The sequence below is a fragment of the Providencia alcalifaciens DSM 30120 genome, assembly GCF_000173415.1.
Lineage (GTDB): Bacteria > Pseudomonadota > Gammaproteobacteria > Enterobacterales > Enterobacteriaceae > Providencia > Providencia alcalifaciens.
In genome coordinates, this window is record NZ_ABXW01000007.1 from 1 (window position 1) to 115,343 (window position 115,343).

Annotated in this window: 107 protein-coding genes, 2 tRNA genes and 1 pseudogene (1 of these 110 running past the window's edge); 60 read left to right on the plus strand and 50 right to left on the minus strand. The window is 41.7% G+C overall.

What is annotated here, in order from left to right:
• Nucleotides 1–19: 19 nt before the first annotated feature.
• Both PROVALCAL_RS02350 and PROVALCAL_RS02355 read right to left on the minus strand, forming a co-directional pair.
• Nucleotides 20–95: transfer RNA gene (locus tag PROVALCAL_RS02350), tRNA-Asn, on the minus strand.
• Nucleotides 96–231: 136 nt separating this feature from the next.
• Entirely contained in the window at nt 232–735 is a 504-nt protein-coding gene (locus tag PROVALCAL_RS02355) for a YlaC family protein (protein ID WP_006657475.1), read from the minus strand.
• Nucleotides 736–1,216: 481 nt separating this feature from the next.
• On the opposite strand from PROVALCAL_RS02355, the gene cspE reads away from it, so the two are divergent.
• The 3 genes from cspE to mgtA all read left to right on the plus strand — a co-directional run bounded on the left by cspE (nt 1,217) and on the right by mgtA (nt 5,461).
• Nucleotides 1,217–1,429, plus strand: coding sequence for a transcription antiterminator/RNA stability regulator CspE (cspE, locus tag PROVALCAL_RS02360; RefSeq protein WP_004909801.1), 213 nt, complete (start codon nt 1,217–1,219; stop codon nt 1,427–1,429).
• Between the two features lie 485 nt (nt 1,430–1,914).
• Entirely contained in the window at nt 1,915–2,613 is a 699-nt protein-coding gene (locus PROVALCAL_RS02365; protein ID WP_006662068.1) for an MgtC family protein, read from the plus strand.
• A gap of 145 nt (nt 2,614–2,758) precedes the next feature.
• Nucleotides 2,759–5,461, plus strand: coding sequence for a magnesium-translocating P-type ATPase (mgtA, locus tag PROVALCAL_RS02370; RefSeq protein ID WP_006657477.1), 2,703 nt, complete (start codon nt 2,759–2,761; stop codon nt 5,459–5,461).
• Nucleotides 5,462–5,521: 60 nt separating this feature from the next.
• Here the strand turns inward: mgtA and PROVALCAL_RS02375 are convergent, their stop codons facing one another.
• Nucleotides 5,522–6,226: a type III secrection system effector, WxxxE family gene (locus PROVALCAL_RS02375; RefSeq protein WP_006657478.1), complete on the minus strand. Its 705-nt coding sequence runs from the start codon at nt 6,224–6,226 to the stop codon at nt 5,522–5,524.
• A 126-nt stretch (nt 6,227–6,352) separates the two neighbouring features.
• Nucleotides 6,353–6,664, minus strand: coding sequence for a DUF5339 domain-containing protein (locus tag PROVALCAL_RS02380; RefSeq protein ID WP_006657479.1), 312 nt, complete (start codon nt 6,662–6,664; stop codon nt 6,353–6,355).
• Nucleotides 6,665–7,674: 1,010 nt separating this feature from the next.
• Here PROVALCAL_RS02380 and fliZ point away from each other — a divergent pair.
• Nucleotides 7,675–8,187, plus strand: coding sequence for a flagella biosynthesis regulatory protein FliZ (fliZ, locus tag PROVALCAL_RS02385; protein ID WP_006657480.1), 513 nt, complete (start codon nt 7,675–7,677; stop codon nt 8,185–8,187).
• 364 nt (nt 8,188–8,551) lie between these two features.
• Here the strand turns inward: fliZ and putA are convergent, their stop codons facing one another.
• The gene (gene putA, locus PROVALCAL_RS02390; RefSeq protein ID WP_039861476.1) at nt 8,552–12,535 is read right to left on the minus strand and encodes a trifunctional transcriptional regulator/proline dehydrogenase/L-glutamate gamma-semialdehyde dehydrogenase; all 3,984 of its coding nucleotides are present in this window, start codon (nt 12,533–12,535) and stop codon (nt 8,552–8,554) included.
• 493 nt (nt 12,536–13,028) lie between these two features.
• Between putA and putP the strand changes: the two genes are divergently transcribed.
• Entirely contained in the window at nt 13,029–14,513 is a 1,485-nt protein-coding gene (gene putP / locus PROVALCAL_RS02395; RefSeq protein WP_006657483.1) for a sodium/proline symporter PutP, read from the plus strand.
• Between the two features lie 97 nt (nt 14,514–14,610).
• On the opposite strand, the gene cycA is transcribed toward putP, so the two are convergent.
• Nucleotides 14,611–16,011 carry a D-serine/D-alanine/glycine transporter gene (gene cycA / locus PROVALCAL_RS02400; protein WP_006657484.1) on the minus strand — a complete coding sequence of 467 codons (1,401 nt, stop codon included), beginning with the start codon at nt 16,009–16,011 and terminating at the stop codon, nt 14,611–14,613.
• A gap of 255 nt (nt 16,012–16,266) precedes the next feature.
• Between cycA and PROVALCAL_RS02405 the strand changes: the two genes are divergently transcribed.
• Nucleotides 16,267–16,339: transfer RNA gene (locus PROVALCAL_RS02405), tRNA-Lys, on the plus strand.
• Nucleotides 16,340–16,446: 107 nt separating this feature from the next.
• Here PROVALCAL_RS02405 and PROVALCAL_RS02410 read toward each other — a convergent pair.
• On the minus strand, nt 16,447–16,878 hold the full coding sequence (locus PROVALCAL_RS02410; RefSeq protein ID WP_006657485.1) for a type II toxin-antitoxin system HicB family antitoxin: 432 nt from the start codon (nt 16,876–16,878) through the stop codon (nt 16,447–16,449).
• A 1,627-nt stretch (nt 16,879–18,505) separates the two neighbouring features.
• Between PROVALCAL_RS02410 and flhD the strand changes: the two genes are divergently transcribed.
• The 12 genes from flhD to PROVALCAL_RS02470 all read left to right on the plus strand — a co-directional run bounded on the left by flhD (nt 18,506) and on the right by PROVALCAL_RS02470 (nt 30,755).
• A complete protein-coding gene (flhD, locus tag PROVALCAL_RS02415) occupies nt 18,506–18,856 on the plus strand; it encodes a flagellar transcriptional regulator FlhD (protein WP_006657486.1) in 351 nt (116 codons plus the stop codon).
• Entirely contained in the window at nt 18,853–19,443 is a 591-nt protein-coding gene (gene flhC / locus PROVALCAL_RS02420) for a flagellar transcriptional regulator FlhC (RefSeq protein ID WP_006657487.1), read from the plus strand. The genes flhD and flhC overlap by 4 nt, the downstream gene beginning before the upstream one ends.
• Before the next feature lie 96 nt (nt 19,444–19,539).
• A complete protein-coding gene (gene motA / locus PROVALCAL_RS02425) occupies nt 19,540–20,427 on the plus strand; it encodes a flagellar motor stator protein MotA (RefSeq protein WP_006662061.1) in 888 nt (295 codons plus the stop codon).
• 6 nt (nt 20,428–20,433) lie between these two features.
• Nucleotides 20,434–21,372 carry a flagellar motor protein MotB gene (motB, locus tag PROVALCAL_RS02430; protein WP_006657489.1) on the plus strand — a complete coding sequence of 313 codons (939 nt, stop codon included), beginning with the start codon at nt 20,434–20,436 and terminating at the stop codon, nt 21,370–21,372.
• Between the two features lie 90 nt (nt 21,373–21,462).
• Entirely contained in the window at nt 21,463–23,649 is a 2,187-nt protein-coding gene (gene cheA, locus PROVALCAL_RS02435; RefSeq protein ID WP_006657490.1) for a chemotaxis protein CheA, read from the plus strand.
• Between the two features lie 16 nt (nt 23,650–23,665).
• Nucleotides 23,666–24,163 carry a chemotaxis protein CheW gene (gene cheW / locus PROVALCAL_RS02440; protein WP_006662059.1) on the plus strand — a complete coding sequence of 166 codons (498 nt, stop codon included), beginning with the start codon at nt 23,666–23,668 and terminating at the stop codon, nt 24,161–24,163.
• 111 nt (nt 24,164–24,274) lie between these two features.
• Nucleotides 24,275–25,960 (plus strand): methyl-accepting chemotaxis protein, encoded by a 1,686-nt coding sequence (locus PROVALCAL_RS02445; protein WP_006657492.1) that lies wholly within the window; start codon nt 24,275–24,277, stop codon nt 25,958–25,960.
• A gap of 111 nt (nt 25,961–26,071) precedes the next feature.
• Nucleotides 26,072–27,637, plus strand: a complete 1,566-nt coding sequence (locus tag PROVALCAL_RS02450) for a methyl-accepting chemotaxis protein (RefSeq protein WP_006657493.1) — start codon at nt 26,072–26,074, stop codon at nt 27,635–27,637.
• A 111-nt stretch (nt 27,638–27,748) separates the two neighbouring features.
• A complete protein-coding gene (locus PROVALCAL_RS02455) occupies nt 27,749–28,588 on the plus strand; it encodes a chemotaxis protein-glutamate O-methyltransferase (protein WP_006657494.1) in 840 nt (279 codons plus the stop codon).
• Complete coding sequence (locus PROVALCAL_RS02460; protein ID WP_006657495.1) at nt 28,585–29,652, plus strand: protein-glutamate methylesterase/protein-glutamine glutaminase; 1,068 nt, start codon at nt 28,585–28,587, stop codon at nt 29,650–29,652. Before PROVALCAL_RS02455 ends, PROVALCAL_RS02460 begins: the two co-directional genes overlap by 4 nt.
• Before the next feature lie 41 nt (nt 29,653–29,693).
• Nucleotides 29,694–30,086, plus strand: a complete 393-nt coding sequence (cheY, locus tag PROVALCAL_RS02465; protein WP_004909843.1) for a chemotaxis response regulator CheY — start codon at nt 29,694–29,696, stop codon at nt 30,084–30,086.
• A 24-nt stretch (nt 30,087–30,110) separates the two neighbouring features.
• The gene (locus PROVALCAL_RS02470; RefSeq protein ID WP_006657497.1) at nt 30,111–30,755 is read left to right on the plus strand and encodes a protein phosphatase CheZ; all 645 of its coding nucleotides are present in this window, start codon (nt 30,111–30,113) and stop codon (nt 30,753–30,755) included.
• A 117-nt stretch (nt 30,756–30,872) separates the two neighbouring features.
• Here PROVALCAL_RS02470 and PROVALCAL_RS20220 read toward each other — a convergent pair whose 3' ends face one another.
• The 3 genes and pseudogenes from PROVALCAL_RS20220 to yajD all read right to left on the minus strand — a co-directional run bounded on the left by PROVALCAL_RS20220 (nt 30,873) and on the right by yajD (nt 32,098).
• Entirely contained in the window at nt 30,873–30,989 is a 117-nt protein-coding gene (locus PROVALCAL_RS20220) for a hypothetical protein (protein ID WP_409371730.1), read from the minus strand.
• Nucleotides 30,990–31,083: 94 nt separating this feature from the next.
• Nucleotides 31,084–31,242: pseudogene (locus PROVALCAL_RS02475) on the minus strand (type II toxin-antitoxin system CcdA family antitoxin); the annotation flags it as partial.
• 508 nt (nt 31,243–31,750) lie between these two features.
• Nucleotides 31,751–32,098, minus strand: a complete 348-nt coding sequence (yajD, locus tag PROVALCAL_RS02480) for an HNH nuclease YajD (protein WP_006657500.1) — start codon at nt 32,096–32,098, stop codon at nt 31,751–31,753.
• Between the two features lie 268 nt (nt 32,099–32,366).
• Here yajD and flhB point away from each other — a divergent pair, with 268 nt between their 5' ends.
• Together flhB and flhA are read left to right on the plus strand one after the other, a co-directional pair.
• Nucleotides 32,367–33,518, plus strand: coding sequence for a flagellar biosynthesis protein FlhB (flhB, locus tag PROVALCAL_RS02485; protein ID WP_006657502.1), 1,152 nt, complete (start codon nt 32,367–32,369; stop codon nt 33,516–33,518).
• Nucleotides 33,511–35,607, plus strand: a complete 2,097-nt coding sequence (gene flhA / locus PROVALCAL_RS02490) for a flagellar biosynthesis protein FlhA (RefSeq protein ID WP_006657503.1) — start codon at nt 33,511–33,513, stop codon at nt 35,605–35,607. Before flhB ends, flhA begins: the two co-directional genes overlap by 8 nt.
• 421 nt (nt 35,608–36,028) lie before the next feature.
• Here flhA and PROVALCAL_RS02495 read toward each other — a convergent pair whose 3' ends face one another.
• The 3 genes from PROVALCAL_RS02495 to flgA all read right to left on the minus strand — a co-directional run bounded on the left by PROVALCAL_RS02495 (nt 36,029) and on the right by flgA (nt 37,700).
• Nucleotides 36,029–36,469: a flagella synthesis protein FlgN gene (locus PROVALCAL_RS02495; protein WP_006657505.1), complete on the minus strand. Its 441-nt coding sequence runs from the start codon at nt 36,467–36,469 to the stop codon at nt 36,029–36,031.
• 11 nt (nt 36,470–36,480) lie between these two features.
• Entirely contained in the window at nt 36,481–36,783 is a 303-nt protein-coding gene (flgM, locus tag PROVALCAL_RS02500) for a flagellar biosynthesis anti-sigma factor FlgM (protein ID WP_006657506.1), read from the minus strand.
• Between the two features lie 245 nt (nt 36,784–37,028).
• Nucleotides 37,029–37,700, minus strand: coding sequence for a flagellar basal body P-ring formation chaperone FlgA (flgA, locus tag PROVALCAL_RS02505; protein ID WP_006657507.1), 672 nt, complete (start codon nt 37,698–37,700; stop codon nt 37,029–37,031).
• A gap of 227 nt (nt 37,701–37,927) precedes the next feature.
• On the opposite strand from flgA, the gene flgB reads away from it, so the two are divergent.
• The 11 genes from flgB (at nt 37,928) to flgL (ending at nt 48,215) form a co-directional block, all read left to right on the plus strand.
• A complete protein-coding gene (gene flgB, locus PROVALCAL_RS02510; protein WP_006657508.1) occupies nt 37,928–38,341 on the plus strand; it encodes a flagellar basal body rod protein FlgB in 414 nt (137 codons plus the stop codon).
• 5 nt (nt 38,342–38,346) lie between these two features.
• A complete protein-coding gene (gene flgC / locus PROVALCAL_RS02515) occupies nt 38,347–38,751 on the plus strand; it encodes a flagellar basal body rod protein FlgC (protein ID WP_006657509.1) in 405 nt (134 codons plus the stop codon).
• Nucleotides 38,752–38,763: 12 nt separating this feature from the next.
• The gene (locus PROVALCAL_RS02520; RefSeq protein ID WP_006657510.1) at nt 38,764–39,630 is read left to right on the plus strand and encodes a flagellar hook assembly protein FlgD; all 867 of its coding nucleotides are present in this window, start codon (nt 38,764–38,766) and stop codon (nt 39,628–39,630) included.
• A gap of 30 nt (nt 39,631–39,660) precedes the next feature.
• On the plus strand, nt 39,661–40,929 hold the full coding sequence (flgE, locus tag PROVALCAL_RS02525; protein ID WP_006657511.1) for a flagellar hook protein FlgE: 1,269 nt from the start codon (nt 39,661–39,663) through the stop codon (nt 40,927–40,929).
• A 15-nt stretch (nt 40,930–40,944) separates the two neighbouring features.
• Nucleotides 40,945–41,700, plus strand: coding sequence for a flagellar basal body rod protein FlgF (locus tag PROVALCAL_RS02530; protein ID WP_006657512.1), 756 nt, complete (start codon nt 40,945–40,947; stop codon nt 41,698–41,700).
• A gap of 19 nt (nt 41,701–41,719) precedes the next feature.
• Complete coding sequence (gene flgG / locus PROVALCAL_RS02535; RefSeq protein ID WP_006657513.1) at nt 41,720–42,502, plus strand: flagellar basal-body rod protein FlgG; 783 nt, start codon at nt 41,720–41,722, stop codon at nt 42,500–42,502.
• Between the two features lie 81 nt (nt 42,503–42,583).
• Nucleotides 42,584–43,318, plus strand: coding sequence for a flagellar basal body L-ring protein FlgH (locus PROVALCAL_RS02540; protein ID WP_036960776.1), 735 nt, complete (start codon nt 42,584–42,586; stop codon nt 43,316–43,318).
• A 35-nt stretch (nt 43,319–43,353) separates the two neighbouring features.
• Nucleotides 43,354–44,469: a flagellar basal body P-ring protein FlgI gene (locus PROVALCAL_RS02545; protein ID WP_006657515.1), complete on the plus strand. Its 1,116-nt coding sequence runs from the start codon at nt 43,354–43,356 to the stop codon at nt 44,467–44,469.
• Nucleotides 44,469–45,449, plus strand: coding sequence for a flagellar assembly peptidoglycan hydrolase FlgJ (gene flgJ, locus PROVALCAL_RS02550; RefSeq protein ID WP_006657516.1), 981 nt, complete (start codon nt 44,469–44,471; stop codon nt 45,447–45,449). Before PROVALCAL_RS02545 ends, flgJ begins: the two co-directional genes overlap by 1 nt.
• A 140-nt stretch (nt 45,450–45,589) precedes the next feature.
• Nucleotides 45,590–47,230 (plus strand): flagellar hook-associated protein FlgK, encoded by a 1,641-nt coding sequence (gene flgK / locus PROVALCAL_RS02555; protein WP_006657517.1) that lies wholly within the window; start codon nt 45,590–45,592, stop codon nt 47,228–47,230.
• 49 nt (nt 47,231–47,279) lie between these two features.
• Nucleotides 47,280–48,215 (plus strand): flagellar hook-associated protein FlgL, encoded by a 936-nt coding sequence (gene flgL, locus PROVALCAL_RS02560; RefSeq protein WP_006662048.1) that lies wholly within the window; start codon nt 47,280–47,282, stop codon nt 48,213–48,215.
• Nucleotides 48,216–48,604: 389 nt separating this feature from the next.
• Here flgL and fliR read toward each other — a convergent pair whose 3' ends face one another.
• From fliR to fliF, 13 genes are all read right to left on the minus strand, one after another.
• On the minus strand, nt 48,605–49,384 hold the full coding sequence (gene fliR / locus PROVALCAL_RS02565; protein WP_006657519.1) for a flagellar biosynthetic protein FliR: 780 nt from the start codon (nt 49,382–49,384) through the stop codon (nt 48,605–48,607).
• A 2-nt stretch (nt 49,385–49,386) separates the two neighbouring features.
• Nucleotides 49,387–49,656 (minus strand): flagellar biosynthesis protein FliQ, encoded by a 270-nt coding sequence (gene fliQ, locus PROVALCAL_RS02570; RefSeq protein WP_006657520.1) that lies wholly within the window; start codon nt 49,654–49,656, stop codon nt 49,387–49,389.
• 8 nt (nt 49,657–49,664) lie between these two features.
• Nucleotides 49,665–50,408 (minus strand): flagellar type III secretion system pore protein FliP, encoded by a 744-nt coding sequence (fliP, locus tag PROVALCAL_RS02575; RefSeq protein ID WP_006657521.1) that lies wholly within the window; start codon nt 50,406–50,408, stop codon nt 49,665–49,667.
• A gap of 12 nt (nt 50,409–50,420) precedes the next feature.
• Nucleotides 50,421–50,900, minus strand: a complete 480-nt coding sequence (gene fliO, locus PROVALCAL_RS02580; RefSeq protein ID WP_006657522.1) for a flagellar biosynthetic protein FliO — start codon at nt 50,898–50,900, stop codon at nt 50,421–50,423.
• Nucleotide 50,901: 1 nt separating this feature from the next.
• Nucleotides 50,902–51,318, minus strand: a complete 417-nt coding sequence (gene fliN, locus PROVALCAL_RS02585; protein WP_006657523.1) for a flagellar motor switch protein FliN — start codon at nt 51,316–51,318, stop codon at nt 50,902–50,904.
• Complete coding sequence (fliM, locus tag PROVALCAL_RS02590) at nt 51,311–52,318, minus strand: flagellar motor switch protein FliM (RefSeq protein ID WP_006657524.1); 1,008 nt, start codon at nt 52,316–52,318, stop codon at nt 51,311–51,313. The genes fliN and fliM overlap by 8 nt, the downstream gene beginning before the upstream one ends.
• A gap of 5 nt (nt 52,319–52,323) precedes the next feature.
• Nucleotides 52,324–52,809 carry a flagellar basal body-associated protein FliL gene (fliL, locus tag PROVALCAL_RS02595; RefSeq protein WP_006657525.1) on the minus strand — a complete coding sequence of 162 codons (486 nt, stop codon included), beginning with the start codon at nt 52,807–52,809 and terminating at the stop codon, nt 52,324–52,326.
• 162 nt (nt 52,810–52,971) lie between these two features.
• A complete protein-coding gene (locus PROVALCAL_RS02600; protein ID WP_006657526.1) occupies nt 52,972–54,387 on the minus strand; it encodes a flagellar hook-length control protein FliK in 1,416 nt (471 codons plus the stop codon).
• A complete protein-coding gene (gene fliJ, locus PROVALCAL_RS02605) occupies nt 54,388–54,831 on the minus strand; it encodes a flagellar export protein FliJ (RefSeq protein WP_006657527.1) in 444 nt (147 codons plus the stop codon).
• Between the two features lie 11 nt (nt 54,832–54,842).
• Nucleotides 54,843–56,207: a flagellar protein export ATPase FliI gene (fliI, locus tag PROVALCAL_RS02610; RefSeq protein ID WP_006657528.1), complete on the minus strand. Its 1,365-nt coding sequence runs from the start codon at nt 56,205–56,207 to the stop codon at nt 54,843–54,845.
• Nucleotides 56,204–56,935 (minus strand): flagellar assembly protein FliH, encoded by a 732-nt coding sequence (gene fliH, locus PROVALCAL_RS02615; RefSeq protein WP_006657529.1) that lies wholly within the window; start codon nt 56,933–56,935, stop codon nt 56,204–56,206. Before fliH ends, fliI begins: the two co-directional genes overlap by 4 nt.
• Nucleotides 56,928–57,920, minus strand: coding sequence for a flagellar motor switch protein FliG (gene fliG / locus PROVALCAL_RS02620; protein ID WP_006657530.1), 993 nt, complete (start codon nt 57,918–57,920; stop codon nt 56,928–56,930). The genes fliH and fliG overlap by 8 nt, the downstream gene beginning before the upstream one ends.
• Nucleotides 57,917–59,608 carry a flagellar basal-body MS-ring/collar protein FliF gene (fliF, locus tag PROVALCAL_RS02625; RefSeq protein WP_006657531.1) on the minus strand — a complete coding sequence of 564 codons (1,692 nt, stop codon included), beginning with the start codon at nt 59,606–59,608 and terminating at the stop codon, nt 57,917–57,919. The genes fliG and fliF overlap by 4 nt, the downstream gene beginning before the upstream one ends.
• 249 nt (nt 59,609–59,857) lie before the next feature.
• On the opposite strand from fliF, the gene fliE reads away from it, so the two are divergent.
• From fliE to PROVALCAL_RS02650, 5 genes are all read left to right on the plus strand, one after another.
• Nucleotides 59,858–60,169, plus strand: a complete 312-nt coding sequence (fliE, locus tag PROVALCAL_RS02630; RefSeq protein ID WP_006657532.1) for a flagellar hook-basal body complex protein FliE — start codon at nt 59,858–59,860, stop codon at nt 60,167–60,169.
• Nucleotides 60,170–60,485: 316 nt separating this feature from the next.
• Nucleotides 60,486–60,686 carry a hypothetical protein gene (locus PROVALCAL_RS02635; RefSeq protein WP_006657533.1) on the plus strand — a complete coding sequence of 67 codons (201 nt, stop codon included), beginning with the start codon at nt 60,486–60,488 and terminating at the stop codon, nt 60,684–60,686.
• 271 nt (nt 60,687–60,957) lie between these two features.
• Nucleotides 60,958–61,371, plus strand: a complete 414-nt coding sequence (locus tag PROVALCAL_RS02640; RefSeq protein WP_006657534.1) for a hypothetical protein — start codon at nt 60,958–60,960, stop codon at nt 61,369–61,371.
• Nucleotides 61,372–61,395: 24 nt separating this feature from the next.
• On the plus strand, nt 61,396–61,803 hold the full coding sequence (locus tag PROVALCAL_RS02645) for a hypothetical protein (protein WP_006657535.1): 408 nt from the start codon (nt 61,396–61,398) through the stop codon (nt 61,801–61,803).
• A gap of 16 nt (nt 61,804–61,819) precedes the next feature.
• A complete protein-coding gene (locus tag PROVALCAL_RS02650; protein ID WP_006657536.1) occupies nt 61,820–62,179 on the plus strand; it encodes a hypothetical protein in 360 nt (119 codons plus the stop codon).
• Nucleotides 62,180–62,229: 50 nt separating this feature from the next.
• On the opposite strand, the gene PROVALCAL_RS02655 is transcribed toward PROVALCAL_RS02650, so the two are convergent.
• From PROVALCAL_RS02655 to PROVALCAL_RS02670, 4 genes are all read right to left on the minus strand, one after another.
• Nucleotides 62,230–62,694 (minus strand): DUF1097 domain-containing protein, encoded by a 465-nt coding sequence (locus tag PROVALCAL_RS02655; RefSeq protein WP_006657537.1) that lies wholly within the window; start codon nt 62,692–62,694, stop codon nt 62,230–62,232.
• Between the two features lie 271 nt (nt 62,695–62,965).
• The gene (locus PROVALCAL_RS02660; protein WP_006657538.1) at nt 62,966–63,361 is read right to left on the minus strand and encodes a YadA C-terminal domain-containing protein; all 396 of its coding nucleotides are present in this window, start codon (nt 63,359–63,361) and stop codon (nt 62,966–62,968) included.
• 110 nt (nt 63,362–63,471) lie between these two features.
• Complete coding sequence (locus PROVALCAL_RS02665) at nt 63,472–63,981, minus strand: hypothetical protein (protein ID WP_039861492.1); 510 nt, start codon at nt 63,979–63,981, stop codon at nt 63,472–63,474.
• 285 nt (nt 63,982–64,266) lie between these two features.
• The gene (locus PROVALCAL_RS02670) at nt 64,267–64,749 is read right to left on the minus strand and encodes a DUF4822 domain-containing protein (protein WP_006662031.1); all 483 of its coding nucleotides are present in this window, start codon (nt 64,747–64,749) and stop codon (nt 64,267–64,269) included.
• 552 nt (nt 64,750–65,301) lie between these two features.
• Between PROVALCAL_RS02670 and def the strand changes: the two genes are divergently transcribed.
• On the plus strand, nt 65,302–65,808 hold the full coding sequence (def, locus tag PROVALCAL_RS02675; protein WP_006657541.1) for a peptide deformylase: 507 nt from the start codon (nt 65,302–65,304) through the stop codon (nt 65,806–65,808).
• Nucleotides 65,809–65,954: 146 nt separating this feature from the next.
• On the opposite strand, the gene fliT is transcribed toward def, so the two are convergent.
• The 3 genes from fliT to fliD are packed head-to-tail and all read right to left on the minus strand — an operon-like array spanning nt 65,955 to nt 68,170.
• Nucleotides 65,955–66,344, minus strand: coding sequence for a flagellar protein FliT (fliT, locus tag PROVALCAL_RS02680; protein WP_006657542.1), 390 nt, complete (start codon nt 66,342–66,344; stop codon nt 65,955–65,957).
• Nucleotides 66,334–66,732, minus strand: a complete 399-nt coding sequence (gene fliS / locus PROVALCAL_RS02685) for a flagellar export chaperone FliS (protein WP_006657543.1) — start codon at nt 66,730–66,732, stop codon at nt 66,334–66,336. Before fliS ends, fliT begins: the two co-directional genes overlap by 11 nt.
• 4 nt (nt 66,733–66,736) lie before the next feature.
• Nucleotides 66,737–68,170, minus strand: a complete 1,434-nt coding sequence (gene fliD / locus PROVALCAL_RS02690) for a flagellar filament capping protein FliD (protein WP_006657544.1) — start codon at nt 68,168–68,170, stop codon at nt 66,737–66,739.
• A 359-nt stretch (nt 68,171–68,529) separates the two neighbouring features.
• On the opposite strand from fliD, the gene PROVALCAL_RS02695 reads away from it, so the two are divergent.
• Entirely contained in the window at nt 68,530–69,684 is a 1,155-nt protein-coding gene (locus tag PROVALCAL_RS02695) for a FliC/FljB family flagellin (RefSeq protein WP_006657545.1), read from the plus strand.
• A 201-nt stretch (nt 69,685–69,885) separates the two neighbouring features.
• Here the strand turns inward: PROVALCAL_RS02695 and PROVALCAL_RS19665 are convergent, their stop codons facing one another.
• Nucleotides 69,886–70,059: a hypothetical protein gene (locus tag PROVALCAL_RS19665; protein ID WP_006657546.1), complete on the minus strand. Its 174-nt coding sequence runs from the start codon at nt 70,057–70,059 to the stop codon at nt 69,886–69,888.
• 136 nt (nt 70,060–70,195) lie between these two features.
• Between PROVALCAL_RS19665 and PROVALCAL_RS02700 the strand changes: the two genes are divergently transcribed.
• Nucleotides 70,196–70,912: an RNA polymerase sigma factor FliA gene (locus tag PROVALCAL_RS02700; RefSeq protein ID WP_039861494.1), complete on the plus strand. Its 717-nt coding sequence runs from the start codon at nt 70,196–70,198 to the stop codon at nt 70,910–70,912.
• Between the two features lie 197 nt (nt 70,913–71,109).
• Here the strand turns inward: PROVALCAL_RS02700 and PROVALCAL_RS02705 are convergent, their stop codons facing one another.
• Entirely contained in the window at nt 71,110–71,550 is a 441-nt protein-coding gene (locus PROVALCAL_RS02705; RefSeq protein WP_006657548.1) for a GNAT family N-acetyltransferase, read from the minus strand.
• A gap of 271 nt (nt 71,551–71,821) precedes the next feature.
• Between PROVALCAL_RS02705 and PROVALCAL_RS02710 the strand changes: the two genes are divergently transcribed.
• Nucleotides 71,822–72,217, plus strand: a complete 396-nt coding sequence (locus PROVALCAL_RS02710; RefSeq protein WP_006657550.1) for a hypothetical protein — start codon at nt 71,822–71,824, stop codon at nt 72,215–72,217.
• Between the two features lie 75 nt (nt 72,218–72,292).
• On the opposite strand, the gene PROVALCAL_RS02715 is transcribed toward PROVALCAL_RS02710, so the two are convergent.
• Nucleotides 72,293–74,335, minus strand: a complete 2,043-nt coding sequence (locus PROVALCAL_RS02715; protein ID WP_006657551.1) for a choline transporter — start codon at nt 74,333–74,335, stop codon at nt 72,293–72,295.
• Between the two features lie 209 nt (nt 74,336–74,544).
• Between PROVALCAL_RS02715 and betI the strand changes: the two genes are divergently transcribed.
• Genes betI through betA form a run of 3 tightly spaced genes read left to right on the plus strand, consistent with a single transcriptional unit; the run spans nt 74,545 to nt 78,348 of the window.
• Nucleotides 74,545–75,147, plus strand: coding sequence for a transcriptional regulator BetI (gene betI / locus PROVALCAL_RS02720; RefSeq protein WP_006662025.1), 603 nt, complete (start codon nt 74,545–74,547; stop codon nt 75,145–75,147).
• Between the two features lie 21 nt (nt 75,148–75,168).
• On the plus strand, nt 75,169–76,647 hold the full coding sequence (gene betB, locus PROVALCAL_RS02725) for a betaine-aldehyde dehydrogenase (protein WP_006657553.1): 1,479 nt from the start codon (nt 75,169–75,171) through the stop codon (nt 76,645–76,647).
• A 33-nt stretch (nt 76,648–76,680) separates the two neighbouring features.
• Nucleotides 76,681–78,348 carry a choline dehydrogenase gene (gene betA, locus PROVALCAL_RS02730; protein ID WP_006657554.1) on the plus strand — a complete coding sequence of 556 codons (1,668 nt, stop codon included), beginning with the start codon at nt 76,681–76,683 and terminating at the stop codon, nt 78,346–78,348.
• Nucleotides 78,349–78,399: 51 nt separating this feature from the next.
• Here betA and PROVALCAL_RS02735 read toward each other — a convergent pair whose 3' ends face one another.
• Nucleotides 78,400–78,744: a carboxymuconolactone decarboxylase family protein gene (locus PROVALCAL_RS02735; protein WP_039861498.1), complete on the minus strand. Its 345-nt coding sequence runs from the start codon at nt 78,742–78,744 to the stop codon at nt 78,400–78,402.
• A 359-nt stretch (nt 78,745–79,103) separates the two neighbouring features.
• Nucleotides 79,104–79,451 carry a divalent-cation tolerance protein CutA gene (gene cutA / locus PROVALCAL_RS02740; protein ID WP_006657556.1) on the minus strand — a complete coding sequence of 116 codons (348 nt, stop codon included), beginning with the start codon at nt 79,449–79,451 and terminating at the stop codon, nt 79,104–79,106.
• A 701-nt stretch (nt 79,452–80,152) separates the two neighbouring features.
• On the opposite strand from cutA, the gene PROVALCAL_RS02745 reads away from it, so the two are divergent.
• Complete coding sequence (locus PROVALCAL_RS02745; protein WP_006662021.1) at nt 80,153–81,625, plus strand: anion permease; 1,473 nt, start codon at nt 80,153–80,155, stop codon at nt 81,623–81,625.
• A 275-nt stretch (nt 81,626–81,900) separates the two neighbouring features.
• Complete coding sequence (locus tag PROVALCAL_RS02750) at nt 81,901–82,221, plus strand: hypothetical protein (RefSeq protein WP_006657558.1); 321 nt, start codon at nt 81,901–81,903, stop codon at nt 82,219–82,221.
• Between the two features lie 74 nt (nt 82,222–82,295).
• Here PROVALCAL_RS02750 and PROVALCAL_RS02755 read toward each other — a convergent pair whose 3' ends face one another.
• Complete coding sequence (locus tag PROVALCAL_RS02755) at nt 82,296–83,387, minus strand: NADH:flavin oxidoreductase/NADH oxidase (RefSeq protein ID WP_006657559.1); 1,092 nt, start codon at nt 83,385–83,387, stop codon at nt 82,296–82,298.
• A 584-nt stretch (nt 83,388–83,971) separates the two neighbouring features.
• Here PROVALCAL_RS02755 and PROVALCAL_RS02760 point away from each other — a divergent pair.
• The 4 genes from PROVALCAL_RS02760 to PROVALCAL_RS02775 all read left to right on the plus strand — a co-directional run bounded on the left by PROVALCAL_RS02760 (nt 83,972) and on the right by PROVALCAL_RS02775 (nt 88,531).
• A complete protein-coding gene (locus tag PROVALCAL_RS02760) occupies nt 83,972–85,288 on the plus strand; it encodes a CitMHS family transporter (protein ID WP_006657560.1) in 1,317 nt (438 codons plus the stop codon).
• A 361-nt stretch (nt 85,289–85,649) separates the two neighbouring features.
• Nucleotides 85,650–86,471 carry a VanW family protein gene (locus PROVALCAL_RS02765; RefSeq protein ID WP_039861504.1) on the plus strand — a complete coding sequence of 274 codons (822 nt, stop codon included), beginning with the start codon at nt 85,650–85,652 and terminating at the stop codon, nt 86,469–86,471.
• 219 nt (nt 86,472–86,690) lie between these two features.
• Entirely contained in the window at nt 86,691–87,401 is a 711-nt protein-coding gene (locus tag PROVALCAL_RS02770) for an RNA ligase family protein (RefSeq protein WP_039861520.1), read from the plus strand.
• Complete coding sequence (locus tag PROVALCAL_RS02775) at nt 87,398–88,531, plus strand: AAA family ATPase (protein WP_006657563.1); 1,134 nt, start codon at nt 87,398–87,400, stop codon at nt 88,529–88,531. The genes PROVALCAL_RS02770 and PROVALCAL_RS02775 overlap by 4 nt, the downstream gene beginning before the upstream one ends.
• A gap of 44 nt (nt 88,532–88,575) precedes the next feature.
• Here PROVALCAL_RS02775 and PROVALCAL_RS02780 read toward each other — a convergent pair whose 3' ends face one another.
• The 8 genes from PROVALCAL_RS02780 to citC all read right to left on the minus strand — a co-directional run bounded on the left by PROVALCAL_RS02780 (nt 88,576) and on the right by citC (nt 96,647).
• Nucleotides 88,576–89,631 (minus strand): 4-oxalomesaconate tautomerase, encoded by a 1,056-nt coding sequence (locus tag PROVALCAL_RS02780; RefSeq protein ID WP_006657564.1) that lies wholly within the window; start codon nt 89,629–89,631, stop codon nt 88,576–88,578.
• An 84-nt stretch (nt 89,632–89,715) separates the two neighbouring features.
• Nucleotides 89,716–91,149, minus strand: coding sequence for an anion permease (locus PROVALCAL_RS02785; RefSeq protein ID WP_006657565.1), 1,434 nt, complete (start codon nt 91,147–91,149; stop codon nt 89,716–89,718).
• A gap of 275 nt (nt 91,150–91,424) precedes the next feature.
• On the minus strand, nt 91,425–92,315 hold the full coding sequence (citG, locus tag PROVALCAL_RS02790; protein ID WP_006657566.1) for a triphosphoribosyl-dephospho-CoA synthase CitG: 891 nt from the start codon (nt 92,313–92,315) through the stop codon (nt 91,425–91,427).
• Nucleotides 92,296–92,841, minus strand: a complete 546-nt coding sequence (citX, locus tag PROVALCAL_RS02795; protein ID WP_006657567.1) for a citrate lyase holo-[acyl-carrier protein] synthase — start codon at nt 92,839–92,841, stop codon at nt 92,296–92,298. The genes citG and citX overlap by 20 nt, the downstream gene beginning before the upstream one ends.
• Nucleotides 92,842–92,844: 3 nt before the next feature.
• Nucleotides 92,845–94,371, minus strand: a complete 1,527-nt coding sequence (citF, locus tag PROVALCAL_RS02800) for a citrate lyase subunit alpha (protein WP_036979152.1) — start codon at nt 94,369–94,371, stop codon at nt 92,845–92,847.
• Between the two features lie 11 nt (nt 94,372–94,382).
• Nucleotides 94,383–95,279: a citrate (pro-3S)-lyase subunit beta gene (gene citE / locus PROVALCAL_RS02805; protein ID WP_006657569.1), complete on the minus strand. Its 897-nt coding sequence runs from the start codon at nt 95,277–95,279 to the stop codon at nt 94,383–94,385.
• Nucleotides 95,279–95,575: a citrate lyase acyl carrier protein gene (gene citD / locus PROVALCAL_RS02810; protein ID WP_006657570.1), complete on the minus strand. Its 297-nt coding sequence runs from the start codon at nt 95,573–95,575 to the stop codon at nt 95,279–95,281. Before citD ends, citE begins: the two co-directional genes overlap by 1 nt.
• Nucleotides 95,576–95,594: 19 nt before the next feature.
• On the minus strand, nt 95,595–96,647 hold the full coding sequence (citC, locus tag PROVALCAL_RS02815) for a [citrate (pro-3S)-lyase] ligase (RefSeq protein WP_039861512.1): 1,053 nt from the start codon (nt 96,645–96,647) through the stop codon (nt 95,595–95,597).
• Nucleotides 96,648–97,018: 371 nt separating this feature from the next.
• On the opposite strand from citC, the gene dpiB reads away from it, so the two are divergent.
• Genes dpiB through PROVALCAL_RS02830 form a run of 3 tightly spaced genes read left to right on the plus strand, consistent with a single transcriptional unit; the run spans nt 97,019 to nt 99,860 of the window.
• The gene (dpiB, locus tag PROVALCAL_RS02820; RefSeq protein ID WP_006657572.1) at nt 97,019–98,656 is read left to right on the plus strand and encodes a sensor histidine kinase DpiB; all 1,638 of its coding nucleotides are present in this window, start codon (nt 97,019–97,021) and stop codon (nt 98,654–98,656) included.
• Entirely contained in the window at nt 98,649–99,332 is a 684-nt protein-coding gene (dpiA, locus tag PROVALCAL_RS02825) for a two-component response regulator DpiA (protein ID WP_006657573.1), read from the plus strand. Before dpiB ends, dpiA begins: the two co-directional genes overlap by 8 nt.
• A 45-nt stretch (nt 99,333–99,377) precedes the next feature.
• Complete coding sequence (locus tag PROVALCAL_RS02830; protein WP_006657574.1) at nt 99,378–99,860, plus strand: glutathione peroxidase; 483 nt, start codon at nt 99,378–99,380, stop codon at nt 99,858–99,860.
• A gap of 42 nt (nt 99,861–99,902) precedes the next feature.
• On the opposite strand, the gene PROVALCAL_RS02835 is transcribed toward PROVALCAL_RS02830, so the two are convergent.
• On the minus strand, nt 99,903–100,964 hold the full coding sequence (locus PROVALCAL_RS02835; protein WP_006657575.1) for an SEL1-like repeat protein: 1,062 nt from the start codon (nt 100,962–100,964) through the stop codon (nt 99,903–99,905).
• 1,015 nt (nt 100,965–101,979) lie between these two features.
• Between PROVALCAL_RS02835 and dtpA the strand changes: the two genes are divergently transcribed.
• Entirely contained in the window at nt 101,980–103,449 is a 1,470-nt protein-coding gene (dtpA, locus tag PROVALCAL_RS02840) for a dipeptide/tripeptide permease DtpA (RefSeq protein WP_006657577.1), read from the plus strand.
• Between the two features lie 64 nt (nt 103,450–103,513).
• Here dtpA and glpX read toward each other — a convergent pair whose 3' ends face one another.
• Together glpX and PROVALCAL_RS02850 are read right to left on the minus strand one after the other, a co-directional pair.
• Complete coding sequence (gene glpX / locus PROVALCAL_RS02845; RefSeq protein WP_181665348.1) at nt 103,514–104,491, minus strand: class II fructose-bisphosphatase; 978 nt, start codon at nt 104,489–104,491, stop codon at nt 103,514–103,516.
• 162 nt (nt 104,492–104,653) lie between these two features.
• Nucleotides 104,654–105,577 (minus strand): AEC family transporter, encoded by a 924-nt coding sequence (locus tag PROVALCAL_RS02850; RefSeq protein ID WP_006657579.1) that lies wholly within the window; start codon nt 105,575–105,577, stop codon nt 104,654–104,656.
• 636 nt (nt 105,578–106,213) lie between these two features.
• Here PROVALCAL_RS02850 and PROVALCAL_RS02855 point away from each other — a divergent pair.
• The 7 genes from PROVALCAL_RS02855 to PROVALCAL_RS02885 all read left to right on the plus strand — a co-directional run.
• Nucleotides 106,214–108,991, plus strand: a complete 2,778-nt coding sequence (locus tag PROVALCAL_RS02855; protein ID WP_039861515.1) for a DUF2339 domain-containing protein — start codon at nt 106,214–106,216, stop codon at nt 108,989–108,991.
• A 2-nt stretch (nt 108,992–108,993) separates the two neighbouring features.
• A complete protein-coding gene (locus PROVALCAL_RS02860; RefSeq protein ID WP_226890324.1) occupies nt 108,994–110,508 on the plus strand; it encodes a DUF3999 family protein in 1,515 nt (504 codons plus the stop codon).
• Between the two features lie 101 nt (nt 110,509–110,609).
• Nucleotides 110,610–111,026, plus strand: coding sequence for a GFA family protein (locus tag PROVALCAL_RS02865; RefSeq protein ID WP_006662006.1), 417 nt, complete (start codon nt 110,610–110,612; stop codon nt 111,024–111,026).
• Between the two features lie 214 nt (nt 111,027–111,240).
• Nucleotides 111,241–111,648, plus strand: a complete 408-nt coding sequence (gene psiE / locus PROVALCAL_RS02870) for a phosphate-starvation-inducible protein PsiE (protein ID WP_006662005.1) — start codon at nt 111,241–111,243, stop codon at nt 111,646–111,648.
• Nucleotides 111,649–111,943: 295 nt separating this feature from the next.
• Nucleotides 111,944–113,497 (plus strand): AbgT family transporter, encoded by a 1,554-nt coding sequence (locus PROVALCAL_RS02875; protein WP_006657584.1) that lies wholly within the window; start codon nt 111,944–111,946, stop codon nt 113,495–113,497.
• Between the two features lie 16 nt (nt 113,498–113,513).
• Complete coding sequence (gene pepT, locus PROVALCAL_RS02880; RefSeq protein WP_006657585.1) at nt 113,514–114,746, plus strand: peptidase T; 1,233 nt, start codon at nt 113,514–113,516, stop codon at nt 114,744–114,746.
• Nucleotides 114,747–114,964: 218 nt separating this feature from the next.
• Nucleotides 114,965–115,343 carry the 5' portion of a LuxR C-terminal-related transcriptional regulator gene (locus tag PROVALCAL_RS02885; protein ID WP_006657586.1) on the plus strand. 308 nt of this gene lie beyond the right edge of the window, so 379 of the gene's 687 nt are visible here — the first part of the coding sequence; the start codon lies at nt 114,965–114,967; the stop codon falls past the right edge of the window.

The window sequence follows — 115,343 nt, forward strand, 5'->3', positions numbered from 1 at the left end:
TGAGCGGGCTTCTTAAATTTGGCTCCTCCAGCTGGACTTGAACCAGCGACATACGGATTAACAGTCCGCCGTTCTACCGACTGAACTATGGAGGAATTGGGTTGTTCCTGAGAACGAGGCGAATATTAACGATATCACCTCGACCTGTCAACGATAAAAATAGAAAATAAATTCAATTGCTCATTCGCTGCTCATTACGAATAAAAACTACGCTATATTGTTGATAACGTTTTAATTTTGAGCGGCTAAAGTAACTTGTGTTGGCGCAGAAACTTCGGGATAGGCAATATGATAGATATCATAAAAGGAGATAGACCCCTTTAATGCTAACAAACGAGAAATTTCCTGTTTGTTAGCCGCGCTGACTTCTGGCGATTCTAGCATTTTATTTAACGCGTCTTCCGATACAGTTTCAGTGACAAACCATTCGCCGTTATAGCAAACGCGCAAATCTAACACGCCAATATCTTCAAAATGGTAAACCGGTTTGATATCAAATAGCAGAACACTTGCCAGTATAATAAATAAGAGGGTTATTCCCAGAGTCCAATAAGGTCCAAAGTAGGGGGCATACCATAAGATCACAGCAAGTGGTAAATAGGCTGCAATCATCCCAATACATAAATAAGGGTGGTTAGCGAGAAATTGGCTATTAAAGTAAGGTTTACCATCACGTTGCTCACGTTGGTTGATGGTATTTAAGTCGTCGATAAGTATTTGTTTGATAATATCCATGGTAAGTGACTCTCTGTCAGATATCTATACTAGGAGGGTATCATGGAGGGAACGAATTGTTATATATCAGTTAAAAAAAATATTTAACTGGATTGTCATTGTTTCAGGTTTATTTCGCCTTCTTTCAAGAAAAGGGGATGGTTGTGTCCTAAATAAATCTTTAAAATATCAATAAAATGCAGCTTTTTTGTTAACATAATCCTACTCAAAAGTGATGTACCCGAAAAAATGGCAATATTTTTGAGATTACATGTATAAAATAGTTGCTATTATCTCAAAGTCATGAGTTAATGAGCATCGGCCTGTTTAGCAGTCCTATTTGATGTACGAGTACTGAGTTAGTGTGTTCTAAAGAAAAAAGTTATCACAGATAGCCTTTGACCGTGACGCTTCATCTTAGTGTTTCCCTGATTAAATAGTTGACTCTGGCCCGTATATGCCAAAAGGCAAGTTTTTTTGATGTTATATAGGAAAAAGTCAAATGTCCGACAAAATGAAAGGTCAAGTTAAGTGGTTCAACGAGTCTAAAGGCTTCGGTTTCATCACTCCAGCTGATGGTAGCAAAGACGTTTTCGTCCACTTCTCTGCCATTCAGGGCAATGGTTTCAAAACTCTGGCAGAAGGCCAGCAAGTTGAATTCACCATTGAAAACGGTGCAAAAGGCCCAGCAGCTGCTAACGTAACTGCTATCTAAGCTAATTGCTTAACTGATTTTCTAAAGCCCGTCCTTTTTAAGGACGGGCTTTTTCGTATGTGCAGAATTTAATAAATTAATACGAAAAAATAATTAATATTTAAATCTTTACTTAATAATTTGCCACATCTATACTCAGGGCACATTAACCTATTGGAGATAAATTACTTGGACAGTCAGAGTTGTCATAAAAACTTAATTTAATTGGCAAGTAATTAATAATCTCTTCTATTAACTGCTTGCCACGATGGCGGGCGGTATCTGATGTATCTCATCACTCATACTCCCTGATTTAAATAATAAATTTCATTTTTAGATGGAATGATCACTGTTGCAGTGAGTGTGTATCATGACAGTTTATATTTATTCTCTATTCCCTCCGGGCAATAGCCATTAAATACTGAATATTTATTTATTCAGTATTTTGGCATGGGCTTTTTATTATGCTCATTAATTGTTATCCATTATTTGATGGAGGGATCATTATGTTTTTCACTCACGAGATATTAAATCTTTTATCCGCTATGTGCCTTGGTGCATTAATTGGAGCTGAGCGCCAATGGCGTCAAAGGATGGCGGGATTACGCACGAATGCATTAGTTGCCACGGGAGCGGCGGTATTTATTTTGAGTTCAGTAACCACTTCACCGGATAGCCCTGGTCGAATTGCTGCACAAATTGTGTCAGGAATTGGTTTTTTAGGCGCAGGGGTGATTATGCGTGAAGGCATGAATATTAGAGGACTGAATACAGCAGCAACATTGTGGTGCTCAGCAGGGATTGGCGTGTTATGCGGTTTGGGGCAATATTCACTAGCGATAATGGCTACTTTATTGATTTTATGTGCAAATATTTTATTGCGAGAGGCTGCAGCAAAAATTAATCGCCAGCCACAACAACAAGCATTAGATGTGGAACAGCGTTATAAAATTCGAGTGATGTGTCACCAAGGTGATGAAATTCTGGTTAGAACGTTGATTTTACAAGCCATAAATGGATTGCATATTCGTCTACAGTCACTGAGTAGTGCAGATACATTGAAATCAGAACAGCTGGAAGTGTGCGCAGAGTTCCTTGCTACCCCTGCGGAGCAAAAAGAGATTGAAGCATTGGTATGCCGCATTAGCCTTGAACAAAGTGTTAGTGCCATCAATTGGAAAGTGGCATCTGAGCTACCCGCTTGATTGCCGAAAATTAACTGATTAAAGGAGCCGAAATGGACGATCACCCTCCGTCTTGGAGATATAAACAGGAGCTATCTGGCTAAAATACAATATTTTCAGTCAGATAGCGTTTTGAAAGTACAGCTGTACTCATAGAGATAACGTTATGACTGAAATAAGGCATCCGCGCAAAGGCGCAAAAGCCCCCGCACGCCAAAAATTCATTGTTGGCGAACAAGCGAGCAAAAACATTGAGCAAGTTCTCAATGAATACCAAACTAACCTTTTAGGTCTCTCTGAAAATGAGGCTTTAGATCGCTTAGTCATTGAAGGCGAGAATGAAGTTGCTCATGAAAAAGCGCCCCCAGCTTGGAAGCAATTACTCACTTCTTTTAAAAACCCATTCATTTTTGTTTTGATGATTCTTGCGATTGTGAGCTTTTTTACGGATTACGTGATCCCAAAACGTCAAGGTGAAGAAACTGACTTAACTGGCGTTATCATTATTGTGACGATGGTTGTATTAAGTGGGCTGCTACGTTTTTGGCAAGAATATCGCACTAATAAAGCCGCTGAAGCTTTGAAATCGTTGGTACGAACAACCGCAACGGTATTTCGTCGTGATAATAGAACAGGGCGCTCTACCCGCAAGGAAGTGCCAATCAAGTGCTTAGTTCCTGGAGATATTGTTTTATTATCTGCGGGAGATATGGTTCCAGCTGATTTGAAATTAGTTGAATCTCGTGATCTATTTATTAGCCAAGCAATTCTGACTGGCGAATCTATTCCAGTCGAAAAATATGACACGCTGGCGAATGTTTCGGCGAAAAGTTTGGAACCCGCATCCCCTACAGAGAATGAGCTTCTTGAAATTTCAAATATCTGTTTGATGGGTACAAATGTAACTAGTGGCACTGCAAGGGGAATTGTGGTGGCGACAGGAAGCAAAACCTACTTAGGTTCACTGGCAAAATCGATAGTGGGTACTCGGGCGCAAACAGCTTTCGACCGTGGAGTGAATAGTGTTAGCTGGCTATTGATTCGCTTTATGTTGGTCATGGTGCCAATTGTTTTATTAATCAATGGGTTCACTAAGGGCGATTGGTTTGAGGCAACGCTATTTTCACTGGCTGTTGCGGTCGGTCTAACGCCTGAAATGTTGCCGATGATTGTCAGCTCAAACCTTGCAAAAGGCGCGATAGCCATGTCTAAACATAAGGTTATTGTTAAGCGTCTCAATGCGATTCAAAACTTTGGCGCGATGGATGTACTCTGTACTGACAAAACAGGAACATTGACACAAGATCGTATTATTTTAGAGCATTATCTCGACAGTAATGGGCAAAAAGATAGCCGAATTTTACAATTAGCTTGGTTGAACAGCTTCCATCAAAGTGGCGCTAAAAACATGATGGACCAAGCCATTATTCGGCGCGGTCGTGGCAATGATAAAGTTGAGCAGTTAAAAGCTTACCAAAAAATTGACGAGCTACCCTTTGACTTTATTCGCCGAAAACTCTCTGTGACGGTAAAAACTCCGAAGGGAGAAGCATTATTGATCTGTAAAGGGGCTGCTGAAGAAATGTTAGCAGTTTGCCAAAGTTATCAGCAAGATGGGCACTCAGTTTTATTAGATGATCACGCGAAAGCTAGGATTGCGGAGTTGGTCAGCGATTATAATAAACAGGGTTTTCGAGTATTGTTGTTGGCAACACGCTCATTAAATGATGCTGAAGCTTCATTACCGTTATCAGCCCAAGCTGAGCAGCAGCTTGAATTACAAGGCATTCTTACGTTTTTAGATCCCGCGAAAGAAAGTGCTATTTCTGCCATCGCAGCGTTAAGAGAAAACGGTGTCATGGTGAAAGTTCTCACGGGTGATAATGCGGTGATCACGGAAAAAATTTGCCATGATGTGGGGCTCAATATCGATGAAATCATGACTGGTCTTGAAGTCGAGGCAATGAATGATGATGATTTAAAAGCTAAAGTTGAGCAAGTTTCGGTATTCTGTAAGTTAACGCCTTTACAAAAATCTCGGATTTTAAAACTGTTGCAAGCCAATGGACATACCGTTGGTTTTCTCGGGGATGGGATTAATGATGCACCGGCTTTACGGGATGCGGATGTCGGGATCTCTGTGGATACAGGTACCGATATTGCGAAAGAGTCTGCGGATATTATTCTACTAGAAAAAGATTTAATGGTATTGGAGCAGGGGGTTATCAAAGGCAGGGAGACCTTTGGGAATATTATTAAATATTTAAATATGACCGCCAGCTCCAACTTTGGAAATGTCTTTTCCGTGCTAATTGCCAGTGCATTTATTCCCTTCTTACCCATGCTAGCCATTCATTTACTGGTTCAAAACTTGCTGTACGATATGTCCCAATTAGCATTACCTTGGGACAAAATGGACAAAGAATTTTTAAAACGACCGCGTAAATGGGATGCAAAAAATATTGGACGATTTATGATTTGGATTGGCCCAACATCCTCTATTTTTGATATCACAACATTTGCGTTGATGTGGTATGTGTTCCAAGCCAATAGCGTGGCACATGAAGCGCTATTTCAATCCGGTTGGTTTGTTGAAGGATTATTATCGCAAACCTTGGTGGTTCATATGTTACGAACACAAAAAATTCCATTTATTCAGAGTACGGCGGCATTACCTGTATTATTGACGACAGGGATTATTATGGCGCTTGGACTTTATATTCCATTCTCGTCCTTTGGTACTATGATTGGTCTACAGCCTTTACCAATGGAATATTTCCCTTGGTTAGTGTTGACATTAGTTAGTTACTGTTTTGTTGCTCAAGGAATGAAGCACATTTATATTAAACGCTTCGGGACTTGGTTGTAACGTAAAATGGGTCACTCCATACTGGAGTGACCTGCAAGAAGAAAATTACACTATCGTTTGCTAGCTTGCTGATAATTTATAATAGTTTTGCCAATAGATGTATTTTTCATGGTCTATTAGCTTGTTAAATAATTTTGAGGTCAGATATTTTGTGTTCTGCTTAATTTCATTTAGAGGCAAATCTGGAAATAGGCGCTGACATAGTTCATCGTTAATTGTTGAATTAATATAATTGGTAATATAATTAATGGTTTTTTGATCAGAGATATTATGGTGGCAAACTAATCGCTGGATTGCCATCGCTATTTCATTGTTATTATATAGTATGTGTTCAATTGATTTTTGTGCCGCGTTAGGCAGGAACGTATAACTACCGAATTGAAGTTTACGATGGACTTGATTATAAATTTTTTGTTTATTTTCCTTGCTAAGCTTCAAAGAAATATGGCGATGGCGATTAGCAAAATCTTCTCTTGTAGCATCGAAAGTTCGATTAAAAGTCGATGATAGCTGAATAATTTTTTCTTGTTTTTTCCAATGCTCAATAGCTTGAGTATCTTTCGGGGTTATTTCTTGTACAGATTTTAAAACATAAGCCATCAATACCCTTTCATTGAATGAAATACTATGATTATTGATTGTGAATGTAATATATTTATTTGAAACATTTAATAACTTCTGACTTAATTGGCTATATTCATTTTTAACTTCAATCTTTGATGTTATTTGAATAGGTTTATTAGCTTGAATAGCTGATTCAAACATAAAAATTTCCTTTTACTATGTTTATTAAATTAAATAATAGAAAAAAGAAAATGAGAATACTTTCAAAAAACAGTAGACAATAAAAAAGAGCCATTTAGGCTCTTTAAATAACAGGATAGGAAAGGCTTATTGCAGACCTAAAGCTGTTTTCATTTGTTTCATAGCATCAATGCCTTGCTGGCATGCTTGATCTTGTTGGTCTTTAGGTAAAGCGGCAACTTGCTTTTTACCTTCTTCTAACTGGCCTTTCATTGCATCTAATTGAGCTTTGGCTTGTGGGTTTTCAGAAGCTTTAGCAATTAAGCTATCAACTTCAGCAAAGTAAGCATTACAAGTTTCAGTTGCGCCTGCAACTTGACCCTTTTTCTCTTCTTCTGAACACGCAGTGATTGTCAGTGCCAATAAACCCAGTCCACAAGCTAAAATCATCTTTTTCATAATCAACCTTATTAAAATTATTTATATATAAAGCAAATTAAGTATATAAGAGGAACTTCTTTTATCAATGTAACAAATCCTAAAAAGGAAATTGATAATTAATTCATATGGTTAATTTTTAATATAAAAATTTATGCTTTATAAATGACTTTTGTAATGATAATTATCTAGTGAATTTCTTAAGCGAATATTGTGGTGTATGAAACATAAGGAAGAACCACGAGTAAAAATACGTAGTGATTCCTGAGATCACCTCATGATATGGATTAACAGCATAAAGACCTTATTGAGTAGTTGATTGTTTTGTAAAAAATGCGTTAAGTAAAAGTAACTAAAACTATTATCAAATACGGAAAAGTTAAACTCCTTATAACTTTTATTGTGATATTAATAACTTTTTTTCATATACAGTAAAAATAATTAAAATTGAGAATTAGCGTAAAAAATAATTTACACTTTACTGATAAAGCTGGACTATCGAATATTCATAGAATTAATTGCTGTACATTTAAAATGCGATTATAGAAGTGAAAGGTGAGCTGTATCACAAATTTATCAATAAAATGCTTTTCACTATATAATATTGATTTTTAAATTAAATTTTCTTTGAACCTAAAGGGGGTTATCAGGTAAAGTCTCTGCCTCCAAGGGTACTCTCCTTTCGATTTTTGGCTTTTAAGAGGCAAAATTTTGCTATTTTGGTTAACAACGACTAGGTTCATTTGGTTGACGCTAGGTCAAATTTGCGTGCAAAATTACTCTCATAAGAAATTCGCCAAAGTGTTTTAGACAGGTTAGAATGCGTCGGATAAAGGGAAATAAATTTTCTTACACTACATTCCCAGAAGGATCCACCTTACAAAGGGAAAGTAAGGAAATGAGATAAGGCATTACGCTTATCTCGATATGCAACATAGCAGACATTCATTAATGCTATGGGCATGGTATGTATGTAACCGGATTTATCTTGTTACTTTTTATTTTTAAATTACACACAGGGCTTTACCATTATGTCTGCTTCTATTGTAAAGAAACGGCCTTTAAGTCGTTATATTAAAGATTTTAAACACAGCCAAACTCATTGTGCGCACTGTAATAAAACGCTTGATCGCATCTCCCTCGTTTTCAATGATGGCATCTTAAATAAAGAAGCTATTGCTGACATGACCGATTTGGTTGATGAAGCGGCTTGGGGTGAACTTCAAGGGCAATTTACAGCACTTTGTCGTTTTTGTAGCGAGATTTTCTGTAATAGTAATACAGACTATTTCGATATTATGTCTTTTAAACAGTATTTGTTCCTACAGACAGAAATGAGTCATAGCACCGTTCGCGAGTACGTTGTTCGTCTACGCCGCTTAGATGAGCTACTATCATCCTCTAACTTTTCAATGAAGAATTTTACGGCAAGTAAAGTGCAAGAAGAGTTGAGCGATAAAATGACTGATTCAGCGTTTAGTAATTACAATATTGCGCTACGTAAGTATGAGCAATATTTAAGCTGGCAGTCAGAAAAAAACTAAAAATATTTTAAGTTAATAAAAATAGTTGGTCATACAATTGTTTTTAAAACTAAAATAAGCCAATAGGTGTCCAATAGGGCACCTTTTTTATTTTTAAATAATTAAGAATAAAAAAGCCATTAACTAAACAGTTTTAGAATTAAATTTATCCAACTGTTATGATTAAATATAATAATGAAATATAAAAATTAATAGGAGCTATTTAATTAAATTTATAGATAAATAGATAAGTTTATAAATAAAATTATAGTGAATATTAGGAAGGGATGACGACAAAAGAGCATATATGAATAGATTTAAGTGTGAAAGCCTGAGTTTACCTGCACCGTTTGTACGTTTGCTGGAAACTCAGGCTTTTTGCATATTATCCGATAGTCATTAAGCTCGCATTTCCACCTGCTGCGGCGGTATTCACACTTAAAGAACGCTCATGAACCAAACGTTCAATTAATAAGTTCGTTTCGCCACGCTCAAAGCCTTGAACTGAGATAATAGGTCCTTTACGTTTAGCAATAACTTCGCAAACATGTTTCAATTGTTCGCTGTCTCCGTGGTAAATCACACCTTCAATTGGCTCAACGGCATTTTGCCAATCTTTAGTGAACGAAATTGTTTTGCGAACTTTTTCTGGCAGTGATTTAAAGATCTTCTGATGTAAATCGCTATTTGCCCACAATGTTTGGCAGCCACTGGCAAGTACTGCAGATAATTGGATTAAGCAATCTTGTTCATTATCGCTAAGGCATAAAATAGTGCCGCGTGGACGTAGGGTGTATGTATTTTTCTCACCTGTTGGTCCGGGTAATAAACGCGATGTTCCCGCTTGTGTTAAGCGAGCAAATTGCTCGATAACATTTTGTTCAATACCTGTTTGTTGTTTTTGAGCCCAAGCGGAGAATGCTTCAAATGGTGCTAATAACTCAGCACGCGCACTCGCATCCATAGGCAGGTAGTTGTCTTGTTGTTCCAACGTTTGACATACTGCATTTTCAGGGCGTTCACTTAATAAACGGTATAGATAAAGTGGACCGCCTGCTTTTGGACCTGTACCAGAAAGACCTTCACCACCAAACGGTTGAACTCCAACAACGGCACCTACCATATTACGGTTAACGTATAGGTTACCCACTTTCGCTTTTGCAACAACTTGATTGATTGTTTCATCAATACGGGTATGAACCCCAAGTGTTAATCCATAGCCCGCCGCATTGATCTGATCAACTAAATGGTCTAACTCATCACGTTTGAAGCGAACAACATGCAGAACTGGCCCGAAAATTTCTTTTTTCAGTTCGCCAATGTTATCGAGTTCAATCAGCGTTGGTTTAACGTAAGTTCCTTCAGCTTGTTCTTGTTGATCTTGACTATTGGTAAATACTGCTTGGAAGACCGTTTTGCCTTTGCTGCGCATTTGCTGAATATGCTGTTCAATATTCTCTTTGGCTTCACTGTCGATAACCGGACCAATATCGGTTGAGATATGCTCTGGATTGCCCATACGACACTCTTCCATTGCGCCTTTTAACATACGAATTGTTCGGTCAGCGACATCTTCTTGAACACAAAGGATACGTAAAGCGGAGCAGCGCTGACCCGCGCTATCAAAAGCTGAGGCCACGACATCGGTCACCACTTGTTCAGTGAGCGCTGAAGAGTCAACAATCATTGCGTTCAAGCCGCCGGTTTCAGCGATTAATGGCGTTGGGCGACCTTGAACATCTAAGCGACCTGCAATATTACGCTGTAGTAAACCCGCCACTTCCGTGGAACCCGTGAACATCACGCCACGAACGCGTTGATCACCCACTAATTTCGCGCCAATAGTTTCCCCTTTGCCCGGTAAAAATTGTAAAACATCACGAGGAATACCCGCTTGGTGCATGATGGAGACTGCAATGGCGCCGATTAATGGTGTTTGTTCCGCAGGTTTTGCTAGCACAGTGTTACCCGCCGCTAACGCCGCCGCAATTTGTCCAGAGAAGATAGCGAGCGGGAAGTTCCACGGGCTGATACACACCACAGGACCGAGAGGTCGATGTGTATTGTTATCAAAGTCTTCACGGACTTGTGTTGCATAATAATTTAGAAAATCAACAGCTTCTCGTACTTCAGCAATGGCGTTTGTGTAGGTTTTTCCTGCTTCACGCACGAGTACATCCAATAATGGCTGTAACTGTTGTTCCATGATATCGGCAGCTCGTAAGAGGATAGCTGCACGTTCAGAGGGTGGCGTTGCAAACCAAATTGCCCCAGCATCTGTTGCAATATTAAGCGCATGCTCTGCTTCTTGTTCATTCGCTTCACGAACTTTACCCACGATATCTCGATGGCAAGCTGGGTTGATAATTGCAACCGCTTCAGGCAGTGCTTGTTGGGCAATAAATTCACCCCCAAGCAGAGGCTCTGCCACTTTTTCTTGCGTAGCCGCATTTAATAGTGCGCTAGACAGTGAGGCTAAGCGGTGTTCGTTAGACAAATCTAAACCCATTGAATTGACGCGGCGAGTGCCGTAGAGATCACGAGGTAATGGGATTTTAGGGTGAGGTAAACCAATTTGTCCTTCCGCTTTAGACAGTTCACGAACATCTTTCACTGGATCAGCGACTAGCTCATCTAATGGGATAGTTGCATCTGCAATTCGGTTTACAAAGGAGGTATTTGCGCCATTTTCTAATAAACGACGTACTAAATAAGCCAGTAAGGTTTCGTGCGTTCCAACGGGAGCATAAATACGGCAAGGGCGGTTGAGTTTTCCGTCTGCCACTTTACCAACAACTTGTTCATATAATGGCTCGCCCATGCCATGTAGGCATTGGAACTCATATTGACCAGGGTAGTAGTTTTTACCGGCAATTTGGTAAATCGCTGATAAGGTATGTGCGTTATGCGTCGCAAACTGAGGGTAAATTAAATTTGGTACAGAAAGTAATTTACGCGCGCAAGCTAAGTACGAAACGTCGGTATATACCTTACGCGTATAAACAGGATAACCCTCTAAGCCATCAATTTGTGCACGCTTAATTTCGCTATCCCAATAAGCACCTTTAACCAGACGGATCATTAATCGGCGTTGGCTACGTTCAGCAAGATTAATAATAGAATCAATGACAAATGGACAACGTTTTTGGTAAGCCTGAATGACGAAACCAATTCCGTTCCAACCGGCTAATTGTGGCTCAAAACACAGTTTTTCGAGTAAATCTAGCGAGATCTCTAAGCGGTCAGCTTCTTCTGCATCAATGTTGATCCCAATATCGTATTGGTGAGCTTGCATCACTAAAGATAGCAGACGTGGATAGAGTTCTTCCATCACACGGGCATATTGGGCGCGGCTATAGCGTGGATGCAGGGCGGATAATTTAATGGAAATTCCTGGACCTTCATAGATCCCGCGCCCGTTAGATGCTTTACCAATCGCGTGAATAGCTTGTTGGTAAGAGACCATATAGTCTTGAGCATCTTTTTCAGTTAACGCAGCTTCGCCTAGCATGTCATAGGAATAGCGGAAACCTTTATCTTCCAATTTACGTGCGTTGGCAAGGGCTTGAGCGATAGTTTCACCCGTCACAAATTGCTCGCCCATTAAACGCATCGCCATATCGACGCCTTTTCGTACGAGTGGTTCGCCGCTTTTGCTTATGATGCGATTTAACGATGAAGACAATTTTGCTTCATTGTGGGTAGAAACTAATTTTCCTGTAAATAATAGTCCCCATGTTGCCGCATTGACAAACATGGAACTGCTTTGCCCAACATGAGATTGCCAGTTACCCGTGCTAATTTTGTCACGAATCAAGGCATCTCGAGTCGCTTTATCGGGGATACGTAATAATGCTTCGGCTAGGCACATTAATGCCACACCTTCTTGAGAAGACAGCGAAAACTCTTGGAGCAAGCCTTGAACTATACCGGAACGACCTACGCCATTTTTTTGATTACGTAATTTTTCTGCGATGGAATAAGCTAATTTATGCGCTGCATCAGCTTGTTCAGGTGGCAGTTCTGCTTGTTGTAACAGCATAGGAACGGCTTGAGTTTCAGGGATACGGTAAGCGGAGGTGATCGCGGAGCGTTTCACTGACTGAGGCAAAATGTGTTCAGCAAATTCAAGGAAGGGTTGATAAAGGGTTTCAACTGATGAAGTATCATCACTTAAATTCTGATCTTTTGTATCCAAAACCGTTGATAATTCAGGTATAATTTGGTTGTTATCGAGTTGCTCTAAATAATTATATATAGCTTGCTTAATAAGCCAATGCGATGTGCGATCAAGACGTTGAGCGGCTGCTTTAATGCGGTCACGAGTTTCTTCATCAAGTCTCACACCCATAGTTGTTGTGCTACTCATCTTAATTCCTTCCTTTTCACAGGTGTTAAATACCAAAAGTTATACACCATTATGATGATGTTGCAACTTTGTGCAACATTGTTAATGTGGCATGTGAAGAAAATGTGAAACAACTCTTATTTTTATCAGTAATTAATGATGTTAATTCATTGGTTTTAATTAATTTTGTTTTATATCAATTGATTAGAGATAATTGGCTGATGATGGTAAGTTAATCACTTAATTAAGAATTTGACTTAAAAGTTTAACATTTGTGATGTGTCTTTTATTTATTGAACAAAAAATAGTTAATTTCTTGTTAAATGCATCTGAGTCTGTCTAGCATGATGTGGCAAAGTTATAGAGTTATTGCAACACAAACAATCACAACATAGATAAGGTGTGCATCAAAAAATGCCGAATTGTGCAATTAAGTGCAACATCTTGAGATTAAAAGTTATCAAAGAAAATTATAAAGATAACGTTAAAATAGACGCATTATGGAGACGACAGGATGACTGTAAGCACTCCGATGATCATTATGTTCATCGTATATATCACGGGTATGTTATTGATTGGCTACTTAGCCTATCGTTCAACGAAAAATTTTGATGATTACATTCTAGGAGGACGAAGTTTAGGTAGTGTGGTTACCGCATTATCAGCAGGGGCTTCGGATATGAGTGGCTGGTTATTGATGGGCTTACCCGGCGCCATTTTCCTCGCAGGAATTTCTGAAAGTTGGATTGCTATTGGTTTATGTCTAGGCGCATACCTGAACTGGCTATTTGTGGCGGGTCGCTTACGTGTACAAACCGAGAAAAACAATAATGCGTTAACGCTTCCTGACTATTTTACGAGTCGTTTTGAGGATAATAGTAAGATTTTACGTATTATTTCTGCGGTGGTGATCTTAGTTTTCTTTACGATTTATTGTGCATCTGGCGTTGTTGCGGGTGGGTTGTTATTTGAAAGTACGTTTAACATCAGCTACGACAAAGCCCTTTGGTTAGGAGCGTTAGCGACCATTGCTTATACCTTCTTAGGGGGCTTCTTAGCTGTTAGCTGGACAGATACCGTACAAGCATCATTGATGATTTTTGCCCTAATTTTAACGCCAATTGTGGTTATTTTATCTCTGGGTGGGTTAGATACATCGATTGAAGTTATTAAAGCTAAAAACCCTGAGTACCTTGATATGTTTAAGGGAATGAACTTTGTTGCCATTCTATCATTGTTGGGTTGGGGACTGGGTTACTTTGGACAACCTCATATCCTCGCACGTTTTATGGCGGCAGATTCTCACCGTACTATTCGCTCCGCGCGCCGTATTAGTATGACGTGGATGACATTATGTTTAGGTGGAACGATTGCGGTTGGTTTCTTTGGGATTGCATATTTTGAAAATAATCCTGCATTAGCTGGCTCTGTGATGAAAAATAACGAACGTATTTTCATGGAATTGGCTGGGCTTCTATTTAATCCGTGGGTTGCTGGTATCTTGTTATCCGCAATTTTAGCCGCGGTAATGAGTACGTTAAGTTGCCAGTTATTAGTGTGTGCGAGTGCATTAACAGAAGATTTATACAAACCATTCTTCCGTAAGTCAGCAAGCCAAAAAGAATTAGTGTGGGTAGGGCGTGGGATGGTGTTGTTAGTCGCTGCGATTGCTATCTATATTGCGCAAGATCCTAATAACAAAGTACTAGGATTAGTGAGTAATGCATGGGCAGGCTTTGGTGCTGCATTTGGTCCAGTCGTTTTACTCTCTGTTATGTGGAAACGCATGACTCGCACGGGAGCTCTGGCGGGGATGATTATTGGTGCGGTAACAGTATTAGTCTGGATGAAGTTTAAGTGGTTAGGTTTATACGAAATCATCCCTGGCTTTATCTTTGCTTCTATTGCCATTATCGTTGTGAGTTTAGTTACAAAAGCCCCAAGTGCAGCTGCCCAAGCACGTTTTGATGAGGCGGAGGCCGAATATAATCAGAAGTAATTGATGATTGAATCGTTTATTTTTTGATTAATATTTTATTGATAATAAAAAGGCTGGAAGGGAAACCTTCCAGCCTTTTATTTTACCGTGTGGATAATCAGCGTGGTTTACGGCGTTTTACCACTTGATAACCGATAAATAGAATGACAAACCATAACGGTGTCGCAATCAATGCTTGTCGGGTGTCATGCTGGAATGCCAGTAAGACCACCATAAATGCAAAAAAGGCTAAACTGACCCATGACATGAAAATACCTAGAGGCATTTTATAGCGAGATGCGGCATGTTTTTCTGGGCGATGTTTACGGAAATTCAAATAGCTTAATAAGATCATACTCCAGATAAACATAAACAGAATGGCGGATACGGTTGTCACCAACGTAAATGCATGCATGATATCTGGGATGAAGTAGATCAACACGATCCCAAAGCTTAGGCAGATACAGGTAAAAATTAAGCCTGTAGCAGGGACCGCTTTTTTCGATAATTGGCTAAATTGTTTTGGTGCATCACCTTCTTTTGATAACCCAAACAGCATGCGGCTGGTAGAGAAAACGCCACTATTCGCAGATGACGCCGCAGAGGTCAGCACAACAAAGTTCACGATACTTGCTGCGGCAGGTAGACTTATCAGTACAAACATTTCCACGAAAGGGCTTTTGTCTGCCAAAATGGTACGCCAAGGCGTAACTGCCATAATGACAATCAGGGATAGTACATAGAATGCTATGATGCGAATTGGAATAGCGTTAATCGCTTTTGGCAGTGATTTCTCTGGATCACGGGTTTCTGCTGCGGCTGTTCCTACTAATTCAATACCCACAAAGGCAAAAATTGCGATTTGGAATCCTGCAAAAAAGCCACTAAGTCCCATTGGGAACATGCCACCATCATTCCAAATGTTGCTTAAGGACGCAGTATGTCCCGTTGGTGATTGGAAATTCATGGCAATTAGCGTACCGCCTACAGCGATCAATGTCACAATTGCGATAATTTTTATCATTGCAAACCAGAACTCCAGCTCACCAAACAGTCGAACGGAGACCAAGTTAAGTGTGAGTAGGGTAGCAACGCAAATAAATGAAGTGACCCATTCAGGGAAATTAGGCACCCAGAAACTGACATACGAGGTGATGGCGATAATATCGGCTATTCCCGTAATCACCCAGCAAAACCAGTAGGTCCAGCCGACAAAAAAGCCCGCCCAAGGTCCGATTAAATCAGCAGAAAAATCACTGAACGATTTATAATCAAGGTTAGAAAGAAGTAATTCTCCCATCGCTCGCATAACGAAAAACAGCACAAAGCCGATGATCATATACACGAAGATAATGGAGGGACCCGCAAGAGAGATTGTTTTCCCTGATCCCATAAATAGTCCCGTTCCAATTGCACCACCAATAGCAATTAATTGGATGTGACGGTTGCTGAGACTGCGTTTTAGTTGGTTTCGGTCAGATGATGGCCGAGAGGCGGTTGTTGTTGCATTTTCTTCCATACAATTATTTGTCCGATAGTCATTGTGATGTTAACCCACACTATTTTTTTTAGTTTGTGGCGGTGTTTGCTCGAAATATTGTGACATAAATCTCAATTGGAGTAAGAAAAAATTTACAAAGGATAGGGAGAGTGATGGTTTTACCAACGATTTACCTCTCTATTTTAACATTAGTAACTAAAAATTAACCTAAGCAATAAAAGTAGCAGAATAATATTGACTGTGCCAAATATGAGGCGCTAAATAATATGCATCGGGTTGTTAGCTCAGTTGGCAGAGTAGGCGACTCTTAATCGCTCGGTCTGGGGTTCGAACCCCCAACAACCCATTTGAATAGCGCTGTAATATCAGCGGAAAAGCCACTTTATCGATAAGATATATTAAGTGGCTTTTTGTTTTTGTGGGGTACCGCGGGTTACTGATTTCTTTATATGGCTAGCATAATTTGTTGACAGTCACTTTCACGTCATAGCCCACCACATATAATGCTTGCTCTAATGTCTCAATTTTTGAAGCATATTGGAGGTCGAGTAATCGCTCAATCTGTTGTGCATTTATATTAAGTGTTCGCGCCATTTTGCTGCGCGGAGTTTGTGTTTCAATCAATGCATTATGTAATGCTATTTTTAAGCAACTTAATATAGGCAAATGAACAATGAATGCATCTGGTGCCGAATTTTGGGGAAGCGGTATCGGATTTCTTAATGTGATCAGTTCTGAAAATGCGTTAAGTAATGTTTCTTGGGCTTCTAATTCGACATCTTCTGCACAATAAGTGACCCCTTGAATATCTGGGAAGTCACAAAAGTTAATTTCGTATACACCTTCATCTTCTACAAATTCAACTGTTGCTAAGTAACTAAACATATTTAACCTCAAAAATAAGTCTCTTTATAAAATAAAGAGTACAAAACCTCACAAGATAGGTAATAAGATGACTGTTAATAAAATGAAAAATGAACGGTGATAATACATGAATTGAACGTTTTTTCTTCAAGGCTTACGTTTTGATGAAAAACTAGACTCGTTTCATAATGAAACGCCATGTAATGCCTGTTTCTCTTTGTGATTCAACTCGCAGTTTTAACAATATTTTATCCAGCCAAACTTCAGTATCAATATGCCAAATTTCTCCTTTTAGTCACCATATAATTTTTTAAATAAAACATTTGAGAATGCATCTGAATCTAAATTCGAATAAGCAGTTATACGTAATTTTGTCATTGTGGTTAAGTGATTTGTTAAAATAAAAGTATATAGTAACATAATGTTATAATCATTTATTGTTACTAACTGATGAATAAACGGCGATATGTCCATTGGAGTAATAAGTTAAATTACTTATTCACATAAGTCATATTTATACTGTCATGATTTTGGATTTACACCTTAAAGTGGTTAATTTAGATGAGCATAATATTGCTAATAAATTCGCTAGCATAATGGCAATTAGTTTTTCTATTTTTTCCTTTAATCAATAACTCAGTACGCTAACTAATGCTGTAGACTGATTTTTTTATGCAAAAAATAATAGCAAAAAAGGTTAATCAAATGTTTGAAAAGTTAATTTAATTAAAATCATTTTGTCATACAAAAATAACATTTTTGCATATTAATATGCCAATAGACGGTGAAAATCTAGGTCTTTTTTATCAGAAATTTTTAATAGTATTAGCTGTATATAAAATGAACTTAATTAGTTTTTTTAATGTTATTGCCATTGGCTAATATTAATACAGTTAAGTTTAATTAATATAAAATTGTTTTGGAATAATAATATGTATGACAAATTTAGCTTTAATCAAACCAAGAACCAATTGAATTAATTTGATTAAAGTTGGCAATTTAGATTAAAGGCATTGAAAAATAATGCTTAATTTTTATTCCTAAGTTACCGATATTACTAATCCATTTAAAGAAATGGCTTTTTTACAGGAGTGATGAATATTGATTTAGATCAATATGTAGATTCTTTGGTTATGCTTGGTGTTTATTGCTTATAAATCCCCTCATATGTGTGAGATTTTTGCTTAAAATACTAGTATTTCGCTTATGGTGAATCTAAATGTTGCGAATATTTGAGATAAGTAGGATTAAGATATAGTTGTAATAAAGAATTGCTAATATATAGATGGATAATTATCCCGATAGACCAAAAAGAAACATAAGTGTCTTGAATAGTTAATTTAGTGGTGCATAATAATTAACGGCTAATAATGAAATCGGTATATTCTGAGATTTACTGAAAATGCTAAATTTTTAGCCACTCGTTATTGTTGTAGGTAATCAGGAAATATATTTAATTTAAGTTTGAACCTATGTGTTTATATACTCCAAACTGGGTATTTCAACGGATCTCATGGGATAGTAACGGATTACGCTATCCAGCTTTAATTATTTTCATATTTAAAATTTTGGCTAACACATTTGGCTCAAATTGATATTTGTTCTTTGTGCATACAGATGTTAATAATTATTCGAAAGGTATAAAAAAATGAGCTCTACCACTGATTTTCTGAAGCATATATACGATATTAATCTTTCATATTTGCTTTTAGCTCAAAAGCTTATCTCCCAGGAAAAAGCCACTGCCATGTTTAGACTCGGGATTTCAGATTCAATGGCAAACACTTTAGCAGAACTTTCATTACCTCAATTGGTTAAATTAGCGGAAACAAATCAGCTAATCTGCCAGTTTAGATTTGAAAATAGTGACACCATTGAAAAACTTACCCGAGAATCTCGAGTCGATGAATTGCAACAAATTCATACGGGTATCCTTCTATCGACTCGATTATTGCAAACGCATAATGAGTCCGATTCAGATATAGCGAGAAAAAGATGAGTAGCGTAGCTGAAAAAAGTATTGTCAAGGAAGCTAATGATATTCGTTTGGCAATGGAATTAATTTCTCTTGGGGCTCGTCTCCAAATGTTAGAAAGCGAAACTCAAATTAGTCGTGGACGTCTAGTGCGTTTATACAAAGAGCTCAGAGGCTGCCCACCACCAAAAGGGATGCTCCCTTTCTCAACAGATTGGTTCATGACATGGGAACAAAATATTCATTCTTCCATGTTTTATAACGCCTACCAATTTTTACTAAAAACAGGTCAATGTGAAGGGGTTGATGCCATCCTGAAAGCATATCGACTTTATCTCGAACAATGTTCACCAAATGAGGGTGATGAGCCGATTTTGGCATTAACTCGCGCTTGGACTCTAGTGCGTTTTGTGGAAAGTGGCATGTTGCAATGTTCCGATTGCAATTGTTGTAGTGGTTCATTTATCACCTATGCACACATTCCTGAAAATAGTTTTACGTGTAGCTTGTGCCAGCCACCATCACGAGCGATAAAAAAACGTAAACTTTCCGAGCATCTCGCCGATATTACGGAATATCGACAAGATGGCATTACCAAAGCGGTAATGTAATTGGATTAATTTGGTTAACAGGCAAGTAGATTGCCTGTCCTTCCTCATATTCCCTTTGACTGCCATCTGTTAACTAACGGAGTGAAAGGGAATACTGTGTTAATACTCATCGGATATATCATTGTTACAGCTGCTGTTATCGGTGGCTATGTCATGGTCGGTGGTCATCTTGGCGCGCTGTACCAACCAGCTGAATTTGTTATTATTTTAGGTGCTGGTCTAGGCGCGTTTGTTGTAGGTAACAGTGGTAAAGCCATCGTTGCATTATGCAAAGTATTACCAGGACTCTTCCGTCGTTCTTCTTACAACAAAGCCATGTCGATGGACTTGATGGCTTTGTTATTTCAACTTCTAAATAAATCTCGCCAACAAGGTCTTCTTGCGCTCGAAAAAGATATCGAGAACCCACAAGAGAGCGAAATCTTTGCTCTGTATCCGCGCATTCTCAAAGATAAAACAGCCATGATGTTTATTGTGGATTATTTGCGCTTGATGGTGACAAGTAATCTACAAGCTCATGAAATTGAAGCGCTAATGGATGAGGAGCTCGAAACATTCCGCCAAGAAAATGAAGTACCGGCGTCAGGACTGAACATGGTGGGAGAATCTATGCCTGCGTTTGGGATTGTGGCGGCAGTATTGGGGGTGGTCAATGCACTCGCAGCCGCAGACCGTCCTGCTGGTGAATTAGGTGCTCTGATTGCTCATGCAATGGTGGGGACTTTCCTTGGTATTTTAGTGGCTTACGGGTTTATTTTGCCGCTGGCGAGTTTAATCCGTCAGCGCAGTAGCGAGCAATTAAAAATGATGGAATGCATCAAAGTCACTTTCCTCTCTTCGTTACAAGGTTATGCCCCACAAATTGCAGTTGAATTTGGACGCAAAGTTTTATTTAGCGTAGATAGACCGTCATTCATGGAGCTGGAAGACAAAGTCCGTGAAGTGAAAATCGGTAATCGTGCAACAGAAACTACCGAGGAGTAATGACTCATGGCAGCCAACGGACCTCAAATTATACGCGTCAAGAAAAAAGGCGGTCATCAGCAACATGCTCACGGTGGAGCATGGAAAATTGCTTATGCTGACTTTATGACGGCGATGATGGCGTTCTTTCTGGTTATGTGGCTGATCTCCATTTCCAGTCCTCAAGAGTTAACAAAAATTGCAGAATATTTTCGTACTCCACTGAGTACAGCAATCAACCCTGGCGCTAAAAGCGGTGATGCCACTAACCCCATTCCGGGTGGTGGAAAAGATCCGATTTTCCGTGATGGTGATGTGATGCCAGAACCCAATAACATCATCTCTGGTGATGCAAACTATCGCTTTGAAAAATTAAAAGAAAATCTCGAACAAGCGATCTTACAAGACCCGCGCTTAAATGAATTAAAACCGCATTTATTGATTGACATGATCAACGATGGTTTACGCATTCAAATTGTTGATAGCGCTAATAGACCAATGTTCAAAGTGGGTTCAGCAACGGTTGAGCCTTATATGCGAGATATTTTGCGCGCAATTGCTCCACTGCTTAATGATGTACCAAACCGTATCAGTATTTCAGGACACACGGATGATCTACCGTATGCAAGTGAAGCGTATTACAGCAACTGGGAACTTTCATCGGATAGAGCAAATGCTTCTCGTCGTGAGTTGATCATGGGGGGAATGGATGAGCGAAAAGTTCTGCGTGTCGTGGGGATGGCGTCATCTATCCATTTAGATAAAGAGAATGGCTTAGCACCCGTCAACCGGCGGATCAGTATCATCGTGTTGAATGAAGATGAAACAAATCAAATTTTGCATGAATACGATGGTGCGACACCGATTAATGACGTGCTGAAAAAAGCCCCACAAGATGTGCCAATACCGGCAAATAGTGATGTCGTCACTGTGAAGGTGGCGATATCACCTGATAAGCAGCAATGACATAAACCCATAATAACCCGAATCTCACTACTGCCGGATTTATCCGGCAGTCAGTGTTAAGTGAAACTTAAGCGAAATTGGATAAAAAGCATGGATATTACCGAGTTTTATCAAACATTTTTCGATGAAGCCGATGAGTTGCTTAGGGATATGGAACAGCATTTACTTGAGCTTGACCCTATTGACCCTGATAGTGAGCAACTCAATGCCATATTCCGCAGTGCCCACTCGATTAAAGGTGGGGCAGCAACCTTTGGTTTCACTCATCTGCAAAATACCACTCATACCTTAGAAAACTTGCTCGATAAGGCACGTCACGATGAACTGACATTAACGCCAGACATTATCGATGTTTTTTTAGATGCTAAAGATGTGATGGCATCCCAGTTAGATGCTTATAAAAACGATTCATTACCCGATGATGAAACCTTTAAACGTATCTGCGACGTGCTTAAAAGTGTCGAGCATACGGTTGAAGAAGTCAGCGAAGAAGAGCGGGTCGCTGAGGTTATCGCGGTTACCGATACTGACAGCACTGAGGACGCGGATTCTGCATCAGAAATGGGAATGCAAACCCATGCTGCGTTGACGGACAATGCGTTTTCTCACTATTTCATCATCACGTTGAATTCCCTGAAATCCACTGAAGTTGATGTACTGGCTGATGAGCTTGGTCTATTTGGTAGCTTGTATGGATCAGAAAAAAGTGATTCGAGTTTAAAAGCATGGCTGGGCACGAATACTGATATTGACGATATTTGCGGTGTGCTGTGTTTTGTGGTGGATGAATCACAGATCCAACATAGCGAAATAAGTTTTGAAGAATGCCAACAGGCAACTCAAGGCAATGGCCAGAAAAGTAAAGTGGCGGCAACCCTCGAAGAACTGGAAGCAACCGTAGAAGAGTTAGCGGCAATGGTAGAAAACCCGGCTGTACCCGCTATTGATGTTGCGAAAGTGGCTGTATCAGCACCTGCGCCGACCATGGCTCCAGCAGCGGTTTCATCTTCTGCCTCGGCTTCATCATCTGCTGCCGCTAAAAAAGCCGCTGCAGCGAAACCAAAAGGGGATTCTAGTAGCATTCGTGTTGCGGTTGAGAAAGTGGACCAACTGATCAACTTAGTTGGTGAGCTTGTGATTATCCAGTCGATGTTGACTCAGCATAGTCAGCAGGTCGATCAAAACGAATATGCGGATTTACTCAGTTCTATTGTTCAATTAGAGCGTAATTCTCGTGCATTACAAGAGTCGGTAATGTCGATTCGTATGATGCCGATGGACTACGTATTCAGCCGTTTCCCACGTATGGTGCGTGATATCGCGTCTAAACTGGGCAAAAAAATTGAACTTAAAGTGGAAGGTAGCTCAACCGAATTAGACAAGAGCCTCATTGAACGAATTGTTGACCCACTTAACCACCTTGTACGTAACAGCCTTGACCATGGAATTGAAAAACCTGAAGTTCGTTTAGCTAATGGTAAGCCAGAAGCGGGAACGTTAACACTTTCAGCCGCTCACCAAAGCGGCAATATCTGTATCGAAGTTCGGGATGATGGCGCAGGGTTGAACCGTGAACGTATTCTGGCAAAAGCACGCTCCCAAGGCATGAATGTCCATGATGGCATGACGAACGATGAAGTCGCTATGCTGATCATGGCACCGGGCTTCTCAACGGCTGAAGTAGTTACAGACGTTTCAGGTCGCGGCGTAGGAATGGATGTGGTTAAACGAAATATCCAAGATATGGGTGGGCGCATACAAATCGGCTTCACCGAAGGTAAGGGCACCATCATTCGTATTTTGCTGCCACTGACGTTAGCCATTCTGGATGGCATGTCTGTCAAAGTGGGTGACGATGTCTTTATTGTTCCACTCAGTGCGATTATCAGCACATTACAACCACGCCCAGAAGATATTTATCGTCTTGCGGGTGAAGAAAAAATGTTGTTAGTGCGTGGCGAGTATTTACCACTGGTCGAGTTACATCACGTCTTTTCCATTCAGCACGCAGAGCCGAATTTGGCAAACAGCATTGCGTTAATCATTCAAAACGCGGGACATCGCTTTGCTTTGTTAGTTGACAAATTGGTTGGTCAGCAGCAGGTCGTGGTGAAAAACATCGAAAGCAACTATCGCAAAATTCCAGGCATTTCTGCTGCCACCATTATGGGGGATGGTTCTGTTTCATTGATTTTAGATGTCGCGGAATTGCAGAGAATGAACAATAACATTTTGATTAATAAGAAACAGCCTGTTTCTCAACCAGTAATGCACTAAATAGAGGTTATATACCATGTCTATGTTAGATGACGATTTAAATAAGCTTGAAGAAGAAAAGAATGGCGAAGGCTACCTCATTTTTACGCTTGGTGAAGAAGAGTACGGCATCGAAATTTTAAAAGTGCAAGAAATCCGCGGTTATGAGCAAGTGACACGGATTGCGAACACCCCAGATTTTATCAAAGGTGTAACCAATTTACGTGGCGTGATTATTCCAATTATCGACCTACGTATTAAGTTTTCCCATGAAAATGTGGTCTACAACGACAATACCGTCGTCATTGTTGTGAACTTAAAAGATCGCGTGGTTGGTATTGTGGTTGATGGTGTTTCTGATGTGCTAGTTCTACATGAAGAACAAATTGCACCGCCGCCAGATTTTGCTGTGACGTTATCGACTCAGTATCTAACAGGGTTAGGTACTGTGGGGGAGCGCATGTTGATTTTGGTTGATATTGAAAAGTTATTGACCAGCGAAGAAATGGCGTTAATCGACAACATCGCGGAATAATGCGCAGTTAAATCCGCTGATAATTTGCTCAAAAATGGTAAGTGATTAACTAAAGTTTTTGAGCAACTGTCCGATATCCAAACTACAACAACACTATGTTAGTAAAACACCATGTACAGTCGAATTAAAATCGTATCAGGACTTTTGTCCGTTATTTTTGTATTTATTTTATTGCAGCTGGTATCGAGTGGTTTGATGTTTACCAAACTCGGTGATAACAGCGACAGTATTAATTATTTGAATTCTCTCCAACGCCAAAGACTCGTTCTGACTCAAAGCTGGGTCAACTTATTGCAAGCTCGTTCTGACTTAAACCGCTCCATTAACGCGTATTTATTAGAAGAGTTAAGCATTAAAGATGATGCTTCTGCTGCGGATCTTATTGCTTCAGCGAAAGGTAAATTTAAAGCCGCCGATGAAGCGTATGACAGCTACAGAAAGTTGATGGCAAACGCAGATGTGGATAAGGGGTTATTTGATAACTTACTGAAATCCTACGAGGATTACCGTGTTGCATTAACCAAATTGGCGGAATATGCAGAGAAGGGGGACTTAAACGGCTTCTATGCGCATAGAACTTCAGGGCTACAAGCCAAATTTGAAGAGCAGTTTGGCCTCTATTTTGGTGAAATTTCTTCAGATTTTGAAAATGAAGTGGTGAATGCAGAATCCAATTACCGTCAATCTCTATATTTACTGGTTATTTTATCGGTACTGTTAGCGGTGATCAGCGTGATTAGCTATCGCTATGTACGTAAAGGGATCACTGAGCCATTAAATACACTGATCGAGCGCATTAAAGTGTTCGCTTCAGGGGATTTAACGCCAAAAATTGATACCTCAGCGAACAATGAAATTGGTGAGTTAGCGCGTGGTGCCCAACACATGCAACAAGAGCTGATCAACACGGTTCGTGGTGTACTGGATGGCAGTGAAACTATCTATCAGGGTACCACTGAAATCGCAGCGGGTAACAATGACTTATCTTCGCGTACCGAGCAGCAAGTGGCTTGCTTAGAAGAAACGTCAGCAAGTATGAGTGAACTGACGGCGACGGTTAAACAAAACACTGAGTACGCGCATCAAGCCAGTGAGTTCGCTAGCCAAGCCTCTGTTATTGCAAAAGAAGGCGGCAAAGTGGTGTCTAACGTGGTTCATACCATGCGCAACATCGCAGATAGCTCGCAAAAAATCTCTGATATTACCGCGGTTATCGACAGCATTGCTTTCCAAACCAATATTCTTGCACTGAACGCTGCCGTTGAAGCCGCGCGTGCTGGTGAACATGGTCGTGGATTTGCGGTGGTTGCTGATGAAGTTCGTAGTCTTGCTCAACGCAGCGCAGATGCAGCAAAAGAGATCAAAGGCTTGATTGAAGACTCTGTTTCTAGAACAGACGTAGGGGCTCGTCAAGCAGAAAATGCTGGCGAAACAATGACAAAAATTGTCGACTCAGTCACTCGTGTTACTGACATCATGACGCACATCGCAACCGCGTCAGATGAACAAAGCAAAGGCATTTCACAAGTGAGCATCGCAGTTGAAGAGATGGACAAAGTCACTCAACAAAACGCATCGCTGGTGGAACAATCTGCTGTTGCTGCAAATGTACTGGAAGAGCAAGTCGCTAAGCTTTCTCAGTTGATCTCCATTTTCCGTTTACCTGCAATGGATCAAGCAAAAGTACGCAACGCACAACCTGCACCAAGAACAGTATCTAATATTGTTAAAACACCAGATTTATCCAAAATCGCATCGAAAAATCATAAAGATGACGATAACTGGGAAACCTTTTAAGGCTAAATCTGATCTGGCGCTGTGAGAGTTTCTCTCACAGCGTTTTTATATGTTTAAGCTCGATAATTAAAAAGAGCCAAATTTTTGGCTGACATAAGTAGGGGATTAAATATGTTAGGAAAGAATATCCGAATTTCAGTGAGCTTATACTTACTCCTGATCCTGTTTTGTGGCATGCAGTTAACGTCAAGCGGCGTTTCTGTCGGCATAGTGAACAGCGAATTAAATGCACTAGAACGCATCGATATGGGTTCTAAAAAACGCGCATTATTGGAAGAAACCAGCAAAAACTTAATGCAGGCACGTAATAGCCTGACCCAAATTGCTTTACTGATGAAAGTCGGTGACCACGTTCCATTAATCGAAGAAACCCGTGGTGTTTTCGATAACTATTTAGTCGCAGCCAATAAATCCTATAACGAATTTAAAACTCAGCCAGTGCTGAGTGAAAAAGAAAATCTCGGCTCATTAGAAGAAAAATACAATGCGTTTGTCGTCACGCTAAAAGCGCTGAGGGGCACACTGGATAATAACGATGTTGCCGCGTATATCAACTTACCCGCTCAACAAAATCAAGACGAACTGATTGGTGTTATTAATGGTTATCTTTCTGTTTTAAATACTGAAAGTAATGAATCAATTGCTGACGCTAGATTTTATAACCAATTCGCTTGGACTTCATTTTTCACGGTGGTTGTCATCATTTTCTGTGTGATTGCTGTCGTGCACCTTTGGTTAAAACGTAAAGTAATTTCGCCATTAAATAGCATGAGTGAACACTTTATGCACGTTGCGGAAGGAAAACTAAATCAGAATATTGAAATTAATTTCCGTGACGAGATTGGTGATGTTTTCGAAAAATTAAAAGTGATGCAGCAGTCATTAGCGAAAACGGTCACCTCAATTCGCTCGAATACAGACCAAATGTATACGGGTATTCGTGAGATTGCTTTAGGCAATAATAATTTATCATCAAGAACCGAACAGCAAGCGGCGTCATTAGAAGAAACAGCTGCGAGTATGGAAGAGTTAACTGCGACGGTTAAACAGAACGCGGATAACGCACGTCAAGCCAGTGAATTAGCGGTAAGTGCTTCACGTACGGCAACCAAAGGTGGCGAAATCACCGTTGGTGTGATTGACACGATGACGGCAATTTCTAACAGTTCCCAAAAAATTAGCGCCATTATTAGTGTTATTGACGGTATCGCATTCCAAACCAACATTCTTGCATTGAATGCGGCGGTAGAAGCTGCGCGTGCCGGTGAACAAGGTCGTGGATTCTCTGTGGTTGCAGGTGAAGTTCGTGCGTTAGCACAACGTAGTGCAGAGGCAGCGAAAGAAATTAAAGGATTAATCGATGAGTCTGTTGGGCGTGTAAATCAAGGCTCTCAGCTGGTTAATGAAGCAGGGCAAACCATGGATGAATTAGTGGCAGCGGTTAATCAGGTCACTGAATTAATGGGGAACATTGCTTCTGCATCGAATGAGCAGAGCCGTGGTATTGAACAAGTCGCTATTGCGGTTAGCCAAATGGATTCTGTTACACAGCAAAACGCCGCGTTGGTCGAGCAATCAACCAGTGCAACCGCAGCACTTGAAGATCAAGCGAATAACTTGGTCGATACTGTCGCGTTTTTCGAGTTACCTGAGCAATCTACTCGCATTAGACGGTGATAGACAGCTACGTCATGAGCGTGAAGCATGACGTTGCAATATAGACAACGATAGTTAGGCAGCCATTTTCGGCTGCCTCGCCGGTTTTTATTGAATAGGACGACAAGTACGATGCTATTAGTACCACAGATAGAACCTTTGACTGATGACGAATTTGGTCGGGTTTGTCGATTTATTCATAAAAAGTCTGGAATAGTCCTTACGATGAATAAGAAAAATATGGTCTATAACCGCTTATTAAAGCGCTTACGTGACTGTAATATCGACAATTTTTCTGACTACCTGCGAATGCTAGAACGCGAACCATTAAATGCGGAATGGCAAGCATTCGTCAATGCACTGACCACAAATTTAACGGCTTTCTTTCGTGAGCCTCATCATTTTGCGACATTAACTGACTTTTTAAAAAGTCGCCGCAATAGCAATGTCAATATTTGGTGTGCGGCCTCCTCAACGGGAGAAGAGCCTTATTCCATCGCCATGACAATCAGCGATGTTTTGGGCGCTAATGCAGTCAATAGCAAGGTTGTTGCGAGTGATATTGATACGGAAGTATTAGAAAAAGCGAAGCAAGGGATCTATCGAGTCGAAGAGCTGAAAACCCTGACGGCTCTGCAACGGCAGCGCTATTTCATGAAAGGTGTTGGGGAGTACGAAGGTTTTGCCCGCGTAAAACCTGCACTTAGCAACATGATTGAGTTTCGTTACTTAAATCTCACTGAGGGCGACTGGCAATTACAGCATCGATTTGATGCGATTTTTTGCCGGAACGTCATGATTTATTTTGACAAGGAAATGCAGATAAAACTGCTAGAGCGCTTTGCGCCATTGCTCAAGCCAGATGGTTTATTGTTTATTGGTCACTCTGAAAATATTTCGCAACTGACTAAGCAGTTTGTGATCAATGGACAGACCGTCTACAGCTTAGCGTCGGCGAGGAGAGGACAATGAAAAAAATAAAAGTATTGTGTGTCGATGACTCTGCTCTGATGCGTCAGTTGATGCGTGAAATTATCAATAGCCACAATGATATGGAGGTGGTCGATACCGCGCCAGATCCGTATGTTGCTCGTGATTTGATTAAGCAACTGGAGCCAGATGTTATCACCCTCGATGTTGAAATGCCGCGAATGGATGGCATTGATTTTTTAGAAAAATTAATGCGCTTGCATCCTATTCCCGTTGTGATGGTTTCTACCTTAACGTCCAAAGGCTCTGAAGTAACACTGAAAGCCCTAGAGCTAGGGGCAGTAGATTTTGTCACCAAACCTCAGATTGGTATTCGCGAAACCATGATGAGTTACCGCGACATGATCGGTGAAAAAATTCGTGCTGCAGCGATGTCTAAAATGTCGCAGCGTAATCGCTTTGCCCGTACGGAGAAAAAAGCATCTGAACCGGCAACACTGGTAAAACCGCTAACACCTTATGTATGCAATAACCGTGTGATAGCGGTAGGTGCTTCAACGGGCGGAACAGAAGCGATTCGTCAATTTTTAGAAATGCTGCCAAGAGAGTGTCCTCCCGTGGTGATCACTCAGCATATGCCAGCAGGCTTTACTCGTTCTTTTGCTGAACGTTTGAACAAATTGTGCGCGCTTACCGTGAAAGAAGCGGAACACAACGAAATTCTCCAAAAAGGCTGTGCGTATATCGCGCCGGGCGACTCGCATATGTTGATTGCTGATAAAGGCAAAGGCTATCAAGTCGTATTAGAACAAAGTGAACCCGTTAACCGTCACCGTCCTTCTGTCGATGTTTTATTTGATTCGGTTGCAAAACATGTCGGGCGTAAATGTATTGGCATTTTGCTAACAGGCATGGGAATGGATGGAGCAAAAGGGTTACTCAATCTGCGCCAACAAGGGGCTTTCACTTATGCCCAGAACGAGAGTAGTTGCGTGGTATTCGGCATGCCTCGTGCAGCAATTGAAATGAACGCAGCGGATGAAGTACTCGACTTGCTAAAAATCGCGCCAAGCGTATTAACAAAACTTTCTACTGTTACCGTGTAGTGGTGGCAGTTTTTTATCATTGTATTTTTGAAGGAGTGGTTATGGCCGCTAAAGATCTGAGTTTTCTGGTTGTCGATGACTTTTCTACTATGCGTCGCATCGTCCGTAACTTATTAAAAGAACTTGGTTTTAACAAAATTGAAGAAGCGGAAGATGGTGTTGATGCCCTCGAAAAAATCCGTGCTGGGAGTATCGACTTTGTTGTTGCTGACTGGAACATGCCAAACATGGATGGTTTAGAACTGCTGAAAACCATTCGTGGTGATGATGCACTCAAACATATCCCTGTGTTAATGGTAACGGCAGAAGCGAAGAAAGAGAACATCATTGCGGCAGCACAAGCTGGTGCCAGCGGCTATGTTGTGAAACCGTTTACCGCCGCTATCCTCGAAGAAAAATTAAATAAAGTATTTGAAAAAATGGGGCTGCAATAATCGCGGGCGGTAAAGGAGACAGTGATGATTGAACAAGTAACAATGAATGGCAGCCGTAATGGGACTGGCAATGAAGACTTAAAACACGTCATTACGCGCATTGGTACTCTCATGAGAACCTTACGTGAAAGTATGCGTGAGTTGGGTCTTGAGAAAAGTGTTCAGCAGGCAGTAGCAAGTATTCCAGACGGTAAAGATCGCCTGCGTTATATTGCCCAAATGACAGCCCAAGCGGCAGAAAAAACACTCAACGGTATTGATGTTATCAAGCCGTTGCAAGTGGACATGAACAAAAATGCAATCGCGTTGCAGCAGCAGTGGGAAGAAGCCGCCTCTGGTGAGGTATCATTAGAATTGCGCGAATCTACGCAAGCCTTTTTAGGTCAAGTTATCCAAGATAGTGAAGTGACTAAAGCTGAATTACTAGAAATCATGATGGCGCAAGACTTCCAAGACTTAACGGGTCAAGTCGTCAAAAAAATGATGGAAGTGGTTGAAGAAGCAGAGAAACAGCTATTAGCGTTGCTGATGGAAAATACACCACCAGAAATGCGAGTGAAGACTCAAAGTGAAAGCTTGCTCAATGGTCCTCAGATTAATAAAGAAGGTGTGAATGTGATGGCATCACAGTCGCAAGTGGATGATCTGTTAGATGAATTAGGCTTCTAATTCGTTCGCTCCTTCATGATATTTTGAGCTATAGCATTATTGGCTGAGTTTGCCTTCTTGCTATGGCTCAAATTATTTAGGGTAGTTGTGCATCATTATTTTATTAGCGATTTTTAATCAAAATCCATCGACCAGCAGATCTATCGCACTTTTGATTTTATCTCTTTGGTACTCAATGCAAATAATCTCTTTTCCTAGCATGGATTTAGAGATGGCTGACATCAAATGAGTCATAAGTATAAAGGAATATCAATAATGTCACTTTGTACATCCAAAAGATAAGGATAGTTGGTTAGCTCTTTTTTAGCTTGATAGACACAATATTGCATTAAAGCGCCTTATATTCCTCTGAAAAAATTTCATATCCTTTACTGATCCTATTGAGTTCCTGAAAACCATCTTGGTTATCTGCTTTCCATTTTAACGCCTCAAGTTTTTTAAATTCAGCTAGTAAAGCATTGGATAACACGAGGGAGAAATTCAAATTGGCTTTTCTCGCTTATTCATAAAGTTTAGGGGAGACAGTTACACTCACCGTCTTTTTCATTTTATTGGTTACCGTCATCGCAACTCTTTTTTGATATACATGCTACATTTACCAGGCATCCGAGTACCCGTGTTCAGAAACGGGGAAATGTAGCATATATTTTGAACGAGAAATCAATTTACCTCCATTTACCGAAAAATTCAGATACTCTATTTTCCTTTTTAAATATCGAAAAATGCTTCAATGGACTTCGTTGGGTAGACAAAGCTGTTTTTTGTACACGAGACAAGAAGAAAGGCGCAATGCAGTTTTATGCAGGACATGCAGACATATCGAATGTGTTTATGTTGGTTTACGAAGCGCTTCGCAGAAGGGATGTCATAAATTGCATTTTCGTGCAAATAGCTGGATAGCGTGATGGTGTATGGGGAACAAGATGTACCAATGAGGATGCCCGCGGTAGGCCTGAGTTCCACTCAGACCTGCGCATAGAAACGGGCGATAGGAACTATTTCTTTTTATTCAGCATCGCTTTTAAATCTGCAAACGGGTTATAGGTGGCTTCACCGACATCTTTTTGGGCATCTTCTCCTGCCACGACATTGGTACCGTATTGATCTGCTTCAGTGTATTTAGAGTGTTCATGATCATGGCAGAACAAGCATAATAGTTCCCAATTGCTGCCATCTTCAGGATTATTGGTATGGTCATGATCAATATGATGAACCGTTAACTCTCTTAAATTTGAATAAACGAACTCCCGTGTGCAGCGCCCACATATCCACGGGTAAATTTTTAGTGCTTTCTCACGGTAGCCACTTTCTAAGCGAGCATAGTTCTTGGGGATCAGAGCCATAATAAATATTACCTATTATAAATAGAAGAGTTAGCATTCATGCTGTCAATATACTCCATTCTACATCATGGGAATTAGAACGCGTGATTTTTTAAGTCGTCTCTTTGGCTTCTTCTTTATCTTATTGCGAAGCGCTTCGCAAAGTTGCTGCCATATTGCCCAATAGCCCAAAAACCCCTGCGAAGTATGTCTATTTTCCACCATTGATTTTTTTACACTCTGTCATGCTATAGCGACTATGCGTATAGGCTAATTTTTTGGAAGCTACGTGTCCGACGAAAGTGATGTAGAAAAAACAGAAGAACCCACGCCCCATAAAAAGCAGAAAGCGAAAGACGACGGGCAAATTGTTCGATCCAAAGAATTGAGCTCCCTCATGATGATGCTGGCAGGAGTCAGTTTACTGTGGCTGAGTGGTGGGCATTTAGCAACGCAGCTACGGCAAATTATGCGCCAAGGATTTATTTTTGACGGGCACTACCTGCAAAATACTGGGCTTATGCTTAGCTACCTTGGGCGAGTTGTCAGTGAGGCATTATTTGCACTATTACCCATTATTGGTGGGTTGGCGCTCGTGGGGATTTCGGCGTCTTCACTGGTCGGTGGGCTGCTATTCAACAGCAAGCTGATCAAGTTCGATTTAAAAAAGCTAAATCCGATTAAAGGATTAAAACGAATTTTTTCGATGAATGCCTTATCTGAGTTATTTAAGGCGATTTTAAAATGTGTCTTTGTGGGGTTAGGGGCATCGATTTTTTTATGGCAAAGCTGGCCATCGTTACTGCACTTGGTGATGGAGCCTCCGACTACAGCACTAGCAAATGCGTTAGAGAAAGTGATTTTTGCAGGGTATTTAATTGTCTTTCTGTTAATTCCCATGGTGGCATTTGATGTGTTTTATCAGTTTCGCTCCCATTTGAAAAAGTTGCGAATGAGTCGCCAAGAAATTAAAGATGAGTTTAAACAGCAAGAAGGTGATCCACATATTAAAGCCAAAATTCGCCAACAACAGCGGGCGATTGCTCGAAATCGAATGATGGCAGATGTCCCAAGTGCAGATGTGATTGTGACTAACCCAACCCACTATGCTGTCGCCCTAAAATATGATGACAAAAAAATGGGGGCGCCAAAAGTTTTAGCGAAAGGGGCGGGCGTAATTGCTCAGCGTATTAAAGAAATAGGCGCAGAACACCGAATTTTACAACTTGAAGCACCACCGCTTGCGCGTGCCTTGTATCGCCATGCGGAAATTGGGCAAAGTATTCCTGTTGCCTTGTATGCAGCAGTAGCAGAAGTTTTAGCATGGGTTTACCAATTGCGCCGTTGGCGTCGTGAGGGCGGCCTGAAACCTAAGAAACCGAAAAATTTACCAGTGCCACCGACGCTGGATTTTGCTGGAGATAACAATCGCGATGGCTAATTTGGCTGCACTATTAAAATTGCCGAAAAATTTACAAGGAACTCAGTGGCAAATCCTCGCAGGACCTGTGTTGATTTTACTGATCTTGTCGATGATGGTTTTGCCATTGCCGGCATTTTTGCTCGACTTATTATTCACCTTTAACATTGCACTTTCTATTATGGTGCTGTTAGTGGCGATGTTTACCAAACGCACACTGGATTTTGCAGCATTTCCTACCATTTTGCTGTTCGCAACGTTGTTACGTCTTTCTTTGAATATTGCCTCAACGCGAATTATTTTACTCGATGGTCATACTGGACCTGATGCGGCGGGACGAGTGGTTGAAGCGTTTGGTCATTTCCTTGTTGGCGGTAACTTTGCCATCGGTATTGTCGTTTTCATTATTTTAGTTTTGATTAACTTCATGGTCATCACCAAAGGTGCGGGACGTATCGCGGAAGTGGGTGCGCGTTTCGTTCTTGATGGAATGCCGGGTAAACAGATGGCAATTGATGCTGACTTAAATGCCGGAATTATCAATGACGATGAAGCGAAAAAACGTCGAGCAGAAGTGACCCAAGAGGCTGATTTTTACGGTTCAATGGATGGTGCGAGTAAATTCGTCCGTGGGGATGCCGTCGCCGGTATCATGATCATGGTCATTAACGTCATTGGTGGTCTGATCATTGGTGTGGGTCAGCACCATATGAGCCTTGGTGATGCGACGAGTGCGTATACCTTATTAACTATCGGTGATGGTCTGGTCGCACAAATTCCAGCCTTGATCATTTCGACCGCGGCGGGGGTTATTGTGACTCGCGTGGCAACGGATGAAGATGTTGGTGAGCAGATGGTGACCCAACTGTTCAATAACCCGAGAGTCATGTGGCTCAGTGCTGGGGTATTGGGGCTGATTGGTCTTATTCCGGGTATGCCAAACTTTGTATTCCTACTGTTCACTGTGGCATTGGCTGCATTAGGATGGTATTTGGTTAAGCGCTCTCGTAGCCCTGAAAAAGCCATGGATGACAGTCAAGCTCAGCATTTTCAAGAAGCAAACAAAGTTGTCGAAGCCACATGGGATGATGTACAGCTGGAAGATTTGTTGGCAATGGAAGTCGGTTATCGTTTAATTCCTTTGGTTGATAATGATCAGCAAGGCGAGTTATTAGGTCGTCTGCGTGGACTCCGTAAAAAGTTTGCTCAAGAAGTGGGTTATTTACCGCCAGTGGTACATATTTGCGATAACTTAGAACTTTCTCCATGTGAATACCGAATCCTGATAAAAGGGGCTGAGGTTGGGCGTGGCGAAGCGCAACCTGGACGAAATTTAGCGATAGATCCAGGTAATGCGGCAGGAACACTACAAGGTGATGTGACCAAGGAACCTGCATTTGGCTTGCCTGCGGTATGGATTGATGATGATTTACGCGAACAAGCTCAGATCCAAGGCTATACCGTGGTGTCTGCAAGTACGGCAGTTGCGACGCACTTTAATCAAATCTTACTGCAATATTCAAGCACTCTCTTTGGTCGCCAAGAAGCACAGATGTTGTTTGACCGCGTGAAAAAAGAGATGCCGAAATTGGCAGACGATCTGATTCCAGACACGATTTCACTCACTATTTTGCACCGCGTGTTACAAAACCTCTTAATGGAAGATGTGGTGATCCGTGATATGCGCACCATCATTGAAACTCTGGCTGAAATGGCAGGAGAAAATGGCGAGCAGAAAGACACTGATTACCTGACATCTCAGGTACGTATTGCACTGGGACGAGCGATTACACAGCAATGGTTTGGCAGTGCAGAAGAAATTCAAGTCATTGGTTTGGATGCTAAGTTAGAGCAAATCTTGCTACAAGCCGCGAAAAATGGTGGTGGTTTGGAGCCAAACCTAGCTCAGTTTATTCAGACACAAGCGGAAGAGGCCGTGGCGCATCAAGAAGCCATGGGGGCACCGACGGTGCTGTTAGTGAACCATACATTACGATTAATTCTATCTCGCTTCTTGCGCCGTAGCTTGCCACAGTTAGTGGTTATGTCTAACTTAGAGATGACGGATCACCGTAAAATTAGAATGACATCGATGATCAGTGGCTCATAAACACTCGACTGATTGCGAGTCGATTAGGTATTAATAAGCATCACAATAGGCAGTTTAGTGAGATTAGCGTTATAGCGCTTCACTAACTGCCTATTTTTTTGTTTGTCAGTTTTAGATAAAAGAGACTCAATAAGCATTTAATAAATGTACATTGAACCATAAGGAATGGCTTCAAATCTCGCTAAGGTGAATTTAGAGGCATTGAGGGCAATGACGGTAGCTATTTATGATTAATAAATGGATGGTGAACACATTGAAGAAATGACGCTAATAGGCTCAAGAATGAGAAAGATAGGGTGGATAGAGAGTGAAGTTGGAGCAAAGAGCAAAGTAAGAAAGACAAAATTTAATCAATCAAAAAGCTCTGATTATTTAATCAGATAAGTCAATAAGGGGCGAGGGAATAAGCTTTGAGGTGAATCTAAATAGAAATTTTCTTCCCTAACGCAGGACGTTTAGATTCTAAGCCATCAGCACCGTAAGTTGATTGATTATTATGCTTTTTCACAAAATTTAAGCGCTGTGTATTGAGCTCAATGTGCAGCTGTAGCATTTGGTGATTACGATAGTTTAAATCCTTTAACATGGTCGTTAAATGTTTAATCGCATCCCAAGTGTGGCTAAGTGCTGGATTACCTTCATACGGCGCGGTGATTTGTGCTTGCTCTTCAAGTTGCAAACGGTGATTTTCAGCATGACCAATAGCAGCAACTAAAAAACGCTTTTGCTCCGTCGTTTCCTGAAATGGGGAAGGAGGAACACGATGGTAACCCAAAAGTAGCTCTTCATTTTTCATCACGATTTCCAGTGACTGCAAATGGCCAAGTTGTTGTTCTAGCAATAATAATAATTCGTCGTTCATAGTCGTTCAGTTTATTTCATTGAAAGCATGCATTCGTGCGCATCACGTAAAATGCCATCAGCAATTTTACCTGCATCCATAGTTAGAGTGCCGTCTTTGATGGCTTGCTTAATTTTTTCAACCTTAGCGACATCAATGTCAGAAGCTTGGGGTTGCAGTAATTTTTTTTGTAATTCACTCGGTGCGAAAGTACTCTCTTTGACCGTCTCGTTAGCGGAGACTTTTTTCTCACGCACTAGCGCAGCGGTTTCCTGTGGGTCACGAGTGGTTACCTGAGTCAAGGCAGAGATTGCAGATGTTTGCTCAATAGCCATAGTATTTTTCCTGTTCCCGATATTTTTGATATAGAGAGTTATCGGCAGAGATTAATGAACCTTTAATATTCGGTTCGATTTCAAATTACCAGTGATGTAAGTTATTTCACTTAATTATCTGAATAAACCCTAATAATTAACTGTGTACTCAACTACTTCAGACGAATTACAAAAATTATACCTGTAATTCTTTGTAAAAACAGAAATTTATCATGCAGTAACTTAATGATTTAACGTAAATTAAGTTAGTTTAGCGCAACGTGTACACTGCCATTCTCTTGCGCTTCACCATTCACCACTTGTCCGTTGATGAGTCGAACTCGAATGTTCTCGCCAATGACGGCATTATTGATAGCTCGACCTTCATATTTCACAGAGAAATTATCCCCTGTGGCGAACACATAGACTGTTTGACCCGCCTTGATTGCCCAAGGGCGTCTGACCATTGAGTTGGTAAATGTTTGTCCTGCTGTGATATTGCGAAGTGCTAATGTTCCGCGAAGTGCCATCTTATCGGTGGATGCACCAGACGGTAATTGATGGATAAGCCCTTTTTTTGTGCCAATATCCACAAATTCAATGGTTTCGCCACGTTGAATATTGCGAGTAGCAACATAGTATTGCCCTGTTACATTGACGGTAAGCTGTAAGTACTGTTTTTTCTTACCACATTGTACTGGCAATGAAACATTACCCATATTACGTCCCCCACTGGGTAAGCCAATTTGTGGTTTATCACAATTTGGCCATTTATCGATGGGGGTTTTTATTTCAATGGAAACGTTATTTTGTTTACCATGAATTTTACGAAAATACTGGTCAATATCCTGAGGAAGAGAGGCTTGCACAGAAAATGAAAATAGATTTAATATACTGATAATTAGAATATATTTAATTGAAAAAACCGTGTTTCTCATTCCGTTCCCTCTCTCATTCCATATCTTTTCATCCTTGAAGTTTACCTATCTCATCAATAATGAATGAGGCAAATAGGTCAATTATTTTGCCTTTATCCCGCCATTAGATTTTTTCTCTGGCAGCTAATATGAGCATCGAATTTTTGTATTTACAGAATCTGCAATTAAAAAATTCTTAATTTTTGCTCGAGCAAATTAAGAATTAACTGAAATCCATTGAGGAAACCATGATTGATAAATTAGATGCCACCTTTGCTTTTCAGCAACGGGCTTTGTCCATAAGAGAAGCAAGACAGACTGTTTTGGCTTCTAACATTGCTAATGCGGATACGCCAGGCTACCAAGCGCGCGATATTGATTTTAATCGTCAGCTGCAACAAGCAATGGATAAAGGTGTGGTGAAAGGAAAAGGTATTTCTCTGGCTGTAACAGCCAAAGGGCATATCGAAGGTCATGATATGAAACCAGCTGCTTTGGATCTGAAATATCGGGTGCCTTATCAAACTTCAATGGATGGAAACACTGTTGATATGGATGTGGAACGCAGCCAATTTGCTGACAATACATTGAAATATCAAGCCGATCTTACATTCATCAATAGCCAAGTCAAAAGTATGTTGGCCGTTCTACAACAAGGGTAAGGGTTATGGGTCTACTCAGTATTTTTGATATCTCCTCTTCTGCATTAACGGCGCAATCTCAGCGTTTAAACGTGAGCGCCAGTAATATGGCGAACGCGGAAAGTGTGGTGGGTCCTGATGGCGAACCGTACCGCGCAAAGCAAGTCGTTTTCCAAATGGCGCCACAAGGTCGCAACCAAGTTGGTGGTGTTCGTGTGAGTGAGTTAATCGACGATCCTGCTCCTCCGCGTATGGAATATAAACCTGGACACCCTCTGGCAGATGAAAAGGGTTATGTGAAGATGCCTAACGTCGATACCGTGGGTGAAATGATCAACACCATTTCAGCATCGCGTAGCTACCAAGCTAACTTAGAAGTCATGAATACAGCGAAAACATTGCTACAGAAAACCTTAACGCTAGGTCAGTAACGGAGAAGCGAAATGGGGATCTCTGCCTCAATGAATGATTCTTTGGATAACTCGGTAGCAGGACCTGCTGCCGCGGCAAGTAATGTTCCAAAGAAAAGTCAAAGTGATGATATGCGTGACACATTTTTGAAAATGATCGTCACACAGATGCAGAACCAAGACCCAACCAAACCGATGGATAATGCGGATTTAACGGGGCAATTGGCACAAATCGCGACGCTTGAGAGCATGAATAAACTCAGCGATAGCGTGACCGGAATTTCGCAACAAATCGGGTCTGGGCAATCATTACAAGCAACGCAGCTTGTGGGGAAAGGGGTACTTATCCCGCGTAACGAAATTATTCTCGCCCCACTGAAAAAAGAGAGTAATGGCGAAAATAGCAATGTGGCTAAGCCTGCTAACCCGTTACCTGATGATGTTATTAGCGCGAATAGCCCATCCAACTTTGGGCTGAGTAATTTTGGCGCGACAGACGGTAATGAAGGCGGTGAAGGCACCGAAGAGCCACAAACTGATTATATTTCATCGCCATTTGGCTTCTTCTTACCGAAGATGGCAGATAGCGTTGAAATCACCATTCGAGACAAAAACCGCACCGTTATTCGTACCATCACCTATGACTCAGAAGTCAAACCCGATATCTACGATATGGCATGGGATGGACGTGATAACAACGGCAATGTGGTTGCTGACCCGAAAGGTAAATATTTCTTTGATGTGAAAGCCGTCAGGATGGGGTCTGAAATTGAGGTCACCAAACTCGGCTATACCCGTGTCAATGGTGTCACACCTGGCTCAGATGCACCATTACTGGATGTTGGAATAGGGCAAAGTGTGCCACTCAGCAGCATCTTTAAAGTGTATCCCGCATCTTAATTTTATTCCCCAAACACTTATGGAGAAAATATGTCTTTTTCACAAGCAGTCAGTGGCTTAAATGCAGCATCAGCGGGGCTAGACTCGATTGGTAACAACATTGCCAACTCCGCAACTAACGGTTTTAAAGGGGCGACAACATCATTTGCTGATATGTTTGCTGGCTCCGGTGTTGGGCTAGGTGTTAACGTCGCCGCCGTCACCCAAAACTTCAAAGATGGTCCCATTACCCGTACCGATAGAGCGACAGACGTTGCTATTTCGGGGAACGGTTTTTTCCGTGTTCAAGATCAGAATGGTGATGTTTATTACAGCCGTGATGGTCAATTTCTGCGCGATAAAAGCGGTAACTTAGTGAACAACCAAGGCATGGTGGTGACCGGTTACCCTGCGAGCGTGGATGATAAAGGTAACGTCACTGTACAAAGTGGCGGTGTTCCGGGTGGCATGAATATCCCAACGGATATGATGGATGCGAAACAATCAGATTTAGCAAAACTCACCATCAACCTGAACTCAGAAGATAAAGTTAAAGCAAAAGCGTTTGATCCAAACAACCCAGACGATATCGCAACCTATAACTTCAGTACCACCATGACTGCCTATGACAGCCAAGGTAACACCCATGAAATTTCTGTCTATTTTGTGAAAAAAGACGATAACAAGTGGGAAGTACATGCGAAAGATGCAAGTGAAACCGTCGCGAAAAAACTGGGTGAATTAGAGTTTGACGGTAACGGTAAGTTAATGACCGAAAAAGTTGTCAAAGGTCCAAACCCAGGCGATCCAGATACAACGGTTCAATTACCAACAACATTTGATTTCCCATTCAAAGGTTTAAATGGTGCCAATGATGGAACACTAAAAGTTGATTTGGGTAAAACTCGTCAACAAAAAGTCAGTGAGTCTTCTGTCAGCGCTATCGATGTGAATGGCTACCCAGCGGGTGAATACACCACCTTCAAAATCGAAGATAACGGTTTGATCGTTGCGAACTACTCCAACCAACAAAAACGTGTCGTAGGGCAAATTGCCTTATCCGCATTTGCGAACCCGAATGGTTTAGTTTCTCAAGGTGGTAACGTGTGGGCAGCATCTAACGCGTCCGGTAACCCAATGGACGGCGTCCCTGGCGTGGGTCAGTTCGGTAAATTAACCAGTGGTGCACTAGAGTCGTCAAACGTGGATATGAGCCAAGAGCTGATCAGCATGATTGTTATGCAGCGTAACTATCAGTCCAACGCCCAAACCATTAAGACTCAAGACCAGATGTTACAAACACTGGTTAACTTACGTTAATCCTAGAGGCTGGCGATGGATCATGTCATTTATACCGCAATGGGCGGGGCGCGTCATGCGCTTGAAAACCAAAGTATTGTGTCGAATAACATAGCTAACGTTTCCACCGCGGGTTTTAAAGCTCAGCTGTCGGCAATGCGTGCTGTGCCTATTCATGGTGATACTGAGCAGACGCGTACACTGGTCGTCGCATCAACACCCGGCGCGGATATGAGCCAAGGTCAACTGAACTATACCGGTCGACCGATGGATGTTGCGTTGAATGATAAACACTTCTTGGCTGTTGCATTAGGTGATGGCACAGAAGCGTATACCCGTAACGGTAACATTCAAATTTCGCCAGACGGTGAATTAATGATTGGTGAGCGAGTTTTGCAAGGTGATGGCGGTGCTATTAACGTGCCACCGAATGCGGAATTAACTATCGGTAACGATGGAACCATTACTGCCTTGCTGGCAACGGATCCCCCAACGATGTTGGGGCAGATTGGTCGCCTCAAAGTGGTTGAAGCGCAGGCACAGGATTTAGTGCGTGGTGAAGATGGATTATTCCATTTATCACCGCAGGCGCAAGCGGCGAACGGTAATGGGTTACCAATGAGTGAGCGTGCCATTGTGACTTCTGGGGTGATTGAAGGCAGTAACGTTAATGCCGCAGAAGCCATGGTATCCATGATTGCTAATGCTCGCCATTTTGAAATGCAAATGAAAGTGATCCGCAGCGCAGATGAAAATGCGCAGCGTGCTAATCAACTACTCACTATCAGCTAATTGTTAGTAAGGAATTACTATGATCCGTTCTTTATGGATTGCCAAAACGGGGCTTGATGCTCAACAAACCAACCTTGACGTTATTTCTAACAACTTGGCGAACGTCAGTACTAATGGGTTTAAACGTCAGCGCGCAGTATTCGAAGATTTACTGTATCAAAACATCCGTCAACCGGGTGCGATGAGTTCAGAGCAAACGTCATTACCGTCAGGCTTACAAATGGGTACGGGTGCGCGTCCTGTGGCGACTGTTCGTATTCATAGCCAAGGTAACTTGAATAAAACGGGTACAACGACAGATATCGCGATTAAAGGTCAGGGTTTTTTACACGTTCAGATGCCAGATGGTACTGATGCCTATACTCGTGATGGTGCGTTGCAGCGTAACCAAGATGGTCAGTTAGTGACATCAAGTGGTTATCAAGTCGTACCAGCAATCATGATCCCTGAAAACGCCAACAGCCTGAGCATTGCGCGTGATGGTACGGTCTCTGTGACAGTGTATGGTGATAACCAGCCACAGCAAATCGGTCAAATAACGTTAACCACGTTTATTAACGATGCTGGCTTAGAAAGTATGGGTGAAAACCTGTACATGGAAACCGCAAGTTCTGGCGCACCGAATGAAAGTGCGCCGGGAACTAACGGCGCAGGGCTGCTGTATCAAGGTATGTTAGAAACCTCAAACGTTAACGTTGCCGAAGAGTTGGTGAATATGATCCAAACTCAGCGTGCATATGAAATTAACAGCAAAGCGGTTTCTGCATCTGACCAAATGCTGCAACGTCTGACACAGCTGTAAGTAAGGATGACCGCTTATGGAAAAATCTATAAGCGGTTTTTCGTGATGACAAAGGGTATCCAGTAGCAAAAGAGTAGCATGATGATTGAAAACGGTATTGTTCCTAAGCAGAGAAAAACAGTGTTACAGACCACAAAATCCGTCTGTTTGATCGCCACTGTGGCGGTCACATTAAATGGCTGTGCACATATTAAGCCTCGCCCGCTGGTGGACACGCAAACCAGTGCAGTACCTACTGCACCCACAGCCCCAGCCCCTAATGGTGCCATTTTTCAGAGTGCTCAACCTGCTTACTATGGCTACCAGCCGCTATTTGAAGACAGAAGACCGCGTAATGTCGGGGATATCTTAACGATCAACCTGCAAGAGAACGTCAGCGCGAGTAAAAACTCATCGGCAAATGCAAACCGCAGCGGAAAAACCGGTTTCTTGGCAGCAATTCTGCCTGGGTTTATGCAAGGTTGGTTAGGCGGGAGTAACACTGAGATTGATGTGAAAGGGAACAGCGACTTTAACGGGAAAGGTGGCGCAAACGCTAACAATACCTTTAAAGGCACAATCACTGTGACCGTTGACCAATTATTGGCAAATGGCAATTTGCACGTAGTGGGTGAAAAACGTATTGCGATTAATCAGGGAACAGAATCTATTCGATTCTCTGGCGTGGTGAATCCACGCACGATTGGTGCCGATAACAATGTCAGCTCCACTCAAGTGGCTGATGCTCGGATTGAATACGTTGGTGATGGCTATATCAACGAGTCCCAAACGATGGGGTGGCTACAGCGCTTTTTCTTAAATGTATCCCCTTACTAAGTGAACATCCGTTAGCTAATAGCCGAGAAAATTCAATGAAAAACAAATTATTCGTTCTCATTTCATTTGTTTGCCTTTTCGGGAGCTTGTTTGTTGCTCCTGCCTATAGCGAGCGAATTAAAGATCTGACTACAGTGCAAGGGGTCAGAGATAACCCCTTAATAGGATATGGTTTAGTTGTGGGTTTGGATGGTACGGGTGACCAAACCATGCAGACGCCATTCACCACGCAAAGTTTAAATAACATGCTGTCCCAAATGGGGATTACGGTTCCAGCGGGGACCAACATGCAGTTGAAAAACGTTGCCGCGGTAATGGTGACCGCGAAAATGCCACCATTTGGTCGTTCTGGTCAATCAGTGGATGTGGTGGTTTCTTCGATGGGGAATGCAAAAAGCTTACGCGGCGGAACCTTGTTGATGACCCCGTTAAAAGGGGTTGATGGGCAGATTTACGCCATGGCACAAGGTAACGTGTTGGTTGGTGGTGCGGGGGCAAGTGCCGGCGGTAGCAGTGTCAAAGTTAACCAGTTGAATGGTGGTCGTATTACTGATGGTGCGATGATTGAACGCGAACTCCCAAATAGCTTTGGTCAAAGTGGGGCTATCAACCTGCAACTCAACGAGGACAGTTTTGCTTTAGCGCAAGATATTTCAGATGCGATTAACCGCTTGGGTGGAATGGGATCTGCACGTGCATTAGATTCCCGTACTGTTCAATTATTAGTGCCAGCAAATAATACAGATCAAGTGCGTTTTTTATCACGAGTACAAGAGCTCAATGTCCGCACACCAATGGCTGAAGCCAAAGTTATTCTGAATTCACGCACAGGCTCTGTAGTCATTAATCGCAGTGTGACATTAGACAGCTGTGCAGTTGCGCACGGCAGTTTAGCGGTGACGGTTGAGCGTCAAACGCAAGTTAACCAACCGGATACTCCATTTGCGGGCGGGCAAACTGTGGTCACGCGTAACACGAATATTGGTGTGAAAGAGCAAGGTGGCGCACTTCAAAAAGTGAATGCCAGTGTTCAGCTTAACCAAGTGATCCAAGCGCTCAATACGTTAGGCGCCACGCCAACAGACCTAATGTCTATCCTGCAAGCGATGGAAAGCGCGGGTTGTTTACGTGCGAAATTGGAGATCATCTAATGAGTGATATGCAGTTATTACAAGGGGCTGCGTATGATGTTCAGTCGTTAACCAGTTTAAAAGGCGAATTAAACAAATCGCCAGAACAAGGGCTGCGTCAAGTGACGCAGCAGCTTGAGGCGACATTTGTGGAAATGATGCTCAAAAGTATGCGCTCTGCCTTACCACAAGACGGCATGTTCTCGAGTGATCAAACGCGCATGATGACCAGCATGTATGACCAACAAATTGCTCAAGACCTCGCTCAAAAAGGACTGGGATTTGGGGAGATGATGTATCAGCAACTGACGCGTGATCAGGCACCCAACTCGCCGGCACAAGGCGCGTTTATGCCACTTAACGAACAAGATTTGCAATCATTGCCACCTTTCGCCCTAGAACAAATGGTGCGACGTTTCGCTCCTGCTATGGGGGATGCGTTAGCCTCGCCATTCCAGAAAATCAAATCCTTGTCACTGAACAGTAGCAATTTCATCAACCAATTAATTGAACCCGCTAAAAATGCCAGTGAAAAAAGTGGCATTTCGCATTTCTTGATTTTGGCACAAGCGGCACTTGAAAGTGGCTGGGGAAAACGTGAAATCTTGACCGCTGATGGAAAAACCAGCCATAACTTATTTGGTATTAAGGCGGGTAAAAATTGGCAAGGTCCCGTCACGAACATCATGACGACGGAAGTCATTAACGGCAAAACCATCAAAATGCGTGATGATTTCCGTGTGTATGCGTCTTATGAAGAGGCGATATCCGACTATATCAGCCTGTTAACGGAAAACCCGCGTTATAAAGATGTAAAACATGCGGCAACCCCTGAAATCGCTGCCCGTCGCCTTCATAAAGCAGGGTATGCAACCGACCCCGGATATTCCGATAAGTTGATCACCTTAATCAACCAAATTCGGGGTGCCGGAAGCCCTGTCAATGCCTCAGCATCACGGGCGATACAGGCTTATAACATTGACTTAAACGATATCTTCTAAAGAGTCTCAATAAATCAAAGTTTGCGCTAAACATTTACGCCAACTTTCCGATAAATGAATAAGTGAAAAAATTTTGAGTGGCTAGCGCTGAGATTGAGTCAGCCAATCAACGCGCTCAGTCCCAAGAATAGGAAAAGCTTATGCTGAACAATGTAATGAATAATGCGCTCAGTGGTGTGAACGCTGCGCAAGGCGGGTTAAGTGTTATCTCTAACAACTTAGCAAACGCTGGCGTAGGTTACTATCACCGCCAAAGTGCTGTTTTCGGGGAGAATCCCGGTACAATGACACCTAATGGTTATTTTGGTAACGGCACGTATTTCAGCCATGTTCGCCGTGAGTTTGATGAGTTCGTCAATGCGCAGTACAGCCAGTCCCGTGCACGTAGCGGCGATTATGAAGCGTATGTGAAAAACTGCAATAAAGTAGATGACTTGCTGACAAATGATATTGAAGACTTGTCCGGTAGCATTGGCAGTTTCTTTACGGCTCTAGACTCTGCGAGCAGCGATGCCAGTGATAAAACGCTGATTGATGTATTTTTAGGGCAATCTAACGCGTTAGTTTCTCAATTCAAAGAAGCTGACAGACAGCTGCAAGAGATGGAACGTGATATCAACCGCCAAATTGAAAACAAGGTGAAAGATATCAACATCTACGCAGAAAAAATTGCGGGATTAAACCAGCAAATCGCACGAGTGCGTTCTGTCAGTGGTTCAGAACCCAATGACTTATTGGACGTGCGTGATCGTCTAGTAAATGAAGTGAACTCAGTGATTGGTGTGAAAGTCATTGAGCAAAATGGCAACTATAACGTGACGTTTGCCAACGGATTACCGCTGGTTACGGGCGAAAAAGCGAACCGACTAGAAGCGATGCCTTCATCAAAAGATGACAGCCGTTTTAGCATTGGCTTCGTCGGTGCAAATGACCAAGTTCGTGAAATCCCTGATGAAGCTTTTAAAGGTGGAGAACTCAGTGGCGTTTTACGTTCACGTCAAGAAGTGCTCGACCCTGCGTATCAAAAAATCAATAAATTAGCGTTAGTTTTTGCGACTAAGTTTAATGAAATTCACCAAAAAGGGTTTGATTCCAATGGTGAAACGGGCAAAGACTTTTTCGCGATTGGTAAAGGCTCCGTTGTGAGCAACACCTTCAATACGGGTAAAACTGATTTTGATTTGAGCTACAGCGATGTAAGCCAGGTCACAGGTAAAAACTATGAGATGCGTTTCGATGGTGGAAAGTGGAATGTCACTCGCTTGCCTGACGGTGTTGAGGTTAAGGTTGATACCTCCACGCCTGGCTCATTGAAATTTGAAGGTATTGAGCTAAAAATCACGACAAACAATCCGAATCAAGGGGATACCTTCGTCGTTAAACCGATGAATGGCGTGATCAATAATATGCAAACGTTAGTCACAGATTCTGCGCAATTCGCAAAAGCGGGCAGCAAAGATGCCGGTCCTGGTGACAACGAAAACATCAAAGAGTTAGTTAAACTGCAAGATCAAAAACTGATTGATGGTGGTTCGACATTCTCAGACTTCTACGCCACATTGGTTAACGATGTCGGTAGTCGTACTAAGCAAGCGCAAATCGATTCTGAAACCCAAAACAAAATGACTGAAAGTTTCTACCGCCAAGAGCAAGAAATTTCAGGGGTTAACATGAATGAAGAGAGCATTCAGATGCAAAAAATCCAGCAATTCTTTAATGCCAATGCTCAGGTATTGAAGACCGTTGATGATTTATTTAATGCATTAATGCGTGCGTTCTAATTGATTAATAGCCATTGGATTTAATCAGAATTTAATAAGGATTTAAGCGATGCGTTTAAGTACGAATATGATTTTCCACCAACGCCTGCAAGATATGAATAATTCAGAGGCTCGTTGGATGGCGGCAGGTAGCCAACTCGCTTCAGGCAAGCGAGTCAATAAACCTTCGGATGATCCGCAAGCCTCATCCCAAGCTGTGCGTATTAACCAATCTGAAAACCGCAATCAGCAGTATGTCACTAGCCGTGGTTTTGCGAAAACGGGTATGACGCTGCAAATGAGCATTTTGACTCAGATGACGGATGTGACGACGCAGATCGATACCTCCATTATCCAAGCATCTAACCAAGGTGCGCTGAGTGATAAAGATAGAAATACATTAGCGGATCAGATTACTGGCTTAAAAGAGCAGCTGGTTGCGTTAGGCAACTCTACAGATGGTAACGGTCGCTATATTTTTGCAGGTTTTAAATCTGACAAAGCGCCATTTGAAATCGATGCGGATGGTGAAGTGCTGTACCACGGTGGTGACAAGCCAATCACTCAGAACGTAGCCAGTGACCGTGAAATGACCACCTATTTTACCGGTGCCCAAGTGTTTGAAACAGATGGCGCAGGTATGGTGAATGTGTTTAAAGCGCTAAATGAAGGTATTAAAGCGCTACGTATTCCACAAGAGAATGCACCACAGGCGGATTTAGACAAAGCGCAAGCAGGTATGGAGACTGCAAACCGTGGGATCAAAGCGGCATTGGACCAAATCTCCAATATCGAAGCGAAACAAGGTTTACAGTTGCAAGAGATTGATAAACTCGATTTCTTAGCGGATACACGCACAATTCAGAACGAAACCCGTAAGACTGAGTTGTTACAGACTAACTGGACTGGTGCAACGACGGATTACTATAAAGAGAAGGCAATGTTCCAAGCTTCTCAAGATATTTTTAAAGATCTCAACAGTATGTCGTTATTTGGCGGACGTTAATTGATTTTTACCGCACCCTTTGGCAGTGGCATGTGTACAGGGTGCGGATTTTTCATTCTTCTCGTTATGTTCGTGCTATTTCTTCCTCGTTATTTTCTCGCCCAATCTCTTTAGTGTTTTACTTTTAAATATTCATATTCCAATTCATATCTTCGCTTTCCTCTTTAGAGATAACTGAATTTGACCTTTGCTTTTTGTTTTTAATAAAAGGCAGTTGGGCACGTTGAATCATTGTGGCGATTTTCGTTATCACTGACCTGTGAGAGTTCACTGCCGCATAGGCAGCGTAGAAAAAAATAATAGATTGAAGAGCGCCATGCAGTACGAAATTATGATTAAGATCCTGTGTATGACCTTAATCTTCAAAGTGACAAAATTATCGGGCTCACTCAAACCCACAAGTTAAATATCAGGGATAACTGCTCAAACGCTTGATGGATCAGGCGTTCTGTATAGCGTGGAAGGATAGAAATAATCAGACCTAACATGCTGATACCAATCGTTAATGTTAGGGGGAAACCGACTACAAACACAGATAGCTGAGGGGTCATTCGGTTAAGAATGCCGAGCGAAAGGTTCAGAATTAAAAACAGTGTGATAAAGGGCAAGGCGAGCATCAACCCATTGATAAAAATCGTATTCGCAAACTGCAAAAAGATCCAAAAACCATCGCGATGGAGTGGCGTAGTTTGAATGGGAAGCAGCTCAAATGAGTTAGTCAGAATATAAATCAGCCATAAATGCCCATCGAATGATAAAAACAGAAGTAATGTGATTAAGTTTAAAATCCGTCCGAGGATAGGCATGTTGGGACCCCCTGTGGGGTCAAAGAACGTTGCGAATGATAAGCCCATTTGCAAACCAATCACTTCCCCTGCATGTCGCACGGCAGCAAATGCCATTTGCATAGTCAATCCCATGGCAGCGCCGATCACGATTTGTTGAACGGTCACCCACAATCCCATCGCCGAAAATAATGGGATTGTTGTAATAGGCAACTGCGGAGAAATCACTAATACGGTAAAAAAGGCGAGGGCGATGCGAACTTTGCTGATAGCCTGTTTTTCGTTGAAAAATGGGGCTGTTCCGAATAACGCCAAAAAGCGTACAAAAGGATAGAAGCCTTGGCTCAACCACAGGGTTAATGTTTCACTGGTGATGGTTAACATTATTAGCCAATAATAAACGGTAAATTGCTAAATAACGTTCGGATGTAGTCAGTGAGCAAATTAAGCATCCATGGACCTGCGATAATCAAGACAGAAATTACCGATAAAATCTTTGGAATAAATGACAAGGTCATTTCGTTCACTTGGGTTGCCGCTTGAAGCAAGCTAATAATTAAGCCCGCTGCCAGCGCCGCTAACAATAAAGGCGCTGCCAACATTAAGGCAATTTTCATTGCCTCGGTTCCCATTGCCATTACAGATTCTGGTGTCATGTGAGTCCCTAATTAAAAAAGCTCTGAGAAAGAGAACCTAGCAACAATTGCCAGCCATCAACCAACACAAATAACATTAATTTAAATGGCAACGAAACTGTTGCGGGTGGCACCATCATCATACCCAGCGCCATCAATACACTAGCCACCACGAGGTCGATAATTAAAAATGGGATAAAGATAGTGAAACCAATTTGGAACGCTGTTTTTAGTTCACTGGTAATAAACGCGGGAATTAAAATCCGCATAGGAACATCTTTAGCTTCTTGAATATCACCCACTTTGGCGATGCGAGCAAACAGCGCTAAATCGGATTCACGGGTTTGCCCTAGCATAAAGGTGCGCAGTGGTGCGGTGCCTTTTTCCAATGCCGTTTCTAGGCTAATTTTATCTTCGCTAAAGGGTTGATATGCTTCGCGATAAACTTGGTCTGCAACGGGTGACATGACAAAAAATGTCAGGAATAGCGCTAAACCTAATAAGACTTGGTTAGGGGGTGCAGACGGTGTCCCGAGGGCATTACGCAATAACCCTAATACGATGATGATGCGCGTAAAGCTGGTCATCATCAGTAGCATTGCAGGAATAAAACCCAGCAGGGTTAAAAACAGTAAAGTTTGAACCGGCAACGACCAAGACTGACCGCCATCGGCTAATGTATGGCTGATCACCGCAGGTAATGCCGCGGAGGCTGATTGTGGTAAAGCAAGTAACAGGGCGCTGATAATGGCAGCGGGTTTTAACAGTGACATGTGCGCTTCCGGCTACTGTTTTTCAGGTACCGCGGTATTAGCGGCATCCTGTTTTTTCTTGAAAATCGACTGAAACGTTAACGGCTCAGAGGCAAAGTTCACCACGTCGTTTTCCTGTGGTGCAGGGTATTGATGCAGCAAATTCACAGATTGTGATGTGACACCCAGGACTAAATATTCGTCATTCACTTCAACCACAACGACACGCTCTTTGCCACCTAAGGTACAGCGACCTTTAACATTAATCAGTTGCTGTTTAGCAAGTGGATTGCGTCCAAAACCGAATGTTTTAAACAACCACGCGCCTAGCAGGATAAGTAATATTATCCCGCCAAGTGCGCCTGATATCTGCGCTAAGCTATCATTTTGATTGATAGCTTGTGCTGAATTACCCTCGCTGCTCACTGTGCTTGTCAAAAAGGGTTTTTGAGTATGCGCCGAATCAATCTGAGTCGGTTGTGTTTGCGAGGATTGCGCCGTTTCGTCAGACATTTTATCGGCTCAGGCGGCGCATACGTTCAGAAGGCGTAATGATGTCAGTGATACGAATACCGTAATTATCAGAGACTACTACCACTTCGCCTTGCGCAATTAAATAGCCGTTAATCAGAATATCTAAAGGCTCACCCGCTAAGCCATCTAAAGAAACCACAGAACCTTGAGATAGGCTCAACAGCTTTTTGATGGTCATTTTGGTGCGACCCAGTTCTACTGACAGACGGACAGGAATATCCATAATCATGTCAACGTCAGATAACTGAGTTAACGGGTTTTGTCCGTCTAAACTATCGAAATTTTGCATACCTGCGGAGGCGGATTCCGCTTGTTTTTGCTGTTCCAGCGCCTCAGCCCACAGATCCTCTTCATTGTGGTTGGTTGATGCATCAAGAGAATTCTTCGCCTCACTCATTGGTACTTTCCTCATCTAGAGTGTTTAAAACAGGATTAATCAAATGTTCCACACGCAGCGCATACTGACCGTTTTGGGTGCCGTATTGACTGGTTAATACTGGCACGCCATCAACATTGACGATAAGACGATCAGGTTTCTCGATAGGGAGTACATCCCCTTTTTGCAGTTGCAGTAAGCGAGAAATACGCAGCGGGATATCAACCAAATTGGCAATCAGTTCAAGTTCTGAACGTTTTACTTGCGTGACTAAATTGGTTACCCACGCTTCATTTTCTTGATGCCCTTGCTCCATTGGTGGGTTGGTTAAACGCTCACGTAATGGCTCAATCATGGCAATCGGAATACAGATACTAAATTCACCGACGGTGTTACCAATTTCAACGAGGAATGGTGTGGTAACCACGATATCGTTCGGGGATGTGGTGATATTGGTGAATTTCACTTGGATTTCGGAACGTACATATTCCACTTCAACATCAGCAATCGGCTTCCATGCATCACGGTAAGCGCCTAATGCTAGTTTCAACATACGGTTAATAATACGTTGTTCGGTGTTGGTAAACTCTTTCCCTTCTGAACGCACAGGAAATCGCCCATCTCCCCCAAATAGGTTATCGACGGCGATATACACTAACGCAGGTTCGAAAGTGAACAGTGCCGTACCGCGTAGCGGCGGCATATGGATCAAGTTCAGGTTAGTTGGAACTGGCAAGTTACGCGCAAACTCATGATAAGGTTCGATTTTAATCGCGCCAACCGTAATGTCAGGGCTACGGCGCAACATGTTAAATAACCCCATACGGAATTGGCGGGCAAAACGCTCATTAATAATTTCCAAGGATTGCATACGTTCGCGAAATACCCGACGTTGGGTATTCGGGTCATAAGGGCGAACGTTGTCTTTGCCTTGGATATCCGGTGACGGCTGGTCACTTGATGGCGCGTCATCATTAAGCAGCGCATCAATTTCAGCCTGAGATAAAATATTATCGCTCATGGGTCTTACCGCAGAATAAAAGTAGTAAATAATACGTCGGAAATATCCTGATCAGTGTCCCCTGGGATCAGGGTAGGGGTGAGAGTCCCCTTAATATCTTTCATTAATTGCAACTTACCCTCGTGAGTGCTCATGTTCTTAGCTTGCTGTTCTGACAGCAATAACAGTAAACGGCTACGCACTTCAGGCAGATATTCATGCAGTTGCTTACGCGATTTTTCATTCGCTAGACGTAAGGTAATATGGATGTAAAGCACGCGATCAGCCGCGTTGTTTAACCCAGGAAGGTTAACGGTAAAAGGCTCTAACTCCATAAAGATAGGTTGAGGCATATTTGGGCGTTTTTCTTCCCCGTTGGTCGTATCCAACGCCTCTTGTTTTGTCATCCACCAGCTATAACCACCAAAACCTGCACCGGCTAAGGCGATGAGGGCAAACAGCAGAATTAACCCTTTGTTCGAACGTTTAGATTCATTGCGTGAAGACGACATGTTGCAAAATTCCTGTTGTAAATGCCAAACCCATACGGAGTTTTATACTTTATGATCTCTAGCATTATCCCTAGATTGGGAAGAGTTAAAGGAGTGAAAAACGAAACAAAAAGGCGGTAACTCGACGCTTTAGATCTAAAATTACCGCCATTAGATTATTTCTTAGGCAAAGGTGTTAATCCCACCTTGGTGGGTTGGCAATTTAACTCCACTCATGCTGGCGTGGGATTCACTGATCCCAACGACACCCATCGAAGGATGAGTGGGTTGAATTTGCCCATCATGCTGGCGTGATTGTTGGTCTGAGCCGGATTGACCACTAAAGCTATCTTGACCAACAGAACCTTGTGCTAAATGAATGCCACTTTCCTGTAAGGCGCTTCTTAGCACGGGCATCATACTTTCCATGGCAGCACGAACATGGCTGTGTGGTGAAACGAAGTGCATCACCGCTTGGTTATCTTCAATACGCAAATGCACATTGAGGGAACCTAACTCTTCAGGGTGTAAGCGAATTTGTGCTTGAGAAACCCCTTGGCGAGAGAAAAACAGCATTTGTTGGCTAAGTTGTTGTTGCCAAGCTTCAGTGCCGAATGGGGCCGCCAAATTCATCGTTGGTGTTGGCATCGCAGGCGCTGTTGTTGGAATTGGAGTGGCAGATGGTGTCGCCATAATACCAGCCACATGGGTTACTGAAGGTGTCGCGGTGTTGTTAAATGCGCCACTTTCAGCTTGAACATTGAAAGCCCCTTTAGCGCTGTTTTGCAGATTCAGGGTATTGTCAGCCGCGGCATTGGCAATTTGTGACAGTGATTCTGTACTCGGTGTTTTTTTACCCAGTGACATCGCATCTTGATTCAGATCTTTGGTTGGGATTGCGCGTGGATTATCCAGTGCAAATAGAGCCTGATCACGACGCTCACCCACCTCTTTTTTGCCCATTAAAGGTAGTGTTAGCTCAGACTCTTCACCTGCAAGCTGCAATTGCGCACCGGCTAACGTTTTGTCATCAAAGGGGGTTACGTTGCGCGCGACATCACTCAATTGTTGCAAAGTTTGGGTAAACGGAGTGGCTGATGGTTTATCAGCATTGATCTGAGGATGAGTCGCAGCTTGAATACGTTCATCCATCGCTTGCTTTAACTGATTGACTAACGCTTGTTCGTCACCCTGTTTACCTGTGAGAAGATCTGCTTGCAGTGGTGATTGTGCGTTGAGATCACGACGGAAATTAAGCTGTGCCAACGTATTTTCTGCTTGCTGTTTTTCAATCAGCTGCGCTTCACCAGAAACAGGTTTATCTGTTGCCAATGTTTCAGGAGCAGGTTTATCTGAGGCAACAGTCGTTGCTTCAGATTGTTTTTGCTCACTGATTTGTTGATTCAATGGCGTTTCGTTCGCACTGCCATTGAGTGTTGGCGAATTTTCGCTATTTTTTTCGGGGGATTGCTGGTTTTCAAGCATCGCCTGAAACGGCAGAGCGGGTGCTTGGTTTTCATCAATTTGCTTATCCCGCGGTGATTCTTTGGCGGAATTCGCTGCTGGGGTGACCGGCAGCATATTTGCATTGACGTCCATTTATTGGGTTCTCCGTAAAGTCGCGCGTTGAGCATACTCATCCATTTGTTTTTGCTCTAAGCGATTTTGACGTTGGTTTTGCGTGTGCTCCGCACGTTGGATCAACGTATCGAATGCGTTAACTCGTTGCTGTTTTTCTTGCCAATGACGATTAGCGTCATTCACACGTTGTTCCCAGAGCGTTAACTGTTGCTGCTGTTGTTCAATAGTCAGTTCTAAAGTCACGAGAAATTGCTGGTAGTTCTGCCACTTGTCCGAGTCCATGCCTATGTTCAATGTTTGATTTAATTTCTGCCGATATTCTGACTGATAATTTTCCAACATGTGCAACTGTTCCGCCATTTGGGTATGTGTTTGGCGAACTTGCGCAAGGACTTTAGCCGCTTCCTCCGAAGCTTCTTCTGCTAAGCTCAGTAGGGTTGTTAATGCATGACTATTGGACATCACATTCCTCGTTATTCATTGGGAACAACATGAGCCAGTTGTTCACAAGCGGTTTGATAATCACAACGTTCATCAATATCTTGCTGTAAAAACTTCGACATTCTTGGGTAATACTGAATCGCCGTATCGAGCATAGGATCGCTGCCCATGGCGTAAGCACCGACGTTAATGAGATCTCGGTTACGTTGGTAGCTGGATGTTAATTGTTTAAAGCGTTGGATTTTACGGTAGTGATCCTTCTCTATCAGCTCGGTCATTGCACGGCTAATGGAGGCTTCGATATCAATGGCAGGGTAGTGCCCAGATTCAGCTAAGGAGCGTGACAAGACGATATGCCCATCTAAAATGGCTCGTGCGGAGTCAGCGATAGGATCTTGCTGGTCATCCCCTTCAGTCAGTACGGTATAAAATGCGGTAATCGACCCCCCATTTTTTCCATTCCCTGCGCGTTCGACGAGAGCGGGAAGTTTAGCAAATACCGACGGTGGATAGCCTTTGGTTGCTGGTGGTTCACCGACAGCAAGGGCAATTTCACGCTGTGCCATACTGTAGCGGGTCAGTGAATCCATGATGAGTAGAACGCTTTTGCCTTGGTCGCGAAAATATTCGGCAATGCGAGTGGCATAAGATGCCCCTTGCATACGCAATAATGGAGAGACATCCGCAGGGGCAGCGACAACGACGGCACGACGTAAGCCATCAGCCCCTAAAATATTTTCAATAAAATCTTTAACTTCACGCCCACGTTCACCGATAAGCCCGACGACAATAATGTCAGCTTGAGTGAAACGCGCCATCATACCGAGCAACACACTTTTCCCAACGCCAGAACCTGCAAATAGTCCCATACGTTGACCGCGTCCCACCGTTAACAGTGAGTTAATTGCACGGACGCCGACATCGAGAATATCGTGGATGGGGGTACGTTCAAGTGGGTTGATAGACGGGGTGATCAATGGCGCACGCTGTTTGGTTTCCAACGGACCTTTGCCATCAAGCGGCGTACCTTGGGCGTCCAGTACGCGACCCAGTAGTTCATTTCCTAGCGGTAATAGTCGGCTAGTTTGCCCATCATCACCCGATGATTGAGCATAAACTCGAGCCCCGGGGGAAATGCCTTCGAGGTCAGATAACGGCATCAACAACATGCGGTTGCCGTTGAAGCCAACGACTTCACAGACAACTTCGTCGGTTCCACCATTAATAATGCGTTCGATATAGCAAGTGGCACCGAGAGGCATTTTAATGCCTTCGGCTTCCATCACAAGTCCCGTTATTTTAGTCAGGCGCCCATAACGGCGCACCATGGGAATGCCTTTCATGCGTGACTCTAAGTCATCCAGTGAGGCAATCCAGCGACCTAATCTTGCGGTCATGACAAGCTCTCCGGTGCATACAGACGGCACAGTTCTTGCCAGCGAGTTGCTACCGTCATATCAATTTCACCATCTTCAGCAACAACGCGGCAGCCACCCATATGCAAGCTTGGGTCGGCCACTAAACGCCAGCCATTAAGATCTAACAGTGAGCCTAAATGTTGCTCAATTAATGCCACGTGATTCGGGTTAACGTGCAGCTCAGGTTGGCTCGCAAAAATCGGTTTTTGCTGTAATAAATGACTAATTTCTTCTAATAATGCAGTGCCATCACATACGGTGGATTGTCCCAACACTTGCTTTGCCGCAGTCAGTGCAATTTGCAGTAACTTGGTGGTTACTACCGTATCAAAGGTATCCAGTGAATAATGAAACTCAGACAGTAATTTTTGCCATGTTTCAATCACGGGTTGCTGAATTGCGAGAGCTTGCTCACTACCTTGCTGTTCACCCGCGCGCAAACCTTCAGTGAAACCTGCTTGATATCCCTCTTTTTGACCTTTTTCAAAACCTTGTTGGAAGCCTGTTTTTTGAGCATCTTCTTTGATGTTATCCAACAAATTAATTTGTTCGAGCACTTCTTTAGGCTCTAAGCAGGGCACTTTCGGTACGCTTGGCTCAGGAACATCACCTAACGGTGGGATGGTTGATGAGTTCAGATCCCACTGATTAAGCTCCCGTAACTGCCAAGGTTGCCATTGTTGGTTATTTTTAGAGGAATTAGACATACACGTCGTCTCCACCACCGATGGCGATTTCGCCTTTCTCCATTAAGCGACGAACGATCATCAGGATAGCCTTCTGCTCGGTTTCCACTTGTGACATACGTACTGGCGCTCGAGATTCCAAATCGTCGCGGACAATTTCGGCTGCACGCGCTGCCATATTGTTGAGGAAGTGGTCGCGCAGTGCTTGGTTGCTGCCTTTGAGGGCAATAACCAGCGAGTCGGTAGACACGTCTTGCAGGATGCGCTGAATGCTGCGGTTGTCCACTTCGATGAGATTTTCGAACAGGAACATTTCGTCGATAATGCGTTGAGCCAGTTCACCATCGTAATCACGCATAGCATCGATAACGCTTTCTTCTTGCTGATTTTTCATCAAGTTGATAATTTCTGCCGCAGTTCTTATGCCACCCATTTTGCTGCGCTTGAGGTTCTGACCGTCTAGCAGGTTATTCAGAACTTCAGTCAACTCAGCTAATGCAGCCGGTTGAACACCACCGAATGTTGCGATACGCAGCATGATGTCATTACGCTGACGCTCTTCGAATAATTCTAAAACATCGGCAGCTAGGTTGCGTTTTAAGTGAACCAAAATAGTTGCGATGATCTGTGGATGCTCGTCGCGAATAATATCGGCAACCGTTTGTGGTTCCATATAGTTGAGGCTTTCGATACCCGAGGTTGTCTCTTGTTTCTCGAAAATATCTTCCAATAGACTGGCTGCGCGTTCTTCCCCAAGCGCTTTGACCAACACAGAACGCAGATAATCGTTGGTGTTGATATTTAAAGCGGCAAACTGAATTGCCGACTCTTCAAACTCAGTCAAAACTTCAGCCAGTTCGTTGTTAGAGATTTGGCGCATGTTAGACACGGCCATACTCAGCTGCTGAACTTCTTTTGGATTCAGGTGTTTAAAAACTTCCGCCGCCTGATCTTCGCCGAGAGTCATTAACATCACGGCGCTTTTTTCTGTTCCAGTTAAATTCATTGGGATTTTCCTAACCACTGACGGATAACCATTGCCACGACTTGAGGGTCTTTCTCTGCCATTTCACGAATACGCTGGCTTTGAATTTCAGCGCTAACACGTTGGCGAGTGAGACGGCGGCGGGTTTTCTCGTCCATATCTTCACTAATTTCTTCTTCCACCACGAACGGCGCTTTGACTTGAGATGCATTAGCAATGGACATTTCAGCATCGATTTGCGCTTGTTGGGTTTTGCGGTATTTCACCCACTGAGGCTTGATACCAAAGCGCCACATAAACCAAGCAATCAACGCGATCAGCACAATTTTGCCGTAATCTAAAGCTTGGCTAATAACTTGTGGACTGCTCAATAACGATGGCTCTTCAATCACTGGCGTATCGTCAGTAAATAAGGAGTTTGTAATATTGATAGAGTCACCACGTTGTGCAGAATAGCCCATGGCTTCACGCGTTAATGCATCAATTTGTTGCAGCATTTCAGGTGGTAAAGGTTTCATTTCTGGACCTTTTTCACCTTCTTGGGATTGGTAATTGACGATCACCGCAACAGACAATCGGTCTACGACACCAATTTGACGTTGAGTGTGGCTAATTTTGCGATCCACTTCGTAGTTCGTGGTTTCATCACGCTGGGTATTGAGGGTGCCATTACGGGTATTCCCTGCGGTTTTCCCATCGGTGTTTTCTTTATTACCATCGATAGGTGCGCTTGGTGCACTTACTGGTTGGTTAGATAATGCGCCCGGTACACCGCTTGGACCGCCATTACTATTTTGTAGGCTTTCGCTGCTTTGACGTGAACGGACAGCCGCGGCGTCAGGTGTTTGGTTTGGTTTATATTCTTCAGACGTTTGTTCAACTTTCGAGAAATCCATTTGCGCGGTGACTTGTGCATGGATATTGGCACGACCAACTAACGGGGACAGGATATCTTCGATTCGCTCTTTGAGATGGGCTTCCATCTCTTTGGTCATTTTGATTTGTGCGCTGTTTGCAGATTGTTGGCTGTTATCGTTGTTGGTTAGCAAACGACCCGTTTGATCAACAATGATCACGTTTGCGGCAGTTAAGCCCGTTACGCTGCTGGATACCATGTGGACGATGGCGCTGATTTGTCCTTCATCCAACATTCTGCCCGGTAATAAACCAACGGTGACCGATGCGGTCGGGAGTTTTTGTTCACGAACAAATAAGGTTGGTTTCGGGATCGCTAAATGCACTCGTGCGCTTTGAACTGGGCTGAGGGATTCAATAGTGCGAGACAATTCCCCTTCGAGGGCTCGTTGGTAGTTAATTTGTTCACTAAATTGGCTGATACCAAATTTTTCTTTATCAAGCAGTTCAAAACCAGTATTACCACCTTTAGGTAATCCTGACTGTGCCAGTTTTAAACGTAATTCATGGACTTTATCGGCAGGCACTAGAATAGCGCTACCGTTATCCGCGATTTGATAAGGGACGTTCATCTGGGTCAGTTGGCTGACGATGTCGCCACCATCTTTTGCACTAAGGTTACTCAGTAGCACTCGATAGTCAGGGCTACGGAACCAGAGGAGCAGGGCGACAATAATAGATATCGCAGCAGCACCGGCAATAATTAATGGTATTTTAGGGTCGGCTTTGATGCTTTCGATCAGTGAGGCAAAACCTTTTTTGGCCTCCCCCGTATCTTTAGATGCGGTACTCATAAATATTCCCTGCTATGCAAACTAAACGGATGAATATACGTTTGGTGAAACAATCTTATTTCCCTCTTCGTAACCTCATTTTTTTACGCTGCTATTATTTATTGTCTTGATGCAATCTAATGACGGAATCAGCCTATAATTTTGGTGTTATTTATCGGCTTCAAGTAAAAAACGGTGTGGTAGGGTAGGCAAACTAAAATTCGTAGTGGCAATTTTTTGCTCAATTATCGATTAACCGAAGAGATCAGAATGACTATTCAAGCTATTGAAGGGGTTGTTTCCCAGTTAAATGTTGTGGCGACCCAAGCTGCCTATAACACTAAACCCGTTGTAGAGCCTGTTGGCTTTGCCGATCATTTAGTGGCATCAGTGAACCAAATCAATGAAACGCGAGTGCAATCTGCACAAAAAGTGCAAGATTTCACCCTCGGAAAACCCGATGTTTCATTAAATGACGTGATGGTGGATATGCAAAAATCGAGTTTGAGCCTACAAATGGGTATTCAAGTACGTAACAAGCTAGTATCGGCGTATCAAGAAATTATGTCGATGCCAGTGTAATGTATTTATCTATTTGAATATTATGAATTAACTGCCTTGTCATTGCCTTTATGGGGCAGTGATGGGGCATTTCTATTCAAAATATCAATTTAGTTTACGTTATTTTGTGTCATCCTCGCTCTATCTACACCATGTATCCATCTTTGATGATGTGTATCCCAATGTCTTGACAATGAATGCAAGGTTAGCGCCCGCGTCCATCTATTTGGGTGCATTTTTTGTTGGTCGAACTCACCTAGTTGTGCTGTATGTATCGCCTTTATTCTAATTCTCAGACTACAATTAGTTAAGATGACTAATTATACGGAGGAATGGAATGAAAACATTTGGTATCGTTCTTTTATTTCTAGGTATCGTTGTGGGTATACTTTCTTTTAACATGGATACAAGTATACCAACCGCTTATGGTGAGATAATCAATGATATAGGATTGGCATTTGATAGAAGAAATTACATTATAGGCAGTGCATGCATTGCATTATTTGGTCTTTGTATCTTCTTATTTAGTAAAAAATAACCAGTATTGACTTAGTGGGTATAAAGCACTCAGCCCATCATGGGGCTGAGTGGATAGATTTTTAGCTTGCCTCTATTTTCTGCTGTTCTTCTAAGGCTATCATGCGTTTTTCTATTGCTGATAATTTTTATTCACATTTCTGAAAATCAGCCATTCTATTATTATCACTTCTTGCTAATTTTAATATAACCATTTCGCATTCAATATGAGGTAAATAGATAATATGCTAAATTAGCATTTGTTTTATAAATTCAATAATAGTGAATATTTTATGATTAATGAAATTAATAAAGAATTTGAGAATGATGATATTAATAAAGAAAGTGATGAGGATACTACAAAAAAAGGAGTGTTCTTTATATTAAATAGTAGTGGAGAAACAATTAACTCTATTGTGGTAAGTCATTATTCAGGGCTAAAAGGAAAGAAATCAACGCAAAAAATTGATAGATTACAAAATTTGGAAATGGCTGATTCTGGTTGTGAATTCATATATAAAGTAATGTCAGGCAGTGATTCTGATTATTGGGATGTAGATTTTAAGACACCAACAGGGAAAATAATATCCTACAGAAAGAATGAATGTAACATCCGATATTGGGACAATGGTGTTGTTATTATTAATGTGATTAAAAACTTCAAATTATATATAAAATTTTCAGAATCAGGTGGCTGTCATAGTTAACTTTTTAATAAAAATTGGAGGCAAATGAACAACGTAACAGAAAAGGCACTTTCAACGGACCACACTGGGTATTTCTATGTGATGAACTGTTCTTTACAGGAACTTAAATCAGTGACTGTTACACATTCTACGGACTATCCTCATGAAATGCGTCATATTACAGCGGATTACAGTAAGATGAAGAATATGAGTACAAGTAAACAGGGATATCCATTTCCATATGAGACGGGTTTTTTATCTCACTTTGATTACTGGACTGTTGAGGTAGAAACAGCATCCGGATACAAATATAAAACTAATGACTATTTTCTTTGTAACCTAACTTACGATGATGATGGATTCGTATATATGGCTATTATTCCTGATCTATCAGTTCATACTATGTTTTCTTATTCAACCGGATGTGTAAATCACTTAATCAATAAATTTTAAAAATAGGATTCGCTTAATGAAGAAAAAAATAGCGTTACTAACTTGCTTATTAATTTCAAGCTTTTCTATGGCAAATCAAATTAATATAAATAAAGCATTTTCAGACAATTGTAGTACGTATCTAAACAAAGAAAAAAGAATATCAACTATCACGTTAGGTGAACAAGATGTCAATAATAAAAGGGCCTTTTTCACGATAACGCTGCGAGATGGTGATACCAATACCAAGGAGATATCTGTATTAGAATCAGTTGGCAATGATTATGGTAAGGCAATGTTCCAACTCATGAATACAGCATACCTATCAAACTCAAATATTAAAATAACTGGCTGCTTAACAAATAAAATTAGCGCAGCGTCGATATCCTATAAATAAACGTAATTTATTTTTATCGCCAGAGGGTACTTGAATACCCTCATTATGCGTTAAGGGGCTTTATCCAGTTTTTTGACTAACCAGAGACCACTTTGCTTCATAGCGTAACCAAATAAAACACCCACAATAAGTGATGGAATAGTTAAGCGCCAATTACCTTGCGCTGCAAATGTTGCACAGGCGCCAATAAAGGTTCCTGGAATATAGGCAAGCCATGATTTATGAGCTTGAAAACACATGACAAATGCGATAATCGTGGTGACTAAATAGCCTGAAAAGTTCGGTAAGTCATGAGTGAACTTATCACTGTGAATAATGACCAAACCCCAAGCTACACCACTGAGTGCAGTTAATGCAGTGACAAGCAATCCTTTTATTCCATCTTTAGGATAGGCAAAATACGCTGTACATCCTAAGAATCCCGCCCAACTGATTAGCCCGAAGACATCAGCTACCCATGCCCATAATCCAGAAAGAATCGCGGTCGTTAATGAAAGAGAAAAAAGTAGTTTCACAGTAATAATGACTTTATGAATAAGTTAAGGTAATGAATTTGAGAAAGCTGAGCATTGTATAGAGTGATGTCAGGTGTTGCAATTAAATGATGAATAATAAATGTGAAGAAAAGGTTTAATGTATGCCTAATAGTGCTTTGAATGATTTAAATTTAATAGTAAGAAATTAAACAGTGGTATTGATAATTAATCGTTAAAGAAAAATTAGCATCAATTTACATTGATGCTAATAAATATGGCGAGAAGAATAAAGATAATTATGGGTTAAGAATTACCAGCCGTAAGCAATACCGGCACCGATAACGGTACTATCGGAATTATTCCAAGAAACAGAACTGCGGACATTTAAATTTTGCTTAATTTGGTATTGAGCGCCTGCTGCAATGGCTTTGCCATTTTTAAAGTTCCCCACCCCTAAGCCTGCACTAAAACGTGTACCTGTAGAGTAAGGAATATTGGTCATGGCGGCAACGGAGGCAATACCTGCATTTGCATCGCGAGCTGTTTGGTTGATTTTACTTTCCAGTTGTTCAAATCGAGAATTGATTTGTTTGAACTGTCGTGTATGCAAGGTGTTCTGCTTATCAAGCTTTTTGATAGCGACATTCAGTTGTTGTGTGTCTTCCTCATGCAGCTTGTTGACATCATTAATTAATAAAGTTGCCATCGCTTCATTTTTAGATACTGCATCATCAACGTATTTTTTATTTTTTATTTCACTATCATTGAGTTTTTTTTCTACGTTAGATAAATCATCCTTTACGTTTTGAATAGAATTTATTGTTTCAGCTCTATTTTCACTATTGCTCTTATCCTGATCATTATTTTTTTGTTTAAATTATTAATAGACATATTTAATGAACCGATTTCATGGTCATGATCTGCTATTTTTCCTTCTAGGTGACTAAAGTGATTTAGTGGAAAACTTGATAGAGGATCATTTGGTATATATGGAAGGTCAAAAGCAGTAGAATCGTAGTGAGTAGGTTTTTTTTCTTTTAATTCAGGTATTTTCTTTATGAGCGGTGACGTTGTTTCAATAGCGTAAGAGATAACATCAATAACCGGTGTCATAGTATCTGCTATTTCGATGTATTGATTAACACGCTCATTAAATTTTTTATCATTTTCGAGGTCGATAATATTTCTGTTATCTTCATGCCGATGCTCTGGGTAATCATACGGTGCATTGATAGCGTCTTGGTAATTATTAGCAATTGCAAATGATTGGGTGGATAATGATGAGAGTATAGCGACACCTGCTGTACTAAGTAGTTTATTTTTCATAACGAAATATCCATATAACGTAAAAAGAATAAACATCGATTATTAATATCAATCGATGTTTATGATAGGAGGAAGAATAATAATTGATATAGAGAGGTGGGTAAAATCCGTTTTTTAATTTAATTAACTCGGAAAAATCGTGTTTGACTTGAATTAATACAATGGGATTGGTATGTGAAATAGTGAGGGTTAAATCTTGTTAATTATTAATTGTTATTCGAATAATTGGTTTTCTATTAAACATGAAATAGGCATGTATAAGAAAATTATACATGCCCTAAAAAATTATTTTTTCACTTTATGGACGATATCAAAATATTTGGTTTTATCATCCTGTGATGGGTAGATGCGGTAAGTATACTCTTCAGGTGTAACGGTAACGTTCTCAACCACGCGAGTGAATAATACTTCACCTTTGTCATCTTTAGCGGTCAGTGAACGGCTTTTACCGTCTTCGCTAAATGACCAATCACCTTGCATTTTTGGCGCACCTTCCAGAGTTAGCATTTTGAATGTGCCGTCTGGGTAATATTCTGCGAGTCCAAAGAAGTTAGCCACTTGTTTATCAGTTGCTGGCACGTCTTTTTTATCTTGATCTAACGCTTGGGTCGTTACCCAAACTTTGTCGATCATAATGTCTTCGTAAGCATTCATTTTCTTCGCACTAACCGCCGATTTTGCAACGGGCGCTGTGGAATTAGCTTGTGCGGTAAAAGTCGCTGTTGTAGACAGAACAATTAGGGCAGCGATAATCGGTTTTAATTTCATAAAAACTCCATTTATTAAGATGAAAAATGTGAGTAACAAAATCGAGCAGAGGTTCATCATCAATTAAATAGCAGAAAAAGCAAAGATAAGAATTATGATTAATTATTAAAAATGTAAGCTTACGTTGGTTTATGTATTCTCTGTGATGTTTATCATCAAATAGATTGAGAATTGTTGCATGTAAATTTTATGTTAATGGAACTATTTAATAGAAAGTCGAAATAAAATAATAGTTAAATTATCCTGCGAGTGTTAATTCAGATTTATGTTTTGGGATCAAAATCATTTTTAGTGCTGAAAAATTTACAAATACAATTTAATGCAGGTTATCTGGAGCGTCATCTATTATTTCAAGTTCCGCCTGTAGAACGGGGTTACACGGTGAATTTTCTGGTGATTTCAGGTGTGTTTTTTCTCAGATCATGTTATTTTTCTGTGAAATTTCCATATTCAAGCGACTTTGCCATTTTTTGCATCTTTTATGGGCAAAAAAAGGGCGATACTAATTCCATAGACTTGAGTAAAAGTAATTGAATCAACAGGATTTTAGCTATGGCAGTAAGAGAAATTATTGAAATTCCAGATGAAAGATTGCGTATTCAGTGCAGCCCAGTCACGGATTTCGCCGCAGTACAAACATTAGTAGATGATTTAATTGAAACCATGTACAGCACGGACAATGGCATTGGATTGGCTGCAACACAGATCGCCGAAACCAAAGCCATTATGGTGATTGATATTTCGGAAGAACGTAATGAGCCAATGGTATTTATCAACCCTGAAATTATTGAGAGCGAAGGGGAGACTAGCTATCAAGAGGGGTGTTTATCAGTACCAGATGTGTATGCAGATGTTCCACGCTTTTTGCGTGTGAAGGTAAAGGCGTTTGATCGTGATGGCAACGAGTTTGTTGTCGACAGTGATGAGTTTTTAGCGATTGTCATGCAACATGAAATTGACCATTTAAACGGTAAAGTGTTTATTGACCACCTATCCACGTTAAAGCGCAATATGTTGTTGAAAAAGCTTAAAAAACAGCAAAGATTAAAACAGCAGTAAAAATTAAAGTAACAGCATTTCCCGTCTATTTTACGGCTTCCCGAGACCCAACAAGTGTGATTCGGGGAGCTGCTATTGCGTGCTTTGTGCCAATTGGGTTGTCCTATTAAGTTAAGCGTCAGGTTAACTGCCTGACACTTTACCTGTTACTCAAGGGGTTTAATAACCCTTGGAGCATCGGGTTGATCAAATTGGCCGTAGCTATTATTCAATACCTTTTGTTGGTCGAGTTGTTTGATTTCTTTACTTAAAAAATTCAAATGATTTTGTAAGTATTCTTTTGTCACTCGTTCGTTTTCAATGATCTGGTGTAGTAACTGCACAAAGTCGTCAGTAATAGGTTGTTCCTGCTCATATTCTTGAGTCAGTGCCGTTAAATTCTCAACGGCAAGGACATATTCAGTTTCTCGGGAGATTAATGTCTCCCATTCCCCTGACTGTGCGAGCGAAACTAAGTTTTCACTTAATATTAAGACATTACGATATATTTCAAGTAAATAGATAGGATTTTTATTGTCCACCTGGTTATCTTTCATCCACATTTGCACCGATTTGTTGCCATGCAGAGGCGATATCGGAGAGTAATTGGTAAACTTCTTGGACATAAGTCACGTTGTTTTCTATGTTGGCGCGGAGCAATTGCCGCGTCATGTATTCATACAAACTTGCTAAATTTTCGGCAAGTTCGCCACCAGCCTCGTAATTTAGCGATTGTTTCAATCCCGTGTCAATGATGTCGATGGCTTTTGAGATTTCTTTACCCTTTTCAGCAATGTTCCCCTGTTCCATAAAAATCTCTCCCCGTTTAAGGGCACTTAAGGCCCCTTTAAACAGGATTTGGATCAGTTGATACGGGGTCGCATTGGCGATTTCACTCTCCAAACTGACCTGCTGATAGGCTTGATTGGCTTTACGTTGATACATGCGGTTAACCTAAAAGTCTGCCTAATGAATTAGTCGTGCTGTTTAATGAACTCATCATTTTATCGAGGTTTTGGAACTGACGACGATAAATATCCATGGTGTTTTCAATTTGTTTATTGGTTTGCTCGATACGTTTATCGATGCTTTTCTTTTTTTTCTGTACGCCATCTGTGGCGTTATGCAGCGTACCTTCTTTGCTATCTAAGGTCTCTTTTAAGAAATTAAAGTTCTCAGTAGCAAATCCGGTTTTTTCGCCGTCACCCGCAAAGAATACTTTCACACTCGATGGGTTATCTTTCAGGGCATTATCAAGTTTTTTACTGTCGATTTCTAACGTACCGTCCAGTTTTTGCTTAATGCCCATTTTATTCAGCAGGTTTAATTCACCGCTATCTTGTGGGGTACGCACTTGGTTGCGTAAGGTGCTTTGAATACCACGTAACGTAGAGTCCCCGATTAATGGACCATTGGTTTTATCCGGTGCAGTGCCTTTTTCGGTTGGGGTGTATTTAGTGAGCTCTTTAGCTAAAGTTTGGAACTCATTATACGCATCCACCCACGCTTTAATTTTAGCTTTAGCGGGCTCAATATCTTCAGAGATAATTAAATGGTCGGATTTGCCATCTTCACTCTCTTTTTTTAAAGACAGGGTTAAACCAGGAAACAGGTCTTTGGCTTCGTTAGTTTGCGACTCAAGGTCAAAACCGTCGATAGTTAACTGCGCATTTTGCGGTGGAACTTTTTGTTCCATGCCGCTACTGGCTTCATCCACAATCGTGACTTTGCCATCGACCAACGTTGACTCGACGTTTAGCACTTTTGCTAATTTATCATCACCGTCAACACTGATGCTCATGCGGCTATCAGTTCCCGCTTTTTTCGAGGTCACAACAAGGTGGTATTGGTTATCTTTATCTTTAATAACGGAGGCAGAAACACCTTTATCTGCTTTATTGATTGCATCAGCAATTTCAATTAATGATGTGCTCTCATTATCGAGTTTGATAACAATCTTATCTTTTGCTTCTTTTTGCGAAGGTTGGGTAATGGTGATGGTACGCTCTTTGGCATCACTACCCAGTAATTCTTTATTGTCACTGTGTCCTTTGGTGGCAATAGTTTGCGCTTTCGCCAGTTGGGTGACTTTAATATCATGTACACCAGCAACCGCTTTACCATCGGTTTTTACATCAAAAGATTTATATTCACCACTCACTTTCGTGGTGCTGATGTCTTCATATTTTTTAAGGTCTTCCGCTGCTTTTTTCAGTTTTTCTAATGAAGATTGCATCTTACCAAATGCACTGATTTGCGCATCATAGCTGGCTTTTTGTTGTGTTAACGGATCGAGACGGCGTCTTTCCATTGCCTCTAATTGATCCATTTGCACATTTAAGTCTAAGTTAGCCCCGATACCGAGTGTGGATATGCCTGCCATAAATCTCTCCTGAATATAAACCCTGAAAATAAATTCGTATTTAGTCCTTTATCGGCGAATTGGGGAAAAATATTAGACTATTCGGCGAAATAATAATGGGGGGAGTTAAACCGTAAAAGGCAGGTAATTAGGCTTATTGAATAAAAATGATGAGGAAATTAACGATAAAAAAAGAATTTAATAAAAATTTTCGTGTAAAAAAAACCGATTCCCGCGGGCTTTAGCCTCGAAATATGAAAGATTTTTATAAAAAGGGCTAAAGGGGTTTTGGGTGCCGCCGATAATGTTATTGCTGACAACATTTACCGAGTTAAGCCAGCGTGCTTAATCGACTATTAAGATAAAAAGGACAATACATTATGGCACAGGTTATCAATACCAACATTCTGTCTCTGACTACTCAGAACAACTTAAACCGTTCACAGGGCGTACTGGGTACTGCGATTGAGCGTTTATCTTCTGGTTCACGTATCAACAGCGCAAAAGATGACGCTGCGGGTCAAGCAATCGCTAACCGTTTCACTGCAAACGTTAAAGGTTTAACTCAAGCTTCTCGTAACGCAAACGACGGTATCTCTATCGCACAAACCGCTGAAGGCGCAGTTAATGAAATCAACGATAACTTACAACGCGTTCGTGAACTGACTGTTCAAGCACAAAACGGCACTAACTCTAAGAGTGACATCGAGTCTATCAATAAAGAAGTTACTGCGCGTATGGACGAGATCAACCGTATCTCTGAACAAACTCAGTTTAACGGTGTGAAAGTGCTTAGCGAAGATACTTCAATGAAAATTCAGGTTGGTACTAACGATTCTGAAACTATCGCTATCAATTTGAAAAAGATCGACAGCGAAGTATTAGGCTTGAAAGGTTTTGATGCAAGCAGTAAGGGAAAATTTGGAACTGAAGTGACATCTGATAGTTTTGTTTCTGCACTTCAAGGTGACCTTGACGATTCTGTAACTGCAACGGCAGCAGCTAAGAAAGGTTTTGAGGATATCACAGTTGGTGGTGACAAAATTACTGATGCTAAAATTTATTATGCAACTAAGCCTGATGGTACAGATGATAAAACCCAAATGCTAGTTGTTGGTAAAGATGCTGCTGGTAAAGAAGTTACTGGTAAGATCGCTGCACCTACAGTAACTGCAGGAGAAAAAGCTGGCTCAGTTGCTCCAAAATTAGAATTTGCTGATGCAACGGCTTTAACCCCAGATGAACAAAAGGCTCTGGATGCTAAAAATCCTCTATCTACTTTAGATAAAGCATTAGCAACTGTTGATAGCCTGCGTTCAGACTTAGGTGCTATCCAAAACCGTCTGCAGTCTACTATCAACAACCTGAACAACTCTGTAAACAACCTGAGCGCAGCACGTAGCCGTATCCAAGATGCTGATTTCGCGACAGAAGTTTCTAACATGAGCCGTGGTCAGATTCTGCAACAAGCAGGTACTGCAGTGTTAGCACAAGCTAACCAGGTTCCACAAGGTGTTCTGAGTCTGTTACGTTAATTTAGACTTTTATAGTTTATTAAAGACCAGCTTTGCTGGTCTTTTTTTTGCCCGTCATGCTGCGCACCGCGGCGTTGTTGTTACTATGAACGCCCGTCATACTTCGCGCCGCAGCGTTGTTGGCTGCACTAAATTACCCTAGTCACATACTTCAGTATGCTCCTAGGGATAATCCAGCTTGCCGCCTAGCTGCAACACGAATTATTTAGGGCGCGTTTTGGCGTTGTTGAGGTCAAAGGCAAGGTCAAAAACAAGGTCAAAACAAAGGTCAAAAACAAGGTCAAAACAAAGGTCAAAAACAAGGTCAAAGGCAAGGTCAAAGGCAAGGTCAAAGGCAAGGGCAAGTCCAAAAGAAAACGCAAAAAATAGAATCAAAAAATGTCGGGTTTCATCAAATTTATTTAGGATAAAAAGAATAACGGCTGATTTAGTGCCTTACTCTGCGGATTGAAATTACGCGTAACACAGATAATGGCTACCTTTAGTTAAAACTTGAAGGGTGATTCAGGTTGTGAGTGATTTATATACTGCCGAAGGTGTCATTAATAAAAATAGCCTATGGGAGCGTTATTACCCTCTAATACGCCATGAAGCCCTGAAACTGCAAGTCCGACTTCCTGCCAGCGTTGATATCGATGACTTAATTCAAGCGGGTGGCATCGGGCTACTCCACGCATTAGAACGTTTCGACGCCTCATTAGGTGCCTCTTTTGCCACCTATGCCGTACAGCGGATCCGCGGATCCATGCTCGATGAGCTGCGTAGCCGTGACTGGGTTCCTCGTAGCGTGCGTCGCCAAGCCCGTGAAATGACCAAAGCCATTGGGGAACTTGAGCAAAGCCTTGGGCGCAGTGCCACTGAACCTGAGATTGCCAAAGCGCTGGATATCGATTTGGCGGAATATCGCCAAGTACTGCTGGATACCAACAATAGCCAACTGTTCTCCTACGATGAATGGCACGAAGTGCATGGGGAAAGCTGTGAGCCATCAATGGATGAAGATGATGGTGGTAACCCACTGAGTTTACTAATGGAATCCAGCCTGAAAGACCAAATCGTGGCGGCGATAGAACAATTGCCAGAGCGCGAAAAAATGGTGCTGACGCTGTATTACCAAGAAGAGCTGAATTTGAAAGAGATTGGTGCGGTTTTAGAGGTGGGGGAGTCGAGGGTTAGTCAATTACACAGTCAAGCCATTAAGAGGTTGCGCTCTAAGTTGAGATCGTAGCTCGTCATACTTCACGCTGTGACTGTGTTGGCTTCATAAGCTAACCCTAGTCACATACTTGAGTATGCTCCTAGGGCTTAGCGTATTCGCCGCCTTGCCACAACGCGAATTATTTAGAGCTATGGTTGGGGAAGGTCAAAGGAAAAACCAAAACCAAAACTAAAGCAAAAACAAGGGTGAAACAAAGTCTCGGTATTTTAGGATTTCATTTTGTCTAGAAAGCTTTTGGCGGAGATATGCCATGTATAGGGGCAGGGAGTGAAGCCGAGTTTGGGGTAAGTGTTTTGGGAGTCGGGGGTGGAGCGAAAAATTAAATGACACTCGGGGGGCAATTCCTCGGCGGTTAGGCGCAGCAAATGCTTACCGACACCTTGATGGAGATACTGAGTATCTACCGCAATTTCAGAGATATAACAGCAAAAACTAAAGTCCGTAATCGAACGAGCAAAACCCACCACTTTTTCATCTACCCAAGCACTGATCAATAAATCTGCATTATTTAACATCGAATCCAGCAACGCGACATCGTCAGTCGGCACAAACGTATCCAGTGGAGATTGCTTCAATAAATTCAAAAAATCATCCACCGAAATCGAATGGTTCACTTTATAGGTGATGTGGCTATTCACTGGCTCCATGTCATTCCCTCATAAATAAAAACGCTACTATAGTTTTAGCTCGAAATTTAGAAAATTGCCTGTTTTTCTGTCTGTTTTTGCGTAGCGGGATGGATTAATGTGGCGCTTAATAGTAAGAGTGATAAATAAAACAGGCATAAACAATAACTATAGTCATTGGTGTTATTCAAACAATTGATTTTATAATCAATTTAAGTTAACTAAATGATAATTAATAAAATTTGAAAATTTAAAATATATTTTATACTCCTATGTGTAGTAAGTGCATATAATGCCAAATTATGCATTTACAGTAGGTATCCATATGTTCAAAAAGGTTATTGTTGTCTTTTTTCTTATTTTTTCTGCTCATTTGGGCTTTGCCACCGACTTGTCATTTAAAGAAAAATCACCCATTGATCGGCTATATAATGAAAGCTACCAAGGAATCGAGCAACTGCGGGAAGAGCAGAAATTCAAATTTGATCCAAAATTAAAAATTGCCCAGAAAGACCGCAGTTATCAATCGTTATTAGAACAGCGGGATGAAGATGAAAAATCCATCCTCAATCATATACGTCCTTGTGATATCAACCCAAGTGCGGTTGGCTGTCCGGGGCATTTATCGTGGATGGACAACCCACGAGAGTTTCAATCGATGTTAGAACAAAAATATAAAAACGAATAAACACGCATCCGTATTGTGGTAAGCAAAAGGCGCTCATTGAGCGCCTTGTTGTTAATTCAAATGCTAGTCTATTCTTTAGCCCCCTTCAGGAAAGGTCAATGTGGCTCCCGGTGCTTCGCGGCTTAAATGAATAAAATTCAAATGTTTTTCATACTGATCAAGAATATCGCTGATCACTTGCTCTTTGGTGTAGTCCATTAAGTCGTTCGCTTGCGTCCCTTCCCATAAATAAGTTTCAAGGCGGTAATAGTGGGATTTCCCTGAACGTGCTCGGTACGTAAAGCTTGGCACTGTGTAGCGACGAGGCCAAATTTGATAGATAAAACTTTGCTCCTCCTCGAGATCGACAACTAACTCTAAGTGGTTAAGTCGTTCTTCCTCTGCGAGAGGATGAATTGCAAATTCCACTTTAGCTCCACGCAATTCCAGCTCTTTCGCCACATCTTGCATTGCCGGAATACAAACTAAATCCAGCATCCGCTGCGTGTAGGTGGTTCCCGGGAAATTCATCACACGTCCCAGACGCTGTTTCCACTTAATCGGTTCGTTACCGTACAGTGGCGCAGGGGCATTGGTATTGATGGCACTGGCGCGGCGATAATCTTCAAATCGCAATGACTTATAAAGCCCAGCCATAATAAAGAAAATCACAAAACTAAAGGGCAGCCCCATAATCACGGTGGTATTTTGCAGGGCGGGTACTCCGTCAGTCATTAGCATGCCAAGGGTTAACAAGCCAATTGCTACCGACCAGAAAATTCGCAACCAGTTAGGCGAATCATGGTTAATGTCACTCAGTTTTGACGTGAAATTGCCGAGCACTAACGAGCCTGAATCGGCAGAGGTTACGTAGAAAAGTAATCCTGTGATCGTGGCGACGGAAGCGGTTAATCCAAAACCTGGATATAACTCAAGTAGGGAATAAAATCCTTTTTCGGGCGCCTCTAATACCGTTTGGGCTAACGCTTTATTACCGTGAATGATTTCATATAAGGCGCTGTTGCCAAAGATTGACAGCCAAAGTAGCGTGAAGACGAACGGGATGATTAGGGTGCCAATCACAAACTGTCTAATGGTGCGACCACGGGAAATTCGCGCCAAAAACAGCCCGACAAAAGGCGACCAAGCCACCCACCATGCCCAGAAAAATAGCGTCCAACTATTCATCCAGTCGGTCGGTCTATCAAACGCAAAACTGTTCAAGGTCATGCCCATAAAACGGTTCACATAATCCCCAACGTTGAGTACCAGCGCATTGAGCAAAAATTCCGTATCCCCCACAAAGAGAATAAACAGGATCAGCCCCAAGGCTAGCAACACGTTGAGTTCCGAGAGAATACGGATCCCTTTATTGACCCCCGATGTGGCGGAAATCACCGCCATGATCACCGAAAGAAAAATCAGTCCGCCTTGTACGGTTAGCCCTTGGGGAAGGTCAAACAGCACTTTTAACCCGTAATTGAGCTGTACCACACCAATGCCGAGGGTAGTGGCAATACCAAAAATAGTACCGAGAACCGCGGCAATATCTACGGTATGACCAATCGGTCCGTTAATCCGATTACCAAAAATCGGATATAGGGCAGAACGGATGGTTAACGGCAAATTATAGCGATAACTAAAGTAACCGAGCGCGATGCCCATCAAGGCGTACATTGACCAGCCCGTGAGTCCATAGTGAAACAGAGTCCACACCATCGACTGACGAGCCGCTTCAAGGGTTTCACCTTCACCGGTTGGGGGCAGCATATATTGCGTCACGGGTTCGGCGACAGAGAAAAACATTAAGTCGATACCGATTCCTGCCGCAAACAACATGGCTGACCAGCTGAGTAAGCTAAATTCCGGCTTAGATTGTTCGGGTCCCAATTTGATATTTCCAAAGCGGGAGGTCGCGATAAAAATAACGAAGACGATATACAAGGTGGCAGCGAGTAAGTAATACCATCCGAAGGTTTTTGATACCCAACCGAGTGTGGCAATAATCCATTGATTTGCGGTGTCAGTCATCAGAATGGTGAAAAAAGAAAACGCCAAAATTAAGGCGGCGGAGGTGAAAAAAACAACATGATTGAGTTGATCTTTCTGCCCATTTTTTGGACTTTTTGAGTTTGTCATTGGCAGTTCCACAGTTTTATCTAGATGAAAATTTAAAATTAGATCCTTTGCTAACAGATTGAATTAATAGCAAAGATTTAAAATTTCACAGGTGTCTCCTTGAGTTATTTGTAAATCAATTGTTATAAATAATATTTAATATTGATTGAACATTCAATTAAAAAATTGTTTAATGAAGGCGTTCAATGATTTTATTAGGTTCTCATGCCATGCCGAAAATAGGCGTTCAATCGATTCGTAAACAGCAGTTAATTCAAGCCACTTTAGCGGTGATTAACGAAGTGGGAATGCAGGAAGCTAGCTTTGTCCTGATCGCCCGTAAAGCAGGTGTTTCCACCGGCATTATTAGTCACTATTTCCGTGATAAGAGCGGTTTATTAGAGGCGACAATGCGCCATATTCAGTATCAACTGGGTTTTGGTATCGCGATGCGATTAAGAATGTTGAGTGGTGAACATCCTAAGGCGCGTATTCAAGCGATTGTGGAAGGAAACTTTGATACAACCCAAATTAGCGAAGCCGCGATGAAAACGTGGTTGGCATTTTGGGCAAGCAGTATGCATCAGCCGAATCTTAACCGTTTACAGCAGGTCAATGACCGTCGTTTGTATTCTAACCTGAGTTATGAGTTTGGGCGTGTGTTGAATAAATCTGCCGCACGTCACGCAGCCAAAGGGCTAGCAGCCCTGATTGATGGCTTATGGTTGCGCAGCGCACTCAGCAATGGACCTTTTCCCGTTGAAGAAGCGTTAAGCATCACTAACGAATATATTGATATGCAATTGGCTCGCGCAGGAGAACATTCGACCTAATTATTTTTCAAAGGAGATACTATGCAGATTCCACCCATTCATAAGCTTTATATTCATGGCGGATATGTAGATAGTTCACAACCGGAATGTGGGCAGTTTGAATCGATAAACCCAGCCAATGGCGACGTAATTGCTCATTTGCAATCAGCAAGCCTAGACGACATTCACTGGGCGGTGGAGAGTGCAAAGCAGGGGCAAAAAATTTGGGCAGCAATGGCTGCGATGGAACGTTCGCGTATTTTGCGCCGCGCGGTAGATATTTTACGTGAGCGTAATGATGAACTCGCATACTTAGAAACCCTCGATACAGGGAAACCACTTTCAGAAACACGTTCAGTCGATATTGTCACAGGCGCAGATGTCCTCGAATACTATGCAGGTTTGATTCCTGCATTAGAAGGTCAGCAAATTCCATTACGTGAAACTTCATTTGCCTATACACGCCGCGAACCACTGGGGGTTGTCGCGGGTATTGGGGCATGGAATTATCCGATTCAAATCGCATTATGGAAATCCGCTCCAGCACTGGCGGCGGGTAACGCGATGATATTTAAACCGAGTGAAATGACTTCATTAACAGCGTTAAAGCTGGCGGAAATTTATACTGAAGCGGGTTTGCCCGCAGGGGTATTCAATGTGGTGACGGGGATGGGAAGCGAGGTTGGACAATGGCTTACCAAACATCCTGATATTGCTAAAATATCGTTTACTGGTGGGATCGCGACAGGGAAAAAAGTCATGTCTAATGCTTCTAGTTCAAGTCTTAAAGAAGTGACAATGGAGCTTGGCGGTAAATCACCATTAATTATTTTTGATGATGCGGATTTAGACAAAGCGGCTGATATTGCCATGATGGCGAACTTCTACAGTTCAGGGCAAGTGTGCACGAATGGAACGCGAGTATTTATTCCCGAACATTTGAAACCAGCATTTGAAACCAAAATTGCGGAACGTGTCGCACGTATACGCATTGGCTCCTCGATAGAGGAAAGTACCAACTTTGGTCCTTTAGTTAGCTTCAAGCATATGGAAAATGTGTTGCGTTATATTGAGATTGGCAAAACTGAAGGGGCGACAGTGTTGTGTGGTGGAGAACGCTTAACGATAGGTGAACTCGCCAATGGTGCGTATGTGGCACCGACGGTCTTTACTGACTGCACTGATGAAATGCAAATTACCCAAGAGGAAATCTTTGGTCCAGTGATGAGCATTCTTACTTACCGTACTGAAGAGGAAGTGATCGAAAGAGCGAATCACTCGATTTATGGTTTAGCAGCAGGATTAGTGACACAAGATCTTGCGCGAGCACACCGTGTTATTCACCAATTGGACGCTGGAATTTGCTGGATCAACACTTGGGGGGAATCCCCCGCACAAATGCCCGTCGGAGGTTATAAACACTCTGGTGTAGGGCGTGAAAATGGGCTTGTCACCTTACAAAATTATACTCAAATTAAATCCATTCAAGTAGAACTCGGAGAGTTTACCTCTATTTTTTAATAACTTAATTTGACTGAAACAGAGGAGATAACAATGGTCTATGACTACATTATTATCGGTGCTGGTTCAGCCGGTAACGTTCTTGCTACCCGCCTGACAGAAGATCCTGATGTTACTGTGCTGCTCCTTGAAGCAGGAGGACCGGACCACCGGTTCGACTTTCGCACGCAAATGCCAGCGGCATTAGCTTACCCTTTACAAGGGCGTCGCTATAACTGGGCTTATGAGACAGAGCCTGAACCCTATATGAACAATCGCCGCATGGAATGTGGGCGAGGAAAAGGGTTAGGTGGCTCTTCGCTAATAAATGGTATGTGCTACATTCGTGGAAATGCCATGGATTTTGATAGCTGGGCACAAGCTCCAGGGCTTGAAGATTGGGATTATGCGCACTGCTTGCCCTATTTTCGTAAAGCAGAAACCCGAGATATTGGTGCAAATGACTACCATGGTGACCAAGGTCCTGTGAGTGTGGCGACGCCTAAATCCACGAATAATGTTCTATTTCATGCCATGGTTGAAGCGGGGGTTCAAGCTGGTTATCCGCGAACTGATGATTTAAATGGTTATCAGCAAGAGGGGTTTGGTCCCATGGATCGTACAGTGACACCACAAGGGCGTCGTGCAAGTACAGCTCGGGGTTATTTGGACCAGACACGTAGCCGAAAAAACCTGACGATAGTCACTTATGCCACGACGGATACCATTGAATTTGAGGGTAAAAAAGCGATTGGCGTGAAATATTATCGAGGAAAACATCCACAAGAGCATGTGGTGAAAGCGCGTAAAGAAGTCTTGTTATGTGCAGGGGCAATTGCTTCTCCGCAAATTTTGCAGCGTTCTGGCGTGGGTCCTAAAGCAGTCTTAGACACATTGGCAATTTCACCGATTCATTATCTGGAAGGGGTTGGCGAGAACCTGCAAGACCATCTGGAAATGTACTTGCAATATGCATGTAAGCAGCCAGTCTCTTTGTATCCAGCACTGAAATGGTTTAATCAGCCAATGATTGGGGCAGAATGGTTATTTAAAGGAACAGGGATCGGCGCGAGCAACCAATTCGAAGCGGGAGGCTTTATCCGCAGTAGTGAAAAATTTGCTTGGCCAAATATCCAATTTCACTTCCTGCCAGTGGCGATTAACTACAATGGGAGCAACGCGGTGAATCAACATGGTTTTCAAGCCCATGTGGGATCGATGCGTTCACCAAGCCGTGGGAGGGTACAGATAAAATCCCGAGACCCACATCAACATCCTAGTATTTTGTTTAATTACATGTCTTGTGAACAGGATTGGGAAGAGTTTCGTGCGGCTATTCGTATCACCCGTGAAATTATGGCTCAGCCTGCCTTAGACCCCTATCGAGGCGAGGAAATCAGCCCGGGCAAGCACATCGTCACTGATGAGCAGTTAGATGCCTTTGTGCGAGAACGGGCTGAAACCGCATTTCACCCCTGTGGAACCTGTAAAATGGGCTTAGATGAGATGGCAGTTGTTGATGGTGAAGGGCGTGTGCACGGGCTGGAAAATTTGCGGGTGATTGATGCATCAATTATGCCGCTGATTATCACCGGCAACCTAAATGCGACGACGATTATGATAGCGGAAAAACTTGCCGATAAAATTCGTGGTCAAGAAGGGTTAACGCCAAGTTACGTACCTTACTATAAAGCCAATAATCAGCCGGCAAGAGTCTGTTAACTCGTTATTCATGGATGAGGATGAGCCTCATCCATGAATATATTCTCAGATTTAGAGCGTATTCGTAAATTCGTTATAAGCATTCCATGTCTGTATTGCATACATGAAAGAAGGACCTCCTCCCATTAAGATAGCAACGCCCAATGCTTCGGCAAGTTCCTGTTGTGTTACACCTAGGTCTACAAGGGCTTTTGTGTGGAAGGCAACACAGCCATCGCAGCGGCTTGCAACCGTGATGCCGATGGCAATGAGTTCTTTGGTTTTTGTATCGAGAGCGCCTTCCCTTGATGCGGTGGCAATTAAGCTGGAAAAATGCGCTATCACATCAGGGATACGTTGTCCTAGTTCGGGCATGGTTTTATGTGTGTTTTGGTTGATTTCAGTAAATTTTGACATGATTTCCCCTTTGATCATTATGTTACTTAATAATATATATTTTAATATAGTATTTGGGTGATATTGGGCAAGGTGAATATTCTAAATAAGACATAAAAAAGATTTACACCTTTTATTTTGCCAAGGTTAGTGTATTGAATTGAAATACTCATAATTGGATTGGGCGTATAAAATTTAACGCTAGTGGAAGTGGCGGGACAAAAAAATCCTCCAAATGAAGGAGGAAAATAAATATTAAGCGAGAATACTTATATAACACTAATTTCGTATTTACCAAAGCTGACCAGCTAATAAAAATGATCAAATTTTGCTATATGAAAAAAGAATATAAAAGTACACTAATATGGTAAGTATGAATATTAACGAACAGAATTAACTAGCCACTGCAAATAATTATCCTCAACTTGGCTAGGGTCTAATCTAATTAATTCAGGGATTTCATAGGGATGAATTTCTTTTATTGCATCAAATAGTGCCTGTTGATTACCAACAGTACTTTTTATCAGTAATAAAATTTCTTTATCTTCCGTCACATTTCCTTTCCACAAATAAACTGATGTCATTTCTGGTAGTAAAGAGACACAGGCCGCAATATGGCTATTTAAGAGATGTTGTGCAATTTTTATCGCGCTTTCTTGGCTATTCGTCGTACATAAAACGATGCATGGTTGTTGCATGCTCTTGTAATGAGTGTCGTTAAATGTCATTTTAATCTCCTTTATTTATAAAAAGCGTAATTAAATGAATCCTCAGATTCATTCTAGTTTAACTTCCCACAGGTTCGCGAAACTACAGACTGACGAAAATAAAAAATAGCGTGATTAGTGTGGAAGTGACTATTACTTACAATGATAATCTTATTAGGTAATGAATTGACGGTATATACGCCAGTTATCTATTTTTCCTAATAGCTTAAGATTTGAGATAAATAATTTTATTAGCCAAATAGATTATTCGATTTTAACCCATGCAGATAAACGAAAAAAATTCATTTACAAGGGGCTTTATTGCTATTTTTGATTAATTATGAGGAATTCGATTCAGCATTAATTTTTAGACGGATAAATATCAATAGTTATTGAATTTTTGTATATTAGTTGAGTATTTAGAAAATATTTTAATATTTAATAGCCTTAATCTGATGGATGAGTTAATTGTATTTTTATGCACAATTATTACTCGTTTTTTGTTCTGTATTGCATTTATAACTCCTATTAATAGTCTGTGGCTATTTGTGAGTTTTGATTACATTTTGTTACATAATGACTTGAAATTCATATGAAACTCAGTAACCAAATGATAACGATCAATATTTTCAAATGATTATTTGCTAACATCAATGCTAAGAATAAAAAATATACATTGCACTTTCTCTGTAATTCCATCTCAAAACTGTATGGATACCCTTATGAATAAACTGACTCCGTTAAAACCGATACCCACCTTAATTGCTGTCGCTATCACGTTAATTATCTGGTTTGCCATTCCTGTCCCAGAAGGCGTTAACCCTAATGCATGGCATTTATTAGCTCTATTTGTCGGAACAATCGCCGCCATTATTGGTAAAGCCTTACCGATTGGCGGAGTGTCAATCGTCGCAATTTCATTAGTTGCAGCGACCGGCGTAACGAATCCTGAATCCACGAAAGGCGCAATTGCGGATGCATTAAGTGGTTTTTCCAATGACCTTATTTGGTTGATTGGTATATCGATTATGGTTTCCATGAGTTTGAACAAAACAGGATTGGGAGCACGTATTGGTTATTACGTTATTTCACTTTTTGGTAAGAAAACGATCGGAATTGCCTACTCATTGGCAATTGCGGAAACAATCCTTGCACCTGTCACGCCAAGTAATACCGCGCGAGGTGGGGGTATTATTCACCCAATTATGCGTTCAATTTCAGACAGCTTTGGTTCTAAAGCGGATGATGGAACAGCAGGGAAAATAGGGCGTTATCTTTCTTTAGTAAACTACAATATCAACCCCATCACATCCGCGATGTTTATTACTGCAACTGCACCTAACCCATTGATTGTAAGTTTAATTGTCAGTGAAGCCGGAAAAGGTAATGAACTCACTTGGGGAATGTGGGCGATTGCGGCATTTGTGCCTGCGATAGTTTCTTTGATTTTAATGCCTCTGGTTATCTACTTTATGTATAAACCAGAAATTACGTCTACACCGGATGCACCTAATTTCGCGAAGGAGCGTTTACAACAACTAGGACCAATTTCATTGCCAGAAATGATCACGTTAGGGGTCTTCATTCTGTTATTAATGATGTGGGCCGGGGTACCTGAAATGCTGTTTGGTCCATCTTTCAGTGTTAATGCAACCACTGCTGCTTTTATTGGGTTGAGCGTATTGCTAGGGACTGGGGTCATTAACTGGGATGATGTCCTAAAAAATAAAGGGGCGTGGGATACCGTTGTATGGTTTGCTGCACTCGTAATGATGGCGAGCTTCTTAGGAAAATTAGGCTTGATCAAGTGGATGTCTATTACGGTAGGGAATTCTATCGATAGTATGGGCATTAGCTGGGTCTGGGGTACCTTAATTTTGGTACTCATTTATGTCTATTCTCACTATTTCTTCGCAAGCACGACTGCGCACATTACCGCTATGTTTGGTGCTTTCTTTGCTGCGGGTCTGGCATTAGGTGCACCGCCAATGCTGCTCGGTTTAACCTTAGCATTCTCGTCTTCTTTAATGATGTCGTTAACACACTACGGTACAGGGACAGCGCCGATTATTTTCGGTTCAGGCTATGCGACGTTAGGTGAGTGGTGGAAAGCGGGCTTTGTCATGAGTGTTGTTAACTTAATTATTTGGATAAGTTTAGGCAGTATTTGGTGGAAATTCCTAGGTTATTGGTAATTCCATTGAATTTTGATTAAAAATATCCATTAGCAAAAAGCCGGAATTATCTTCCGGCTTTTTTGTCCTCTCTCGACAACGCTTGAAATTATATTTTATCTCTCAGTAAATCATAAAATTTAAACCTTAAATTAGTGAAATCATTGATATTAATTTTTGCGTTAAATATTTAATTGACACAAGCTTTTTCATATTAAAGCAGCTATGATTAATAGTAAGGTATGTTGTAGGGTTTTAATGTTAATCCGATATAGACAAAGATAAATAGGTTAAAAATGAAAAAGACAGCATTAGTATTGGGTATGGCGGGTATGATGGCATTGTTGTCAGCGTGTTCAGACGAGAAAAAAGAAATTGCAGAGTATCGCTCTGAGTTCGTGAACAGTTGTGTGAAAGCGTCGGGTGAATCTGATGCGGAAACTGCACAAGCTATCAGCGCAATCTGTGGCTGTGCTTATGACAAAACTGTTGAAAAATATGGTTTGAAAGAATTTAAACGTTTAGACAGCGAGCTGCAAAAATCACCTGCGGCTGCGCCTGAATTCCAACAAACTATGATTTCATTTGTTCAAGAATGTGCGACTAACGCGCGTTAATTGATTCTCTTTAATCATGAAATAAGACCACGGTGGTGAAAACTTCCGTGGTCTTATTATTTTTAAGTCAGCGCTTATTTAAATAGCTGCTTAAACTGGTGCGGTGCGCAACGTAAATATTGTGGCGCGACTGAAATTTGTTCATTAAGCACGCTGGCAGCACGCCATGGCCAACGAGGCTCATACAAAATTCCTCGACCAATGGCAATAAAGTCTGCTTGCCCAGTAGCAATAATCGCTTCTGCTTGATGTGGCTCCGTGATCAAACCCACCGCAATGACTGGCATGTCGGTATGCTCATGAATCGCTTGTGCGAGTGGTACTTGATAGTTTGGACTTACCGGAATTTGCTGCTTATCTGATAATCCACCTGACGAAACGTGAATATAATCACAGCCAAATTCTTCTAATATTTCAGTCAGTTTAATCGATTGAGGAAGATCCCAGCCACCCTCAACCCAATCTGTTGCTGAAATACGAATGCCTACGGCGATGTGCGGACTGACTGCTGCACGTATTTCACGAAAAACATCCACTAAAAAGCGAGTACGGTTAGCAAAACTACCGCCATATTCATCTTGTCGCTGGTTAGCAATAGGCGATAAGAATTCATGCAATAAATAGCCATGGGCAGCATGAATTTCGATTAACTCAAAGCCTGCTTGCTCGGCACGTTTAGCTGAATCCACGAATTGTTGAGTGATTTCGTGGATTTCATCTACGGTTAGTGCTTTGGGTGGGTAACTATCGCCGAACGCAAGGGCAGATGGTGCAACAGTTTGCCAACCATACTCATGGTCGGGGGCTAAATTTTGGCCGCCTTCCCATGGAAGCGCACAGGCTGCTTTTCTGCCTGCATGAGCAATTTGAATACCAAATTTAGCATTAGCAAAGGTTTTAATATTCGTTAGCAGGGTCTTAAATTCCCGCATTTGTTGTTCATTCCACAGACCTAAATCTTTGTACGTAATCCGACCTGAAGGAGTCACGGCACTGGCTTCAACGATCACCAATGAGGCACCGGATAAGGCTAGGTTCATATAATGTGCCTGATGCCAAGGGCTGATTAGCCCATCATGTGCAGAATATTGGCACATAGGTGGGACAACAATACGGTTAGCAAGTTGAACTTGACCTAGATTTGCAGGTGAAAATAGGTAACTCATTCTTCTTTCCTTATAACAGTGCTTAAGATAATTCTGACAGTATACAAAAAAAGATTGTTGATTCTTGTGATAAAACGGCAAATTTAGTTATTCGATAATTTTTTTTCGTTATAAGAGAGAGCAAAAAGCAATAAAACAGAGGAAATTTTGAGAGAAAGAATAAAAAGCATAAATATCTACTTGCAATTTTTTATTAATAGACAAAGAAAATAAATCAGTGAAGACATTTAAATGAGGGTGATTATCGCAAGTCGTGATAAATACGCCTTTATCCCTCGGTGTCTACCCTAACTTAATGATAAATAAAGATTGATTGATTTAATTGTGCTTTATGGTTTTTATGGTGTTAATAGATTTTCTCGCTGGATTTTTATTTTATTAAGTGATTTTTATTAACGCTAAATCGATATTATCCCAGCAAAAACACAATTTTCATCTTGCAACCTAAATAAGAGATTTATATAAGCAATAAAACACCCAATGTGGAGATGAAAATAAAATTACAGCGGTAGAGAGTTCAGCTCGTTTATTTTCAGCAACGTGTATTAGCCTGTGAAAATATAATTCTAAAAAGGACGGTAAATGTGTTAACGATTATTGGTATTTTAATCATTGTGACAATCGTCACTTTACTTATGATGGGCAAAGCTAGCCCAATTATTGCAATGTCGTGTATTCCTTTTATTGGAGCCCTGTTAGCGGGATATTCTATTGGTGAAATATCCGTCTTCTTTGAAAGTGGCATTAATAAAGTCGCTAAAGTGGCAGCTATGTTCTTATTTGCCATTTTATTCTTCAGTTTAATGAAAGATCTGCATATTTTTGACCCGCTGATCCGCATGATGGTCAAAATGACTCGTGGTAATGTGATTATCGTCTGTATCATGACTACACTAATCGCGGGGGTAGTGCACTTAGATGGCTCTGGCGCCGCCACATTTTTAATTATTATTCCTGCATTATTACCGCTGTATCGGCAATTAGGGATGAGTCCATACCTAATGTTACTGCTGATGTGTGCAAGTATGGGGATCATGAATATGGTGCCGTGGGGCGGACCATTAGGCCGTGCGTCAGCGGTAACAGGCATTGATGCTTCTACACTATGGCAAGGTTTAATTCCTGTGCAATTGATTGGTATGGGTGGCGCAGTGGTATTTGCCATCATTATGGGAATGCGTGAAAAGCGTCGTATTGCAACGGCTGCGTTAAATGGCACTACGCCGTATCAAATGGATTCACTGTTAGGTGAGAGTGAGCAAATCGTAGATGTGGCTGATACTGTCCATAAACCTAAAAAGCCATTAATTAATGGTGGATTGATTGTCGGGGCGATTATTTGTTTAGCATTCGGGCTACTTTCAGCACCATATGTGTTTATGATTGCGCTTTCTTTAGCATTATTAATTAACTATCCCAACCCCAAAGAGCAGATGAAGGTGCTTTCCCTACATGCACCTCAGGCGTTAGGTATGGTGGCAATTATTCTTGCCGCTGGGGCATTTTTAGGTATTTTATCTGATGGTGGAATGTTGAAATCCATTGCGATGGATCTGACATCAATTCTGCCAACGGAATGGGTATCAAAAATTCATATTTTTGTGGGTATTCTTGGCGTTCCGATGGATATCTTCACCAGCACTGACGCTTACTATTTTGCACTGTTACCCATTATTCAGCAGATTGCAGCGACCGCAGGCGTTGACCCATCCGCGGTGGTGTATGCCATGGCAATCGGTAATAACGCGGGTACGTTCGTGAGCCCATTCTCGCCAGCTGCGTGGTTGGCAATGGGGTTAGCCGGTATTGATATGGGTCGCCATTTGCGTTATTCGTTCGGATGGATTTGGGTGTTCAGTTTTTTCACGCTAGCCGTCGGGGCGGTTCTTGGATTGTATTAATCGCTCGTCGTCTTTTGTGCTGTAGCGGTGTTGGCTTCGCTTACTAACCCTAGTCACATACTTATGTATGCTCCTAGGGATTAGCTGCACTTGCCGCCTTGCTACAGCACAAAATCCATAGAGCCATAGTTTGGGAGTATTAGGTCAAAAGCGACAAATAAAACCAATGTTTGGGGAAGCTAAGGAAAAACCTAAAATCTGAAGTCTGAAATCTGGAAAGATAGAAGATAGGGAAAATAAGCAGAAAGCGGTGAGAGAAAATAGTGGCTAAGTGGAACATGGATTATCGGACTGTGACTATATTGATGATGAGGTAATTATGTGAATATTCCTTTTTTATCTAACATCGATAAGGCTCGACATGCGCAGACCACTTTCTTCCTACCATCCTATTTTGTATTGGCTGCGCGTGAATCAAAAACGACTACTTAGACGCTGGCATTGGGCATTTTCTGGGCGAAAATATACCCGCAATGTTGCGGAGCAGCCACTGGAATATCGTTACCATAAACACACATCACGGCTGATCCGCAAATTGGGGCAATCAGACCTTCGGCTACAACATAACAAAGTGATTAACCTCGGGATTGCAGTTGGAACAATGAACGGCGTCACCATCGCACCGGGAGAATATTTTTCGTTTTGCCGCTTGGTGGGTAAGCCTACGGCTAAACGTGGTTTTGTGGAAGGAATGGAGCTTTCCTATGGCGAGGCTCGCAGCGGTATTGGTGGCGGAATTTGCCAATTGAGCAATTTAATCCACTGGATGGCACTGCACTCACCGCTACAAGTGGTGGAACGAGCAAACCACAGCTTTGACCCTTTTCCGGATGACGGGCGGGTACTGTCATTTGGTTCAGGCGCTGCTATTTTTTACAACTATATCGACCTTGTTTTGTATAACCCAACGCAAGCGACGTTTCAGCTGGTTTTTAAAATAGGTGAGCACCAAATTGAAGGGGAACTATTGTGTTCTTCGCCACGAGAACATAAATATCATATTTACCAACAAAATCATCAGTTTGTTCGGGAGCATGGCGTCATTTATCGCCATAATGAAATTTGGCAGCAAATCACGACGAAAGGGCAAGAGCCGCTCACACTTAGCGACCGCTGTTTGTACCGCAATAAAGTGGTGGTGAAATATCCACTGGATGAATCTCAATTGAGTGATGTGGGTTAATACGAGCATAATTAGGAATATGTTACTGGCTTTTACCTAATTAGTTCGTTTAGAATCCCCGCAACTAAGTTATTTCTTGCTGTTTTTCTGATAAAACACCCAAAATGAGGCCGTCTCGCGGACTAGATATGTAATACCAACACTTGATTTCTCAATTAGCGCAGAGGCAAATCTTGTACAAGATTTGTTGTGTTTTGTTATTTCTGTAGAGAAAGCATGATGAATATGCAATCAAGGAAGTATGGTAGAACGTATCACTATCCGTTCTCACCGGGCACCACCAGCGACGATCGTATTAATAGCGATTGGTGGGCGCACATCCAAAATATTGAACAACTGGTTCATACTGAAAAACTCGATGGTGAAAATAATTGCTTGAATCGTCACGGTGTATTTGCTCGTTCCCATGGTGCTCCGACACAATCGGCATGGACGCAGCAAATTCGTCAGCGTTGGCAATTAATTAAAGATGATTTGGGCGATATCGAATTGTTTGGTGAAAATCTGTATGCAGTGCATTCCATCGAATATCAACATATCGAAGATTATTTTTATGTGTTTGCGGTGCGCCAAGGGGACTATTGGCTAAGTTGGGATGAGGTGAAGTTTTACGCTTCTCTGTTTGATTTTCCGACTGTACCAGAGCTTCATTTGAATATCGACAACACCCTCACTGCCCAACAATACCGCAGTGGGTTAATCGCCGCGGCAGGGGAAGATAGCCAATTTATTGCACAGGACACCCACACTGGAAAACCGTGCAGTATGGAAGGCATTGTCACGCGCAATCGCCAAGGCTTTGCCGTGGATGATTTTATGCAGCACGTTTTTAAATATGTGCGTAAAAATCATGTGAAAACCGATATTCACTGGAAACGTAATTGGCAGCGTGCAAAATTGGCGTTTGAGATGCAAGGTGGTGACCAATGAGTTGGCAACTGACAAAACAACGGGAATGGTCACAACTTGCTGATCAGTTTGAATTTGTGCGCGATATGCATGGCGTCCCTCAAGATGCACAGCACCATGCGGAAGGGGATGTGGCTATCCATACCAAAATGGTATTAGCCGCGCTGGAAGACTTGCCGGAATATCAGCAATTGCCTGAAGCGCAACAGCAAATTGTCTGGACAGCGGCGCTCTTACACGATGTGGAAAAGCGCAGTACCACCCGAGAAGAAGAAGGGCGCATTCGTTCACCGGGGCATGCCAAAAAAGGCGAGCTATCTGCGCGGAATATCCTATTTCGCGAAGTGGAAACACCTTTTGCGATTCGCGAACAAATAGCGGCATTAGTCCGTTTTCATGGCTTGCCGCTTTGGTTAATGGATAAGCCCGATCCGGAACGTGCACTGTACGCTGCATCATTACGGGTCGAAATGTCCTTGTTGTGTATGTTAGCCAAAGCAGATGCTATCGGGCGCGAATGTGAAGATAAAGCTGACTTACTGGCACGCATTGAGCTGTTTGAACTCTTTTGCCGCGAGCATCATTGTTGGGATAAACCCAAAGAATTTGCCTCATTGGCAGGGCGTTTTCACTATTTCCACACACAGCGTGGTACACCGGATTACCAGCCTTTTGATGACGATGGTAGTGAGGTGATTATGTTGTGCGGTCTGCCGGGAATGGGAAAGGACCATTTTATTCAACAGCATTATCCACAGACGCCGATGGTCTGCCTTGATGAAATTCGTCGAGTCCATAAAATCAGTCCGGCCGATAAAAATGCCCAAGGTTGGGTGGCTCAGCAAGCTAAAGAGCAGGCGAAGGTTTATTTACGTCGTAAGCAGGATTTTATCTGGAATGCGACCTCGCTCAGTGCGTCACTGCGTGAAAGTATGATCAGCCTGTTTGCCCGTTACCAAGCGAAGGTGCATTTGATTTATTTGGAAGTGCCGTATAAGCAGTGGCAGCAACAAAATCGTCAACGCAAATATGCCGTACCCGAGAATGTAATGGAAAGAATGGCGGGGAAGTTGGAGATCCCAACCCCTGATGAAGCTCATCAGGTTTCCTATTATATTAATGGTGGATTTGTGAATGTGTTTGTGAAGTGATTTTAATATCCTGCCTCTATGATAGAGGCAGGCACCTGTATCCATTAAGGCACAAAGACCTTTCCTTCAAATAATTTTCTTGCAGTACGAATAATCGAAGCTTGAATTCCTTCTGGTTTATCCGTCGGGTTGGTTAATGCCACCTCAAATTTGCCACTTAAATGCTCAATGGCAATTTGCTGCATATTAACTCTCCCTTGAAGGTAACGCTCAATAACTGTCCCTGAAATCATGCAACCCGTGGCAATCGCAATTGCCCCAGTGACGGCTAGTGCACCGTGACATTTATGAGGCATAAAGTAACGCACATTAATGGTGCCGCCATGAATTGCAGGGGAAACTAAAATGGGTTTTGGGATCACTTTTTTACTGACGTCACCTAAGCCCATCATCTCGCCCGCTTGCCGGCGAAGATGCTCCAGTTTTTGCATAAACTCACTATCGCTTTCAAGTTGTTCGGCAGTTTCATACCCCGTTTTGTTTAACTGAGGAGCATCTATCAGGATCACGGGGGTCGCCATATCAAGGCAGGTGACTTCAACACCATCAATAATATCGATGACGTTACCCGTCGGAAATAATTTCCCTGTTTTGGTCCCGCTCGCGTTTAGAAATGTTAACCCAACAGGTGCAGCATGACCGGGAACACCTGCAATCGTCGCATTGCCATCGTATTCCACTTGTCCGTTAGGTGTTTGGATGGTGGCATTAATAAACGTATTGGTATTCACATTACGTACTCTGACGGTGGTCACATCGCCGGTAATGGGAACTAACCCTTTTTCGAGAGAAAATGAGCCTACCGCACACAAAATATTTCCACAATTTGGCGCAGTATCGACAATTTTTTCGGTGATGGCGACTTGAGCAAAAAGATAGTCAACATCGGCATTAGGGTGGGTTGAGGGACTGATGATGGCGACTTTACTGGCTTGTGGACTACCACCGCCAATGCCATCAATTTGTAGCGGATGACCGGAGCCCATAATGGCTAAAATCAATGCATCACGTTGTTGAATATCGGTTGGGAGATCATCAGCGAGTAAAAAGACGCCTTTTGATGTGCCACCCCGCATTAATACACAAGGAATCTGTTTCATGACACTTCCTATTAGAACGCATTGCTCGTAAGAAAAATGGAGTGCGGCTTATTGCACTCCATCTGTGTTATTAGGTAAGGGCGATTAGATTAAGCCCATATTGATCAGAATTTCCCACCAACCTAAACCGATAGTCATGTGAACTAATAAGCTTAAGAATGCGATAATCCCACCAATGATCCACCAAGAACGAATGTCGTTGTACCCTGCACCGAAGACGATTGGAGCTGCCGCGCCTCCGTAATGGGTTAAGCTGCCACCGTAAGCGTTAGAGAACAGTAGACCCAGAGCTAACAACATCGGTGGTGCACCTGCAACCATACCGACAGTTGCGAAAACAGGAACCATTGCGGCGACATAGGCACCACCAGAAGCGAACAAGTAACGAATCGCGACACTGATAAACATGATGACAAAGAACGCTAACATCGCTTGGTCACCGAAGGAGAGATATTCGCTCATCACATCTGCTAACCATTTGAAGAAGCCCGCTTTGGTCAGTACGCCGGACATCCCGATAATACCACCGTACCAAATCAGGGTGTTCCAGCCGCCTTTGTTCTTCAGTACATCGTCCCAAGTTACTACACCGAGAATCAGCGTTAATGCCATAACCGCGATGGCGACACTTGAAGCGCTCACACCGATTTTATCTGCAAATATCCAGCCGGATAACGCCAGTACAAAGATAATGCTGAGCAGTTTTTCACGCACGGTCATTGGACCTAAATCTGCTAACCCTTTTGCTGCGATCTCTTTGTTATTCACCTTTTTTAGCTCAGGTGGATACAGTTTGTAGATAATCAGCGGAGTCAAGATCAACATGATTAAGCCAGGTACAGCAGCGGCTAATGCCCAGCCACCCCAACTTAAATGGATACCCATAATGTCGGTCATCATCGCTAATGCCAGCGCGTTTGGTGCCATTGCAGTTAAGAACATATAGCTGGTGGTTTTTGTCACCATGTATACGTTTACCAGCAAATAGTGACCGGCTTTACGTGGGCTTTTTTCAGGATCAGAGCCTAGCGCTACCGCCACACTGTTGATGATAGGAAACACAATTCCACCCGCACGGGCGGTATTTGATGGAGTTGCAGGGGCGATGATCAGGTCGAGAAGTGCCGTCACATAACCCAGTCCTAGGGTGGTGCCCCCTAATTTCCCTATTAGGATATAAGATAGGCGCTTACCAAGACCGGTTATCACGAATGCGGCACTCAAGGTGAACGCGGCGAATACTAGCCATGTTGTCCCTGAAGAGTAGCCACTGAGCACTTCACCAACTTTCACGTCTTTTGTACCCGTAACACCGATAATGACCGCACTGGCTGCAATGGTCGCTAACAAGATCACGGGCTCGGAATAAGGTTTTAATACCAGCCCCACAATGGCGGCAAGGTATAAACCAAATAATAGCCATGCAATACTCGGTAGCCCGGCGGGCGTCGGTATTAAGGCTATGATTATAGGAATAGCTATAAGAACTAATAGCTTCCATATTTTATCTTTTTGCATAGGCTAATCCTTCAAGAATATAAACTTTCAATTTTTTTAAATCACATAAAACGAATATCTAAAATGTGTGAAAACCTATTTCTGGATATAGCGGTATCTTGAATAGTGTTATTTTTTTAATAAAACTATTGGCGACCGTATATTTGCAGAAACGTTGTTAATTATTGAAAATGCAAAATTAGGTTGTATTTAAAAATTATTTTCTCTGGTTTTAATGAATAATTTTTTGTGATGTTGGTTCCTTTGTTAATGAGTATTTAAATTGTTTTTATTTATTAAGCTAAATAAACATCAGAAGGTAATCGCGCAAAAAACCACGTTAGAATCAACAAATCTGCGCTGCCACCTGGGCTTAGATTTTTTTCAATACATTGATGATCAAATTGTTGGACTTTATCTAAATCTTTTTCGTCATGAAGACCTTGATGTAACAGGCGATTTGCTTGCTGCTTTATCCAGCAGAGCCCCTTGATACCTCCACGATTGGCGATGTTGGTATCGTCATTGAGGCTCATCAGCAAAATTAGCGTATCGAGTAGGGCGATATCGGCCTGTTTACCATCAGCTAGCTGTTTCAAATAATGGGGCAGAGCATGGATTATCACCAATTGATAACCTTGTTCTGCTTCACCTCGGGCACCTGTGAATCCATACTCTTGGAATAAACGTTGTCCCGCTGTTGGGTGTTCTGCGGGCTGTTGCAGCTCAGTGGTTAATCCTTGGCACATGTTAGAAATGACTTGGCTGATTGCATTGGGCGTAATTCGCTGCTGTAACCCTAATAAACGACCGATCGCCGTGAGCACTAAGCCTAAGGAAAAAATAGAGCCTTTATGAGTATTCACGCCCTGAGTGGCATGAAACATCGCTTTTTCACAATCGATACCGATGCCGCGAATTTGACCTAGAAGCTGGCTAATCGGCAATTGGCAGTATTGGTGACCTGCCTGTAAAAAGAGCGGAAAGAATTTGGCAATCGCGTTGGCACTTAAATGAAAATCAGTTAGTGCCATATCTTTATGTGCACCCGTATTATATTTATCTACTAAACCTGGTTTTGGCGTTAAGTTCACTTCCGCTAGCATGGCTTGCCAAGCCAGTTGGCTGTAGTGATTAACGACGTCATCATTTAACGTAGTTTGTTGATCAATGAGTTGCTGGAACATAGGCTAACTCCTTAATACGGTGCAAAATTTCATCAAGAGAGTGGCTGCGCTGGCGTGCGCACACTTTGGCTTCATTGTCACAAATTAAGCAGCGTCGAGTGGGTAAATTAAATTGGCTGCGGGAATACAACACACCGTTTTTATCAAAAACATCAAAGTCCCAGAGTCGACCGACAGGGGATAATTCTTCCGCATCCATTAAGGCTTTTTTGACCTCAATGGCGTCAGCCTCTACAGCGACTAAGCATTCCGGTCCCGTCACGAGAGGGAATGATTGTTGTGATAAAAGTACCCACTGCCTGCATGAAGCAACTTGCTTAAGCGCATTTAAGCCTTGATTAAAAATGTCTCTGACCAGTTGACTGTCTTTAACTGGACCCGGAAAAACGACAGTAAATGAAATCAAGGTTACCTGATGGAGACCAATCCACTCTTGCTGACGAGCCTGACGGGCATCACGGCTCGCCAGCAAGTCAGGTAAGGAAATTTCAAATTGCTCTTGGGTATCAGGCAGTGGGTAAAACATGTTCTACTCCTTCACTTGATGCACAACATCAATCACAGAACCGTCACGATAGCGCACAACCGCCACGACTTTATCGGTAAATTCGATCGGATTTGGCGTACCCGTTAAGAGCTGGGCGCGTTCACGTAACCATTGGATAGACACGGTTTTGATGCCTTGGCTTTCCAGTTGTTGCTTCAACTCTGGGCGAGCAGGGTTGACGGCAATACCGTGGTCGGTGACCAAAATATCGACACTGGAGCCCGGAGTGACGCAAGTGAGAACCTCATCCACTAATGTTGGGATGCGACCACGAACTAATGGAGCGACAATAATGGATAATTTTGCGGCAACGGCGGTATCACTGTGCCCGCCTGATGCCCCGCGGATCACACCATCGGAGCCAGTTAACACATTGACATTAAAACGTGTATCTATCTCTAATGCGCTGAGTACGACGACATCCAGCATATCCACAGAGGCACCTTTAGAATCGTAACAGGCGTACTGGTTAGCACTGATTTCAATGTGGTTTGGGTTACGCGCGAGAGACTCTGCGGCGGCTCGGTCAAAGCTTTGTACATCAAGGAGTTTTTTGATTAAGCCTTTTTCATGCAGATCCACGATGGTCGATGTGATCCCACCTAACGCAAAACCAGCATGGATATGGTGGCGACGCATTTTGTCTTCGAGGAAGCGAGTCACTGCGAGAGAAGCCCCACCAGTCCCTGTTTGCAGTGAAAAGCCTTCCTTGAAGAAACCTGATTTTTCAATCACATCTGCGGCTGTGCGGGCAATCAGTAGCTCACGAGGATTGGATGTCATACGGGTTGCATCGGCGCCTATTTTGTCGGCATCGCCGACACGTTTGACTTTGACGATATAGTCCACTTCATCCTGTTTGATACTCGATGGGTTGTGTGGATAAGGGAGAAATTCTTCTGTTAGCATGACGACTTTCTTGGCCGTTTCCGCATCGATTTTGGCGTAGCCGAGTGAGCCACAACTCGCATTTCCTGTGTAGCCGTTGGCATTACCATATTCGTCGCATGAAGGTACACCGATAAAGGCGACATCGATTTTTAATTCACCGCTATGAACTAGATTGGCACGTCCACCATGGGAGTGAACTTGTACGGGTTCCGCTAATTCTCCGCGAGAAATGGCTTCGGCTAATGGACCGCGTAATCCAGAAGTATAAATTTTGGTGACGACACCATGGCGAATATGTTCGACTAAAGGGGAATGGCAAGCACTGAGCGAGCTGGATGCCAGTGTCAGGTTGCGAAATCCCATTTCTGCAATCACTTGCATCACCATGTTGATGGTCAAGTCACCGCCACGGAAAGCGTGGTGGAAAGAGATGGTCATGCCATCTTTTAGTCCAGAGCGGCGAATGGCGACTTGCAGGTCATCGCACAGTTTGCGGTTACGTGGTTTTTGAACTTGCTGCTGAACTTTGCCGATATCTTTGAATTCGCGCAGTAATTCATCATGTTTAGGTGCTAAGTAGGCTGATACGCGAGCCTGACGCAATGTATTGGTTGTCATAATGTTCTGCCTCACTCTTCCCGAATGCCTGATAATGCCGCGCGCGATAACACTAAGCGGGCTCGTTCAATAACAGGGCTATCTACCATTTTCCCGTTGAGGGAAACGACGCCTTTGCCTTCTCTCTCTGCGGCATCAGCGGCATCCACGACGCGCTGTGCATGGTCGACTTCTTTTTGGGTTGGGGCATACAAGTTATGCAGTAACTCAATTTGTCTTGGGTTAATTAATGATTTGCCATCAAAACCAAGCTGCTTAATGAGTGCGGCTTCTTTAAGAAAACCTTCCTCATTATTTGCATCTGAATAGACGGTATCGAACGCTTGAATACCGGCGGAACGAGCAGCTTGTAAAATGGCGCACCGAGCATAGAGGAGTTCAATGCCGTCTGGAGACCGCTCGGTGCGCAAATTGCGGACATAGTCCTCGGCACCTAATGCGATGCCTATTAATCTTGGGGAAGCGTGGGCAATATTCACCACTTGGGTGATCCCCATTGGGGATTCGATAGCCGCTAATAATCCAGTGCTACCTTCTTCACGACCACAGCTTTTTTCAATGCGCAGTATTTCGTTTTCAATATCAATAATATCTTGCGCGGTATCTGTTTTCGGTAAGCGCACAATATCAGCGCCACCGCGAACAACCGCTTCAAGATCTGCGACACCATAAGCAGAGTCGAGAGCATTAACACGTACGATAGTTTCAATATCTTGATATAGCGGGTGTTGCAGTGTGTGATAGACCAAACGACGTGCTGTGTCTTTTTCTCTAATGGTGACTGAGTCTTCAAGGTCAAACATCAACGCATCAGCTTTATAAATAAAAGAGTTACTGAGCATCGCAGCATTGGAGCCGGGAACGAACAGCATACTTCTACGGGTACGGCTTTTTCTTTCCGGCGTCATTATTTATCCTCCCATGGCAGAGCATCAAGATCACAGGCGCGAGCCAGCAAGGCTTCGAGGCGAGCGCGCAATACGCACTCCAATGCACCTTTGTCATCTACCACAATTTCAGCGCCTTGAATGTCATATTTTTCAATCATTTCAATCACGATGGCATTGATAGCATCACCAAATTGTTTTTCAACACTGCTGGTGATTTGTAGTGAGACCTCGTGAGTATCTTCGAGAGGCTCGATTCGTACCATGACATCACTGGATTCAAGTGTGCCGGCAACTGCTGCGTGTAGTATCTTCATATTTCACCTATAACTAATTTCAAGCTTGTAGTGCGGGAGTGGGCGACGGTGTCTGTGCTGCCAGCATGTCTTGCAAATAGTGATAAGTGGCAGGAGGCACAATCGGCTTGATCGCCGCAAGATCTTTTTTAGCGAGTAGTTTTCGAACTTGCGAGGCAGAGACTGCCGTGCCGTCGATAACTGTTCGCGGAAATTCAACCAACTCAATAGGTGGGAATGGCAATTCATCCGTTTCTAGCCAGTAGCGCATGTCTTGGTTATATTGATTAGTGACTTGGCAAAATGGCTCTGAACCAACGAAACGATGGGTAATTCCCAACGCTGGAGCAATATATTGGCGAAAAATCTTAATATCGATTTCGGTATAACAGTTATTTGCAACAGTAATGTCTTTAATAAAATAACAAGGGAATGTTGCTCTCGAAATAATATATTCTGAACCTTTATGAATGGTTAGATTACCGATCCCTTTTGTACCTTCCTCAATTAATTTAAGGCGAACTTTATAAGGAAAACGGGAAGTATCTTCCTTCACCACAAATAAATGTAGCCAGTCACAATTCTTTGCGGCCTGTTCAATTAAGTAACGATGCCCTAATGTGAATGGGTTGGCATTCATTACGATAGCCCCAATTTTTTTTCCTGGTTTGTACTGGGCTTTTAAACTTTTAATATAGCGATTTAAGTAACAGCAACTATTCTCCATTAAAACCATGACATTGGGCACGGTGGCAATGGTGTGAAATCCGCACTGTTGAAATAACTCTTCATTTTGATATTTCGTGTAAATAAATAGATGAGTTGTATTATTTTCATAGGCAAGATTCACCAATTCAGTGGCAAGTTTTAATGCTAAACCTTCACCGCGAACTTCATCACTAATGGCGACGCATTTAATGACATTTTTAGCGAGACCACCGCAGGCAATTAACTTCTCATTACGAGTGATAGTAATAAAGATGTCAACGCTGGCATCAATGTCTAAATCATTCTCTTTTAAAAACTGAGTGATATCATTGAGTTTTCTGTTCTCATGACGTTTTACTTGGTTAAACGTTATGCTGTCGAACATAATGGTATCCTGCATCTCATTTAGAGATGTATTAAAAATGTTGCTAATGTTAAAGTTAATTAAATAAATATTTTTGGCTTTTCTAAATTTAGCTAAGTTCTCAATTTTTATTTAATTATCCTTTTCAATATTTATATTAAATAGCCTGCATATAATATATTTGACCTATTTCATGTTTCTAAAATGAGTTTGTATTTGTTTAATGGTTTTAATGTTTTTAATTCAGAGTTATGAACTTTACTCAGTGGTTTTAATGTGTTTAATTAATAATATGTGCATTACTATCCCGACTAAGTTATCTTTTAACTTCATTATGGCGATATTTATCTGTAACAATAATTTTACTTTTTAGCGAGTTATAGAGAGATGAGATGAAAACAGAGCTTTCACAAATTCCATTTAAAAAAGGAAATATATTTTCATTCTCTGGGCGAGTCTTTCTTCTATTGTTGCTGGCGTCTGTCTTGCTTACTTTTGGATTAGGTAAGTATTTTACAGATACGACCGAAAATCGCATGATGGCAAACATTCGTGTACTTGCTATGAGCCAAGCCAAGATGATCGCTTCTCTGGATGGCATTGTGAGTTCAGTAAAAGATAAAGATATTCCTAAACTAAAAATTATTGCCGACAAGCTCAATCAAGATTCAAGTTATGACTATGTCGTGATTGGTGATGAGCATTCCATTCGTTTATATCATCCTAATAGTGAAAAAATCGGTTACCCGATGCAATGGAATAAACCTGGCGCATTAGAAAATGGTGAAAGCTATTTTATTAAGGGCGAAGGTTCTATGGGGAATGCTGTTCGGGCGAAAACACCTATTTTTGATGAAAATGGCAAAGTGATAGGGGTTGTTTCCATCGGTTATCTCACCACAAAAATAGACACCTCTTTAGCCGAAATTTTTGTACAGACATCTGCGACATTTTTAGGGGTATTGGTCATTCTGCTGTTTCTCTCTTGGGCATTTGCGAAATTAATTCAGCGGCAAATGCTGGGAATGGAGCCAGAAGAGATCACTCAGTTAGTTTTGGTGCAAAAAGGTATTTTTGATGCGGTATTTGAAGGGATTATTGCGGTTGATCGCTATGGCAAAATTATCAATATCAATCATAACGCCAGAAAAATGTTAGCGCTGAGTGAATCAGCAAAGCAATTAATTGGTAAGCCAATTTCTGATTACGTCTCTCCCGCGAGTTTTTTTACCAAAGAGATAACAAAAAATCAGCACGATATTGTGTGTGAATTTAACGGGCTGAATGTGATAGCCAGCCGTGTGGCGATTATGGATGGTGAATTGCTTGCAGGTGCCGTGATCAGTTTTCGTAGCCAAAATGATATTGAGTCACTGAATGCGCAGCTCTCACAGGTGCGTCAATATGTGGATAATTTACGCACACTGCGCCATGAGCATTTGAACTGGATCTCCACATTAAGTGGTTTGCTGCAAATGAAAGAGTATGATCAAGCCTTGGCATTGATTAAAGGTGAATCAGAGTCTCGACAGCAATTAATTGATTCATTGAGAGAACAGTTTGCAGATAAACAAGTCGCTGGACTGTTGTTTGGTAAATATCATCGCGCTCGTGAACTTGGACTCCAACTCATTTTTGTACCGGGTTGCCGATTATATGAGTTACCTAGCTCACTAAATAGCACGGAATTCTGTGCTGTCTTAGGGAATTTATTGGATAATGCATTTGAAGCCAGCTTAAAGAATGAAGTGGGTAATAAGCAGGTGGAATTATATATCTCAGATGAAAATAATGAGATTGTGATTGAAGTTGCTGACCAAGGATGCGGTTTTCCTCTCGAATTGCAGGATAAATGGTTTGAGCGTGGAACAACAACAAAAACGGACGCTGTCGAAGGGCATGGCATAGGGCTTTTTTTAGTGGCTTCCTATGTTAATCGATGTAATGGGGCGGTGATCATTGAAGATAATCAACCGTATGGTACTGTATTCTCTATTTTTATACCGAAAGTGAAGACGCAAAATGGTTAAGATAAAAATCCTCATTGTCGAAGATGAACTGCTCCTTGCTGAAATGCATGCTGAGTACATTAAAGCTTATCCTGCTTGTGATAAAGTCTGGCTTGCGGGCAATCTTGCTGAGGCAAGAAAAATGATTGAGTACATGAAGCCTGATTTGATTTTGTTGGATAATTATTTACCCGATGGGAAAGGTATTGATTTAGTTCACGAGCTGCTTCAAGAAAGAAACAGCGCTGATATTGTGTTCACTACGGCTGCCAGTGATATGGAAACGGTTACCGAAGCTATTCGCCTTGGTGTGTTTGATTATCTCGTAAAACCTGTTGCTTATGAGCGTTTAGGGCAAACGTTAGACCGTTATATTCAACGTAAATCTGTTTTACATGGGACAAATAAAACCAATCAAAGCCAGATAGATGATATGTTTAATACTTATGCACGCGGTGAAAGCAAAGAAGAATTACCGACAGGCATTGATGCATTGACTCTGGATAAAGTACTCGCGTTATTCGCCGCGCCCGATGCGGAATATACGGCAGAAACGATTGCTGAGACGATAAAATTGAGTCGTACAACAGCGCGACGCTATTTAGAATATTGTTTAGCTCAGCACAAAATTGAAGCAGAAATTGAGTACGGCAAGGTGGGGCGTCCGCAGCGTATTTATCGCGGTAAGCAGAGTTAGGAAATAAGTAGTAATGTCGATTTGTTCTGCTTTGAGGATTCTTATATGACGACCTTTTATCAATTGACCGCTAAAAGCCTTAGCGGGCAGTGCATCTCTATGGAGGAGTACGCCAGTAAGGTGGTTTTAGTTGTGAATACGGCCAGCCATTGTGGCTTTACACCACAATACGCCGGTCTTGAAGCGCTCTACAAGAAATATGCAGATCAGGGTTTTGTCGTGCTCGGTTTCCCCTGCAACCAATTTGGGAAACAGGAACCTGGGGGGGCAGAGGAAATCGGACAGACCTGCTACATTAATTACGGTGTGAGTTTTCCGATGTTTGAGAAAGTAGACGTTAACGGAAGCGCAGCACACCCAGTGTTTCGTTATCTGAAACGTGAGCTGCCCGGTCTGCTAGGTGGGCGGGTCAAGTGGAACTTTACGAAGTTTCTCATTGGACGTGACGGTAAACCGCTGAAGCGCTTTGCACCGTTCACGACGCCAGAAAAAATGGAAGTGGCAATTGTTGCCGCACTTAAGATTTGAATGTTCGGTCATTCGAGCCTATTTTATGCAGATTTTCTGAAATTATTTTCCTTTCCCTGAATTTTGTAATTCATTCTCCATAATTATCACTTTCTTTTGAGCTCGCTCATCACCTTGCTTTGCCGCGAGTCGATACCAAGATAATGCCTTATTATCATTTTGTGGTACGCCCATACCATATTGATAACAGGCACCGCTGGCATATTGTGCATCGCGGCTATTCTGGTTGGCAGCTTTGATAAACCATTGGCAGGCTTTTGCTTGATTAGCGGTAATCCCATCCCCTCGTGCGTAAATGAGCGCTAAGTTGAACTGAGCTGAAACTTCGCCTTGTTCAGCGGCGAGTGTGAGCCATTTGATTGCAGATACTGTATCGCGCTTGGTACCTTGACCCGCTAAATACAGCATACCTAGGCTATTTTGTGCAGGGGAAAAGCCTAACTCAGCGGAACGAGTAAAATACTGAAAAGCGAGAGGATAATTGATTTTTTCATACATGCCAGTCGCCGCTTGGTAACCTAATAGATACAGTGCTTGAGGATGGTTTTTCTCAGCCAGTGCCAAATAAATGGCATGAGATTTTTGTGGGTCTTTATCGCCAGCAGTACCTTGTTCATACCAATAGGCTAAAGTGAGCTGTGCGGCGGGGAACTGTTGTGCAGCGGCAGCTTCTAGCCAGATTAATGCTTGCTGCGGATTTTTCACTAATACATTGGGGATACCTTGTAAAGTGTATTCCGCCATATTCATTTGACCAATAGGATCACCTGCTTTTGCTGCTGCTTCCATCCAGCGCAGCATCTCTTTTTCATTTTTGCCGATCCCAACACCTTGCTGGTACATCAGAGCGAGGTTAATTTGTGCTTTGGTAAACTGTTGGCTGGCGGACAGTTTATACCAATAAGCTGCGTTATCGAGTTGACCGTGAGATTGGTAAAACATCGCTAAATTAAATTGCGCTTCTGCTTGTCCGCTATGGGCTAACTCAGTCAATGTTTTTTCATCTACAGCTGGAGAGGGGGCGATAGGCGCCTCTGTCTTAGCGAAACTCACATTGATTGACAGTGAGTAAAGGATAATGAAGGGGATAATAAACTGTCTCACAAAACTTCCTTGGGATGAATTTTAACCATTTATTCCTATTAGGTAGGTTAGCGGGTTGTTTTTAGTAGTGCAATCGCCATTATGTCTATTTGAAAAAATACTTTATTTATTTAGTATTTTAAATCATAAGGTTATAAAAAAAATGAAAAATAATTCAAAAAAATATGAACCTTTTAGGTCTATCGCAGGTCTTAATTAGCATGTATATCACTGTTTGCTCGCGTAAACATTCATATATTTACCCTCAATATTCATTTCTTTACATGAAGTAATGCAATAATGCATCTATGTAGTGTAGTTTGAATTAGTTGTACGATCCTTAATAGAATGCATTATGCCCAGTTTTAGTCGCTGGGCTTTTTTTTGCATGAAATACTATCCCACCCTTTCTTTGCATAAAAATACACCCTCGTTTTATTTCATCCCGCTATTTGGATGATAAGTAGACTATAAATAGTCACAAATATAAATAATCACATATGTGAATTTATTTTCTATTCAATGTTTGCAGATTCTCATTTACCTATGCGTAAAACGTTATGGTGTAGCTTTAATTACGTTTATTTGGAATGGAATGGTTAAGCATAGAACAATATGCTTAACATTTGATAAACAACTGATTATTTAGTGGTCGATAAAAATTTCATGTTTTTGTAAAAAATTGAAGTTAATCACGATAACGATCGATGAATGTAGTAATTAATACTAGCTAATTCTTTAGTTTTGGTGCATAAATAGCATATATTGCTTAATTGATTATTCTGTTTTGGATGGCATATATTTGCCATAATGCTGAATAAATAATCAAATATGCTTTAACTCATTGAATTTTATGTTCGTGATTCATAAACAATATATGCACACAGTTTTGTTTGTTTTGAGGTCAGGGATTGATACTCCACCTACCAAAAGTGAATCTTCTAAAGCTTAAATTCTTGAGATCATAACAATGCGAGGGTGCAGACAGCGCTCCGTGGTTTTTTTGCATACGTACAGGTTGTACTAGAGGTAACTTGTGTCCACAACAAATAACAAAGAGGAAGTCAGTCTTAACGCGTTTAAGCAACCTCGTTCATTCTATCTCATCTTTTCTATCGAACTCTGGGAACGTTTTGGTTACTACGGTCTTCAGGGGATCCTCCCAATTTATCTCAGCCAAGTGCTTGGTATGTCGGAAGCGGAATCTATTACGCTGTTCGCGGCATTCTCTGCGTTGGTCTATGGCTTCGTTGCCATTGGCGGCTGGTTAGGCGATAAAGTTCTGGGAACCAAGCGTGCGATCGTTCTTGGAACGGTAGTACTGATTGTCGGTTATGCCTTCGTTGCATACTCTGGGCATGATGTGTCGATGGTTTACCTCGGCCTTGCTACCATCGCGGTAGGTAACGGTCTGTTTAAAGCGAACCCATCATCATTATTATCTACCTGTTATGACAAAAATGACCCACGTTTGGACGGTGCATTCACCATGTACTATATGTCCGTTAACATTGGTTCATTCTTCTCAATGCTGGCAACACCATGGTTAGCAAAACATTACGGCTGGGATGTCGCATTCTCCCTCAGCGTAGTGGGGCTGATCATTACCTTAATTAACTTCTACATGTGCAAAAAATGGGTTTCAGACCACGGTTCAAAACCAGACTTTGCACCTGTTGTCATCTCCAAATTACTGATGACTATCGTCGGTGTAGTTGCACTGATTGCGATTTCAAACTGGTTACTGCACAACTTAGGCATTGCGCGTGCGGCACTGGCGGTGATTTCTCTGGGTATTTTAGTTATCTTTATCAAAGAAATGATGGCGCTAAAAGGCATTGCTCGTCGCCGTATGGGAGTCGCGTTGATCCTAATGTTAGAAGCGATTGTGTTCTTCGTTCTCTATAGCCAAATGCCGACGTCTCTAAACTTCTTCGCGTTACATAACGTTGAGCATGAAGTTTTTGGCTTAGCCATTGAGCCTGCTCAGTATCAAGCGTTAAACCCATTATGGATTATGATTGGTAGTCCAATTTTAGCTGCAATCTATAACAAAATGGGTGACAACTTGCCGATGCCACACAAATTCGCTATCGGTATGATACTGTGCTCAGCAGCATTTTTAGTGCTGCCACTTGGCGCAAAATTTGCGAACGAAGCGGGTATTGTGTCTGTTCAATGGTTAGTTATCTGTTATGGCTTCCAAAGTATTGGTGAGCTGATGATTTCTGGTCTGGGTCTGGCGATGGTGGCTCAATTAGTTCCGCAGCGCCTGATGGGCTTTATCATGGGAGCATGGTTCTTAACTAACTCTGCTGCGGCATTTATCGCAGGTTATGTGGCTTCCATGGCGGCAGCACCACAAGGTGAAATCACCAGTAAAGTTGAATCTCTCGCGGTGTACAGCGATGTATTTATGAAGATTGGTCTAGTGACGGGAGCAATTGCCATTGTAATGGTATTTACTGCGCCATTATTAAACCGCATGACGCAAGAACAACATTAATTTGTTTTGTTAGTTATCAAATAGAAAAAGGGCGATAGTGATATCGCCCTTTTTTAATGCATGATTATTTAAAATATCGATTATTAATTAATCTCATGGAACGGTTATTACCGTTGACTAAAAGAGTACTCGCACTGTGGCTATGCAGATCATTTGAGATACCATTCATCAGCACTGTAGGGGTGATTGCGGTCGCAGCAAAAATGACATCGGACGTATTCACCATCATATCCAACGTTAAAATGCCCCCAATTTCGATGCCCATCTGTTGGCAACGAATTGCTTCTTGCGCTGCTAACAGCTTATTTTGTTCTGTATCTTCTTTAGCTTTATTACGTGGTACAAGACGTGCTTGCATATCTCCACCTAATGCGCGTGCAATGGCAGCACTAATAATGCCTTCTGGTGCCCCGCCAATGCCATACATCATATCAATAGGATGTTCAGGTAGGATTGTTAGCAGTGATGCAAGTACATCGCCATCAGGGATGGTAATAACATTGGCGCCAAAGTTACGGATAGTTTTGATAATATGTTGGTGGCGAGGTTTATCAAGAATAGCAATATTAAGCATTGAAATCGGTTTATCCAATGCCGCAGATAAAAATTCGAGGTTTTTCTCTAATGGATTTTTTAGGTGAACAGTGCCTTTTGCTGCGGCACCAACAACCATTTTTTCCATATACATATCCGGTGCTTGCAATAATGTGCCGGTAGGTGCGGCGGCAAGGACCGCAATCGCATTGTGCTCATTACATGCCACCATGCGAGTACCGTCAATGGGATCAACTGCGATATCTAAATGATGTTCGCCGGATTGTTTGCCAACTTGTTCACCAATGTACAGCATCGGAGCTTCGTCAATTTCGCCTTCGCCAATCACAATTTTTCCATGAAAATCAATTTCATTGAGTCGGTTTCTCATGGCTTCAACAGCAGCGTTATCAGCTGCATTTTTATCGTGTTTCCCTACCCATTCAAACGCGGCAATGGCAGCAACTTCGGTCACGGACGCGATTGCAGATGCGAGTTCATCGCTAATTTTCATTTTGGTGTTGTTCCTAGGACTAAAAAATTATCGCGACTATGATACGTTTTTTGTGATCAACTTGGTAATTTTTCGATGAATAAATCAACGTTTTATTGGCGAAGGGGGGGAGAGTGGCGGAAGGGGAAGGGCGGAGTAAACTCCGCCAAGAAAGAATTACAGCATTTCAACGATGGTGATCCCGCCAATAATTGAGATTAAGGCAGCAATCGTACTCAGTAACACCGTTCCCGCGGAGGTTTCAGTGTAGGCTTTATTACTGATAGCAAGTGCTGGAACAGCGGTTGCCGTCGGTAATACACCGATAATAAATGCAGCTTTTAATAAATCACTTTGTAAACCTAATGCGAGACCGGTACCAAGAATTAACGCGGCTTGCACAAAGTTTTTGACAAATACGTTAAAGATTATTTCTTTACTGATTGTCAGCTTAATACCTGAAAGCAGTAAACCAAGGAAGAAGAGGGCAACACCACCAGCAGTTTTACCGAGTTCATTCACAGAGTTTTGCAGAATTTCAGGTAATTTCACGCCACAAATAGCCAGAATAGCGCCTAAAACAGGTAAGAAAACTAATGGCTGAATGACGGCTTTACCGACAGATTTCAGGACACCATTACCTTTTGCGGATCCACTGATCATCAATAAGGTAAATGGAATAATAATAACGGTATAAATTAAGTTACCAAGTACCATGGCAATTAAACCGGATGAACCAACAGTAGCCAGTAAAACCGGTGGCCCACAGTACGCCATATCCGGGAATGATACCGATAAGGCTTGCATCGCAGCGTCAGTTTTGTTGTGACGGAAAAAGAGTTTACCGACGACAAAACCAATTACGTAAGATGCAATTAATCCCACTGCCAGCGCTAATAGATAATCAATGTTTAGTAGCACAGATGGCGGGGCTTGGACGGCAGCAAGGAAAAGCGCAAAAGGTAAGGCGATTTTGACAACAAAGTCCGCAAACGCTTGCGAATATTCCCGTTTCACGAAACCATATTTACCCGATAACCACCCTACGGCGAGACCGAGTATGATGGGACTTAGGGCTTCAAGTATTATATGTAATAACATAGTTATTCCTTTGCGTTATATAGAACAAGGCGCGAATTTAAATATACTCGATAAAAGACAATCGTTATTTGTTAAATAACTTCCTGGTAAATTGTCTATAAATTAATAACATAATCATACGAAAATACACCTATTATCTGCATATTTTTTATAATAAATATAATGAGTCGAAAATAGATTATTGGATTTGATTAATTATTAATAAAAATAAGGGTTATTTTGCCTTATGGAAAAATAATTATTTAATGGCTTGTTTGTCTGGGGAAAAAACATTAAAAATGTACTATCATTTTATGATGAGAAAATAATAAAATGACGGAATAGATTAACCTGCGAATACTCTTAAAAGGAGTTATTTTGTAACAGTTTGTTACCCACGGTTGGCAATTTAGATATTCATCTTTAAACTAGGACGATTATTGAATAATGTAAACTCTATAATGCACTTATTGTGTATAAGGCGTTATGGTGTGTCGGGTTTTTTATCATGAGCTAGAGCGGTTTAACTAGCTGGTTTTTTTACCACAAATTTTACGAAAACACAGTTTGTTTCAGATATGAGCAACGTGTTATCCCCTAAGATCCGGTTGACTAATCTTGGGTTGCTGGCATTGGATTAAAGAAGGAAACCTATTTGTGGATACATGGATACTCTTAGGACTAGTTTTAATTGCATTAGTGATAGTGGCCCCTGTGCTCGCTATCATCGCGATTAACCGTACTGGTCGTATGCAATACCAAATTAACCAGTTAAACCAGAAGATCACTTCACTCGAAGCTAAAATAGCTCATGGTAATGGAGGAGGACCTGTTAGTGCGTTAAATACGGTGGATGACAACGACGCATTAACTTCAGTAGAAGTGCAATGTAATGCCTCTCAATTGGAACATTTTGAGCCAGAAGATAATAAAAACGACGTTTCCGAAACCCCAGTTCAAGATGCTCAACCTCTCTTTCAACCGATGTCAGTTTCCAGTCATAAACAGCCTGATACAGTTCATCCAGTCTCGATAAATCCAAATCGTTTTGATAAAACTAGACCAAGCCAAGCTTCATCTGAACAGAATGAATTAGAGAGTAGATCAATCTTTGCACATTTCTTTTCGTGGCTAGTGACAGGGAATCCTCTTGCTAAAATCGGAATTTTATTATTATTTCTAGGTGTTGCTTATTTACTCAATTACAGCGTGCAAAATGAGATTATATCTCCAGAATTAAGATTAGTGTTTAGTGCCGCTGGCTGCTTAGTTTTACTCTGTGTTGGTTGGTGGCTACGCAAGAAAAAAGCATTATTTGGCTTGATCTTACAGGGTGGAGCAATTGGGTGTTTATACATAACCGTTTTTGCTGGCTTTAAGCTGTATGCCATGATCCCTTATGGATTTGCATTTGTGGCAATGCTCATTATCTGTTCGGCAAGTATTGCTTTAGCGTTGTTACAACGCACTATTAGCTTGGCAGTCTTGGCATCTCTAGGGGGATATTTAGCACCAATATTACTGTCTTCTGGGGGCGGGAGTCATATTGTTCTATTCTCCTATTACCTCATGCTATCGATAGGTATTTTGGTGATTAGCTTTTGGCAAGCATGGCGCCCATTAAACCTAGTCGGAATGTTCATGACTTATGGGGTAGCAGTATTATGGGGAATGGAACATTACAATTATGATTATTATCTCTCCTGCCAACTATTTATCATTGCCAACCTGATTGTATTCAATGTATTAACTCAATTATTTGCTTTACGTTTTGAGCATAGTAAGCAGCTAGTCGTCGATAATACTTTATTATTCTTCCCGCCATTGATGAGTATTTCGCTGCAATTTGCTATTTCGGGTGGAATAGGATTATTGCCAGCCTTTATTTCTTTACTCATCGGTTTGTTGTATCTCATAGCAAGTATCAGGCTCCATAAACGTTTTAGTTCCGTGGGTAAAAATATGGCATTGGGCAATATTATTATTGGTGCTAGCTTTGTTACGTTAGCAGTACCCCTTGCTCTGTCATTTGAATGGACAACGATTGTCTGGTCATTACAAGGCTTTGCCATGTTGTGGTTTGCGCTCAATCAAGGGCACAAAAAATTGGCGATGACTTCCTGCTTACTTATTGCAATTAGTGCATTAATGATATTAAGCGATTACCCATACTATTATTGGAGTGACAATGTCATTTATATGATGCCAAGCTTAATCGCGGTTTGCTTTTTTGCAGGCGGGTTATTTCATGTGCGTCATAAAGAAACACGTTATTTCACTGTTCTCAGTTACCTATTTTTATTCCTCGGTTTATTAGTCTGGTTTGCTTGGGTGCCTGAATTTACCAGTATGCTGTCATGGAATAGCGAAGTTGAAAGTCTAATCATTTTGGCATTGGTGTTGATTTCAGCATGGTGCTGGCGTCTTGGTGGTCAAAAAATTAATTGGATCCCATTAGTTCTATGTCAGTTCTTACTATGGGCAGTGGCATATTACTATTTAGCATTAGATTTTATTGATGCAAATAATCCTATGGGGCGCGGTGAAGGCTCACTCATCTGGCCGGTCATTCTTGGAAGCTCAGTGCTATTTGTGATGCATGCTTATCGTACTCAGAATCTCTATATTCGGCGCGGAATGCACGTTGCCAATTTATGGTTAATTATTGGATTTGTTGCAACCCAAGTTCACTGGTTTGTGGTGAATCTTCCATGGGGAATGCATGAGCTGGGTTACTTTATTTACATCATGTCGATGACCTTATTGGTCTTAGTTCTCTATTGGTTGCAACATAACAAATTTGTACCGATGCGTCGAAAAGGGCTGCTGTACTGGTATAGCATATTGCCGCTTATGGCGGTGCTGGTGGTACTGTCTTCTTGGTCTAACCTGGAGGATGGGAAACTGACCTTCTGGAGCTATGTCCCATTAGTCAACCCGCTTGATGAAGCGGGTCTATTTAGCATTGCTGCGCTGTTGCTGATGCGTAAAGGCTTTATGGAGAAGCTAAGAAAAGTAACACCACTTGAAACGGGGGTGGTGAACGGACTCATGGTGGTGATCATCGGGCTAACGCTTCTTTGGTATAACGGTATCATTCTTCGTGCAACAGCGGATTTTGCCAATATTACGTGGAACCGATATATTTTATTTGACTCGCGTTTAGTTCAAACCGTGCTTTCCATTAGTTGGGGGATTGCGGCACTCGTTTGTATGGTGATTGCCGCTGTGAAGAAAAGCCGTGTATGGTGGTTTGGCGGCGCTGCCATTTTTGTGTGCGTCATAGCAAAACTTTTTCTTATTGATGTGTATGGGCAGGATGGTATTTCCCGTGCGGTCTCTTTTATTGCCGTCGCGGTGTTGATCTTGGTTGTAGGGTATTTTTCTCCATTACCACCAAAGCATAAAATGGACATTGAGATACAGGAAAAATAGTTATGAACTGTATGAAAGTAGCAGTGAAATACGCAACAACATTAGGTGGGTGGTTAACACTTTTTTCCTCGATATGCTTATTTTCATCTGGGAGTTATGCCAACGACTCAAAAGCCGATAACTTGAAAGAGGTAAACCCTTATGACTTCTATCAAGGAAAAGAGCTTTCTACTCCAGACAGGAACAGTCCGTTTTATTGGTTAGAGTTACCTTCAGAGGCTTATATGGGGTCTGCCTACCCTGATACTCTGCAAGATGTTCGTGTCTTCAATGGGACGGGAAATGAAATCCCGACAGCGTTGTTTTTTGATACTAATAAATCAATTGCGACGACGAATGTGAACTTTAATTTCCAACGTTTAGTGACGCGTCCAGATAATGTGAATTCTAGCGATAACACTCAATTTGATAGCCAATATTTATTGGTGGAAACCGAACCTGGCAAAACGAATCGTATTGAATTACCCAATCTGCAAAGAAAAGAAAAAACCACTTATCAAGCATATTTGTTGACGCGTGATCAACTTAAAGAAGCCGGTGTTTTGTCGAATTTAAATTTAGGTTGGGATCAAAGTAACCGAGATTGGCAAGCAAAAGTGTTCGTCTATTTCAGCACCGATAAAAAAAATTGGGTGAACATTGCCGCTAATCAACCTGTAATGAGCTTGAAGCTAGACTCTGGGGTTGTGGCAAGCAATACCATTGAATTATTGAGAGGGGAAAGTACGGGACTTGTTGCACCCTATCTTATGTTAGTGACAGTGAGTACACCAGAAAATGAAATCCCATTTTTGCAATCGGTCACGGGAATTCAGTATGTGATGAATTCCTTCCACCGTCAGGAATCTTTCTTATTTGAAGTAACAAATGATGGTATTACGCGAGAGCAAGTGATTTATCGTTTGCCAGCACCTCAGCCGTTGAACGAAATTAGTATTAAGTTGCAACAATCAAATCGAGTTGTGCCACTAAAAATTGAATACATCGCAAACAGTGATGAAGAATGGAAACCGTTAGCGGATGTGATGGTTTTTAATCAAATTAATGAGGGAGACAACGCGAGTAACCCGAATCTCATTATCCATAATATGCAAATTAAAGGACTGAGAATTACGGCATTAAAAGGAAGTTGGGATGAGCTGCCGCCGACAATATATGGCTTACGTGATGCCGTTAACCTCGTTGTGAATATACAAGGTGCTTCGCCTTACCTACTGGTGTGGGGAAATAAACAAGCAACACCGGATAATGTTAACTACACACAACTTATTGGTAAACATGAAAGTGTCGAAGCGGTGATGGAAAATTTCCCTGAAATAACAACGACAGGTAAGGTATTAGAGCTCGGTGGTGTGGAGAAAAAAGTGCAAGATAACCCCGTAGAAGAAGGGGTAAATTGGATGACTATCACGTTATGGGTATTACTTGTTGTTGGAATTCTGGCGTTACTTTATTTTTGTTGGTACTTATTGAAAGAAGTGGGGTCATCAAATAAGCGTAATTCAGATGAGCTTTAAGTAACTCGGATTGCTAGCAAGCTCATCGGGGATGAAGATGGCACTTTATCAGTCATCTAGCGTTATTTTTGAATTCAACATCGTCGACAAAGGATAGAACAATGCCTCAAGGTCAATGCTTATGCGGTTCTGTGAAACTGACTATCGATCACCCTATTGATACCGTCCATGTTTGTCATTGCGGCATGTGTCAAAAATGGAATGGTGGACCGGGAATGACCATCGGTTATGAAGGTGAGCCAAAAATTGAAGGAAATGCGTTAATTACGCGTTTTGCTTCATCGGAATGGGCTGAGCGCGCATTTTGTAAGCAGTGCGGTACGCATCTTTTTTATCATTTACATTCACCGTCAACGTATTACATCTCAGCGGCACTGTTTGCAGAAAGCCAAAATGCCAAAATGGGCACGCAAATTTATATAGATTGTAAGCCAAATTATTATAATTTTGCTGAAAAGACGCCAATGTTAACAGAACAAGATATATTAAATCTCTACAGTAATAATCCAAAAGATTAGCCAAATGGCAGGTATTATTACCTGCTATTTATCTTAAGATGATTTAAACATTCATTTGTAATGTCAGCATAAAAAATTTCAATTATAATTAGCCTATTCCATTTGAGTTGATATAGCGAACGTTAACATTTTATGCTCTTACTAAGTTAAATAAAAAATAACTTAACTTTTTAAAGCGTAGAAAGAGTAATTTGAGGAATATGTAATGGATAGTATGAAAGGAATGCGTCATGCCAGTAATATCGCATGGGTATTACAATGGGTTCTTAATGTGGGATTAATTGTGCTGGCTGCTGTGTTGGTTTTCTTTTTAGCTAAAGAAACATTCACAATGGCATCTTTAATGTTTGGGGGAAGCCAAGAAGCTAAAGCCTATGAGCTTTTAGAAGGTATCGTGATTTACTTTCTTTATTTTGAGTTCATTGCTTTGATTATAAAGTATTTTATGTCTGGTTATCACTTCCCGCTACGCTATTTTATCTATATTGGGATCACTGCAATTATCCGCCTCATCATTGTGGACCACAGTGATCCGATGACAACTCTACTGCATGCTGGCGCCATTTTGGTTTTAGTGATAGCACTTTATATTGCTAATACAGAAAAACTGAAAAGAGAATAATATTCTTAAAATTAATTTATCAATCACGCTAAGGGAAATAATAATCATTTTTTTTAGCGTGCAGTTAATTAAATAAAAAAATGACTTAAGCAATATAAAGCGAGAGTAAGTATAAGCTAAAATAAAATTTCAGATAGTTGGATTAAGAATGAAACTAATAATATAAGCATAATTAACTAGAGCGATTGGTTGCTTTTCATTCTGCCAAAATAAAATAAGAAAGTGTTTTACTTTTCTAAATGGGTTATTTACTGTGATAAAGCTTCTATTCTAATAACATAAGTAACTTGCAACTATGACAACTAAAACACTACCTAAGAAAAAGGGTTTTTTAAATCGTGTTGAGCGCATTGGTAACGTAATGCCAGATGTGACAATGCTATTTGTTTACGCCCTAGTAATATGTTGGTTTTTATCTTATCTGCTCTCGTTTGTCGATTTCAGTTATCACCATCCTATTTCTAAAGAAAAAATTTCCGTAATTAATATGTTTCAGTATGAAGAAATCATATTATTTGTGACATCAGCGGTTAAAAATTTTATTAATTTCCCTCCTCTTGGAATAACAATCGTTGCCACATTAGGTATTGGGATTGCAGAAAGTAGTGGTTTTATTAACACTGCACTGAAAAAAATGCTTTCTTTAATTTCGCCTAAAATGCTGACGCCAACTGTTGTTTTCGTTGGGATCGTTTCGCACGTAGCTTCTGACTCAGCCTATGTGATCTTAATGCCGGTTGCTGCAATGATGTTCTATGCCAGCGGTCGCCATCCTTTAGCGGGTATCGCAGCAGCATTTGCGGGCTTAGCGGGCGGGTTTACGGCAAGTTATACGCCATCGATTATTGACCCGATTATGCAAAGCTTTACGCAAGATGCCGCACAAATGCTAGCTCCAGGCTACAGCGTGAACGTATTGTGTAACTATTTCTTTAGCCTAGGCGGCACGTTTGGTGTCATTTTCACTTGTTGGTTTATTACTGAGAAAATTGTCGAGCCATGGCTAAATAAAAATGCGCCTATCACAAAGTCGGATGTGGATACGGATGCGGAACAAGATTTGAGTAAAATCACACCGCAAGAGCACCGTGCATTTCGCGTTGCTGGGTTAGTCGTCATCGCATTAGCACTAGGTTTGTTCGCGCTATTATGGCCTGAAAATTCACCATTGCGAGGTCCAGATGGCAGCTTAACCAGTCCAAAAGCCCCGATTATGCAGATTGTGGTGCCACTGCTGTTTATCTTTTTTGCACTACCGGGGATTGTGTATGGCTATATGACGAAATCCTTCACCTCGACTAAAGATGTCGTTAAGGCGATGGAAAACATTACCAAGTCATTGATTCCATTTATTGTATTTGCATTCTTTGCCGCACAATTCTTGTACTCATTCCAGCATTCTAATTTAGGCACATTATTGGCATTATCGGGGGCGGAATTACTGCGTACTTTAGATATGCCATCAGGATTGACGGTATTTGGCGTTATTTTATTAACCGCGGTGCTAAATATTATGATCACCTCGGCGACGTCTAAATGGGCTATTATGGCACCGGTATTGGTTCCAATGTTAATGGCAGTCGGAATTTCGCCAGAATTAACCCAAGCTGCATTCCGTGTGAGTGACTCTGCGATGAACGTGAGTACACCGATGTTTCCGTTCTATCCTCTGATTTTAATGTATTGCCAGAAATATTATAAAAATGCAGGAATCGGAACGTTATGTTCAATGATGATCCCATTCACCATCGGTTTATTAATCACCTTAACAGCAACGTTATACCTGTTCTGGGCATTTGATATTCCAATTGGTTTTGATAGTGGTTATACATGGCAGCCTGCGCAATAAGTAAAAGGTATGTAAAATGAAAGAATTAGGTAAAAAGTTAGAAGAGCGTTTTTATCGTTATGTCGCGATTGAAAGTCAAAGTGATGCTGCGAGTCCTGTGGTACCGAGTACTGAAGGGCAGCGTGAATTGGCGAATCTTCTGGCGAAAGAGTTAGAAAGCTATGGTTTAAAAGATGTGTATGTTGATGAACATGCTATCCTCTATGCGATGCGTCCTGGCAATCAACCTAATGCACCTAAAATTGGTTTTGTCGCTCATTTAGATACTGTCGATGTTGGTTTATCCCCCGTGATCAAACCGCAAACCTTGGCGTATAAAGGCGCGGATTTATGCTTGAATGTGCAAGAAGATATCTGGTTTAAAACGTCTGAACATCCTGAAGCCACGGCTTATGTGGGGGATGAAATTATTTTCAGTGACGGAACAAGTGTACTCGGCGCAGATGATAAAGCGGCGATCACTGTTGTCATGGAGCTGATGGATAAACTGCAAAATACAGATTTTGACTGTGGTGATATTTATGTTGCGTTTGTGCCAGATGAAGAAATTGGCCTTCGCGGTTCAAAAATCATGGATCTTTCTCGCTTCAAAGTGGATTTCGCCTATACCATCGATTGTTGTGCTCTTGGTGAAGTTGTTTTCGAAACCTTTAATGCGGCTTCCATTGAAGTGGAAATCAAAGGGGTCACTGCTCATCCAATGTCAGCGAAAAACGTCTTGTTAAACCCAATTCGCGTTGCTCATGATTTTATTGGTTGTTTTGACCGTTTTGATACGCCAGAACATACTGAGCATCGCGAAGGATACTTCTATATTACTGATTTAGCAGCCAATCCAAATGAAGCGAAGATCAAAATGGCTATCCGTGATTTTGATCGCCCAAGTTTTGAATCGCGTAAACGCTTTATTGCTGAAAGCATTGAACTGATTAGAGCGCGCCATCCTCGAGCAAAAGTGGAATTCAAAATTGATGACGTGTATAGCAATATCAGTGACTCAATTGGTGAAGATCGTACTGCGGTAGATATTATTCTTGAAGCGTTAAAAATTCATAATATTGAGCCTAACATCATTCCGATGCGTGGGGGCACCGATGGTTCAGCACTATCGGCTCGTGGAATTGTGACACCAAATTACTTTACAGGTGCACATAATTTCCATTCGCGTTTTGAGTTCTTACCCATCACGTCATTTGAGAAGAGTTATCTCGTTTCTGAAACCATTTGCCGTTTAGTTGGACAAAAATGAGGTAGCGCCTTTATTTAAAAGTAAAAGTGCTAGAAGAAATAGTCGCTAATTATTCAGCGGCTATTTTTTTGACAGTGATTTATTTAAGAATTAAATATCAACTATTGAATAATAGTCAATGTAATAGTTTTAATTTAATCTTTAAAAAAGAAGATATGACTGGTTGGTTTTTTCCTTTATTATCCTCTCATTATGTTTGCCATTATTAGGAGAGGTACTTGATTAATATAATAATTATTGATGATAGCAATATTTCCATTCGAGGTATTGAGGCGATTTTAACCCGAAATACGCGTTATAAAGTTGTCGCTACTTTTCCTTCTATAGATCCTGTGATCACATGGAACCGACAGAATAGAGCCAATATCATTTTAGTTAATCGAGAGCATTGCCATTTTGACTCACTAAAAGCCTTCACAACGATACGTCGTACTCAACCTGATGTAGGGCTGATTATCTATAATGTCCGTCATAATGATACTTTTATTGTGAAAGCGCTGGACATTGGGATCTTTGGGATTTTAAGTACGAGCATTGCTGAAGAAGAGCTTATTGAAGCCATACAGGTTGTAAATGCACGGCAGAAAATCATTTCCC

Excerpts from the sequence above, each read along its gene's own strand:
- PROVALCAL_RS02355 (WP_006657475.1), bottom strand. The coding sequence starts at position 735 with ATGGATATTATCAAACAAATACTTATCGACGACTTAAATACCATCAAC.
- cspE (WP_004909801.1), top strand. The coding sequence starts at position 1,217 with ATGTCCGACAAAATGAAAGGTCAAGTTAAGTGGTTCAACGAGTCTAAA.
- PROVALCAL_RS02365 (WP_006662068.1), top strand. The coding sequence starts at position 1,915 with ATGTTTTTCACTCACGAGATATTAAATCTTTTATCCGCTATGTGCCTT.
- mgtA (WP_006657477.1), top strand. The coding sequence starts at position 2,759 with ATGACTGAAATAAGGCATCCGCGCAAAGGCGCAAAAGCCCCCGCACGC.
- PROVALCAL_RS02375 (WP_006657478.1), bottom strand. The coding sequence starts at position 6,226 with ATGTTTGAATCAGCTATTCAAGCTAATAAACCTATTCAAATAACATCA.
- PROVALCAL_RS02380 (WP_006657479.1), bottom strand. The coding sequence starts at position 6,664 with ATGAAAAAGATGATTTTAGCTTGTGGACTGGGTTTATTGGCACTGACA.
- fliZ (WP_006657480.1), top strand. The coding sequence starts at position 7,675 with ATGTCTGCTTCTATTGTAAAGAAACGGCCTTTAAGTCGTTATATTAAA.
- putA (WP_039861476.1), bottom strand. The coding sequence starts at position 12,535 with ATGAGTAGCACAACAACTATGGGTGTGAGACTTGATGAAGAAACTCGT.
- putP (WP_006657483.1), top strand. The coding sequence starts at position 13,029 with ATGACTGTAAGCACTCCGATGATCATTATGTTCATCGTATATATCACG.
- cycA (WP_006657484.1), bottom strand. The coding sequence starts at position 16,011 with ATGGAAGAAAATGCAACAACAACCGCCTCTCGGCCATCATCTGACCGA.
- PROVALCAL_RS02410 (WP_006657485.1), bottom strand. The coding sequence starts at position 16,878 with ATGTTTAGTTACTTAGCAACAGTTGAATTTGTAGAAGATGAAGGTGTA.
- flhD (WP_006657486.1), top strand. The coding sequence starts at position 18,506 with ATGAGCTCTACCACTGATTTTCTGAAGCATATATACGATATTAATCTT.
- flhC (WP_006657487.1), top strand. The coding sequence starts at position 18,853 with ATGAGTAGCGTAGCTGAAAAAAGTATTGTCAAGGAAGCTAATGATATT.
- motB (WP_006657489.1), top strand. The coding sequence starts at position 20,434 with ATGGCAGCCAACGGACCTCAAATTATACGCGTCAAGAAAAAAGGCGGT.
- cheA (WP_006657490.1), top strand. The coding sequence starts at position 21,463 with ATGGATATTACCGAGTTTTATCAAACATTTTTCGATGAAGCCGATGAG.
- cheW (WP_006662059.1), top strand. The coding sequence starts at position 23,666 with ATGTCTATGTTAGATGACGATTTAAATAAGCTTGAAGAAGAAAAGAAT.
- PROVALCAL_RS02445 (WP_006657492.1), top strand. The coding sequence starts at position 24,275 with ATGTACAGTCGAATTAAAATCGTATCAGGACTTTTGTCCGTTATTTTT.
- PROVALCAL_RS02450 (WP_006657493.1), top strand. The coding sequence starts at position 26,072 with ATGTTAGGAAAGAATATCCGAATTTCAGTGAGCTTATACTTACTCCTG.
- PROVALCAL_RS02455 (WP_006657494.1), top strand. The coding sequence starts at position 27,749 with ATGCTATTAGTACCACAGATAGAACCTTTGACTGATGACGAATTTGGT.
- PROVALCAL_RS02460 (WP_006657495.1), top strand. The coding sequence starts at position 28,585 with ATGAAAAAAATAAAAGTATTGTGTGTCGATGACTCTGCTCTGATGCGT.
- cheY (WP_004909843.1), top strand. The coding sequence starts at position 29,694 with ATGGCCGCTAAAGATCTGAGTTTTCTGGTTGTCGATGACTTTTCTACT.
- PROVALCAL_RS02470 (WP_006657497.1), top strand. The coding sequence starts at position 30,111 with ATGATTGAACAAGTAACAATGAATGGCAGCCGTAATGGGACTGGCAAT.
- PROVALCAL_RS20220 (WP_409371730.1), bottom strand. The coding sequence starts at position 30,989 with ATGACTCATTTGATGTCAGCCATCTCTAAATCCATGCTAGGAAAAGAG.
- yajD (WP_006657500.1), bottom strand. The coding sequence starts at position 32,098 with ATGGCTCTGATCCCCAAGAACTATGCTCGCTTAGAAAGTGGCTACCGT.
- flhA (WP_006657503.1), top strand. The coding sequence starts at position 33,511 with ATGGCTAATTTGGCTGCACTATTAAAATTGCCGAAAAATTTACAAGGA.
- PROVALCAL_RS02495 (WP_006657505.1), bottom strand. The coding sequence starts at position 36,469 with ATGAACGACGAATTATTATTATTGCTAGAACAACAACTTGGCCATTTG.
- flgM (WP_006657506.1), bottom strand. The coding sequence starts at position 36,783 with ATGGCTATTGAGCAAACATCTGCAATCTCTGCCTTGACTCAGGTAACC.
- flgA (WP_006657507.1), bottom strand. The coding sequence starts at position 37,700 with ATGAGAAACACGGTTTTTTCAATTAAATATATTCTAATTATCAGTATA.
- flgB (WP_006657508.1), top strand. The coding sequence starts at position 37,928 with ATGATTGATAAATTAGATGCCACCTTTGCTTTTCAGCAACGGGCTTTG.
- flgC (WP_006657509.1), top strand. The coding sequence starts at position 38,347 with ATGGGTCTACTCAGTATTTTTGATATCTCCTCTTCTGCATTAACGGCG.
- PROVALCAL_RS02520 (WP_006657510.1), top strand. The coding sequence starts at position 38,764 with ATGGGGATCTCTGCCTCAATGAATGATTCTTTGGATAACTCGGTAGCA.
- flgE (WP_006657511.1), top strand. The coding sequence starts at position 39,661 with ATGTCTTTTTCACAAGCAGTCAGTGGCTTAAATGCAGCATCAGCGGGG.
- PROVALCAL_RS02530 (WP_006657512.1), top strand. The coding sequence starts at position 40,945 with ATGGATCATGTCATTTATACCGCAATGGGCGGGGCGCGTCATGCGCTT.
- flgG (WP_006657513.1), top strand. The coding sequence starts at position 41,720 with ATGATCCGTTCTTTATGGATTGCCAAAACGGGGCTTGATGCTCAACAA.
- PROVALCAL_RS02540 (WP_036960776.1), top strand. The coding sequence starts at position 42,584 with ATGATTGAAAACGGTATTGTTCCTAAGCAGAGAAAAACAGTGTTACAG.
- PROVALCAL_RS02545 (WP_006657515.1), top strand. The coding sequence starts at position 43,354 with ATGAAAAACAAATTATTCGTTCTCATTTCATTTGTTTGCCTTTTCGGG.
- flgJ (WP_006657516.1), top strand. The coding sequence starts at position 44,469 with ATGAGTGATATGCAGTTATTACAAGGGGCTGCGTATGATGTTCAGTCG.
- flgK (WP_006657517.1), top strand. The coding sequence starts at position 45,590 with ATGCTGAACAATGTAATGAATAATGCGCTCAGTGGTGTGAACGCTGCG.
- flgL (WP_006662048.1), top strand. The coding sequence starts at position 47,280 with ATGCGTTTAAGTACGAATATGATTTTCCACCAACGCCTGCAAGATATG.
- fliR (WP_006657519.1), bottom strand. The coding sequence starts at position 49,384 with ATGTTAACCATCACCAGTGAAACATTAACCCTGTGGTTGAGCCAAGGC.
- fliQ (WP_006657520.1), bottom strand. The coding sequence starts at position 49,656 with ATGACACCAGAATCTGTAATGGCAATGGGAACCGAGGCAATGAAAATT.
- fliP (WP_006657521.1), bottom strand. The coding sequence starts at position 50,408 with ATGTCACTGTTAAAACCCGCTGCCATTATCAGCGCCCTGTTACTTGCT.
- fliO (WP_006657522.1), bottom strand. The coding sequence starts at position 50,900 with ATGTCTGACGAAACGGCGCAATCCTCGCAAACACAACCGACTCAGATT.
- fliN (WP_006657523.1), bottom strand. The coding sequence starts at position 51,318 with ATGAGTGAGGCGAAGAATTCTCTTGATGCATCAACCAACCACAATGAA.
- fliM (WP_006657524.1), bottom strand. The coding sequence starts at position 52,318 with ATGAGCGATAATATTTTATCTCAGGCTGAAATTGATGCGCTGCTTAAT.
- fliL (WP_006657525.1), bottom strand. The coding sequence starts at position 52,809 with ATGTCGTCTTCACGCAATGAATCTAAACGTTCGAACAAAGGGTTAATT.
- PROVALCAL_RS02600 (WP_006657526.1), bottom strand. The coding sequence starts at position 54,387 with ATGGACGTCAATGCAAATATGCTGCCGGTCACCCCAGCAGCGAATTCC.
- fliJ (WP_006657527.1), bottom strand. The coding sequence starts at position 54,831 with ATGTCCAATAGTCATGCATTAACAACCCTACTGAGCTTAGCAGAAGAA.
- fliI (WP_006657528.1), bottom strand. The coding sequence starts at position 56,207 with ATGACCGCAAGATTAGGTCGCTGGATTGCCTCACTGGATGACTTAGAG.
- fliH (WP_006657529.1), bottom strand. The coding sequence starts at position 56,935 with ATGTCTAATTCCTCTAAAAATAACCAACAATGGCAACCTTGGCAGTTA.
- fliG (WP_006657530.1), bottom strand. The coding sequence starts at position 57,920 with ATGAATTTAACTGGAACAGAAAAAAGCGCCGTGATGTTAATGACTCTC.
- fliF (WP_006657531.1), bottom strand. The coding sequence starts at position 59,608 with ATGAGTACCGCATCTAAAGATACGGGGGAGGCCAAAAAAGGTTTTGCC.
- fliE (WP_006657532.1), top strand. The coding sequence starts at position 59,858 with ATGACTATTCAAGCTATTGAAGGGGTTGTTTCCCAGTTAAATGTTGTG.
- PROVALCAL_RS02635 (WP_006657533.1), top strand. The coding sequence starts at position 60,486 with ATGAAAACATTTGGTATCGTTCTTTTATTTCTAGGTATCGTTGTGGGT.
- PROVALCAL_RS02640 (WP_006657534.1), top strand. The coding sequence starts at position 60,958 with ATGATTAATGAAATTAATAAAGAATTTGAGAATGATGATATTAATAAA.
- PROVALCAL_RS02645 (WP_006657535.1), top strand. The coding sequence starts at position 61,396 with ATGAACAACGTAACAGAAAAGGCACTTTCAACGGACCACACTGGGTAT.
- PROVALCAL_RS02650 (WP_006657536.1), top strand. The coding sequence starts at position 61,820 with ATGAAGAAAAAAATAGCGTTACTAACTTGCTTATTAATTTCAAGCTTT.
- PROVALCAL_RS02660 (WP_006657538.1), bottom strand. The coding sequence starts at position 63,361 with ATGGCAACTTTATTAATTAATGATGTCAACAAGCTGCATGAGGAAGAC.
- PROVALCAL_RS02665 (WP_039861492.1), bottom strand. The coding sequence starts at position 63,981 with ATGAAAAATAAACTACTTAGTACAGCAGGTGTCGCTATACTCTCATCA.
- PROVALCAL_RS02670 (WP_006662031.1), bottom strand. The coding sequence starts at position 64,749 with ATGAAATTAAAACCGATTATCGCTGCCCTAATTGTTCTGTCTACAACA.
- def (WP_006657541.1), top strand. The coding sequence starts at position 65,302 with ATGGCAGTAAGAGAAATTATTGAAATTCCAGATGAAAGATTGCGTATT.
- fliT (WP_006657542.1), bottom strand. The coding sequence starts at position 66,344 with ATGAAAGATAACCAGGTGGACAATAAAAATCCTATCTATTTACTTGAA.
- fliS (WP_006657543.1), bottom strand. The coding sequence starts at position 66,732 with ATGTATCAACGTAAAGCCAATCAAGCCTATCAGCAGGTCAGTTTGGAG.
- fliD (WP_006657544.1), bottom strand. The coding sequence starts at position 68,170 with ATGGCAGGCATATCCACACTCGGTATCGGGGCTAACTTAGACTTAAAT.
- PROVALCAL_RS02695 (WP_006657545.1), top strand. The coding sequence starts at position 68,530 with ATGGCACAGGTTATCAATACCAACATTCTGTCTCTGACTACTCAGAAC.
- PROVALCAL_RS02705 (WP_006657548.1), bottom strand. The coding sequence starts at position 71,550 with ATGGAGCCAGTGAATAGCCACATCACCTATAAAGTGAACCATTCGATT.
- PROVALCAL_RS02710 (WP_006657550.1), top strand. The coding sequence starts at position 71,822 with ATGCCAAATTATGCATTTACAGTAGGTATCCATATGTTCAAAAAGGTT.
- PROVALCAL_RS02715 (WP_006657551.1), bottom strand. The coding sequence starts at position 74,335 with ATGACAAACTCAAAAAGTCCAAAAAATGGGCAGAAAGATCAACTCAAT.
- betI (WP_006662025.1), top strand. The coding sequence starts at position 74,545 with ATGCCGAAAATAGGCGTTCAATCGATTCGTAAACAGCAGTTAATTCAA.
- betB (WP_006657553.1), top strand. The coding sequence starts at position 75,169 with ATGCAGATTCCACCCATTCATAAGCTTTATATTCATGGCGGATATGTA.
- betA (WP_006657554.1), top strand. The coding sequence starts at position 76,681 with ATGGTCTATGACTACATTATTATCGGTGCTGGTTCAGCCGGTAACGTT.
- PROVALCAL_RS02735 (WP_039861498.1), bottom strand. The coding sequence starts at position 78,744 with ATGTCAAAATTTACTGAAATCAACCAAAACACACATAAAACCATGCCC.
- cutA (WP_006657556.1), bottom strand. The coding sequence starts at position 79,451 with ATGACATTTAACGACACTCATTACAAGAGCATGCAACAACCATGCATC.
- PROVALCAL_RS02745 (WP_006662021.1), top strand. The coding sequence starts at position 80,153 with ATGAATAAACTGACTCCGTTAAAACCGATACCCACCTTAATTGCTGTC.
- PROVALCAL_RS02750 (WP_006657558.1), top strand. The coding sequence starts at position 81,901 with ATGAAAAAGACAGCATTAGTATTGGGTATGGCGGGTATGATGGCATTG.
- PROVALCAL_RS02755 (WP_006657559.1), bottom strand. The coding sequence starts at position 83,387 with ATGAGTTACCTATTTTCACCTGCAAATCTAGGTCAAGTTCAACTTGCT.
- PROVALCAL_RS02765 (WP_039861504.1), top strand. The coding sequence starts at position 85,650 with ATGCGCAGACCACTTTCTTCCTACCATCCTATTTTGTATTGGCTGCGC.
- PROVALCAL_RS02770 (WP_039861520.1), top strand. The coding sequence starts at position 86,691 with ATGAATATGCAATCAAGGAAGTATGGTAGAACGTATCACTATCCGTTC.
- PROVALCAL_RS02775 (WP_006657563.1), top strand. The coding sequence starts at position 87,398 with ATGAGTTGGCAACTGACAAAACAACGGGAATGGTCACAACTTGCTGAT.
- PROVALCAL_RS02780 (WP_006657564.1), bottom strand. The coding sequence starts at position 89,631 with ATGAAACAGATTCCTTGTGTATTAATGCGGGGTGGCACATCAAAAGGC.
- PROVALCAL_RS02785 (WP_006657565.1), bottom strand. The coding sequence starts at position 91,149 with ATGCAAAAAGATAAAATATGGAAGCTATTAGTTCTTATAGCTATTCCT.
- citG (WP_006657566.1), bottom strand. The coding sequence starts at position 92,315 with ATGTTCCAGCAACTCATTGATCAACAAACTACGTTAAATGATGACGTC.
- citX (WP_006657567.1), bottom strand. The coding sequence starts at position 92,841 with ATGTTTTACCCACTGCCTGATACCCAAGAGCAATTTGAAATTTCCTTA.
- citF (WP_036979152.1), bottom strand. The coding sequence starts at position 94,371 with ATGACAACCAATACATTGCGTCAGGCTCGCGTATCAGCCTACTTAGCA.
- citE (WP_006657569.1), bottom strand. The coding sequence starts at position 95,279 with ATGACGCCGGAAAGAAAAAGCCGTACCCGTAGAAGTATGCTGTTCGTT.
- citD (WP_006657570.1), bottom strand. The coding sequence starts at position 95,575 with ATGAAGATACTACACGCAGCAGTTGCCGGCACACTTGAATCCAGTGAT.
- citC (WP_039861512.1), bottom strand. The coding sequence starts at position 96,647 with ATGTTCGACAGCATAACGTTTAACCAAGTAAAACGTCATGAGAACAGA.
- dpiB (WP_006657572.1), top strand. The coding sequence starts at position 97,019 with ATGAAAACAGAGCTTTCACAAATTCCATTTAAAAAAGGAAATATATTT.
- dpiA (WP_006657573.1), top strand. The coding sequence starts at position 98,649 with ATGGTTAAGATAAAAATCCTCATTGTCGAAGATGAACTGCTCCTTGCT.
- PROVALCAL_RS02830 (WP_006657574.1), top strand. The coding sequence starts at position 99,378 with ATGACGACCTTTTATCAATTGACCGCTAAAAGCCTTAGCGGGCAGTGC.
- PROVALCAL_RS02850 (WP_006657579.1), bottom strand. The coding sequence starts at position 105,577 with ATGTTATTACATATAATACTTGAAGCCCTAAGTCCCATCATACTCGGT.
- PROVALCAL_RS02860 (WP_226890324.1), top strand. The coding sequence starts at position 108,994 with ATGAACTGTATGAAAGTAGCAGTGAAATACGCAACAACATTAGGTGGG.
- PROVALCAL_RS02865 (WP_006662006.1), top strand. The coding sequence starts at position 110,610 with ATGCCTCAAGGTCAATGCTTATGCGGTTCTGTGAAACTGACTATCGAT.
- psiE (WP_006662005.1), top strand. The coding sequence starts at position 111,241 with ATGAAAGGAATGCGTCATGCCAGTAATATCGCATGGGTATTACAATGG.
- PROVALCAL_RS02875 (WP_006657584.1), top strand. The coding sequence starts at position 111,944 with ATGACAACTAAAACACTACCTAAGAAAAAGGGTTTTTTAAATCGTGTT.
- pepT (WP_006657585.1), top strand. The coding sequence starts at position 113,514 with ATGAAAGAATTAGGTAAAAAGTTAGAAGAGCGTTTTTATCGTTATGTC.